This window comes from Pseudoalteromonas sp. ASV78 (assembly GCF_047806705.1).
Taxonomy (GTDB): Bacteria; Pseudomonadota; Gammaproteobacteria; order Enterobacterales; family Alteromonadaceae; genus Pseudoalteromonas; species Pseudoalteromonas prydzensis_A.
In genome coordinates this window covers 3185001-3300343 of sequence record NZ_JBLOPA010000001.1, presented here as the reverse complement: position 1 = coordinate 3300343, position 115343 = coordinate 3185001, and the positions used below count along the sequence as shown (strand labels likewise).

General features: G+C 42.3%; 113 protein-coding genes, 4 tRNA genes, 2 rRNA genes and 2 pseudogenes (2 of these 121 cut by a window edge). 50 read left to right on the top strand and 71 right to left on the bottom strand.

Annotated features, from left to right (window positions below):
- The 3 genes in view from rplD to rpsJ are tightly spaced (at most 27 nt apart) and all read right to left on the bottom strand, a layout consistent with a single transcriptional unit that may run on beyond the window.
- A protein-coding gene (rplD, locus tag ACMVDV_RS14970; RefSeq protein ID WP_054206126.1) for a 50S ribosomal protein L4 crosses the window boundary here: on the bottom strand, positions 1–593 show its 5' portion. The gene continues 13 nt to the left of window position 1, outside the view; the window shows 593 of its 606 coding nt (coding positions 1–593); its start codon is at positions 591–593; its stop codon lies off the left edge, out of view.
- A 17-nt stretch (positions 594–610) separates the two neighbouring features.
- Entirely contained in the window at positions 611–1246 is a 636-nt protein-coding gene (rplC, locus tag ACMVDV_RS14965; RefSeq protein ID WP_054206125.1) for a 50S ribosomal protein L3, read from the bottom strand.
- 27 nt (positions 1247–1273) lie between these two features.
- Positions 1274–1585, bottom strand: a complete 312-nt coding sequence (rpsJ, locus tag ACMVDV_RS14960; protein WP_002957900.1) for a 30S ribosomal protein S10 — start codon at positions 1583–1585, stop codon at positions 1274–1276.
- 412 nt (positions 1586–1997) lie between these two features.
- Here rpsJ and plsB point away from each other — a divergent pair, with 412 nt between their 5' ends.
- Positions 1998–4442 carry a glycerol-3-phosphate 1-O-acyltransferase PlsB gene (gene plsB / locus ACMVDV_RS14955; protein ID WP_416159101.1) on the top strand — a complete coding sequence of 815 codons (2445 nt, stop codon included), beginning with the start codon at positions 1998–2000 and terminating at the stop codon, positions 4440–4442.
- A 14-nt stretch (positions 4443–4456) separates the two neighbouring features.
- Here the strand turns inward: plsB and tesB are convergent, their stop codons facing one another.
- A complete protein-coding gene (gene tesB, locus ACMVDV_RS14950; RefSeq protein WP_304183079.1) occupies positions 4457–5314 on the bottom strand; it encodes an acyl-CoA thioesterase II in 858 nt (285 codons plus the stop codon).
- Positions 5315–5390: 76 nt separating this feature from the next.
- Between tesB and ACMVDV_RS14945 the strand changes: the two genes are divergently transcribed.
- Both ACMVDV_RS14945 and ACMVDV_RS14940 read left to right on the top strand, forming a co-directional pair.
- A complete protein-coding gene (locus tag ACMVDV_RS14945) occupies positions 5391–5849 on the top strand; it encodes an EVE domain-containing protein (RefSeq protein ID WP_149980445.1) in 459 nt (152 codons plus the stop codon).
- 87 nt (positions 5850–5936) lie between these two features.
- Complete coding sequence (locus ACMVDV_RS14940; protein WP_416158652.1) at positions 5937–6968, top strand: cytosolic protein; 1032 nt, start codon at positions 5937–5939, stop codon at positions 6966–6968.
- 80 nt (positions 6969–7048) lie between these two features.
- Here the strand turns inward: ACMVDV_RS14940 and ACMVDV_RS14935 are convergent, their stop codons facing one another.
- Together ACMVDV_RS14935 and ACMVDV_RS14930 are read right to left on the bottom strand one after the other, a co-directional pair.
- Positions 7049–7252, bottom strand: coding sequence for a hypothetical protein (locus tag ACMVDV_RS14935; protein ID WP_304183071.1), 204 nt, complete (start codon positions 7250–7252; stop codon positions 7049–7051).
- A complete protein-coding gene (locus ACMVDV_RS14930) occupies positions 7252–8319 on the bottom strand; it encodes a potassium channel family protein (RefSeq protein ID WP_416158651.1) in 1068 nt (355 codons plus the stop codon). The genes ACMVDV_RS14935 and ACMVDV_RS14930 overlap by 1 nt, the downstream gene beginning before the upstream one ends.
- Before the next feature lie 171 nt (positions 8320–8490).
- On the opposite strand from ACMVDV_RS14930, the gene ACMVDV_RS14925 reads away from it, so the two are divergent.
- Positions 8491–9441: a chemotaxis protein CheV gene (locus ACMVDV_RS14925; RefSeq protein ID WP_304183067.1), complete on the top strand. Its 951-nt coding sequence runs from the start codon at positions 8491–8493 to the stop codon at positions 9439–9441.
- 120 nt (positions 9442–9561) lie between these two features.
- Entirely contained in the window at positions 9562–10872 is a 1311-nt protein-coding gene (locus tag ACMVDV_RS14920) for a short-chain fatty acid transporter (RefSeq protein ID WP_416158650.1), read from the top strand.
- A 60-nt stretch (positions 10873–10932) separates the two neighbouring features.
- Here the strand turns inward: ACMVDV_RS14920 and ACMVDV_RS14915 are convergent, their stop codons facing one another.
- Positions 10933–11949 carry a metalloprotease gene (locus tag ACMVDV_RS14915; RefSeq protein ID WP_416159100.1) on the bottom strand — a complete coding sequence of 339 codons (1017 nt, stop codon included), beginning with the start codon at positions 11947–11949 and terminating at the stop codon, positions 10933–10935.
- A 144-nt stretch (positions 11950–12093) separates the two neighbouring features.
- Here ACMVDV_RS14915 and ACMVDV_RS14910 point away from each other — a divergent pair, with 144 nt between their 5' ends.
- A complete protein-coding gene (locus tag ACMVDV_RS14910; RefSeq protein WP_416158649.1) occupies positions 12094–13314 on the top strand; it encodes an EAL domain-containing protein in 1221 nt (406 codons plus the stop codon).
- Here the strand turns inward: ACMVDV_RS14910 and ACMVDV_RS14905 are convergent.
- Entirely contained in the window at positions 13311–14399 is a 1089-nt protein-coding gene (locus ACMVDV_RS14905) for a CNNM domain-containing protein (RefSeq protein WP_304183062.1), read from the bottom strand. The two genes, ACMVDV_RS14910 and ACMVDV_RS14905, sit on opposite strands and share 4 nt — an antisense overlap.
- Positions 14400–14567: 168 nt before the next feature.
- Here ACMVDV_RS14905 and ACMVDV_RS14900 point away from each other — a divergent pair, with 168 nt between their 5' ends.
- Positions 14568–17063: an alpha/beta hydrolase family protein gene (locus tag ACMVDV_RS14900; protein ID WP_416158648.1), complete on the top strand. Its 2496-nt coding sequence runs from the start codon at positions 14568–14570 to the stop codon at positions 17061–17063.
- Positions 17064–17217: 154 nt separating this feature from the next.
- Positions 17218–17922 carry a response regulator transcription factor gene (locus ACMVDV_RS14895; protein ID WP_416158647.1) on the top strand — a complete coding sequence of 235 codons (705 nt, stop codon included), beginning with the start codon at positions 17218–17220 and terminating at the stop codon, positions 17920–17922.
- Here ACMVDV_RS14895 and ACMVDV_RS14890 read toward each other — a convergent pair.
- The 3 genes from ACMVDV_RS14890 to dinF all read right to left on the bottom strand — a co-directional run bounded on the left by ACMVDV_RS14890 (position 17919) and on the right by dinF (position 21530).
- Positions 17919–19433: a YifB family Mg chelatase-like AAA ATPase gene (locus ACMVDV_RS14890; protein ID WP_304183056.1), complete on the bottom strand. Its 1515-nt coding sequence runs from the start codon at positions 19431–19433 to the stop codon at positions 17919–17921. The genes ACMVDV_RS14895 and ACMVDV_RS14890 overlap by 4 nt on opposite strands.
- A gap of 33 nt (positions 19434–19466) precedes the next feature.
- Positions 19467–20081 (bottom strand): trimeric intracellular cation channel family protein, encoded by a 615-nt coding sequence (locus ACMVDV_RS14885; protein WP_304183054.1) that lies wholly within the window; start codon positions 20079–20081, stop codon positions 19467–19469.
- Between the two features lie 114 nt (positions 20082–20195).
- The gene (gene dinF / locus ACMVDV_RS14880; RefSeq protein WP_416158646.1) at positions 20196–21530 is read right to left on the bottom strand and encodes an MATE family efflux transporter DinF; all 1335 of its coding nucleotides are present in this window, start codon (positions 21528–21530) and stop codon (positions 20196–20198) included.
- Between dinF and ACMVDV_RS14875 the strand changes: the two genes are divergently transcribed.
- Positions 21507–22538, top strand: coding sequence for a polysaccharide deacetylase family protein (locus ACMVDV_RS14875; RefSeq protein ID WP_416158645.1), 1032 nt, complete (start codon positions 21507–21509; stop codon positions 22536–22538). The genes dinF and ACMVDV_RS14875 overlap by 24 nt on opposite strands.
- On the opposite strand, the gene ACMVDV_RS14870 is transcribed toward ACMVDV_RS14875, so the two are convergent.
- The 13 genes from ACMVDV_RS14870 to ACMVDV_RS14810 all read right to left on the bottom strand — a co-directional run bounded on the left by ACMVDV_RS14870 (position 22535) and on the right by ACMVDV_RS14810 (position 35027).
- A complete protein-coding gene (locus tag ACMVDV_RS14870; RefSeq protein WP_416158644.1) occupies positions 22535–23566 on the bottom strand; it encodes a protein-glutamate methylesterase/protein-glutamine glutaminase in 1032 nt (343 codons plus the stop codon). The two genes, ACMVDV_RS14875 and ACMVDV_RS14870, sit on opposite strands and share 4 nt — an antisense overlap.
- 11 nt (positions 23567–23577) lie before the next feature.
- Positions 23578–24195 carry a chemoreceptor glutamine deamidase CheD gene (gene cheD, locus ACMVDV_RS14865; protein WP_304183047.1) on the bottom strand — a complete coding sequence of 206 codons (618 nt, stop codon included), beginning with the start codon at positions 24193–24195 and terminating at the stop codon, positions 23578–23580.
- Positions 24185–25009, bottom strand: coding sequence for a CheR family methyltransferase (locus tag ACMVDV_RS14860; RefSeq protein ID WP_416158643.1), 825 nt, complete (start codon positions 25007–25009; stop codon positions 24185–24187). The genes cheD and ACMVDV_RS14860 overlap by 11 nt, the downstream gene beginning before the upstream one ends.
- A gap of 113 nt (positions 25010–25122) precedes the next feature.
- A complete protein-coding gene (locus tag ACMVDV_RS14855; RefSeq protein ID WP_416158642.1) occupies positions 25123–27810 on the bottom strand; it encodes a methyl-accepting chemotaxis protein in 2688 nt (895 codons plus the stop codon).
- 47 nt (positions 27811–27857) lie between these two features.
- Entirely contained in the window at positions 27858–28343 is a 486-nt protein-coding gene (locus ACMVDV_RS14850) for a chemotaxis protein CheW (protein ID WP_304183042.1), read from the bottom strand.
- Positions 28340–30421 carry a chemotaxis protein CheA gene (locus tag ACMVDV_RS14845; protein ID WP_304183040.1) on the bottom strand — a complete coding sequence of 694 codons (2082 nt, stop codon included), beginning with the start codon at positions 30419–30421 and terminating at the stop codon, positions 28340–28342. Before ACMVDV_RS14845 ends, ACMVDV_RS14850 begins: the two co-directional genes overlap by 4 nt.
- A gap of 15 nt (positions 30422–30436) precedes the next feature.
- A complete protein-coding gene (locus tag ACMVDV_RS14840) occupies positions 30437–30799 on the bottom strand; it encodes a response regulator (RefSeq protein WP_304183037.1) in 363 nt (120 codons plus the stop codon).
- 9 nt (positions 30800–30808) lie between these two features.
- Entirely contained in the window at positions 30809–31081 is a 273-nt protein-coding gene (locus ACMVDV_RS14835) for an STAS domain-containing protein (RefSeq protein ID WP_304183122.1), read from the bottom strand.
- A 168-nt stretch (positions 31082–31249) separates the two neighbouring features.
- A complete protein-coding gene (locus tag ACMVDV_RS14830) occupies positions 31250–31870 on the bottom strand; it encodes an SCO family protein (protein WP_304183036.1) in 621 nt (206 codons plus the stop codon).
- Positions 31867–32775, bottom strand: a complete 909-nt coding sequence (gene cyoE / locus ACMVDV_RS14825; RefSeq protein ID WP_304183034.1) for a heme o synthase — start codon at positions 32773–32775, stop codon at positions 31867–31869. The genes ACMVDV_RS14830 and cyoE overlap by 4 nt, the downstream gene beginning before the upstream one ends.
- Before the next feature lie 8 nt (positions 32776–32783).
- Positions 32784–33773 carry a COX15/CtaA family protein gene (locus ACMVDV_RS14820; protein WP_416158641.1) on the bottom strand — a complete coding sequence of 330 codons (990 nt, stop codon included), beginning with the start codon at positions 33771–33773 and terminating at the stop codon, positions 32784–32786.
- A 17-nt stretch (positions 33774–33790) separates the two neighbouring features.
- Positions 33791–34285 (bottom strand): transmembrane cytochrome oxidase associated protein, encoded by a 495-nt coding sequence (locus tag ACMVDV_RS14815; protein ID WP_416158640.1) that lies wholly within the window; start codon positions 34283–34285, stop codon positions 33791–33793.
- Between the two features lies 1 nt (position 34286).
- Complete coding sequence (locus ACMVDV_RS14810) at positions 34287–35027, bottom strand: SURF1 family protein (protein WP_416158639.1); 741 nt, start codon at positions 35025–35027, stop codon at positions 34287–34289.
- Between ACMVDV_RS14810 and ACMVDV_RS14805 the strand changes: the two genes are divergently transcribed.
- Positions 34981–35343, top strand: a complete 363-nt coding sequence (locus tag ACMVDV_RS14805) for a DUF2909 family protein (protein WP_349768655.1) — start codon at positions 34981–34983, stop codon at positions 35341–35343. The genes ACMVDV_RS14810 and ACMVDV_RS14805 overlap by 47 nt on opposite strands.
- Here the strand turns inward: ACMVDV_RS14805 and ACMVDV_RS14800 are convergent.
- The 6 genes from ACMVDV_RS14800 to ACMVDV_RS14775 all read right to left on the bottom strand — a co-directional run bounded on the left by ACMVDV_RS14800 (position 35243) and on the right by ACMVDV_RS14775 (position 41312).
- Entirely contained in the window at positions 35243–36118 is an 876-nt protein-coding gene (locus ACMVDV_RS14800) for a cytochrome c oxidase subunit 3 (RefSeq protein WP_416158638.1), read from the bottom strand. The genes ACMVDV_RS14805 and ACMVDV_RS14800 overlap by 101 nt on opposite strands.
- 11 nt (positions 36119–36129) lie before the next feature.
- A complete protein-coding gene (locus ACMVDV_RS14795) occupies positions 36130–36657 on the bottom strand; it encodes a cytochrome c oxidase assembly protein (RefSeq protein ID WP_064667724.1) in 528 nt (175 codons plus the stop codon).
- Positions 36657–38258 carry a cytochrome c oxidase subunit I gene (gene ctaD, locus ACMVDV_RS14790; protein ID WP_416158637.1) on the bottom strand — a complete coding sequence of 534 codons (1602 nt, stop codon included), beginning with the start codon at positions 38256–38258 and terminating at the stop codon, positions 36657–36659. Before ctaD ends, ACMVDV_RS14795 begins: the two co-directional genes overlap by 1 nt.
- Positions 38259–39401 (bottom strand): cytochrome c oxidase subunit II, encoded by a 1143-nt coding sequence (gene coxB / locus ACMVDV_RS14785; protein WP_304183027.1) that lies wholly within the window; start codon positions 39399–39401, stop codon positions 38259–38261.
- Positions 39402–39825: 424 nt separating this feature from the next.
- On the bottom strand, positions 39826–40443 hold the full coding sequence (lexA, locus tag ACMVDV_RS14780) for a transcriptional repressor LexA (RefSeq protein ID WP_304183026.1): 618 nt from the start codon (positions 40441–40443) through the stop codon (positions 39826–39828).
- A gap of 74 nt (positions 40444–40517) precedes the next feature.
- Positions 40518–41312, bottom strand: coding sequence for a hypothetical protein (locus ACMVDV_RS14775; RefSeq protein WP_416158636.1), 795 nt, complete (start codon positions 41310–41312; stop codon positions 40518–40520).
- A gap of 121 nt (positions 41313–41433) precedes the next feature.
- Here ACMVDV_RS14775 and ACMVDV_RS14770 point away from each other — a divergent pair, with 121 nt between their 5' ends.
- Positions 41434–41877 (top strand): PaaI family thioesterase, encoded by a 444-nt coding sequence (locus ACMVDV_RS14770; protein WP_304183022.1) that lies wholly within the window; start codon positions 41434–41436, stop codon positions 41875–41877.
- Here the strand turns inward: ACMVDV_RS14770 and ACMVDV_RS14765 are convergent.
- Entirely contained in the window at positions 41874–42254 is a 381-nt protein-coding gene (locus ACMVDV_RS14765) for a hypothetical protein (RefSeq protein WP_304183019.1), read from the bottom strand. The genes ACMVDV_RS14770 and ACMVDV_RS14765 overlap by 4 nt on opposite strands.
- Before the next feature lie 163 nt (positions 42255–42417).
- Between ACMVDV_RS14765 and ACMVDV_RS14760 the strand changes: the two genes are divergently transcribed.
- Positions 42418–43128, top strand: coding sequence for a hypothetical protein (locus ACMVDV_RS14760; RefSeq protein ID WP_416158635.1), 711 nt, complete (start codon positions 42418–42420; stop codon positions 43126–43128).
- Between the two features lie 131 nt (positions 43129–43259).
- Positions 43260–43913: an endonuclease gene (locus ACMVDV_RS14755; RefSeq protein ID WP_416158634.1), complete on the top strand. Its 654-nt coding sequence runs from the start codon at positions 43260–43262 to the stop codon at positions 43911–43913.
- Between the two features lie 37 nt (positions 43914–43950).
- Here ACMVDV_RS14755 and hmpA read toward each other — a convergent pair whose 3' ends face one another.
- Together hmpA and ACMVDV_RS14745 are read right to left on the bottom strand one after the other, a co-directional pair.
- Positions 43951–45132: an NO-inducible flavohemoprotein gene (gene hmpA, locus ACMVDV_RS14750; RefSeq protein WP_416158633.1), complete on the bottom strand. Its 1182-nt coding sequence runs from the start codon at positions 45130–45132 to the stop codon at positions 43951–43953.
- 10 nt (positions 45133–45142) lie between these two features.
- Complete coding sequence (locus ACMVDV_RS14745; RefSeq protein ID WP_416158632.1) at positions 45143–46375, bottom strand: NnrS family protein; 1233 nt, start codon at positions 46373–46375, stop codon at positions 45143–45145.
- Between the two features lie 166 nt (positions 46376–46541).
- On the opposite strand from ACMVDV_RS14745, the gene norR reads away from it, so the two are divergent.
- Entirely contained in the window at positions 46542–48110 is a 1569-nt protein-coding gene (gene norR, locus ACMVDV_RS14740; RefSeq protein ID WP_416158631.1) for a nitric oxide reductase transcriptional regulator NorR, read from the top strand.
- A 221-nt stretch (positions 48111–48331) separates the two neighbouring features.
- Positions 48332–49258 carry a ribosome small subunit-dependent GTPase A gene (gene rsgA / locus ACMVDV_RS14735; RefSeq protein ID WP_416158630.1) on the top strand — a complete coding sequence of 309 codons (927 nt, stop codon included), beginning with the start codon at positions 48332–48334 and terminating at the stop codon, positions 49256–49258.
- A 166-nt stretch (positions 49259–49424) separates the two neighbouring features.
- Here rsgA and ACMVDV_RS14730 read toward each other — a convergent pair whose 3' ends face one another.
- Together ACMVDV_RS14730 and ACMVDV_RS14725 are read right to left on the bottom strand one after the other, a co-directional pair.
- Positions 49425–49652 (bottom strand): hypothetical protein, encoded by a 228-nt coding sequence (locus ACMVDV_RS14730; RefSeq protein WP_416158629.1) that lies wholly within the window; start codon positions 49650–49652, stop codon positions 49425–49427.
- Entirely contained in the window at positions 49652–50548 is an 897-nt protein-coding gene (locus tag ACMVDV_RS14725; protein WP_416158628.1) for a LysR family transcriptional regulator, read from the bottom strand. The genes ACMVDV_RS14730 and ACMVDV_RS14725 overlap by 1 nt, the downstream gene beginning before the upstream one ends.
- A gap of 125 nt (positions 50549–50673) precedes the next feature.
- Between ACMVDV_RS14725 and ACMVDV_RS14720 the strand changes: the two genes are divergently transcribed.
- A complete protein-coding gene (locus tag ACMVDV_RS14720) occupies positions 50674–51243 on the top strand; it encodes an NADPH-dependent FMN reductase (protein ID WP_304183008.1) in 570 nt (189 codons plus the stop codon).
- Between the two features lie 16 nt (positions 51244–51259).
- On the opposite strand, the gene ACMVDV_RS14715 is transcribed toward ACMVDV_RS14720, so the two are convergent.
- Entirely contained in the window at positions 51260–51703 is a 444-nt protein-coding gene (locus ACMVDV_RS14715; protein ID WP_304183005.1) for a TerB family tellurite resistance protein, read from the bottom strand.
- A 96-nt stretch (positions 51704–51799) separates the two neighbouring features.
- On the opposite strand from ACMVDV_RS14715, the gene ACMVDV_RS14710 reads away from it, so the two are divergent.
- Positions 51800–52171, top strand: a complete 372-nt coding sequence (locus ACMVDV_RS14710; protein WP_416158627.1) for a hypothetical protein — start codon at positions 51800–51802, stop codon at positions 52169–52171.
- Between the two features lie 11 nt (positions 52172–52182).
- Here ACMVDV_RS14710 and ACMVDV_RS14705 read toward each other — a convergent pair whose 3' ends face one another.
- From ACMVDV_RS14705 to fabR, 6 genes are all read right to left on the bottom strand, one after another.
- On the bottom strand, positions 52183–52776 hold the full coding sequence (locus tag ACMVDV_RS14705) for a hypothetical protein (protein ID WP_416158626.1): 594 nt from the start codon (positions 52774–52776) through the stop codon (positions 52183–52185).
- Between the two features lie 168 nt (positions 52777–52944).
- A complete protein-coding gene (leuD, locus tag ACMVDV_RS14700) occupies positions 52945–53544 on the bottom strand; it encodes a 3-isopropylmalate dehydratase small subunit (RefSeq protein WP_416158625.1) in 600 nt (199 codons plus the stop codon).
- On the bottom strand, positions 53544–54944 hold the full coding sequence (gene leuC, locus ACMVDV_RS14695; RefSeq protein ID WP_304182997.1) for a 3-isopropylmalate dehydratase large subunit: 1401 nt from the start codon (positions 54942–54944) through the stop codon (positions 53544–53546). The genes leuD and leuC overlap by 1 nt, the downstream gene beginning before the upstream one ends.
- 75 nt (positions 54945–55019) lie before the next feature.
- Positions 55020–56096: a 3-isopropylmalate dehydrogenase gene (gene leuB / locus ACMVDV_RS14690; RefSeq protein WP_416158624.1), complete on the bottom strand. Its 1077-nt coding sequence runs from the start codon at positions 56094–56096 to the stop codon at positions 55020–55022.
- Positions 56093–57646 carry a 2-isopropylmalate synthase gene (gene leuA / locus ACMVDV_RS14685; protein ID WP_145242424.1) on the bottom strand — a complete coding sequence of 518 codons (1554 nt, stop codon included), beginning with the start codon at positions 57644–57646 and terminating at the stop codon, positions 56093–56095. Before leuA ends, leuB begins: the two co-directional genes overlap by 4 nt.
- Before the next feature lie 383 nt (positions 57647–58029).
- Positions 58030–58647, bottom strand: coding sequence for an HTH-type transcriptional repressor FabR (gene fabR, locus ACMVDV_RS14680; RefSeq protein WP_149980408.1), 618 nt, complete (start codon positions 58645–58647; stop codon positions 58030–58032).
- A gap of 126 nt (positions 58648–58773) precedes the next feature.
- Between fabR and ACMVDV_RS14675 the strand changes: the two genes are divergently transcribed.
- Both ACMVDV_RS14675 and sthA read left to right on the top strand, forming a co-directional pair.
- On the top strand, positions 58774–59907 hold the full coding sequence (locus ACMVDV_RS14675; protein ID WP_416158623.1) for an acyl-CoA desaturase: 1134 nt from the start codon (positions 58774–58776) through the stop codon (positions 59905–59907).
- 13 nt (positions 59908–59920) lie between these two features.
- Positions 59921–61348 carry a Si-specific NAD(P)(+) transhydrogenase gene (sthA, locus tag ACMVDV_RS14670; RefSeq protein ID WP_304182992.1) on the top strand — a complete coding sequence of 476 codons (1428 nt, stop codon included), beginning with the start codon at positions 59921–59923 and terminating at the stop codon, positions 61346–61348.
- Positions 61349–61423: 75 nt separating this feature from the next.
- Here the strand turns inward: sthA and hemE are convergent, their stop codons facing one another.
- Entirely contained in the window at positions 61424–62488 is a 1065-nt protein-coding gene (gene hemE, locus ACMVDV_RS14665) for a uroporphyrinogen decarboxylase (protein WP_416158622.1), read from the bottom strand.
- A 496-nt stretch (positions 62489–62984) separates the two neighbouring features.
- On the opposite strand from hemE, the gene rsd reads away from it, so the two are divergent.
- A complete protein-coding gene (rsd, locus tag ACMVDV_RS14660; RefSeq protein WP_304182988.1) occupies positions 62985–63452 on the top strand; it encodes a sigma D regulator in 468 nt (155 codons plus the stop codon).
- A gap of 467 nt (positions 63453–63919) precedes the next feature.
- Here rsd and fkpA read toward each other — a convergent pair whose 3' ends face one another.
- Positions 63920–64672, bottom strand: coding sequence for an FKBP-type peptidyl-prolyl cis-trans isomerase (fkpA, locus tag ACMVDV_RS14655; protein ID WP_416158621.1), 753 nt, complete (start codon positions 64670–64672; stop codon positions 63920–63922).
- A 201-nt stretch (positions 64673–64873) separates the two neighbouring features.
- Here fkpA and ACMVDV_RS14650 point away from each other — a divergent pair, with 201 nt between their 5' ends.
- Positions 64874–65863, top strand: a complete 990-nt coding sequence (locus ACMVDV_RS14650; protein ID WP_416158620.1) for a WD40 repeat domain-containing protein — start codon at positions 64874–64876, stop codon at positions 65861–65863.
- Positions 65860–66075 carry a SlyX family protein gene (locus tag ACMVDV_RS14645; protein WP_182719570.1) on the top strand — a complete coding sequence of 72 codons (216 nt, stop codon included), beginning with the start codon at positions 65860–65862 and terminating at the stop codon, positions 66073–66075. The genes ACMVDV_RS14650 and ACMVDV_RS14645 overlap by 4 nt, the downstream gene beginning before the upstream one ends.
- A 12-nt stretch (positions 66076–66087) precedes the next feature.
- Here ACMVDV_RS14645 and ACMVDV_RS14640 read toward each other — a convergent pair whose 3' ends face one another.
- Positions 66088–66291, bottom strand: a complete 204-nt coding sequence (locus ACMVDV_RS14640; RefSeq protein WP_029216159.1) for a YheV family putative zinc ribbon protein — start codon at positions 66289–66291, stop codon at positions 66088–66090.
- A gap of 148 nt (positions 66292–66439) precedes the next feature.
- Here ACMVDV_RS14640 and abc-f point away from each other — a divergent pair, with 148 nt between their 5' ends.
- The 6 genes from abc-f to ACMVDV_RS14610 all read left to right on the top strand — a co-directional run bounded on the left by abc-f (position 66440) and on the right by ACMVDV_RS14610 (position 73498).
- Complete coding sequence (gene abc-f, locus ACMVDV_RS14635; RefSeq protein ID WP_416158619.1) at positions 66440–68362, top strand: ribosomal protection-like ABC-F family protein; 1923 nt, start codon at positions 66440–66442, stop codon at positions 68360–68362.
- Complete coding sequence (locus ACMVDV_RS14630; protein WP_416158618.1) at positions 68349–68762, top strand: TIGR02444 family protein; 414 nt, start codon at positions 68349–68351, stop codon at positions 68760–68762. Before abc-f ends, ACMVDV_RS14630 begins: the two co-directional genes overlap by 14 nt.
- Positions 68763–69950: 1188 nt before the next feature.
- Positions 69951–70931 (top strand): hydrolase, encoded by a 981-nt coding sequence (locus ACMVDV_RS14625; protein ID WP_283709839.1) that lies wholly within the window; start codon positions 69951–69953, stop codon positions 70929–70931.
- A complete protein-coding gene (locus ACMVDV_RS14620; RefSeq protein WP_192543172.1) occupies positions 70928–71173 on the top strand; it encodes a YheU family protein in 246 nt (81 codons plus the stop codon). The genes ACMVDV_RS14625 and ACMVDV_RS14620 overlap by 4 nt, the downstream gene beginning before the upstream one ends.
- Before the next feature lie 59 nt (positions 71174–71232).
- On the top strand, positions 71233–72426 hold the full coding sequence (locus tag ACMVDV_RS14615; RefSeq protein ID WP_416158617.1) for a dipeptidase: 1194 nt from the start codon (positions 71233–71235) through the stop codon (positions 72424–72426).
- Between the two features lie 148 nt (positions 72427–72574).
- Entirely contained in the window at positions 72575–73498 is a 924-nt protein-coding gene (locus ACMVDV_RS14610) for a HEAT repeat domain-containing protein (RefSeq protein ID WP_416158616.1), read from the top strand.
- Between the two features lie 149 nt (positions 73499–73647).
- Here ACMVDV_RS14610 and ACMVDV_RS14605 read toward each other — a convergent pair whose 3' ends face one another.
- A complete protein-coding gene (locus ACMVDV_RS14605; protein ID WP_416158615.1) occupies positions 73648–74538 on the bottom strand; it encodes an AraC family transcriptional regulator N-terminal domain-containing protein in 891 nt (296 codons plus the stop codon).
- 135 nt (positions 74539–74673) lie between these two features.
- On the opposite strand from ACMVDV_RS14605, the gene ACMVDV_RS14600 reads away from it, so the two are divergent.
- The 6 genes and pseudogenes from ACMVDV_RS14600 to ACMVDV_RS14575 form a co-directional block, all read left to right on the top strand.
- A complete protein-coding gene (locus ACMVDV_RS14600) occupies positions 74674–75417 on the top strand; it encodes an SDR family NAD(P)-dependent oxidoreductase (protein ID WP_416158614.1) in 744 nt (247 codons plus the stop codon).
- 41 nt (positions 75418–75458) lie between these two features.
- Positions 75459–75863: a VOC family protein gene (locus tag ACMVDV_RS14595; RefSeq protein WP_416158613.1), complete on the top strand. Its 405-nt coding sequence runs from the start codon at positions 75459–75461 to the stop codon at positions 75861–75863.
- Positions 75860–76846: a saccharopine dehydrogenase family protein gene (locus tag ACMVDV_RS14590; RefSeq protein ID WP_416158612.1), complete on the top strand. Its 987-nt coding sequence runs from the start codon at positions 75860–75862 to the stop codon at positions 76844–76846. The genes ACMVDV_RS14595 and ACMVDV_RS14590 overlap by 4 nt, the downstream gene beginning before the upstream one ends.
- 201 nt (positions 76847–77047) lie before the next feature.
- Entirely contained in the window at positions 77048–77671 is a 624-nt protein-coding gene (gstA, locus tag ACMVDV_RS14585) for a glutathione transferase GstA (RefSeq protein ID WP_416158611.1), read from the top strand.
- Between the two features lie 28 nt (positions 77672–77699).
- Entirely contained in the window at positions 77700–78029 is a 330-nt protein-coding gene (locus ACMVDV_RS14580; protein ID WP_416158610.1) for an SDR family oxidoreductase, read from the top strand.
- Between the two features lie 243 nt (positions 78030–78272).
- Positions 78273–78488: pseudogene (locus tag ACMVDV_RS14575) on the top strand (helix-turn-helix domain-containing protein); the annotation flags it as partial.
- A 98-nt stretch (positions 78489–78586) separates the two neighbouring features.
- On the opposite strand, the pseudogene ACMVDV_RS14570 reads toward ACMVDV_RS14575, so the two are convergent.
- A pseudogene (locus ACMVDV_RS14570) lies at positions 78587–78774 on the bottom strand (integrase core domain-containing protein); the annotation flags it as partial.
- A 112-nt stretch (positions 78775–78886) separates the two neighbouring features.
- Complete coding sequence (locus ACMVDV_RS14565; RefSeq protein ID WP_416158609.1) at positions 78887–79291, bottom strand: winged helix-turn-helix transcriptional regulator; 405 nt, start codon at positions 79289–79291, stop codon at positions 78887–78889.
- A gap of 99 nt (positions 79292–79390) precedes the next feature.
- Between ACMVDV_RS14565 and ACMVDV_RS14560 the strand changes: the two genes are divergently transcribed.
- Positions 79391–79855 carry a nuclear transport factor 2 family protein gene (locus tag ACMVDV_RS14560; RefSeq protein ID WP_416158608.1) on the top strand — a complete coding sequence of 155 codons (465 nt, stop codon included), beginning with the start codon at positions 79391–79393 and terminating at the stop codon, positions 79853–79855.
- Between the two features lie 414 nt (positions 79856–80269).
- Here the strand turns inward: ACMVDV_RS14560 and tuf are convergent, their stop codons facing one another.
- The 8 genes from tuf to murB form a co-directional block, all read right to left on the bottom strand.
- Entirely contained in the window at positions 80270–81454 is a 1185-nt protein-coding gene (tuf, locus tag ACMVDV_RS14555) for an elongation factor Tu (RefSeq protein ID WP_416158264.1), read from the bottom strand.
- Positions 81455–81588: 134 nt separating this feature from the next.
- Positions 81589–81664: transfer RNA gene (locus ACMVDV_RS14550), tRNA-Thr, on the bottom strand.
- 12 nt (positions 81665–81676) lie between these two features.
- Positions 81677–81751 (bottom strand) — tRNA-Gly (locus ACMVDV_RS14545).
- A 45-nt stretch (positions 81752–81796) separates the two neighbouring features.
- Positions 81797–81881: transfer RNA gene (locus ACMVDV_RS14540), tRNA-Tyr, on the bottom strand.
- Positions 81882–81920: 39 nt separating this feature from the next.
- Positions 81921–81996 (bottom strand) — tRNA-Thr (locus ACMVDV_RS14535).
- Between the two features lie 120 nt (positions 81997–82116).
- On the bottom strand, positions 82117–82812 hold the full coding sequence (locus tag ACMVDV_RS14530; RefSeq protein ID WP_416158607.1) for a type III pantothenate kinase: 696 nt from the start codon (positions 82810–82812) through the stop codon (positions 82117–82119).
- Positions 82809–83801, bottom strand: coding sequence for a bifunctional biotin--[acetyl-CoA-carboxylase] ligase/biotin operon repressor BirA (birA, locus tag ACMVDV_RS14525; RefSeq protein WP_416158606.1), 993 nt, complete (start codon positions 83799–83801; stop codon positions 82809–82811). Before birA ends, ACMVDV_RS14530 begins: the two co-directional genes overlap by 4 nt.
- Positions 83798–84808, bottom strand: coding sequence for a UDP-N-acetylmuramate dehydrogenase (gene murB, locus ACMVDV_RS14520; RefSeq protein ID WP_416158605.1), 1011 nt, complete (start codon positions 84806–84808; stop codon positions 83798–83800). Before murB ends, birA begins: the two co-directional genes overlap by 4 nt.
- Positions 84809–84951: 143 nt before the next feature.
- On the opposite strand from murB, the gene ACMVDV_RS14515 reads away from it, so the two are divergent.
- On the top strand, positions 84952–86796 hold the full coding sequence (locus ACMVDV_RS14515) for a M1 family metallopeptidase (protein ID WP_416158604.1): 1845 nt from the start codon (positions 84952–84954) through the stop codon (positions 86794–86796).
- Between the two features lie 64 nt (positions 86797–86860).
- Here ACMVDV_RS14515 and ACMVDV_RS14510 read toward each other — a convergent pair whose 3' ends face one another.
- On the bottom strand, positions 86861–87478 hold the full coding sequence (locus ACMVDV_RS14510; RefSeq protein WP_416158603.1) for a DUF2057 family protein: 618 nt from the start codon (positions 87476–87478) through the stop codon (positions 86861–86863).
- A 92-nt stretch (positions 87479–87570) separates the two neighbouring features.
- On the opposite strand from ACMVDV_RS14510, the gene ACMVDV_RS14505 reads away from it, so the two are divergent.
- The 4 genes from ACMVDV_RS14505 to ACMVDV_RS14490 all read left to right on the top strand — a co-directional run bounded on the left by ACMVDV_RS14505 (position 87571) and on the right by ACMVDV_RS14490 (position 91580).
- A complete protein-coding gene (locus ACMVDV_RS14505; RefSeq protein ID WP_304183285.1) occupies positions 87571–87936 on the top strand; it encodes a histidine triad nucleotide-binding protein in 366 nt (121 codons plus the stop codon).
- A 233-nt stretch (positions 87937–88169) separates the two neighbouring features.
- A complete protein-coding gene (locus tag ACMVDV_RS14500) occupies positions 88170–88826 on the top strand; it encodes a response regulator transcription factor (protein WP_416158602.1) in 657 nt (218 codons plus the stop codon).
- Between the two features lie 134 nt (positions 88827–88960).
- Positions 88961–91117 (top strand): ATP-binding protein, encoded by a 2157-nt coding sequence (locus ACMVDV_RS14495; protein WP_416158601.1) that lies wholly within the window; start codon positions 88961–88963, stop codon positions 91115–91117.
- A 109-nt stretch (positions 91118–91226) separates the two neighbouring features.
- Entirely contained in the window at positions 91227–91580 is a 354-nt protein-coding gene (locus ACMVDV_RS14490; RefSeq protein WP_416158600.1) for a 2OG-Fe(II) oxygenase, read from the top strand.
- 6 nt (positions 91581–91586) lie between these two features.
- Here ACMVDV_RS14490 and ACMVDV_RS14485 read toward each other — a convergent pair whose 3' ends face one another.
- Entirely contained in the window at positions 91587–93005 is a 1419-nt protein-coding gene (locus tag ACMVDV_RS14485) for a mannose-1-phosphate guanylyltransferase/mannose-6-phosphate isomerase (protein WP_416158599.1), read from the bottom strand.
- A gap of 172 nt (positions 93006–93177) precedes the next feature.
- Here ACMVDV_RS14485 and ACMVDV_RS14480 point away from each other — a divergent pair, with 172 nt between their 5' ends.
- Both ACMVDV_RS14480 and ACMVDV_RS14475 read left to right on the top strand, forming a co-directional pair.
- On the top strand, positions 93178–96450 hold the full coding sequence (locus ACMVDV_RS14480; protein WP_416158598.1) for a methyl-accepting chemotaxis protein: 3273 nt from the start codon (positions 93178–93180) through the stop codon (positions 96448–96450).
- Between the two features lie 107 nt (positions 96451–96557).
- The gene (locus tag ACMVDV_RS14475) at positions 96558–97037 is read left to right on the top strand and encodes a DUF4124 domain-containing protein (protein WP_416158597.1); all 480 of its coding nucleotides are present in this window, start codon (positions 96558–96560) and stop codon (positions 97035–97037) included.
- Here the strand turns inward: ACMVDV_RS14475 and ACMVDV_RS14470 are convergent, their stop codons facing one another.
- Both ACMVDV_RS14470 and ACMVDV_RS14465 read right to left on the bottom strand, forming a co-directional pair.
- Positions 97038–98156, bottom strand: coding sequence for an aminotransferase class V-fold PLP-dependent enzyme (locus ACMVDV_RS14470; protein ID WP_416158596.1), 1119 nt, complete (start codon positions 98154–98156; stop codon positions 97038–97040).
- A gap of 1 nt (position 98157) precedes the next feature.
- Positions 98158–99330 (bottom strand): PrnB family protein, encoded by a 1173-nt coding sequence (locus tag ACMVDV_RS14465; RefSeq protein WP_416158595.1) that lies wholly within the window; start codon positions 99328–99330, stop codon positions 98158–98160.
- 144 nt (positions 99331–99474) lie between these two features.
- Between ACMVDV_RS14465 and ACMVDV_RS14460 the strand changes: the two genes are divergently transcribed.
- The 3 genes from ACMVDV_RS14460 to ACMVDV_RS14450 all read left to right on the top strand — a co-directional run bounded on the left by ACMVDV_RS14460 (position 99475) and on the right by ACMVDV_RS14450 (position 102710).
- Entirely contained in the window at positions 99475–99933 is a 459-nt protein-coding gene (locus ACMVDV_RS14460; RefSeq protein WP_416158594.1) for an Lrp/AsnC family transcriptional regulator, read from the top strand.
- Positions 99934–100203: 270 nt separating this feature from the next.
- Positions 100204–101571, top strand: coding sequence for an alpha/beta hydrolase (locus ACMVDV_RS14455; RefSeq protein WP_416158593.1), 1368 nt, complete (start codon positions 100204–100206; stop codon positions 101569–101571).
- Positions 101568–102710, top strand: a complete 1143-nt coding sequence (locus tag ACMVDV_RS14450) for a GNAT family N-acetyltransferase (protein ID WP_416158592.1) — start codon at positions 101568–101570, stop codon at positions 102708–102710. Before ACMVDV_RS14455 ends, ACMVDV_RS14450 begins: the two co-directional genes overlap by 4 nt.
- Here ACMVDV_RS14450 and ACMVDV_RS14445 read toward each other — a convergent pair.
- A complete protein-coding gene (locus ACMVDV_RS14445) occupies positions 102694–103287 on the bottom strand; it encodes a DUF938 domain-containing protein (protein WP_416158591.1) in 594 nt (197 codons plus the stop codon). The genes ACMVDV_RS14450 and ACMVDV_RS14445 overlap by 17 nt on opposite strands.
- A 182-nt stretch (positions 103288–103469) precedes the next feature.
- On the opposite strand from ACMVDV_RS14445, the gene ACMVDV_RS14440 reads away from it, so the two are divergent.
- From ACMVDV_RS14440 to ACMVDV_RS14420, 5 genes are all read left to right on the top strand, one after another.
- The gene (locus ACMVDV_RS14440) at positions 103470–103652 is read left to right on the top strand and encodes a hypothetical protein (RefSeq protein ID WP_304183314.1); all 183 of its coding nucleotides are present in this window, start codon (positions 103470–103472) and stop codon (positions 103650–103652) included.
- Positions 103653–103749: 97 nt separating this feature from the next.
- Positions 103750–104115 (top strand): hypothetical protein, encoded by a 366-nt coding sequence (locus tag ACMVDV_RS14435; protein WP_304183317.1) that lies wholly within the window; start codon positions 103750–103752, stop codon positions 104113–104115.
- 8 nt (positions 104116–104123) lie between these two features.
- Positions 104124–105500, top strand: coding sequence for a class II fumarate hydratase (locus ACMVDV_RS14430; RefSeq protein WP_416158590.1), 1377 nt, complete (start codon positions 104124–104126; stop codon positions 105498–105500).
- A gap of 117 nt (positions 105501–105617) precedes the next feature.
- Entirely contained in the window at positions 105618–106094 is a 477-nt protein-coding gene (locus tag ACMVDV_RS14425) for a hypothetical protein (RefSeq protein ID WP_416158589.1), read from the top strand.
- Between the two features lie 11 nt (positions 106095–106105).
- Positions 106106–106501 carry a hypothetical protein gene (locus ACMVDV_RS14420; protein ID WP_416158588.1) on the top strand — a complete coding sequence of 132 codons (396 nt, stop codon included), beginning with the start codon at positions 106106–106108 and terminating at the stop codon, positions 106499–106501.
- Between the two features lie 17 nt (positions 106502–106518).
- Here the strand turns inward: ACMVDV_RS14420 and ACMVDV_RS14415 are convergent, their stop codons facing one another.
- The 10 genes from ACMVDV_RS14415 to ACMVDV_RS14370 all read right to left on the bottom strand — a co-directional run.
- Positions 106519–106704, bottom strand: coding sequence for a hypothetical protein (locus tag ACMVDV_RS14415; RefSeq protein ID WP_192542566.1), 186 nt, complete (start codon positions 106702–106704; stop codon positions 106519–106521).
- A gap of 73 nt (positions 106705–106777) precedes the next feature.
- Positions 106778–107095 carry a hypothetical protein gene (locus ACMVDV_RS14410; protein ID WP_304183325.1) on the bottom strand — a complete coding sequence of 106 codons (318 nt, stop codon included), beginning with the start codon at positions 107093–107095 and terminating at the stop codon, positions 106778–106780.
- Positions 107092–107730, bottom strand: a complete 639-nt coding sequence (locus tag ACMVDV_RS14405) for a hypothetical protein (RefSeq protein WP_304183327.1) — start codon at positions 107728–107730, stop codon at positions 107092–107094. Before ACMVDV_RS14405 ends, ACMVDV_RS14410 begins: the two co-directional genes overlap by 4 nt.
- Before the next feature lie 71 nt (positions 107731–107801).
- Positions 107802–108494 (bottom strand): PspA/IM30 family protein, encoded by a 693-nt coding sequence (locus ACMVDV_RS14400; protein ID WP_304183330.1) that lies wholly within the window; start codon positions 108492–108494, stop codon positions 107802–107804.
- 30 nt (positions 108495–108524) lie between these two features.
- Positions 108525–108938, bottom strand: coding sequence for a YjfI family protein (locus ACMVDV_RS14395; protein ID WP_016710541.1), 414 nt, complete (start codon positions 108936–108938; stop codon positions 108525–108527).
- A gap of 80 nt (positions 108939–109018) precedes the next feature.
- A complete protein-coding gene (locus ACMVDV_RS14390; RefSeq protein ID WP_416158587.1) occupies positions 109019–110740 on the bottom strand; it encodes a polyamine aminopropyltransferase in 1722 nt (573 codons plus the stop codon).
- Between the two features lie 3 nt (positions 110741–110743).
- The gene (locus tag ACMVDV_RS14385) at positions 110744–111643 is read right to left on the bottom strand and encodes a DUF350 domain-containing protein (RefSeq protein WP_416158586.1); all 900 of its coding nucleotides are present in this window, start codon (positions 111641–111643) and stop codon (positions 110744–110746) included.
- Positions 111644–111682: 39 nt separating this feature from the next.
- Positions 111683–112615 carry a CHAD domain-containing protein gene (locus ACMVDV_RS14380; protein ID WP_304183335.1) on the bottom strand — a complete coding sequence of 311 codons (933 nt, stop codon included), beginning with the start codon at positions 112613–112615 and terminating at the stop codon, positions 111683–111685.
- 335 nt (positions 112616–112950) lie between these two features.
- A 5S ribosomal RNA gene (gene rrf / locus ACMVDV_RS14375) occupies positions 112951–113065 on the bottom strand.
- Between the two features lie 169 nt (positions 113066–113234).
- A 23S ribosomal RNA gene (locus ACMVDV_RS14370) occupies positions 113235–115343 on the bottom strand (it continues 877 nt past the right edge of the window).

Sequence of the window (115343 nt, the reverse complement as noted above, 5' to 3'; positions counted from 1 at the left end):
TCCTCAAGTTGCTTAACAGCAGCAGCTGTAATAAGTACCTTATCGAAAGCGATTAAGCTTACAGGGTCGATACCAGCTACATCACGCGTGTCAACCTTGTACAGGTTACGTGCCGATAAAAATAGATTCTCATCTACTTCTTCAGTTACGATTAGAACATCTTTAAGCTCAAGTTCTTTAAGCTTAGCAACTAGTTCTTTAGTTTTTGGTGCTGCTAGAGCAAAACTTTCAACAACGATTAAACGCTCTTGACGAACTAATTCAGATAAAATGCTTTTGATCGCACCGCGGTACATTTTACGGTTTACTTTTTGGCTGTGGTCTTGTGGTTTAGCTGCGAAGCTAACGCCACCTGAACGCCAAATTGGACTACGGATTGTACCAGCACGTGCACGGCCAGTACCTTTTTGAGCCCATGGTTTTTTACCACCACCGCTTACTTCAGAACGTGTCTTCTGAGCACGAGTACCTTGACGAGCACCTGCTGCGTATGCAACAACTACTTGATGTACTAATGCTTCGTTAAACTCACGTCCAAAAGTAGCTTCAGAAACTTCAAGACCGCCAGAAGCGTCTTTAATTGCTAATTCCATCACTAAATCTCCAGGACTTATGCTTTAACAGCAGGTTTAACGATAACGTCACCGCCGATAGCGCCAGGTACTGCACCTTTAACTAAAAGCAAGTTACGCTCAGCGTCAACGCGTACTAGTTCTAAGTTTTGAGTCGTTACACGCTCAGCACCCATATGACCGGCCATTTTCTTACCTTTAAACACCTTACCAGGTGATTGGTTTTGACCGATTGAACCAGGAGCACGGTGAGATAGAGAGTTACCATGTGTAGCGTCTTGCATGCTGAAATTCCAGCGCTTAACACCACCTTGGAAACCTTTACCTTTAGAAGTACCGGTTACGTCAACTTTGTTGATTTCGTTGAATAATTCAACAGTAAGCTCAGCGCCTACTTCAAAATCGCCTTCACCACCATTTAGGCGGAATTCCCACAGACCGCGACCCGCTTCAACACCAGCTTTAGCGAAGTGACCCGCTGTTGCTTTGTTTACACGGCTTGCTTTTTTAGTGCCTGCGGTTACTTGAAGCGCGTTATAACCGTCTGTTGCGTCAGATTTGATCTGAGCAATGCGGTTAGGTGTCGCTTCAATAACTGTCACAGGGATAGATACACCATCTTCAGTGAAGATACGTGTCATACCCACTTTACGACCGACTAGACCTAATGCCATTTTCCTAAAACCTCTCTAATCTTTCGATTAACCCAGGCTGATTTGAACATCAACACCAGCAGCAAGATCTAAACGCATAAGTGCGTCAACAGTCTTGTCAGTTGGTTCTACGATGTCGATCAGACGTTTATGGGTGCGGATCTCGTACTGATCACGCGCGTCTTTATTAACGTGCGGTGATGTAAGTACAGTAAAACGTTCAAAGCGTGTAGGTAGTGGAATTGGACCACGTACTTGGGCGCCAGTGCGTTTCGCAGTTTCCACGATTTCCGCCGTTGATTGGTCAATCAAACGGTGGTCAAAAGCTTTTAGGCGAATACGAATGCGTTGATTTGACATTCTTAAACCTCAATATAAAGAGCATTTAAAAGAGCATAAAAAAACGACCGAAACAATCTTAAAAACATAAGATGCCGGTTGTTGATTTATATCTACGTTGAGTTCCAAATCGGAACTCCTGTTTTATTAGCTTGAAATCCAAGCTTAATGTTCCTTCCAAGTTCCCGAGGGAATTTTGAAAGCCTGCGTATTATAGTGATATTGGTGATAAATGCAACAACTATTTCAAACTACCAGAATGAGGATTATTTATACTGTAAAAAAGGGCTGTCATTGTGTCGTCAATACAGGAAGTTATCTATAGTGATAGAGCGAGATGATCGTGCTCGCTATTAATGATAATGGTCAGTCCAGTTATTACTTGGTATTATCTGCGCTTATTTTGCTTTTTACCCTCTACGTTGGTGAGTTGATGCGTATTTTTAATTATTGTTTGAATTTTGTCTCTAAGGTAATGAATAGCCTGTTCGTTAAAAGCAAGGTGCTGCCTGAAAACCCAATCGAACAATACGGCCTTAATCCGGCATATCCAACCTTTTATATCGTTAAGCTCAATGCTCGCTCAGATTTAGCGGCGCTAGATAAAGTCTGCAAAAAGTTTGGTTTACCGTCACCTATGCAATCACAACTGTTAGGTGGCCAAGAACTAGAGCGCTTTATTGGTTTACAAAATCCACCGCCGCTATTTGGCGATAAAGCCAAACCAACGGATGCGCTTAATCAAGGCAAACAAATTATTGATCAATTACTGGCCAACGGTGAACAAAACGTGCAAGTGCTGCCAGTGACTATTTTATGGGGTCGTAATCCAGGTAAAGAAAAGCCCGGTTTAGGCACGCTGGTGTCGCATTCACTGACCCCTAGCTGGTTTCGTAAGTTTTTTGTATTACTGTTCTCTGGCCGTGACAATTTTATTCGCTTTAGTCAGCCACTTGATTTATCGCTACTGGTTAACGAAAAAGCTGATGTGGATGAACTACCGCATAAACTACTTCGCGTGGCACGGGTACATTTTCGGCGCCAAAAACTAGCGGCGACGGGCCCTAAAATGCCCTCACGCGAGCAGCTGTTTAATTCGTTATTGGCTTCACCAACTATAAAAAAAGCGATTCAAACTGAAGCCAAAGAAAAAAACATCAGCCAGCAACAGGCACGACAAAATGCCTTAAAGCTGCTTGATGAAATAGCGGCAAATTATAGCGACGCGACCATTCGTGTTGCAGAGCGCATACTTACATGGCTGTGGAATAAACTGTATAACGGTATTGATATCAAATACACCGAGCAGCTACATGACTTAACCAATAAAGGTCATGAGATCATCTATATGCCATGCCATCGCTCACACATGGATTATTTGCTACTTACCTACTCTATTTATCATTTAGGCTTAGTGCCACCACATATTGCCGCGGGTATTAACTTAAACTTTTTCCCTGCCGGTGGCATCTTCCGCCGCTCAGGGGCGTTTTTTATTCGCCGTTCATTCGCGGGCAACAAGCTCTATTCGGCCGTGTTTAAAGAATATTTAAGCCAGTTATTTATCAAAGGTTATTCCGTAAAGTTTTACACGGAAGGCGGACGCAGCCGCACCGGGCGTTTATTGCCACCAAAAACCGGTATGTTGGCAATGACCTTACAAGCCATGTTACGTGGAATTGATCGTCCAATTTCGATTGTGCCTGTGTATATTGGCTATGAGCATGTCATGGAAATCAATACCTACCTGAAAGAACTGGCGGGCGACGATAAAAAAGGCGAGTCTATTTTTGGTATTTTTAAAGCCATTAAAAATTTAAAGAACTACGGTCGTGGTTATTTAAACTTTGGCGATCCGATCTCAATCAACCAATATTTAAATGAGCATCAACCTGATTGGCGTGCATCTATTCACCCTACTGATGTACAAAAACCGCAGTGGCTTGGGCCGCAAGTGGCGACATTAGCCGATAAAGTGATGGTTAACATTAACAGTGCCGCAGCCCTTAACTCAGTTAACTTACTAGCGATGATATTACTAGTAAACGACAAACAAGCGTTGAGTAAACCTAAATTGTTAGCGCAGCTAGATTTTTACTTACACCTGCAACGCAGTGCGAGTTACAGTGAAAAAGTCACCATCCCAGATGAAAACCCAGAACAACTATTGGCGCATGCGTTAAAGCTGAATAAGTTTGAGGTGATCAGTGATGAGTTTGGCGAAATTATCGCGATTAATGATAAAGAAAAAATCCTCTTTAACTATTATCGTAATAATATCCTGCATGTGTTTGCGGTACCAAGCTTACTGGCGCTGCATATATTTAAAAGCCATAAAACCACCATTACACAGTGCCAAGCTTTGATTAACTGCTTTTACCCGCTGTTTGCTAAAGAATGGTTTTTGCACGAACTCGACGAAAACTACATTACCCGTATTTTAGCCAGCTTTGTTGATCAAGATTTAATTGAGATTGATGGTGATAACATCAAAATCACCAACAGTAATGACTGCTTAGCGAAGCTGGAAATACTCGGTCGGGCGCTTAGTTTAACGCTGCAACGCTATGCGATTGTAACTGGTTTTATTCAAACAAGTTTAGGTATTGAACGCGCAGAACTTGAACGTGAAAGCCAAGTACTGGCTGAGCGCTTAGGGACATTGCACGGCATTAAAACTCCTGAATTTTTTGACAAAAAAGTATTGGTCGGTTTTATTAGCAACTTGCGCGAGCAAGGTTTAATTAGCGAAACCGAGAATGGCTTACAAGGCAGTACAGAACTGTGTGAAGTGTATATGCATCTTAAAGCATTACTGCCAGCACGGGTCTGGCAGTCAATTAGTGATATTGTACAAGGGCAATGTAACCAAAAATAGCTGCAAATCGCCTATCAGCGCTGACGCATTACCCCTTCTTGGATCGTTGAGGCCACTAAGTTGCCTTGACGGTCAAAGAACTGGCCACGCACTAAACCACGCCCTGAACTCGCACTTGGGCTATCAATGGTATATAAAATCCAATCATCCAAACGAAACGGGCGATGAAACCACATCGCATGGTCAATGGTTGCTACCTGCATATTGGGCTGCATAAACGACACGCCGTGCGGCTGTAATGCGGTTGGTAAAAACTCAAAGTCAGACGCATACGCCAATAAATAGTTATGAATACGTTGATCATCTGGCATCTCGCCATTGGCTTTGAACCAAATATGTTTAACCGGCTCCATTACCTCTGGCTTAAATGGGTTATGAAAGGTGACCGGACGCATTTCAATCGGCATTTCGCGAATAAACTTATTGCGGATCACCTCTGGTATATGAGATGCGTGCTCTTGATAAAACTCCAGTGATGAGCGCAGCTCCTCAGGAGCAGGTACATCCGGCATAGTGGCTTGATGCGACAAGCCTTGTTCTGCACCTTGAAATGATGCCGTCATATAAAAAATAGGTTTGCCATATTGAATCGCACTAACACGGCGGGTACTAAAGCTCTTACCATCCCGAATGGTTTCAACATCGTACACTATTGGCTTGGCAGCATCACCAGGGCGTAAAAAATAAGAATGCAGAGAGTGTACAATACGCCCCTCTGGCAAGGTTTCTTTGGCCGCAGACAACGCCTGCCCCATTACTTGGCCGCCAAATACCGCGCGAAACCCCAAATCTTGGCTTTGCCCGCGATACAAGCCCTGCTCTATTTCTTCTAACGTTAATAACGACAATAAATCATCTAAAACTTGGCTCATAGTTGCTCCTCAATCCCATTTAGATTTTAATGATACTATAGACAAGTATGATGTAAATATTTCAAGGAGCCTAGTTATGGCGTATTGGTTATTTAAAACCGAACCCGATGCATTTTCAATCGACGATTTAAAAAGCGCCCCCGCACAAACCACTGCATGGGAAGGTGTGCGCAACTACCAAGCTCGTAATTTTATGCGTGATGGCGTAAAGCTCGGCGATTTAGTGATGATTTACCATTCTAGCTGTAAACACGTCGGTGTAGCTGGTATCGCAATAGTGACTGCTGAAGCCTACCCAGATCCTTGCCAATTTGATTTAAGCAGTGATTATTACGACCCTAAATCGACCAGTGATAAACCGAGATGGGTGGTGGTTGATGTGACCTATCAGCAGCATTTAAATAAATTAGTCAGCCTAAAAGCGATTAAAGAAAACGACGCCATCACCGAAATAGCCCTTAAAAAAGGTGGTCGATTATCGGTAATGCCAGTGACTAAAGCGGATTGGCAAGCAATTATAAAAATGGCCGAGTAACAACAATAGATTGCTGCTAATACATCACGTTTTCCTTCTTTTTCCAAATTTGCTAAAATAGTTGGCTTGTTTTAGTTAGGGGGTTAGATGAAATTACTGTATTGGTTAGATGAGTGGTTAACTCTAGCTCAAGATGAACAGCAAGCCAGATTACCTATCTCTGGAGGGGATTTACTTGGCGATGTGTTTGTTAAGTATCACTTTATTGATATTAATAAGCCTTTATTATTCACCTTTTCCCCTGCTGGTACCAATTACCAACAGCATGATCTCAATGATGATTTTAGCCCTTGGGGGTTTCAGCTAGCGCAAAAACAACAGGTTAATGTTATTTCTTTTCAGCACTTAGGCATAAGTAATTGGTTTAGACACCGTAATTTACTGTTTTTCCTCGAGCAACTCGCTCCCTTGCTAACCCCCTTTACCGAGCGATTAGGCTACGGCTTAAGCCGAGGTGGCTTTGCTGTAGGTGCATTTGCTAACTTACTAAAGCTAGATAAGGTACTGTTATTTCATCCTGTTAGTACCAAAAATAAAGCACTTGCTCCTTGGGATGACCGCTCAAGTACCGATATAGCCCAACAATTCGATTGGGAACAAGATTACCACGATCTCGATTTAGGCAATGCTAAAGGCTATATAATTTACGACCCGACCAATCGTATTGATCGTGGTCATGCTAAGCGCTATTCGCAACTAACCCATTTACGGGTATTTGGTATGGGCCACAGCACGCATGCCACTTACTTAAATAAATTTGGCTTTTATAAACAAGTGGCCGTTGATTTTATTGCTCATCAGCAAATTGATATTGCGCAATTTCGCCTACAAACCAAAACCCTGCGCTTTAAAGAAGACTATTACAGAAGGCTCAACAAGGCGAATATCAAATCGGCACACCGGCAAGCCTTATTAAGCAAAGCGCACAACATTCTTATTGATGAAAAAGCAGCGCATGTGCAAGAGCATCAAGCAAAAATTGATATTCAACCACTGATTGATGTTGCCCTAAAACATCAAGATGAGCACCCTAATGATGCCATTCAGCTGCTCGAAGTTGCCCAGCAACTAGCCCCTGATGATGCTTTAGTAGAGCACAAGCTAAAACAATTAAAGTGAGGCTAGCAGCTGAAAATAAAAACCGTGCTGATTAAATCAAATACGGTTGGCAAATTTATATGTAAGCTGGCCGCTTAGCTCTACTTTTTTTTGGTCTTTTTCTTTTTGTGACCATGCTTAGGGATGATGGCAAAGTACATAACCAGTGCAAGCCATGAGAAGAGGATGATGCCAATTAACCAACCATTTTTTTCATGTCCTTGAGTGCGCTTACTATTGAGCACAATTACCACAGGTAGAATATAAGCACTCAAGAGTAGAATTAAAAACGCCACTTCCCCCATTACTTAGCAAGCCCCTGCCAATCTACTTCGCTGCTTAATACACGGTCAACAGCGATGTAATGTAATATATCGCCGCTATTAACTGGGTAATTAAGTGGTGGGTTTAAATCCATATTTTGCGCACTGAGATTGTGCGCAACACCGAGTAAAATAGCATCGTGATCGTGTTTAAAATGATGAAATAATTTACCAAACTCCATTTCAGCCAAATCAGCGGGGATCACTAAACTAAACTGAGTATCACCATGTAAGGTAGATAAAAGCTCTTCTTGTACGCGACTAGAACCTGGGTCTTGCATTGAACGCACTAAAATTTCAGCTGATTTAGCACTTGAACATTCCACGTTATGACAGTGCTCTAGCAGCATTTCAACTTTACTTTCATCATTAAAATGCGCACTAATATGGCAGTCATCGTTTACTAATTTGCTGATCCTCAGTGCGGTAGTAAAAGTTTGGTCGTCATCTTGACCATCAATAATAATTTTATCGGCTTGTCTAATCGCCACACGGGCAAGCTCTTCACAGTCGGTAAAACTCGTTAAGCGCACAAAATCAACATGCGCGTTAGCTAAGAATGGGTGTTCCATTTGCTCTGTCACCGCCAGCAAAATTCGGCGTTCCATACGTTTTTGGTCAGCCAAGATATAATCAATCATTTTTTTAGTGCGGATTTGATGCCAGCCAAAAATAATAATGTGATTGTTGAAATGCGAAAAATTTTTATCACCTGTCATAGCGCGCCTAATTAAATAAGTAACTGTTTGCCCTGTTTTACCTAACAGAACACCAAATAAAGCTAACCCAAATGGAATTTGCAGTATCGCCACAATCCATCGCCCCAAGTCTGTGCTAGCACTAAAATCACCATAGCCTACCGTTGAGGTAGTTACTATATAGTAGTAAACGAAGGTACTAACGGGGCTTAATACTGTTTCACCGGCCAAGCCTAAAAGCAACCAAATCAAAAACATATGTAATAGTGTTGCAATAGCAACAGCTTGCCAGCTGACCTGATCAATATGGTTTCTGACTAATAAAAATAATCGTTTAAATATAAAAGGCATGCCCACACTTGGTTATTCAGCTATCAATTATCCGATAAGTTACTGTAATGCTGAAATGATGGCAATGGTTGTATAACGCTTATAAGGACTAAGATTATTATCTAGACTGCTTTTTTAAAGCAGAACAGTGTAAGCTATACTTGAATTATTAATTATATAGTCGAGTGTGTTATGTCTGGTGTATTAGCTTCTGTTGATCAACGAACTCAACTCGTTGGTGAAAATCGCTTAGAATTATTACTGTTTTATTTACACAGCCGACACCTATTTGCCCTTAACGTGTTTAAGGTAAAAGAGGTGGTTAAACTGCCTCACTTAAATATTATTCCTCACGCACACCCGAAAATTTCTGGTGTTGCTAACATTCGTGGCGAATCTATTCCGGTTATTGATTTGCGCCAAGCTATTTGTATGCCTGCGGCCAAACACATTGAAGACAGTAATCTGGTTATCACTGAATATAATCGTACGGTACAAGGTTTTTTAATTGGTAAGGTTGATCAAATCGTCAATATGACTTGGTCCGATATTATGCCACCACCGACTTCTGTAGGTAAAAACCATTACCTTACAGCGCTCACTAAAATTCAACGTGATGGCCAAGAGCAATTGGTCGAGATCATCGATGTAGAAAAAGTACTCGCTGAAATTGTTGAGTACGAAGTACAAATTTCTGATGAAATACTTGATAAAAGCATTGTTAACGAATTTGTGGGCCGCAAAATTTTGCATGCTGATGATTCACCTACAGCACGTAAACAAGTAAGCGATACATTAACGCAATTGGGTATTGAGATTATTCCTGCAAGTAATGGTCTTGAAGCACTGAATATGCTTAAAGCCTGGGCCGATAAAGGCATGGATGTAGAAAAAGAGTTGCTGATGGTGATCACCGATGCTGAAATGCCAGCGATGGATGGTTATCGGCTAACTTATGAGATCCGCAACGATAAGCGCTTAAAGAACCTGCATGTGGTACTTAACACCTCACTCAGTGGTAGCTTTAACCAAGCCATGGTTGAAAAGGTTGGCTGTAATGCGTTTTTATCTAAATTTCAGCCTGATTTACTGGTTGAAGAAGTACAAACACGTTTAAAAGCGGTGCTTGAACAACAAAAATAGCACCAATGTTTAAATTAACGCTTTTGATACGCGATATAACATTAAAACGACCAGCGCATTTGCCAATTAAGTACATTCGTGATTAATTGGCAAACACACACATAATAAAAATACACCATTATGCTCAATAAAATTGCCAAGCCATTTACTAAACTAGTCGAACGTTATCTACCCGATCCGTTTATCTTTGTAATTTTACTCACCTTACTGACTTTTATAATTGCAACACTAGTTACGCCTTCAACCCCGCAACAAGTAATAAATGCATGGGGCAGTGGCTTCTGGAATTTGCTCAGCTTTGCCATGCAAATGCTATTAGTGCTACTGACCGGCTATATGTTGGCAAGCACACCGATTATAAGCCGATTACTCACTTTGCTGGCAACACTTGCCAATACTGCGCCAAAAGCGATTTTATTAGTCACCTTGGTGTCATTACTCGCCAGTTGGATCAACTGGGGTTTTGGTTTAGTGATTGGTGCTTTGTTTGCCAAAGCAATTGCGCGTCAGACACCGGTTGATTATCGCCTACTGGTTGCCAGTGCCTATTCTGGTTTTATTGTTTGGCATGGCGGTTTAGCTGGCTCAATTCCATTAACCATTGCTACTCCAGGGCATTTTGCTGAGCAAAGTATGGGCGTGATAAACACCAGCGCCACCTTGTTCTCAGGTTTTAATATCGCCATTGTGGTGGGCTTATTCATTATTATGCCGCTAGTTAATCGCTATATGTTACCCAGCGCCAAAGACAGCATTTATGTAGATAAAAACCTATTAGCAGAACCTACACCTAAGGCCAATAATGTTACCCGCCCTGCCGATAAAATTGAGCACAGCAAATTATTAGGACTGGGCATTGGTATGCTTGGGCTAGTTTATTTAGCTAATTATTTTATCTTTAGTGGTGGCTCACTTAATTTAAATAGTGTGATTGCGCTATTTTTATTTTCAGCCATTTTACTGCATCAAACGCCGTACAATTTACTCAATAGCTTGCAACAGGCAGTGCCCAGCGGCGCAGGGATTATTATTCAGTTTCCGTTTTATGCAGGGATCATGGCCATTATGATCGACACCGGTTTAGCACAACAAATTTCGCAAGGCTTTATCGCAATCGCCAGCGCAGAATCATTGCCGTTTTGGAGCTTTTTAAGTGCGGGGTTAGTCAATATATTTGTGCCATCAGGCGGCGGTCAGTGGGCGGTACAAGCGCCTATAGTAATACCCGCAGCACAGGCTTTAGGGGCCGACATGCCCCGCGTAGCAATGGCGGTAGCCTGGGGTGATGCCTGGACTAATCTTATTCAGCCATTCTGGGCTTTACCGGTACTGGCCATTGCCGGCCTAAAAGCCAAAGACATTATGGGCTTTTGTTTAGTGCAATTAATTATAACCGGCGTGTTTATATCGTTGGTATTGAGTTTTTATTAGCTGCAAGCATTATGCAAAGGCGTGCAATATATGCACGCCTGATATGTATTAATGAGCTCATTAACTCGATAGGATTTTCATCGGCAGGCTTAAAATCGGATTTTCTGAATCGGCAAAATGCATCATCACCGCGACGTGCCCTGCAACAACGAGTGCATACATTACCGCTGAAAAACCTTGCCCGTATTTATCTAATGGCAGTAAATGTGAATAATGGCGGCCACGCCATTCAAAGCCGATTTCCAGCGCACCAATAAATAAGAAGAATACTAATAACATTAAGCCGAAGGTGTAACTTAGCCACAGTCCAAACAATACACCAAGTAAACAAACACTTAAACCAAGCCATGAACGCATTGAAAAGCTAATACTTTTTAAAACATGGCCGCCATCTAGCGGTAAAATAGGCAATAAATTAAATAAGTTAAGTAAAGCACTGAGTACCGCGACCCCAGCAAAAATTTCCATTTCTGTGGCGTAATAAAGCACAACACCTAAAACAGAGGTGATTAAACCAAACGCGGGCCCCATTAACGAGATCACTACGTCTTGCCAACGGGTGGTGATTTTATCATCAGACACAGCCAAGCCACCAACAAACGGAATTAAGTAAAACCCTTTGGTTTTAATGCCAAAATATTGCATAGCACGCACATGACCATATTCGTGTACCACTAAACAAGCAATTAGCATTAAAGCAAACTCAAAGGTAAATAACCACGCATAGCCTGCCACTGAGGCGCCAGCTAACGCCACTTTAACGACTTTGGCACTTTTAAAAATCTTAAAACCTAAAGCAAATAATCCGAGTAACCCTTGCTTTGGTTTGGTTTTTTCAATTGGCGGTAAGGTGAGTTGTTGCACAAATTCATTATTAATATGCAGTGATAAACTCTGTTCAACTACGGCACTGGTGTCTAAGCCAATCACTTGATCGTCTAGCTTAAATTCAAAATAGTTTTCGCGCGGGTTATCAAACCCAATCGCTTGTTGTTGCTGAAAAATTTTTACAATTTGTTGCCCAGCAAGTATTAAACTAAATTGTTGATCAGCGAGGGTCAGCTGTATTTGCATGATGTCACGTTAAACCTTAAAAATTATGCCATCAGTATACCAATTTTTTTAACGAGGTTATGGAATATATTTCCATTGATAAAGCTGACACTTTGCCGATTATCTACTACTTTAAACTATCAGTAAGTTTTATTTCAGGGAATGAAAATGACAAAATCAGCACGCAATATTCTGGTCGTTGATGATTCAAAAGCGATTTTAGTCGTGATGCAAGCTATCTTAAATGAGCTTGATGTAGCCAATGTCACAATCTGTTTAAACGCCGCAGAAGCGCTCAATAAAGTAAAAGCAAATCCACATTTTTTTGATGCAGTTTTCACTGATCTTAATATGCCCAATATGGATGGTATGGAGCTAATTCGCCACCTTGGGACAATCCAATATCCCGGCGCCATTGTTATTATTTCAGAAATGAACTCGAAAATAATTGATTTGGCCGCTGATTTAGCAAGAAAAAACAACGTACATTTAATTGGCAATATTGCCAAGCCAGTGCAACTTAACCAAGTTTATACGCTACTGAAGAAATTAGAGTATTTAGCATGTCACACCGAAAAAACCAGCGAACCGATTTCTGAATCACAGCTGCTGCATGCAATCAGTCATAACGAGATAACGCCATATTACCAACCAAAAGTGAACCGTATTAACAATAAAGTGGCCAGTATTGAAGTTTTAGCCCGGATTGTGACTGCCAAGCACGGCGTTATTATTTTACCAGAGCGATTTATTAGTGTTGCCGAAGATTTAGATTTGATTAACTTGGTCACCTTTCAATTGTTTGAGAAAGCCACTGGGGATTTTTCAGAAATAAAAGCCCGCTTGGGATATGAGCTTAAGCTCGCTTTTAATTTATCGCCATGTCAGCTTGAAGATTTAAGTTGCCCAGATAAACTGGCATTAATTTTACAACTCAATCAGCTTACCCCGAGTGAAATTATATTAGAGATCACCGAACAACATGCGTTATCCAGTTCGGCTCAATTAGAAACCTTAAACCGTTTAAGAATGCGCGGTTTTGGTATTTCTCTTGATGATTTTGGCACCGGCTTTACCAATATACAGCAACTAAAAACCTTGCCTTTTACTGAGGTGAAGATAGACAGTACCCTGATCAGCAATATTGAAAGTGACTTATTTTCTCAGGTTATTGTTAGTAGCTTAGTGCATATTGCTATTCAAGATGACCTAGCGATTGTGGCTGAAGGTATTGAGCGTGTTGAAGAACTGGAATATTTAGATCGCTTTAAAGAGCATATATTAATGCAGGGGTTTTTGATCAGTCGCCCGAAGGGCAAAACAGAATTTATTCGCTGGGCGCAATCATGGCTACATATGGTGTCATTAAATAGCCATAGCCGACGTTAATGCTTACTTTTTGGGGAGGTTTTTTCAGCATTCAACTCATCACTTAGTAATGTATTACTATTTGCTAAGCGCTGACGCCAGCGCTGCTTCGCAACTGCTTGCATATTAGCTGATTGATCACGCTCATCAACAATTTCAAAGCCCATTAACGCTTCGATCATATCTTCAAGCGTTACAATGCCCTGTACATCGCCATACTCATCTATCACTAAACATATATGCGTGCGCTCAGCTAACAAGGTATGTAATAGCGTGGGTACGTACAAGGTCTCTGGTACAGTATAAATAGGTTTAATCAACTTGCTAATTTTATAGTCTTTACCCAATCGATGAAAAGCCAACATAATATCGTTTTTATGCACAAAACCGATAATGTCGTCACCATTTTTGTCATACACCAACACCCGAGAGAAAGCCGCTGAACCATGTTCAGCTAAATATTGATCAACGGTTAAGTCTTTATGGACTTTAAATAATACCGTGCGTGGCGTAACTAAAGAATCTAACTTAGCATGGCGGAAATGCAATAAGCTGCGGATGATTTCAGACTCTTCCTGATGCAGCGCCCCTGACTGTGAGCCCATATCGGCCATCGCTTCTATTTCTTGGCGAATGTAATAAGCTTCGTTGTAATTACGGCCCAATATACCAGTGAGTTTTTCAGCAAGCCATACAAAAGGTTTTAGTGCGATGACTAAATACCTTAATGCTTGGGTCACTATAGGTGCAAGCGTTCGCCAATGCTTTGCGCCCAGAGTTTTTGGAATAATTTCCGACAACACTAATACTAATAAAGTCATTATCGCCGAAGCAATTCCCACCGCGGCATCTGAAAACACCACCGCAGCTTGCGCGCCTACACCGGCAGCACCGGCGGTATGAGCAACCGTATTTAACGTTAAAATAGCCGCTAACGGCTGATCAATATTGGTTTTTAATTGCTCAAACCGCTTTGCTAGTTTAGGCTTTTTCTTACGCAAGACGGCCACATAACTTGGCGTAATGCTCAACAGCACAGCTTCCATAATAGAGCATAAAAAAGAAATCGTGATCGCTACGACCATGTAAACGATTAATAATGTCACTGTCACCCCTTAACCATTTAATTAATACACCTTAACAACTGTCAGCCTTAAGCTCAAACCTTACGTTATTGGGAATGAACTGAACACCACAAAAATCCATCGCAGAGCACTTTTTGGCACCACGAGCACATGCTATATTAAATTAAATTCCCTACATCAGGCTCAATAATGAATTTTAGTTCACTATGGCGCGGTAAAGCCCCTCGCCTAACAACCACACTCGCGGTGTTAACTTTAAGCACCTTAAGTAGCGCTTTAGTGGCAGCACCATTAAATAAAGCAGATATTAAATTTATTGGCCCTATTGCCGCTGATATGCAGTTAAAGCCATATCAAACTGAACATCAAGATGCGATTATTAACACCCTTTTACCTAGCATTCAACAACCCGCAACAAGCATCACGGTATTTGGCGAAAAATTAAAGTGGCAAAGCTTAGATAAAGTAAATGCCTTAACCCTTGGCGGCTTACAAGCATTAAAGTTTTCCGCGCATGCTGAGCGCTTTAGCCAAGGTACACTCACTCTCAAAGGTATCGAAAAAGCACAGCTGTTTATCAATGGTGAACAACAAACAGCCAAAAAAGAAAATTATGAATTGGCATTACCGCAAGGCGATCACCAAATAGTGATTATTGCGGAACAAGTTGCTAACTGGCACGATGTTGAGATTGATTTCAGCCCTAGCACTGACATTGATTCGCTAACCTTTAGCAGCGCAGTACAACATGGTTTATCGGCCAAGCAATTGTTTGATGCCACCACGGTCAGCGCACTGTCAATGGCCCCTGATGGCAAACATTATTTAGTTGCCAAACGCCATTATCAAGACAGCACCGGTAATCAAGCGAATGTTATTACTGAACTAAAAAATGCCGATAAGCAAACGATTTACCGCTTTGAATCAGGCCAACCAAGCAACATTACTTGGAGCCCTGATAATAATTATTTAGTGTATTTATTAGATGGAAAATTAACCCAGTTAAACCGTAACACACTAAACCTTAAAGTGATTGCCAACAATCTAGATGGCGCAAGCAACTTTGCTTATTACGATAACAACAGCTTAATCTTCAGCTGGTCAAAATCACCGACAGCAGATAGCCGCCTTACCAAGCATTACCAAGGTCTACAAGACCGTTGGTCATATGCTCGCACGACCTCTCAAGCTTATTTATTAGATATCAACACCGGCCTTAGCAAAGCATTAAGCCAAGGACCGCTTAGCCACAGTGTTGAAGATTTTAATAGCAAACGCGGTACTGTGTTACTAAGTCGTGGTACTGAAGCAATGCAAGCTGCGACTCACCCTACTACAGAATTAATTGAGCTGAATGTTGCCAATGCGAGCAACACAGTTATTGGTCAGTTTGCGACATTTAATCAAGCAAAGTACACCGGCGATGATATTTATGTCACGGCAGGCCCTGATTTTAAAGCAGGCTTAGGCAGAAACTTGCCAGAGAATATGTTGGCAAATAACTACGACGGGCAGCTTTATTTATTAACCGACAATGGTACAAATGCAGCACCATTAAGCCGTGAATTTGACCCCGCCATTGGCCAACTTGAAGTATTACCCAATGGCGATGCCCTCGTTAAAGTGACCGAGCAAGATACCATCGCTTTGTATCTGTATGATAAAAGTAAACAACGCTTTAGCAAACTTAACACGGGATTTGATGTGGTCGAACAATTTAGTTATTCAACCAATCGCAGTCCTGTTATTTTAGTGAGTGGTTCGAATGCATCATCTGCGCAGCAATTAAAACAGCTGAGTATTAACAAAAACCAAGCAACTACATTGTGGGATTCACAACCGCAAGAATATGCCAATACTGAGATAGCTAGCTTAGATGAGTTTAACTTTACTAACACTGCTGGTATTGAAATTAAAGGCCGTGTTTACTTGCCAAGCAATCTCGATAAGAGCAAACAATACCCTGCATTAGTATATTACTATGGTGGCACCTCACCGGTTACCCGTGGTTTTACTGGCCGTTATCCGTTCAATTTATGGGCAGAGCATGGCTATGTGGTCTATGTGGTGCAGCCGACTGGCGCAACTGGTTTTGGTCAGCAGTTTTCGGCAAAACACGTCAATGCATGGGGACAATATACTGCTGACGATATTATGCAAGGCACCCAAGCGTTACTAAAACAGTATCCATTTATTGATAAAAATCGTTTAGGTAATTTAGGCGCATCATACGGCGGCTTTATGACTATGCTACTGGCCACCAAAACGGATATGTTTAGTGCCTCAATTGCGCATGCGGGTATTTCTAATATCACCTCATATTGGGGGCAAGGTTGGTGGGGCTATTTATATTCAGGCGAAGCCTCTAAAAACAGCTATCCTTGGAATAACAGCACGCTGTACAGCCAACATAGTCCGGTATTTCACGCAGACAAAGTAACCACACCGCTCCTGCTATTACATGGTGATGCTGATACCAATGTTCCGGTGGGAGAAAGTCATAGTATGTATACCGCCCTGAAATTACTTGGCAAAGATGTTGATCTGATTGAATATAAAGGGGCTGATCATCAAATATTGGCCCGCGATCAACGTTTTAATTGGTGGGACACGATGTTGGCATATTTTGATAAGCACTTAAAAGAACAGCCGCAGTGGTGGCAGTACCTATACCCTGAAAAGTAGTTTTTCCATCAAACAACAGATAGACTGACTAAGTTTATCTGTTGTTAATTATCAAACAATCGCCTAAATAGTGCATAAACACTAAAAATCGCCCTTCTCACCATTTGCGAATGAGTGATAACATAGCGGCATCATTAAAGGTAATTGAGATACTATGACTATTCATGTTTTATTGGTTGAAGATGACGAACTATTAGTTAAACGTATAATCAATCATTTTGCAGAGACTGAATTTCGCATTGAAAACGATGCCACTGGCGCTGATGCCTTAGCCATAGTGCAAGCTCGTGCTAACAATCATGATGCCATCTCATTAGCGGTTGTTGACATAGTATTACCTAAACGTGATGGCCTTCACTTAGCAAAAGAGCTCAATACATTGACCGATATCGGTGTGATCATGCTTTCAAGTCGCGATTCTCAGGCCGATCGTATTGCCGGCCTTGCTCAAGGCGCTGATGATTACATTTGCAAGCCAGTCGATTTGTTAGAGCTTGAACTGCGCATGCGTGCACTTTATAAGCGCTTAAAAAGCAATAATAACCTCGATGAAAGTGAAGAGTTTATTGAATACGCTGACTTCAAATTGCACCCGGATAACCGCACGCTAATTACTGCCGCAGGGGTTGAATCACGTTTGACCGAAGCAGAGCATAAAGTGCTGATTTGCTTGATCAGTAACGCTGGTAAAGCGACCTCCCGTGAAAAGATATCAGAAGAAATAGGCCAGCCAGATTGGAGCCCGAACGATCGCACCGTTGATGTGCTGATTGGTCGTTTGCGCAAAAAACTAAATGATGAAAAAGATCAAAAACGCATTGTTACCGTACGTGGTAAAGGTTACATGCTATCCATCTAATATTGACTCAACTGAGCCAATAGTCGCTCAAATGCGCGATAATTCAACGCTTCTTTTAGCTCACTCAGGGTAATATTTGTTTGCCCTTTTAAATCACTTATCGTCCGCGCAACTTTAATCACCCGATGATAAGAGCGTGGTGACAACGACAGCTTCTCACTGGCTTTGGCTAAAAACTGTAATTCGGCTGTTGCCAGTGCGCAGTGGACACTCATTTCTTTATTATTAAGTCGCGCATTCACTTTGCCTTGCCGGTTTAGTTGTAAATTATGTGCCATTTCAACCCTGGCCCTTACTAGCGCACTTGTTTCTTCAGCTTCGGTACTTTGCAGCTGCGTACTGTTTAACCGTGGCAGCTCTATTTGTAAATCAATGCGGTCGATAAACGGTCCAGAGACCCGCGATAAATAACGCATCACTTGATCCGGAGTAGCACGCTTATCGTTATGACAACCAGTTGGGCTAGGATTGAGTGCCGCTATAAGTTGAAATTGTGCAGGGAACTCCATTTGCCGCGCCGCTCTTGAGATAGTGACTGTGCCGGTTTCCATTGGTTCGCGCAATGAATCAAGCACTTTGCGCTCAAACTCAGGTAATTCATCAAGGAATAATACGCCATTGTGCGCCAATGAAATTTCCCCAGGTTTGGGATTTGAAGACCCTCCAACTAACGCGACAGCAGAGCAAGTGTGGTGAGGATTACGAAATGGTCGCTTACGCCAATTTGTTAAATCAACAGTTTGCCCTATGATTGAGTACAAAGCCGCAGTAGCAAGCGCCTCATCATCTGACATGCCAGGCATTATGGTCGGCATACGCTGTGCAAGCATCGATTTGCCAGTGCCCGGAGGACCCAGAAACAGTAAATTATGACCACCCGCGGCCGCTATTTCTAATACTCTTTTAGCGCCAGCTTGGCCTTTAACATCACTCAAATCAATTAAAAACTCAACGCCGCCATGTTGCTGTTCGGGATAAACAATATTAAGCGGTAAAGGCTGTTGATTTAGTAGATCACTCCATACTTCTTGAATAGAGGAGATCGCCTTACGTTCAACACCATTCACCAAACTTGCTAAGCTGTCATTCACTAACGGTAAAAAGCAGCAACGCCCTTGTGCTTTAGCAGCCAAAACGGAAGGAAGTATCGCATTCACGCCACGTACTTCGCCATTAAGAGCCAGCTCGCCGTAAAATTCATACTTTTCAATATCAGCACAGACTATTTGCCCTGATGCTACTAAGATGCCGATCGCAATAGCTAAATCAAAACGCCCGCCATCTTTAGGCAAATCGGCAGGCGCTAAGTTTACGGTAATACGTTGATCAGGAAAGCCAAATTTGGAGTTTTCTAATGCACTGCGGACCCGATCTTTGGCTTCTTTCACAGACGCTTCAGGCAGGCCAACAATATGAAATGCCGGTAAACCATTGCCTAAATGTACTTCAACGATCACTTCGGGTGCTTGAATGCCTACTTGGGCACGCGAATAAATCCGAGCTAATGACATCCTTTGTCCCTGTAACGTTATATTCTTTACAGTTTAGTCAGGATATTTAAAAACGTGTAGTGTTAGTTGCCATTTCATTGCTGCAAGGCGCAATAATAAAGTAGTTAACATTGCTAAAACCATGGCCACTTCCGTTGCCACGTTAAAGGCAATAGCTTGGGTATAAATGATACCACCTGCAATACAGGTAATGGCATACAGCTCACCTTTTAATAACATTGGAATATTACCAGCGAGTACATCGCGGGTAACGCCACCAAAACAACCAGTGATCACGCCCATAATAATAGCGGTTGTTGCCGGCATACCTGCAAGCAGTGCTTTTTGCGCACCCATCACAGCAAAGAACGCTAAACCAAATGCATCAGCAACATGCAAATGGTATATCGGAATTGATTTTTGTTTATTTATCAAACGAGTGGTAATAAATACAGAAGCAAAAATAGCGATAAAATAACTTTGATCGTGCAACCAAAATACCGGAACATCCAAAATTAAATCGCGAATTGTACCACCACCTATCGCCGTAACAGTTGCCAATACCACGACACCAAAACCGTCCATTTTTTTGTCATAGGCAATTAAGGTACCCGACATTGCAAATACCGCGATGCCAATTAAATCAAACCAATGGTAAAGTTCTGTCATATATCCAAGCCATCCCAAGATGCAAATCGAAGTTGAAATCAACTGTGCTTAACGATGCCGTTTTAGCACAATAAATCCAAAGTTTTTAGTTAACTGTAGATTTTTATATTTATATTAATTCAGTAACTGCTGCGTTGTTTGTAACTGCCTATAACGGGCGATTAAAGTCACCCCTCTTAGCAACATAAAACAGCTCATCGCTAACCATAAACCGTGATTTTGCCAAGCACTAAATACCCAAAACACACCAAAAAATCCGACTAAGGCTGAAAATATCATGGTATTACGCATATCTTTCGCTCGTGTTAAGCCAACAAAAATACCATCAAACAAAAAGCAACTCATGGCCGCAAGCGGCATAAAAATCAACCACGCTAGGTATTCATTGGCGGCGCTAATAACTTCGGGAATATCTGTTAACAAGGTAATGATTTTCTTACCGAACAATGCAAAAAACACGCTATAACAAAAAGCAAATAACATCCCCCAAAATACGCTTATCTTTACCCATAAGTTTATACGCCGCACGCTATGTTGGCCTTTTGCTTGGCCAACTTTTGCTTCACTCGCATAGGCAATACCATCGAGCGCAAAGCTCACTAGCATTAAAAAGTTCAGCAATACAGCATTAACCGCAAGCGTTATCTCGCCAATACGTGCACCATAGAAGGTCATAAAGCTAAAGCATAGTTGTAATATTAAGGAGCGAATAAAAATATCACGGTTAAGACTTAATAACGCCCACATTTTCTCTCGGCTAAACCACCCAGCTAAAAATAGCGGCACTGCCATTTTTTTCGCCAATCTAAAGACCAAAAATAACGCGAATAATAGCGCGGTATAATCAGCAATAACGGAAGCCCATGCGGCACCAACCACTTGCCAATCTAAAAACACCACAAAATAAATATCTAAAACAATGTTGGTGATATTAGTGACTAATAATAAATAAAAGGGCCCTTTGCCGTAATGAATTCCGAGCATCCAAGCTAATAATACCAAGTTACATAATGCTGCTGGTGCACTAAAAATACGAATTTCAAAATAACTATAGGCTTGTACAAGCACCTCGCTACTAGAACCAGAAAGGTACGCTATGACATTTTTAATAAGGGGTGATAAAGCAATTAAAGAAAAGGCAACGATAAGCGCTAATACTAAGCTACGCTTTAACAATCCGGCTAATTGGGGGTAATCTTTTTTACCATAAGCTTGCGCAACTAATCCTGTGGTGCTCATACGTAAAAATCCCGCAAGCCAAAATAATAACGAGATCACGGTGGCTCCTAAGGCAATTCCAGCAAGAAAATGAGCGCTGCCGAGGTGGCCAATTACAGCGGTATCAACTAATCCTAACAGTGGCACGGTTATATTTGATAATATCATTGGACCGGCTAACAACAGCAAGCTTTTATGGTGTGCTTTATGACGATTAAGAAACTTTTTCACAGTGTACTATCAATCCTATTCTGGCTATCTTTACCTGCTCACAGCGCAGTTATTTTACAATACCATCATGTCAGTGAAACTCTACCGGCAGTCACTAGTGTCAGTGCAAAAACCTTCACTGAACACCTCAACTATTTAAAAGAACATGATTTTAACGTCATCGCATTAAATGATTTGCTTGTAAGTTTACAACAAGGTCAAAGTTTACCAGATAAAACAGTGGCAATTACCTTTGATGATGGTTACACCAATAACTACCAACAAGCAGCGCCGATATTAGAGAAGTTTAATTACCCTTACACTATTTTTGTTAATCCAAAATTGATTGATGAAGGTAAAAGCTATGTAATGGGCTGGGACAAACTCAGAGAGCTTGCCAAAAAAGGGGCGCTGATCAGCAATCACAGTGCGCAACATGATTATCTGCACCGTAAATTAGCCAATGAAACCAAGCAACAATGGCAAGCACGTATTAAGCAGGATATCTTGTCATCACAACAACGGATCAAAGAAGAAATTGGTCATGACTATAAATACTTAGCGTATCCCTATGGTGAATTTAATAATCAATTACAAGATTTAGTAAAAGAATTGGGGTTTATCGGTATTGGTCAACATTCCGGTGCCGTTAACAAAGACTCTGACTTTAGCCGTTTACCACGCTTTCCGGCATCTGGCTTTTACAGCAAGCTTGATACGTTAGTTACTAAACTTAACTCTCGCGCCTTTGCAATCCAAGCGCTCAATTATGTAGATAGTGTTACCAATGAAAATCCACCTCAGATCAGTATCAAATTTAATATGGGGGACTTTCATAAAAGTCAGCTAGCGTGCTATGTATCGGGCATTGGTCAGGCAAAACTAGACTGGTCAGCCGCGGATACGGTGATGATAAATTCACCTAAACCGTTAGCTCTAGGCCGCTCGCGCTTTAACTGTACAGCGCCATCAATCAGCCACAAAGATAGTTATTATTGGTTTTCACAACCATGGGTGATCATTGATTAACGTTTCACGGCTTGACTTAATAACTGCTGAGCAACCCTATCAAGAGAGACAACCTCTATTGCCGCGCCAAGTTCAATTGCGGCTTTAGGCATTCCCCATACCACTGACGATAACTCATCTTGCGCTACGGTATAAGCTCCATGTTGTTTTAATGCCAGTAAACCTTTAGCGCCATCGCTGCCCATACCTGTTAATAAAGCGGCAATGGTGTTTTTAGGGCATATTTTAACCAGTGAATTAAATAATACATCGACCGCTGGACGATGGCGGTTGATCGGATCATGCTGATCAAGTTGACAATATAAACTGCCGCCTTGCTGTATCACGCTCAAATGCTGATCCCCTGGTGCAATATACGCCCAGCCAGCGGCTAATTTATCGCCATGTTGTGCTTCTTTAACATTGATGGTGCAGGTGCGGTTCATGCGCTGCGCAAACGAGCTGCTAAACACCGGCGGGATATGCTGAGTGATCACTATTGGCGGGCAATTTTCTGGCATCCGTATCAGCACTTCTTTGATTGCTTCAGTGCCTCCCGTTGACGCGCCAATTGCCAGCACTTTATTGACACCAAACTGGGCATTACTCAATGTCTCTATTGGCTTAACTTCACTGAGTTTAAACGCTCTAACCCGGGCAGAAGCCGCCGTCCGTACCTTTTGCTGCACAATTTTTGCGTACTGATTAAATTGCGCAGATACATTAACTATCGGCTTGGCAATAAAATCAACAGCACCTAGCTCCAACGCTTCCAAGGTAATAGGCGAACCTTTTTGTGTCAACGTCGAGATCATCACCACCGGCATAGGCCGCAGGCGCATTAAGTTTTTCAAAAAACTAATGCCATCCATTTTTGGCATTTCAATATCTAAAGTCAGCACATCTGGATTAAGCTGTTTAATCATTTCTCGTGCTTGATAAGGGTCTTCTGCACATCCAACCACCTGGATATCATCAACCTGGTGCAGCACTTCTGTCAATACTCGCTGTATCAATGGCGAGTCATCAATCACTAACACCTTGACCATTTCTTTACCCCTTAAAATAACTCAATATCGGTTTTAGAATCTTGTTTTTCAATATCATGTAAATAACGGACTTCGCGTTTTTCAATTACATCTGTATGCATCTCGCGCAATTTTTTAACCTGTGCTTTGCCTGATTGAGGATTAAAATTAACCTTACGTGGCCAAGGGCCTCCTACATCATGAGATACCAAGTTTAACCCCTCTTCTTGCACATAAGAATGAGCAAAGCGAATATTACCAAGACCTATATCGCTCATCGAGCGAATAATCTTGCCACCGCCAAACAGTTTTATTTTTAAATTTTGCCTAGATGCACCATTTTTAAGCACCTCATTAATTAAGAATTCCATTGCCCAATTACCATAACGACAATTTAAATTATGCGCGCTGGTTGGCTCTGCACCTTTTTCAATAGGAAGCATAAAATGATTCATGCCGCCAATCCCCAGTTTGTCATCATAAATACAGGCTGCAATGCACGAACCAAGCACAGTGGAAATCACTTCATCATTTTTTGATACATAAAATTCACCGGGCAAAACTTTAGCTACAACTTGCTGCAGCCCAGCATCCCAAAACCGTTTAATATGCTCAAAGCCATGCAACACAGGCTTAAAATCACGCTCCATAGCTCACCTTAAGGTACATAGTTCTGCCTAAATTTTTAAACTCACTGTGTTCCTTGCCAATAGTTTCAGAGTGGCCTAACAATAAATACCCTTGCTCAGCTAAAATATTGCAGTAACGAGTAAACAACTGATCTTTCGTTTCTTTATCAAAATAAATCACCACATTACGGCAAAAGATCACATCGAATGGTCCTTTCATTGGCCAGTCTTGCAATAAATTCAAACGCTTGAAATGAATATTTTGCTGTAACTCAGGTTTAACTTTGAACAGCTCGCGATCTTTAGTTTTTAAAAACCAGCGTTGTAATTGCTGTGCTTCAAGTCCGTTTACATTAGCCGCAGTGTAAGTGCCCGACTGCGCCTTAGCCAATACGTTTGAATCTAAATCAGTGGCTAAAATTTTCACATCCCAATCTGCTGGAAATAAGCCATGCAAGCTCATAGCTAAAGAATAAGGTTCTTCTCCAGTTGAGCAACCAGCAGACCATATCCGCACTCGCCGGGTCGTTTTATTTGCGACTAACAGCTTAGGGACAATATGTGATTGCAAATAATCAAAATGATGTGATTCACGAAAGAAAGAAGTCAAGTTGGTGGTTATCGCGTTAATAAAATCGCTAAACTCTTGCTCTTTATGTGTCTCTAAATAAGTTAAATACTGCTTAAAATTTGCAAGCCCCAAGGCTCGGATCCGACGAGCAAGGCGTGAATAAACCATTTCGCGTTTATGTTCACCCAAAACAATACCACACGCGTCATAAACGATAGCTGCGATCTGTTTAAAGTCACTATCGGTTAATAAAAACTCTTTCATTACAAATACTCGTAATAGACGCGTCAGGGATGCGGTTAAACATTAAAAGCAATTGCAAAGTAAAAGCTCTCGCGTTTGTGCAGAGCCTTTACTTGCGCTATTGATACGACACCTTAAAACTCCTCCCACTCATCTGTTGAATCGGCAAAGTTGTTTCCTCGCGTTTTACTACGGATGTTACGATTGTGTGGTGGCGCCACGATGGGAGTGACTGATGCAGTGTTCATTGCTGTTGTTTGCTGACTTAAAGTAAAAAAATTCAGTAATCTGGTCATATCATTTGCTTGCTCTGACATTGATTCACTTGCCGCTGATGCTTGCTCAACTAAGGCCGCATTTTGCTGGGTCATTTCATCCATTTGCGATATCGCTTTATTTACCTGCTCAATACCTGAACTTTGCTCTTCTGACGCTGCGGCAATAGCAGATATCATCTCCGTTACTTTTTGCACGGCAATAACAATTTCTTTCAGGGTTGCACCAGACTCATTCACTAACAAAGTACCGTCTTCAACCTTGCCAACGCTATCTCTGATCAACTCTTTAATTTCTTTCGCAGCACCTGCAGAACGCTGCGCTAAATTACGCACTTCTCCAGCGACAACTGCAAAACCTCGGCCTTGCTCACCAGCTCTGGCCGCCTCAACCGCTGCATTTAAGGCTAATAAATTGGTTTGAAAGGCAATTTCGTCAATCACGCTAATAATATCGGCAATTCTCTTACTCGACTCATTAATTGCCGACATACTGATCACCGCGCGATTAACAACTTCGCCCCCTTGCTGCGCTTTATCACGTGTTTCTTCCGCCAGTTCATTGACCACTTTTGCATTATCAGCATTTTGACGCACTGTACTGGTCATTTCCTCCATGCTTGATGCTGTTTCTTCAAGCGATGATGCCTGCTCTTCTGTGCGCTGGCTTAGATCAGCGTTGCCTTGAGATATTTCCTCTGCGCCGCTTGCCACTAAGTTTGCAGAGGTATTAATACCATTAATTACTTCCGTTAATTTATCGGCCGTCGCGTTAGCATCACGCTTAAGCCTTTCAAACGACCCCTGATATTCTTGTTCTATGCGTTTTGATAAGTCACCATTTGCCATAGCATCGAGCATATTACCAGTACCTGTGACAGCATCATCAACAATAGCAACTAAACCATTTAGCCCTTTAGCTAAACGTAAAAAGAAACCGTCCTTACCTTGCTCTGCAACACGCGCTTCTAGATTACCTTTACGTGCCGAGCTGACTAAGTCAGCAATTTCTTTTTCTATTGCTACTTCCGCCGTTCTATCTTCCCACTCCACCACAGTGCCGATACGTTCATTTGCGGGGGTAAAAATAGGGTTAGCAACTAAGCCAAAGGTGCGCCCACCAACAACTATCTCTGCACTGTAAGTATCGGTTAACTTGCTTAGCAGATCACGTTGATGAGCTGGATTTTTATGAAATACATCAATATTTTGCCCTAATAACTGACTACTATCAAAATGAGGTAAATCGCAGCGTAAATCTTGCTCTGCGTTGTGCATCATATTTTGCACCGCTTCGTTCATATAAATAATATCGTTTTTAGTATTGGTAATCATGGTATTTGTTGCAACCCGATCAAGTGCTCGGCGTACACGTAAATTCTCTTCTGCAGCAGCTTTTTCGGCCGTGGCTTTTTTAATGCTTTCGGTTAAATCTTGCCACTCAATTATAGTTCCTAATCGTTTGCCTTTTTTATTAAACCAAGGCGTCGCAATAAGATTAAAAATTAACGATGCAATTTCTAGTTTTGATTCAATGGAGTCGGTCAAATTTGCATATAACTGAGCCTGTTGCGCGGCATTTTCAAAAAATGTCGTAATACTTGAGCCGATCATGGTATCGACGGAAAAGTCACCGAGCACGCTCTGCAGTTCATCTTCTCTGGTTTGAAGCATCTGCTTTAATTGATTGTTGGCAAACACTATTTGCAAATCATTATCAGCCATCATCACACTCGCTTGGCAGATCGTTAATGCACTTGATAGCTCTGCATCACGTTTTGATTCTTTTTCTAATTCTTTTTGAACTGTGATGTCTGTCGCATATTTAACCACCTTGTAAGGTTTGCCACTGAGATCAAAAATTGGATTATAAGATGCTTGGATCCATACTTCACTGCCATCTTTAGCGATACGTAAATACTCACCTGAGTCAAATTCACCACGACCTAATTTTTGCCAAAACTGCAAGTATTGTTCACTCTTAGCAACTTCAGATGCAATAAATATACGATGATGCCGCCCTACTATTTCCTCTAACTGGTAACCAAATGTCTGCAAAAAGTTGTCATTCGCGGTCAACACGCTGCCGTCTAAATCAAACTCAATCACCGCTTGCGATTTACTAATAGCAGCAATTTGCCCCGCAGCTTCAACAGCGAGCATTTTTTGCGCGGTAATATCACTGACAAATTTCACAACTTTTATAACATGTCCATGCTCATCCTGAACGGGGTTATACGTTGCTTGGATCCACACTTCTTTGCCACTTTTACTGATCCGCTTAAACTCATCAGCAATAAACTTTCCGTCTTTCAAACTTTGCCAAAAGCTTTTGTATTCAGTGCTCTGAGCTTCATTTTTAGATACGAATATACAATGGTGCTGGCCCTGAATTTCTTCTAAGGGGTAACCCATTACATCTAAAAAGTTATTATTCGCCGTAATAATTATGCCGCTAGGCTCAAACTCAATCACCGCAAGTGACTTATTTAATGCCGTAACGATTAAATCATTATTTGATTTTTTAGAATTACTAAACCACCCCATGCCCATCACCTTCTTGTTGATCACCATTTACTATATTTAGTATTTGGCTAAATATTCATTGTTTTTTGCAGGTCCAATAACGCGACCATCTTCTCACCGACATTCACTAACCCTGCGATAAATTCAGTATTCTCCGAGCCGCTAAAGTTAGGCACCGTCTTCGCATCTTGCTCTACAATACTGTAAACATCAGATACGGCATCGACTACCATTCCCATAATCTTGCTATTTTGCTCAAAAATGACTTTCACCACGATCACTACCGTTAGCGGTCCATAGTCAATCATCGCTAAGCCGAAACGCAATCTTAAATCTAAAATCGGCACTATGGTGCCACGTAGATTAATTACCCCTTTGAGATAATCGGGAGCATTTGGGATTTCAGTGATCTCTTCCCAACTGCGAATTTCTTGAACGGTTAAAATATCAACACCGTATTCTTCATCAGCCATAATAAAGGTTAAAAATTGCTTAACCCCTTGCGCCTGTTCAAGCATTATTTTGTTATCTAATTCGCTGTGCGCAGAGATCATGACGCCTCCAAGTTGGCTTGCGATTCAATTATCAATTCTTGGCTACCGGGTTTTCTTAGTCCTGATAATTTAATTAAGCCGCTAATATCGACAATCAGTGAAACTCGCCCATCTCCTAAAATAGTCGCGCCTGAAACACCATCTACTTTTTGGTAATTCGCTTCTAAACTTTTGATCACTACTTGTTGTTGCGACAATAAATCATCAACTAATAAGCCAATTTTTTGATTATCACTTTCCACTACCACCAATAAGGTTTTATCGAGTGTTTCTATCGCGCCTGGATGATTGAAAATACTGTATAAACGCAAGATAGGAATATATTCATCGCGTAGCCTAAGTACATCGAGGTCTTTACCCACTCGACTGACTTTACTGATATCAATTTGTAATGATTCAACAATAGAGATTAATGGAATAATATAGGTGTGCTTTGCGACTCGAACTAACTGGCCATCTAATATAGCTAAGGTAAGTGGCAAGCGAATAGTGAAGGTAGATCCGACACCTGCGGCTGACGACACTTCAACAGAGCCATTGAGTGATTGGATATTGCGTCTCACCACATCCATACCAACACCACGTCCGGATATATCACTTACTTCATCCACGGTTGAAAAACCAGGCATAAAAATAAGCTCATTAATTTCATCATCACCTAATTCATCAGCTTCGCTTACTAGCCCATTAGCAACCGCTTTTTGTTTTATTTTTGCCGTATTAAGACCTTGGCCGTCATCCATGATTTCTATAACGATATTGCCACCTTGATGAAACGCATTAAGCGTTACCTTACCAACCGGGTCTTTACCCGCTGCAAGGCGCTGTGCAACCGTTTCTAGTCCATGATCCAGCGAGTTTCGTACTAAGTGCACCATAGGATCTGATATTTTTTCCATCACGGTTTTATCAAGCTCGGTCTGCTCTCCTAGCAGTTTTAGCTCAACTTGTTTATTCAGTTTTTGCGAAATATCTCTTACCAAACGTGGAAAACGGCTAAATACAAAGCTGATTGGTAGCATTCGGATGCGCATTACATTTTCTTGTAAATCGCGAGTGTTATGAGCCAATTGCGCTAAACCTTCCTGCAAAGAGGCGATAGTCGCTTCGGTTATCTCTTGTTGACCAATTTGGCTTAACATAGCTTGAGTGATAACCAGCTCGCCCACCATGTTGATCAAGGAGTCAACTTTATCTATGCCGACTCTAATTGAAGTTGATTCTGCAACTGGGGTGCTTGCCTTAATCGCGGTGCTTTTTTTTATCGGCTTCACTGCAGCAACATTGACAGCTGCAGGGGTTGAGTTAAGGTTTATCTCAGTCGTATCAAGTGCTGTAATTTGCGTATCATCTTCAGCAAATAAACCACCGCATAGCGCAATGGTAATATCAGCGTCATCTTCAACCCACTCAAATATTTCTCGAATAGCACTCTCTGTTTTTGCTGTATTTAAAAAGAATCGCCAAGATAAAAAACAATCTTCGACACTTAAATCTGCAATCTCAGGGATCTCATTACTGAAAGCTTGAGTCTCTAAATCTCCCAGCTCAGCAAGCTCACTGATCATATACAGTGGCTCATTGCCAGTTTTAAATAAATGCCGATGAGGCTTAAAATCAATCTGATAAGTGTTCAGGGCAAGTTGAACGGGATTAGCATCGACTTCAGCTGTATGGTTATCGGCTTGGTTTACCCCTAAAATCTGTTCAAACTTAATTCTGAGATCGATAGCTTCTGCTAAATTAGGTTCTTGCTCTGCTTGTAAGCTACGAAGTAACTCCCGCAAGCAATCAACTGATTTAAGTAATAGGTTAACATGCTCTGCGCTAAGCTCTCGTTTCCCTTCACGAATTTGATCTAATAGGGTTTCGAGCACATGAGTAAAGTCAGACACAGAGTTAAAACCAAATGTACCACTGCCACCTTTAATAGAATGCGCAGCACGAAAAATGGTATTGATTGTTTCTAAATCTTCTTCGCCAGGCACCAAGTTTAATAACTCAGCTTCCATGGCATCTAAGCCTTCAAAACTTTCCTCAAAGAATACTTCAAAAAATTGACTTAAATCTATACTCATACCCCATCCCCTAGATTAGCGAATCACTTTTTTTAAAACCGCTAATAACTGTTCAGGATTAAAGGGTTTAACTATCCAGCCAGTTGCACCAGCAGCCTTCCCTTCTACTTTTTTATCCATACCCGATTCTGTCGTTAGCATTAGCAATGGCGTAAATTTATAGTTTGGTAAGGTGCGCAACTCTCGGATCAAAGTGATGCCATCCATTACCGGCATGTTGACGTCTGATATCACCGCATCAAAACCTTGTTGTTTTGCGATGTTCAGTGCTTCGCTGCCGTCCTTTGCCTCAGTGACCTCAAAACCCGCCTTTTTCAGTGTAAAACTCACCATTTGACGCATCGACGTAGAATCATCCACGGCTAAAATTCTTTTCATATAAACCCCTTATTCCGCATTTTCAAGTATTAGATATTCACTTAGGCCTAAGCGATTAATGGCATTTCTTAAAGGCTTACTTTGCCCAACCCAAATAATTTTGTGTTGTAAGCACAGCAAGTGCTTTTGCAAAGCACACAATAGTTGAATTGAGGCGGTATCTGCGCGTGCAACCTCACTTATATCGAGGCACACATCATCATTGCGGTGTAATTCTTGTAATAAATCTTGGTGTAAATTTTCAACTTGAGTGATTACTAGTTCAGCAGGAAGTTTTAACATATTTTTCGCACTTTCCATGTTTAACCAATTCATAACAAAAGCTTAGACTGAGTTAGTAAAAATGCCATAAATGCGTTAAAAAAAGAGTGAAATTATTTATAGGGGAATAAATGAACAGTAAAAAGGAGCTCAACGCTCCTTTACAATAATTAAAATATACTTGTTTTATTAAAAATGATCCGCAATCTGCTTAAATTCGGTTATTAATAATTTAGCATTAATTAACGGTACACTACCTTGTTTAAACTCAGGTTTAAAAATAGCTCTTACTGCACCTTGCGGGTCAACCATAGCAATTGAAGCACTATGGTCAACGGCATATTCTTGCTCATCACTGTCGCTAATGGCGTAAATTAACCCCAATTCTCTCACCAGTGGAAATAAATCTTTATGTTCCCCTGAAACGGCTAAAAAATCAGGATTAAAATAATCAATGTAGGCTTTGCGTTTAGCTGTTGTATCGCGTTTTGGATCAACCGCTAAAAACCAAATTTGCAGCGGGTACTCAGCGTGCAATGCGTTATAGACACCTTTGAGTTTAGCTAATGTCAGTGGGCAGATATCAGGGCAGCTGGTATAACCTAAAAACACTAAATTCCATTGGCCTTGTAATGTTTGCTTCGTCACTTGCTGACCGTCTTGGTCCTGCAAGGTAAAGTCGCTTAACGGCCGTGCTTGTTCGTATACTAAAGCTTCAACTTCAGGTATCGCGCTATCACTGCATGCCGTTAGTAACAGTAAACCTAGGGTCAACCATACAGGTCGACACTTAACTGCTAAGTTATTCATATAACAAACCATTTATCGATAAATAAGGCGACAAAGAGTAACATTAAATGAATAATCGAAAAACGAAATAAATCCATTGCCGTATCGTCATTTCCTGCCAATTTGAGTTTTACTGCCTTATACGTAAACATACTATTGAGCAAGGTAGCTGCTATCAAATAGATAATCCCCGACATGCCAATTAAATAAGGCAGCACGCACACTAAGGTAAGTAATACTGAATAAGCAACTACGCAGGTTTTACAAAAATCGATGCCATGGGTAACAGGCAACATAGGTATTTTGGCACGCTCATAATCGCTTTTACGCGCAATTGCCAACGCCCAAAAATGCGGTGGAGTCCAGGTAAATATGATCATCACCAGTAACCATGGCGCTGCCGCCATTTGTCCAGTTTCAGACACCCAGCCCAATAATGGCGGCATTGCACCAGCAAGCCCACCAATAACAATATTTTGCGGTGTTGCACGCTTTAAAAATGAAGTATAAATAAATGCATAACCAACTAAGGCAAATAAGGTTAATATGGCTGTTAAAGTATTAGCCCAGATCATCAGCATTAGAAACCCACTCACTCCAATGACTGCGGCAAAACTTAATGCATGCAATTTTGATAACCGACCTTTAGCCACTGGGCGATGGCGAGTTCGTGCCATTTTACTATCTATTTCGCTGTCGACCACATGATTGATCACGGCCGCCGCCGCAGATAATAAACCAATCCCCAATAAACTAATAAATTGCACGCCAATACCGCGGCCAACATCGGGCGCAAGTGCTAAGCCAACCCATGCAGTTAACACCAGCATGGCGACTACTTTAAATTTACTGATCGCTAAATAATCATTTATTAAGCCGCTAATTTGGCTAGGTGCTAACTTTGTTATTGCTATTAATTGTGTCATAACTGCCCCTAAGTACGTGCTTTCAAGTAAAAACATAAACGAACTACCGTTAATAAGAGTATGGCAGCCATTAAATTATGTGCCAGTGCTACGCCTAGCGGAAAATGCCAATGCACAACCGCCAAGCCTAAACAAATTTGGCACAGTAGTGCGACCAATACTGCAACGCAGCACTGCTTAATTTTTCTTGAAATTGCGCGGCTATAAATACGCCACATGATCAGCGCTAACACCACACAAGTAACTAACGCCCAGATCCGATGTAGTAAATGAATCGACATTCTGGCTTGCTGCGATAACACACCGTATTCATAGGTGCTGTGCTCTAACGGCAATTGAAACACACTGCTCAGTGAAAACGGTTGCCCATAACTACACAATGGTAAGCCATTACAGTGCGGCGCGGCATAGTTAGCAGCAAGCCAGCCACCGAGTGCGATTTGCATTATTAACACCGCTAAAGCCACTAAACTAAGTTTAAAGTAACGCCGTGCAGGCGTATCACCGCCATAAATTGGTTTCGCCGTTAGCCGCAGATACAGCAATGTAATCAATGATAAAATACTAAATCCACCTAATAAGTGGCCCATCACGATTAATGGCTGCAAATTCATAGTGACCGTCCACATCCCAAGCGCAGCTTGAAAAATAACTAAGGCAAGTAACAAAAATGGTAATTTAACCGGCATTATTGGATGCTGACGCTTTATAAAAGCCAAAATAAATAACGCCAAAATAAGTAAGCCGAGTGCTCCAGCAAAGTAGCGATGGATCATTTCCTTCCACGCTTTGGCGGTTTCAAACATCATATCTGGGTAGCTTTGCTCTACATGAGCTAAATCAGCCGCATGTTTTGGTACGGTTAAAAAGCCATAACAACCTGGCCAATCAGGACACCCCAAGCCAGCATCACTTAAGCGCGTATAGGCGCCTAAGCCAACAACCAAAATTGATAACAGAAAAGTGGCTAACACTAAGTGCTTATAATTTTTATACATAGTTAACACTCCTTTGCTCAGCTAGAACGCGAATAGTTAAGTAATTTTTTTAAATCTTGGAGCAGACCTTTTTGCGTTAATCGATTTTGTTGCGGCTCATCATGATACGGGTATTGCAACACCACTAAGCCCATATGATCGATTAAATAGAGGCTAGCAGGCGTCAGCTCATCAATACTGGCTAGTTGCGGCCAAGGGGTCGCTGTTTGCTGTGCGGCACCTAAAATAACCATATCAACCTTGCCTTGGTTTTTACCAAGCGCCACATATAAATTATCAAGCGCTTGCAACTGCTCAGCACATGGCTGCCGGCATTGCTCAGGATGGTTTAAGGCAATAGTCCATTGTTTATGTTCTGTACTTTGCCAATCTTTAATTTTTACTTCTGTTGTTAAAAACTCACCGTTATTGGTCGATGCAGAGGGTATCCAGTCTAACTTTAATGCTAAATAAGCCAGTACTAAAGGCACTAAACAGCATCCGATAAAAATTACCATGGGTTTATTTTTCATTTTAATTCCTTCTTTTACTGGCAAAAATAGCCACCACAACACACGCCAAAGCAATTAATAGCCATTGCACGGCATAGCCATAATGCTTTTGTGGACTCATCACCACAGCTTGATAATGCGGTATACCTAGCTCATCACCAGCACCTTGACGATAGCCGATAAAATCAGCCATCGTTTGCTCTGCTTGTTGGGTGAATAACTGCAAATCTATGGTTTGTACTCGCTTTGGCCAACTGTCATTTTCGAGCTTGTTTATTGAGGCGTTATCTAAGGTGAAACCACTGAGCTTACCCTGCTTCAGTTGCACATTGATTGTGATGGGTTGATTCGGTAACTCGATAGCCGGTAACTGCTCGCGTGAAAGCGGAGCTTTAATCCAACCAAGATTAATTAATAGCGGTTTTTTGCTGGTTGCGGGTTTAAACAGCGTTAACACATCATAGCCAACCTGCCCTTGATAAACTTGATTATCTAATAACCAATAGTAATCATTATCTATCGTGCCGGTTAAAGTTGCCTGAACTCCGGTTTTGTTCCAGTCACTAGGCAGTGCCTGCACTTGCGGCCAATCCATTACACCTTGCGCTTGAACACTGGCGATATGAGCAAGTTGCTGTGTTTTAGCTGCTGCTCGTTGCATTTGCCAATAACCTAAACGTAAACACACCAATACCACAACAATCACCACGCAAACGATGAAAATTGAGCTAAGCTTTTGTTTACGCCATAAAATTAACTGCATAAAGGTGAACCCAGTGATTATTAAAATTATTATTGTACTGTTGTTATTGTTTATACTTTTTAACTTATTTAGAGCATTGTTTATTATGGTTTCAGGCCGAGATAATGGGCGGCCAATGTCACATTATTTAGGCCGCCGCGTGTTGTTTTCTGTCGTAGTGCTCGTTGTTGTTATTGCAGCGTTGAAGTTAGGATACATTTATCCAAATGCTAACCCTACAACACATATACAAACACAAATAAACACAACCAAACCACATCCACAAAGTGCCAATACCAAGCAGCCGCTTGAAATGCAAAGTGTTTATCAGGGCTAAAATGACCTTTTAAAATTCTAAAAAATACCACCAGTAAAATAATGGTACCGAGAGTCACGTGCATGCCATGAAAACCGGTTAATAAGAAGAACGTATTGCCATACACACCGGCATCTAAAGTAAGCCCTAAGTCTTGATAGGCGTGAATATACTCTTCAACTTGTAACCCTAAAAATACAACGCCAAGTAAAATAGTGAAGCCTAAAAAGACTTTTAGTGGGCCACGTTTATTGTTTTCCATTGCCACATGCGCAAAGTGCAACGTCACCGATGAAGTTAGTAGGATTAATGTGTTTATTAATGGTAAACCCTGCCACCCCATTGCTTGTGTCGTGCCCCCAGCAGGGGTTGTCACTAACGGCCACATAGCTTCAAAGGTTGGCCATAAAACTTCGTTGGTCATCGCGTTGTTGCCCGCACCACCTAACCAAGGCACTGAGATCATTCGCGCATAAAACAACGCGCCAAAAAAGGCCATAAAAAACATCACCTCAGAGAAAATAAACCAACTCATTCCTTGGCGAAACGAGCGATCCATTTGTGCTGAGTACAAACCTTGATGTGATTCTTCAATCACATTCTTAAACCAGCTAAATAGCATGTAGAGCAAAATTGCTATTCCGCCGTAAAGTATGTAATGACCACTGCCCCCCTCGGAGCCTACCTGCATAACCGTCAATGCGGCACCTACAGCAATTAAAAACAGCGCCACAGCTCCCACAATAGGCCATGGGCTTTGTGATGGCACATAGTATTTTTCGTAATTTTGATTCATCTCACTTGCTCCTAATTACTAGCCACTAACTGACTACTAATATCAAACACGGTATACGATAAAGTCAGCTCTTCTACATCGTCTGGTAACTCTGTATCGACGTAAAAAAGTAATTTAAACTCTACCTCTTCACCGGCTTTCAATGGCTGTTGATCAAAACAAAAACAGGCCATTTTATGTAAGTATTTGGCTGCTTTTCCTGGCGATACCGAAGGTACCGCCTGCATAACTTTATCTTCATTGCTGAGGTTTTTTGCTTTAAACAGTACCTCGCGCATTGCTCCGGGCTGCACTGAAACACTGTATTCAGCTGATTGCACCGCAAACGGTGCACCACTTTGTGCATGGGTAGTAAAACTCACATCCACCTCGCGTGTTTCATTAATGCTGGTGCTTTGCTTTGCTTGCTCTAAGGATGGTTTGCCATTAAGTCCTGTTACATCACAAAAGACGTCATATAACGGCACCAAGGCAAAGGCAAAAGCAAACATGCCTAAGCATATCAACACTAAGCGCTTAAGCAGTGGTGCGTGGCTCATTACTTGATCTCCGGCGGTGTTTCAAAGGTATGATATGGCGCAGGAGAATCCACTTCCCACTCTAACCCTTCGGCGCCATCCCACACCTTCGCTGGCACTTTATCGCCACCTCTTGCGCACTTAAATACCACTACCACAAATAGCAATTGCGATAAGCCAAAGGCAAACCCACCAAGACTAATAATGGCGTTAAAGTCAGCAAATTGCAGTGCATAGTCAGGAATTCGCCGTGGCATACCTGCAAGGCCAACAAAGTGCATAGGGAAGAATAGTACGTTCACACTCACCAAAGATAGCCAGAAATGCCATTTAGCTAAGGTGATATTAAACATATGCCCCGTCCACTTCGGCAGCCAATAATAGGCCCCTGCCATGATTGAGAATACCGCGCCTGTGACTAATACATAATGAAAATGCGCAACCACAAAGTAGGTATCGTGATACTGAAAATCAGCAGGGGTAATCGCCAACATCAAGCCGGAAAAACCGCCCAAGGTAAACAACACGATAAACGCAATACTGAATAACATCGGCACTTCAAAACTAATTGACCCACGCCACATAGTGGCTACCCAGTTAAATACTTTTACCCCCGTTGGCACCGATATCAGCATAGTTGCATACATAAAAAACAATTCAGCGGCTACCGGCATACCAGTGGTGAACATATGATGCGCCCAAACAATAAAGCTTAATAAGGCAATCGAGGAGGTGGCATATACCATAGAGGCATAACCAAATAATTTCTTACGAGAGAAGGTCGGCACTATGGTCGAGATAATACCAAAGGCTGGCAGGATCATAATATACACTTCAGGGTGACCAAAAAACCAAAAGATATGTTGGAACATCACCGGATCGCCACCACCAGCGGCATCAAAAAAGCTAGTAGCAAAGTATTTATCAGTCAACACCATAGTCACAGCACCAGCTAATACTGGCATAACTGCTATTAGTAAAAATGCGGTGATTAGCCAAGTCCAAACAAATAGCGGGAGTTTCATCCAGGTCATCCCTGGTGCGCGCATATTCACTATGGTCACAATGACATTAATTGCGCCCATAATTGAGCTGATACCCATAATGTGCACGGCAAACACAAATAACGCAGTGTTATCATTACTGTAAGTGGTGGAGAGCGGTGCATAAAAAGTCCAACCAAATGCAGGCCCGCCGCCAGGCATAAACAATGACGCTAATAGAATTAAAAACGCGAACGGTAAAATCCAAAAACTCCAGTTGTTCATCCGTGGCAGTGCCATGTCTGGCGCGCCAATCATTAAGGGCACCATCCAGTTTGCCAGTCCTGTAAAGGCAGGCATAACCGCACCAAATACCATGATCAAACCATGTACTGTGGTCATTTGATTAAAAAAGTGCGGGTCGACTAACTGCAGTCCTGGCTGGAATAATTCAGCTCGGATCACCATAGCCATGGCGCCACCTATTAAAAACATAGTGAGCGAGAAGATTAAATATAAACTGCCGATATCTTTATGATTGGTTGTATATAACCAGCGCTTAAACCCTTTTGCGCCGTGATGATGCCCATCATCATGATGTGCAGCTGTATTATCGTGTTGTTCTATTACGCTACTCATTTATTTAGCCTCCGATGTTGCATCAAGCTCAGCTTGAATCTGACTCGGTTGAATAACATCGCCAGTATCGTTACCCCACGCATTTCGTTTATAGGTAATAACCGCTGCTAATTGTTTAATTGATAGCTGCTTAGCAAATGCTTGCATCGCAGTGCCTGGGCGACCATGTATTACTACATCGATATGATCTTTAATATCACCAAGTACAACAGGGCTGCCCTTAACTGCGGGGAACACCCCTGGTAACCCCATACCCGTAGGTTGATGACATGCTGCACAACTAGCCATGTAGACCTGCTCACCCAGCGTCATTAACTCTTCTTTCGATAATGTTTGATCTAGTAACGCTGCATCCGCGGCGGCCGCTTTTTGCTTCGCTTGTTTAGCATCAGCCAGCCATGTGGCAAAGTCTTGCTCAGATTTAGCTTCCACAACCACGGGCATAAAACCGTGATCTTTGCCGCATAGTTCTGCACATTGCCCGCGGTAAATGCCCTCTTCATTAATTTTCGTCCACGTTTCATTGATAAACCCTGGATTAGCATCTTTTTTCACCGCAAAATCAGGCACCCACCAAGAGTGGATCACATCATCTGAAGTCATTAAAAAACGCACTTTTTTGTTAACCGGTAAGACTAAGGGCTTGTCTACTTCAAGTAAGTAGGTCGTCGTTTTATCAGCTTGATTAGTTATTTGTTCTTGCGGAGTCGATAAAATAGAGTAAAAAGCCACATCTTCGCCCATATACTCATAATGCCATTTCCATTGTGAACCAGTAATTTTGATGGTCAGATCAGCTTTACTCGCATCTTCCATCGCAATTAAGGTTTTTGTGGCAGGAATTGCCATACCAATCAAAATAACAAATGGAATAGCAGTCCAAAGTATTTCAACTTTAGTGCTTTCGTGGAATTGGGCTGGAATTGCCCCTTTTGATTTTCGGTGATGTATTAACGCCCAAAACATAACGGCAAATACAATCACCCCGATCACACAACAAATAATAAATATAGTCATGTGCAGTTGATAAACATTATTACTTATATCGGTTACACCTTCGCGCATATTAAATTGGCTATTAGCCAACAATTGCTGCGGAAGCATAAGTAATATAAGCCACAAGGTAGAGCTCAGTTTACCCATGTGACGGCTCCTTTTGATGCTATTGCAAGACGCAAAGCGAAAAGGCGGCACTGCTTTTTCACGCCAATTCGTTATTTTTTTATTGTAACTGGTAATTAACTCTGCCTCTGGAAAGTGCTTTTGCGTAAAACTTCGCAACTTTTAAAGACAAGTGTTAACACAGTGTATTAACCAATTAGTTAAAAAACGAACAATTAGCAAGTTTTAGGAGTAATTAATTTCTCTTTTGGTGCATAAATAATAACTAGAAATCAGCGCGTTATTTTGTAATGAAGGGGAGTAGTAGTGGGCTAAAAGTAACGTATAAGTAGAGCTGACAAGGGCTTGAGGGGCATAGCTAAGTATGAAATTTAGCCATTAAAGAGGTAAAAAAAATCAAAGCACCAAACTTCACCAATTTGGTGCAAAATAGTAAACAAAAAACTTACATCCAATCAGCGTTACGGATCACTCCAACCGCTAATCCCTCAATATTGAAAGATTCATGCTCAAGATCAACTTCGATAGGCGCAAATTCATCATTTTCGGCATGCAAAAAAACTTTTTTACCTGCTTTTTCAAAGCGCTTTACTGTTACATCATCATCAACACGGGCAACCACCACTTGGCCATTCTCCGCAACTTGAGTGCTGTGTACTGCCAGTAAATCACCATCCATAATGCCAATGTCTTTCATACTCATGCCCTGCACTCGTAATAAAAAGTCTGCTGCTGGTTTAAATAATAATGGGTCAACTTGGCAGTGACTCTCAACATGCTGTTGTGCCAAGATTGGCTCACCAGCAGCTACCCGACCAATTAGCGGTAAACCAAGTTGTTCTGGCTCTTCTTCTTCAACCAACTGAATACCACGGCTAGCACCGGGCTTCATTTTAATTACGCCCTTTTTAGCCAGTGCTTTCAAATGTTCTTCCGCTGCATTAGCACTTTTAAAACCTAGCGTTTGCGCAATCTCAGCACGGGTTGGCGGCATACCGGTATCTTTAATAAATACTTTAATAAGTTCGAGAATTTGAGCTTGGCGATTCGTTAATGGGCGCATACAACTGGTTTTCCATACAGTACATTTAACTGTGAGTATATACAGTTATCTGAAAATCGCAAATATAAATTGGCTCAAAATCGCGCCGTTAATAACAAGCTCATACTATTTAAGCCACTTCCGGAATCAAGCGCTGAGCCTAAACCTAATTTTAATGCGACATGTTGATTAAACCAATATTGTGTTTGCAGTTCATAGTTGTCACTGAGGTTATCGGTATTACGAATATTGGCAATTAATCCTACTGACCATGCCTGATTTACATAATAAAATGCCCGCCCTTGCACATAGCGATAACGTCCCGCTAATTGTTTTAACTCTAAATCCCAACCTTGGTTATTATCAATATCAGTCCAGCGCACATAAGGCGCATAAGTCCACTCTACCGAGACGTTTTCGGTGTTCTGCTGCCAGTTAATATTGTAGCTTTCAGCTCGACTGTAATAAGCGTTAAAGCCAAGTTGCAGCTGTTCATTCATCTGCTTACCAAGTGCTGCACTTACTAAATAATCGGTATCTCGCCAATCTTTGTTATCATCGGAGATCCTTTGCAGGCTGGCCTGCATAACTAACCCCTCAGGGCCATAAGCGGCAGCATCGATATTTAAATAGTTAAAATCACCATTCGAGAATCCGCCAACAGCATAGTTATTCACTCGATTTAAGTGGGCTTTAAATTCATATGGTCCAGTTAGAGACTCAAGATCTTGAGCAAAGTAACGATAACGCGCGCCTAAAAATGACTCATCTAAACCGGCAAGATCGGTAAAACCAATATCCAGTTGATGCTGTGTAGCAGCTACAACTGGAGCCTGAGCAAGTACACTCATAAGCAGTATTGCACTAAAGCCAAGTACGTTTAACTTCATCCTTTAAGCCTATTAACAAATACATAATAAAGGTACATTTTAGCTATTTTTATGATCTTAACTGTAGAAAAATGTTTAAAAGTGTAGACTGATTTAGTAAATAAATTAATGAGGTAGACTGATGAGTATTTGGTATCAACCGATCACCCTAGCGCAATGTAAACAACTTGATGACGGTATAAGTGGTCAAGGCACATTAATGAAAACCATGGGCATTGAAATAAGTGAAATAGGCGATGATTATTTAGCAGCAACCATGCCTGCAATCCCTGCTCATCATAACCCGATGGGCATGGTACATGGCGGCGCAAATGTTGTGCTTGCAGAAACGGTGGCTAGTTATGCTGCAAACTTTGTAGTTGATTTTACGAAGTTTTATTGTGTTGGCCAAGAGATCAATGCTAATCATTTAAAAGCATCACGTAATGGTATATTAACCGCGATAGCAAGGCCACTGCACTTAGGCAAGCGCACATCTGTATGGGAAGTAAAAATCACTAATAGTCGTGGGGAACTGTGCTGCGTATCAAGAATGACCGCAGCAGTTGTAGAGCGTAAAGGCTAGTTTGAAAGTGGATAAATTGTAATTTCAATACCTGCACCAATCGCAGAAATACGCAATAAAGTATCGGCACTGAGCGCTTGATTAAAGCATTTTGGCGAAGTGCCCGATTCAAAGCCAATATCAAAGGTGCGCTTTGAGCATGATAACCACTGTTTTAATGCATTGCGCGAGCAAGACTCAATCAATTCACATAAATGGTTAATTGCTTTATCTGGTGAAGTAACCTCTAGTTTAGACTCAATACGTGCAAGTTGACGGTACTCATCTTTATCGTAATGCAAAACCACAGCAGTTTTTTTTAAGTCCGCAACTAGCAAGCTAATATCTTGCTTTGATTCAAGCTCTAGATCTACATTTAAAAATTGAATTTCCGACATTGTTTCATTTTTACCCTACGTTAATAACAACGCAAACTTTAACCTAATTTCACATTTATACCAAATCAACTGTGGATTTTATTATCTGCGACAATTTGCCGCATTGGCAAACTCGATATAATTTATAGAATAGCGCCCTAATAATAACAAGCAGGCAGTAGTAATGAATAAACGCATTTTTAAATATGCGCGTAAGCTCCACAAGTGGCTAGGTTACTTATTAGCACTACAAATTTTTGCATGGTTGCTAGGCGGCTTAGTAATGAGTGCAATACCACTTGCAAAAGTACACGGTAAGCATTTAGCGGCACGGCAATTAGATAATCCATTTCAGCGTCAAGACTACTCGGCTTCACTCGATAACATTGTTGCACAAATAAGTGAGCCAATGCGGATCACTTATAGTCATTTTTTAACTACCCCGATTATTATTGTTGCTACCAGCCAAGGAGAATCGAGTTTTAATGGCCGCACCGGGCAACCATTAGCTGCGCCAACGCAGCAGAATATTATTGCCAATGCTCAAGCTCACCTGTTAATTAACGCAGCTGTAAAACACGCCATACAACTTGAAGCCGGCCCCAGAGAAGTGGGCTACAAAGCAAACCTATGGCAAGTGCAATTCGATGATCGATGGAGTACAACCTTATATTTATCTGCAATTAATGGCCAAGTTATTAGCGTTCGCAGCACAATATGGCGCATATTCGACTTTTTCTGGATGCTACATATTATGGATTACGATGAGCGTGAAGACTTTAATAACCCATTACTGATTAGTTTTTCAGCCACTAGCGTACTGTTTTGCATCACGGGCATACTACTTTTACTACAAAATCTACGCCTGCGCCGTCGTAAACATTACAGTAAATAGTAGCAAGGCATGACGATTGCTTGGTCTGTTATGTCATTGCATTTTTATCAACATACACCGTTCAACTGATTTACCTCGTTGAATAATCACTCTAAAATAGCGCTTCCTGTTGTACACTAAAGTGATTGGATATGCCGCATTTTATTCTTGCGCTAGTTTTTGTTTGCCTGAGTTTTAACCTCTACGCGGAGCAATTTACTAGCTTCTCAAGCGCCAAAAAACACCTTATAAAAACCTTACCCAGCGATGCTAAAAGTATTTACTGTGGCTGCGATATAAAGCGCCAAGGCAAAAAACTGGTGCCCGACCCGAATGCGTGCGGTTATGTACCTCGTAATGCCATAACACGCTCAGGCAAGCCCAACGCCCGTGCCGTTCGGATTGAATGGGAACATATAGTGCCGGCCTGGGAATTTGGCCACCAACTGCAATGTTGGCAAAATGGCGGCCGAAAAAACTGCATTAAAACCAGTGCACAGTTTCGTAAAATGGAAGCCGATATTAATAATTTGGCTCCAGCAATTGGTGAGATAAATGCCGACCGCTCTAACTATCGTTTTGGCATGATTACAGGCAACGCAAGCCAATATGGCAGTTGCCAAGTAAAAGTCGATTTTAAACAGCGAGTAATAGAACCGCCCTTTTATGCCCGCAAGCGCATTGCCGATGCTTATTTTTATATGCAAAAAACCTACGGTTTAAAAATATCCGACAAACAGCAAAAATTATTTACCGCATGGCAAAACCAAGCTTTGGCAGCGCAACAGAGCAACACCGTTCTCTAAAATATCAAAGGCGCATGTCGCGCCTTGTTACTGCGCGCTAAATAGCTTGATGTGGGCCAAATACCTCATAATGAATGCGTGTGGCATCTACCCCAAGGGCAATTAATTGCTGTTTAATTGCAGCCATAAAGCCCGTTGGGCCACAAATATAAAAATCACCTTGTGTGAGCGGTAATTGCTCTGCAACACGCTTTACATCCATCAAACCAATAAAGTCAGCGCCCTCACCACCGTGATTCAACCAGGTATAATGATTTAATCGTGAGTGTGCAGCGGCTTGGGCAAATAAAAAGTCACTAAATGAACGCTGTTGTTGATTCTCACATGCATGTAAATAAGTCACAGGTTGATTTGATTGATCGCTCAATAATGTTTGCAACATTGCTAGCATCGGCGTTTGCCCAACCCCAGCAGAAATTAACACCACTGGCTTATTGTTCGCGCGTAAAAAGAAGTCTCCTGCTGGCGGGTAAAGCTCAATGACACAACCTTCATCCAGTGTATGCAAATAATTAGACACAATCCCCGCAGCTGGCTGTACTTCTTTTTTCACACTAATACGGTAGTTCTCGCCGTTGCTTTGCTGGGAAATTGAATACTGACGAATTTCATTATATTGTGCATCTTCGGGTTTCACCTTAATGCCTAAATATTGACCAGGTTTATGCGCTATCACGGCTTCGCCATCAACAGGAACTAAGGTAAAACTGGTTACTAGTTCAGATTCACGGTGTTTTTTAGCAATCACAAACTCACGAGTACCCGCCCAACCACCATGATTATTTTTACTGTGCTCATATAAGGCCGCCTCTTCAGTAATACAAATATCAGCAAGTAGTGCGTATGCCTCACGCCATGCGTATTCAACTTCGGCTGTAAATTGTTCAGGAAGTAGCTCTTTTAAGGTGCCAATTAGGTGGCCTCCAACAATTGGATAATGCTCAGGTAAAATATGCATACTGGTATGCTTATGATTAATACGTGCCAGCGCTGTTTTTAACACCGCTAAATTATCAATATTTTGCGCATAGGCGGCCAGCGCATTAAACAGTGCAAATTGCTGACGGCCACTGCGCTGGTTAGTCATATTAAAAATATCTTGCAGCTCAGGGTTATGGCTAAACATGCGATTATAAAAATGCTCGGTAACTACGGTGCCCGCTTGCGCTAATAACGGCACGGTACTTTTAACGATTTCAATCGTTTTATCAGATAACATACAACTTCCTTTAACCACGACGCCCATCAACACGACGCCGCGTTAAAATAGGAATACAGTGGAGTAAGAACAACGAAAATGCCACGATCCACAGCACAGCGCTCAGCTGCCATGCAATGTGTGGCCCAATAACAACAGGTAATAACGAACGAATAATTGCCGCAACAAGCACTAAAGCAAACGCCACAGCGATAAAATGAGGAATCGTTAAAGGGCGGCCAGTATGACCATGAGATACCCGCGTCATCATGGCTAAAATCATCATACCAATCGTGCCTATAGTGATCATATGCAGCGCATCTTTAAACAAGATAATGGGGCTATAAAAACTTAGCGCGAGTAATGCCAAGCCAAACCCTAATGCCAAATATGAAAAATGCAGCGACCATAATAATGGCACCTTGAGCACTGCACTGCGCCACCATACCAATGAACGACTAAAATGCAGCACAGCAACTAGACCCAGCGCCCAACCTGGTTTCACTGTTGGTATGAATAACTGGCTGATAAAGTAAAGTACAACGGCAAATATTGAGCTATAAAGTAGTACTTTATCTAACCGTGGAGTACGCACTTGTTCAGTTAAACCAAGGCCTCGCGCAGTAAAAAACGGTAATACGCGCCCAGCCACTACACCAACAAATAAGGTCATTACCAACACCGCGGTATCGACCACGGCCAATGCAAGCAACATATTTTGTTCAATAACTAACCATAAATAAATCATATTCAGTACGCACAGCGCACTTAGCATCGGCAAAAATTGATAGTTATTTTTGTTACTGGCTTTAAACAACATATTAGCCAACGCCATAATGGCGCCTAACCACCAAAGCAATTGGAGCAATAACAGCGCATATAAATTAAAGTTTTCAATGCCCGTGCCAGTTATAAAAAATGCCCCACGCGCAGCTAGCCACAGCAGTGTAAGTAACATCAATTTACTACCACTGATACTCGCAACCCCGGTCCAAGTTTGTGCTGCTGTTAATAAAAACCCTACCGCGACTGCGCCTGCAAAACCAAACATCATTTCATGGGCATGCCAAAGCGTTGCCGGTATAGCTAATTGCCAACTTGCATGACCAGTTAAGATCAATAACCAGTAACCAATAGATAAAACAGCCAACATACCCGCCGCTAAAAAATAAGGCCGAAATGCCAACATCCATAACGGCCATTGACTCACTTGATAGAAATGCACTTGCTCGGACATTGGCTCGGTTACATTGATTGGTCGCATTAGCTTATTAAACTCACCTATTGAATCGTTATAGTCTGCTATTGCACAGACCAAGCCAATATTTAAATAGCATAAAATTCAATAGATTAACTATTTAACGTTTGACAAATAAGTCTTTATGACTCAGCATCAAAAAGACAAATAAACACGCTTGAGTCATTTTGACATGATAGATAATCAAAGCTTATTGAATACTGCCGTTACGCTTGCTCAAGTGAATACTCAAGCACAGCCTTTTCAGCAACTTATAGATTGCATTCAACAACTGATCCCAAGTGACGCGATTGCATTACTGACCCTGCAAGGCGATGTATTAAAGCCACAAGCAATTCATGGCCTGATGCCCGATACCTTGGGGCGGCGCTTTGCGATTAATGAGCACCCTCGGTTGCACGCTATTTGTAATGCCAAACAACCGTTGCAGTTTGCTCACGATTGCCCAATTCCAGATCCTTATGATGGCCTACTATCGAGCAAAACGGGTGATATTCCTGTCCATGCTTGCTTAGGGATACCGCTACTTAATAGCGCTAATAGTTTGCTTGGGGTGATCACTCTAGACAGCCTTGATGCCAATGCATTCGATAACTTAAATCTAGCTGACTTAGCACAACTAAGTTTACTTTGTGCTGCACATTTACAGACCACCTTACAATTACAGCAATATCAAAACCACGCGCAACATAGCAACGCTTTAGTACAAGAGCTAAACCGTGCAGCGCTTACCCGCAATGGTGTAGAGATCATTGGCCACAGCCCTGCGATACAAACACTCAAAAATGACATCAAACTCGTTGCAGCTTCTGAGTTTAGTGTGTTGATCCAAGGAGACACTGGGGTCGGTAAGGAGCTAGTGGCACGTAATATCCACTTACATTCAAAGCGCAGCGAAATGCCACTAATTCACTTAAATTGTGCCTCATTACCAGAAAACCTCGCCGAAAGTGAGTTTTTTGGCCACGCCAAAGGAGCCTTCACCGGCGCCCATAATGCACGTCAAGGCAAGTTTCAGCTGGCAGATGGTGGCACGCTGTTTTTAGATGAAATAGGCGAACTACCACTGGCTATGCAAAGTAAATTATTACGGGTATTGCAAAGTGGTGAAATTCAAACCGTGGGCGAAGATGAAGTAAAGTACGTTGATGTACGGGTTATTGCTGCAACTAACCGCAATTTAAAAAATGAAGTAGCCGAAGGACGCTTTCGCGCCGATTTATATCATCGCTTAAGTGTTTATCCGCTCAACGTTGCGCCACTTAAACAACGTGAAAATGATGTTATTTTACTGGCAGGCTACTTTGTAGAACAAACCGCCCGCAAGCTGGCTATCAAACAATTAAAACTCAGTGTTGAAACACAACTACTACTCACCCAGTACAATTGGCCAGGTAACGTACGCGAGCTTGAACATGTGATCAGCCGTGCTGCATTAAAAGCCAAGCAAAGTCAGTGGCAGCAAGCAATAATTACTATTGAACCAGTACATTGTGAGCTTAACCTCAGTACCAGTAACCCTGTATCAGTCGCAATTTCAACTGCCGATAACGATAAGATAAATAGCCAAAATCTCTCGCTCAAACAAGCAACGGATACATTTACACAGCATTTAATCAGCCAACAGCTAGAACAACATGAATTTAATTGGGCTGCAACTGCACGCACTTTACAGGTTGATCGAGCAAACCTAGTCAGGCTCGCTAAGCGTTTGGGGATTGCAGTCAAAAAGTCATTTTAATGCTTAATTTAGCTGCAATTCAGCTAAACTCGCATATACTGCGGTATAGCTAATTATAGATAACAACTAACTGGAGATATTTGATGATTGTAATAACCACCCTTGCTGGGCATGTTAACTCTTAATTATTAAGACTTGCCCGGCCATTAGCCGGGGCTGCTGTTTTACACAACATTAAACAGCGAACCCCTGTATTTTTACTCTTTGGAGTATGGGGTTTTATGAATACTCATTTAAATTTAAGCCAACTAGGTTGGCGCACGTTTTTTCAACAACAAGTAACATTAGACGAACTAGAAACCACCTTAATTGCCCGTGTTATAGCGTATCATCGCGATCACTTTATTGCACAAGCAGAAAACGGTTGCCATAAGGTACAACATCATTCAACCCAAAGTCCGCTTACGGTGGGTGATTGGTTATTGCTAAAACAACACGAGCAACACTGGCTTTACTATCGGCTGCTTGAGCGGCTCACGGTACTCAGCCGTAAGGGAGCAGGTAGTAAATTAACAGAGCAATTAATTGCCGCAAATATTGATACTTTGTTTATTGTCAGCTCTCATAACAAAGACTTTAATTTAAGCCGTTTTGAGCGTTATTTAGCACTGGCGCATCAAAGTGGTTGTACGCCTGTAGTGGTACTTACCAAACGCGATCAGTGCGAAAAACCTGAGCAACATTTAGCACCGTTAGCTGAGCTAGATCGGCATTTAATTGTGCTATCTGTTAACGCGTTAGATAATCTTAGTATTGAGCAGTTGCGCCCTTGGTGTAGTTCAGGTCAAACGGTAGCATTTGTTGGCTCCTCGGGAGTGGGTAAATCAAGTTTAGTGAATGGTTTATCTGAACTACCCGTGGCTACAACCGCAGGGATCCGTGAAGACGACAGCAAGGGGCGTCACACCACCACACACAGGGCATTGCATGTACTTGAAGGTGGCGCATTGTTACTGGATACACCGGGTGTTCGCGAATTACAACTTGCCGATTGTCAGCACGGTGTCGAGTTAGCTTTTAGTGAAATTAGTGAACTTACTGAACAATGCCGTTTTGCCGATTGCTACCACCAGCAAGAGCCTAGCTGTAAAGTACAACAGGCATTGCAACAAGGTAGATTGCTACCACCAGCAAGAGCCTGGCTGTAAAGTACAACAGGCATTGCAACAAGGTAGATTGACGCAGCGGCGATTAGATAACTATCACAAACTGCTCAAAGAGCAACAGCATAATGCTCGCAGCCTAGCTCAATTACGTAGCCACGATAGAAACTTAGGTCGGTTTTATCGTAACGTACAAAAAGACATGCGTAATTTAAAGGGCCGTTAAATCACTTTCATTTGGCGCTACACAGGGCGTGGCTAAACATTGTTTGGCCACGCTGTTCGCTTCTGGCGGGAAATACACGATAACTTCACAATGCAAACCATATTTCGTGATATAACGCACAAATAGCCGCAGATTAGCACCAGCACTGTGCTTTATTTGATTCAGCTCTGGGCCTGCCAACATCGCATCACCAAGGTTTTTGTAATGCCACATCAACCTAACTTATGCTCTTTAAAGTACGCTTTTAATAGCTGACTAAATGCTTGCACTTTCGCGGTACGGTGTACTAAATGATGCGTCACTAACCATAAGTCCGTAGGCCAGCTTAAGTCGCTTGCCAGTACCGGTACTAAGTCAGGGTATTGCGCAGCGACGTCATGCTGCATCCCGCCAATTCCCAAGCCTTTAACAATCGCACGGGTGGCCTCTGAGGTTTCAGACACCCGTAATTTCACTTGTTCTGTAGGAATATTTTCATCAACCCACGCGAAATAAGGTACTTTGCCATTGTAGCCGGCCACTCCAGAAACAAAGTTATGCAGTGGTAATTGCTTTAACGTTTTTGGCATTCCGTATTTTTCAATATAACGTTTTGACGCATAAAACCCTGACGACAAGTGCGCTAGATGTTGGGCGATGTAATCACCCTCATCAGGACGAGGACCCGCGCGTACTGCAATATGTGCTTGGCCATGATCAAGGCGTAAACGTTTTTGATCTAAAATGACTTCCAGCTGCACCTGTGGATGTAAGCTTTGAAACTGTTCACACACATCACTTAGTACATCTATAAAACCACTGACCGTCGTAAGCAACAAACTACCACGTAAAGTACTATCTGCGGCAATAATATCGTTGTGTAAGCGCTCAAGCTCACTATTAATAGACTGTGCTGCTGTAAAGAGTTTAGCGCCAATCTCAGTGACCTTATACCCCCGAGCGTGGCGATGAAATAAACGCGCATTTAAGCTTTGTTCTAAATTATTAATCCGCCTAAGTACCGTGCTGTGATGGACATTGAGCTTTTCAGCCGCTGCGGTTAACGTACCCAACCGCGCAACTTCATAGGCTACTTTTACGTCTTGCCAGTCATCAAATTGAATCGCCATACTTATCCTTAATCTTCAGTGTGCGTATATGCACATAAGTTTTGCGTTTATTTGGCTTTTCTGCAAGTAAATATTTGCTAAAGTACGTAACAGACAAACTAACTAGATTAATTAAGGCGAACACCATGACTGCACCAAAAATTATTGCCTTAGCAGGCAGCTTACGTAAAGACAGCTTTAACCAAAAATTGATCAATGAAGCAGCCCGCTTTGCATTAGAAAGCGGTGCGGAAGTAGAAGTGATCAAACTGGCCGATTTAGACTTACCCATGTTTGACGAAGACATTGAAGCGCAAGGCACACCCGTTGGTGCACAGCTGCTAAAAGACAAACTTCGCGCTGCTGATGGTATTTTACTGGCAAGCCCTGAATACAACGGTTCAATCACCGCGGTACTTAAAAATGCCATTGATTGGGCATCACGTACAGAGCAAGGTGCTGTACCTGCATTTCGTAACAAGGTTACAGCGTTATATGCCTCATCACCGGGTGGACTAGGTGGATTGCGTGGCTTAAACCATGTACGTGATATTTTATCCGGTATTGGCAGCCTAGTATTGGCAGATCAACTTGCCGTACCTGCGATTCATACTGTACTGGATGAAACAGGCCGCATTAGCGACCCTGTAACTGCCGAGAAAGTAGCTGGTCTTGCCCAGCAACTCGTCAGTGTTACTAGCAAACTCAATAAGTAAGCGGTTACGCCACTGACTAAAGCTTTGTCGCTGCTAATTTAGCGGCGATAAAGTCTTCATGAGTTACATACAATAAACTGGCTACGCGGCGGATCACATATTCTTCTTGCGGATCAAGCTCGCCATCGGCATAGGCTAAACGCCACAGCAGTTCGATAATTTCAATACGTTGCTCAGCACTACATTGGGCATTAATTTGTTTAGAGAACTGAAAGTAATCAATCGCTTCATCCAAACTGCTACCAGCTTGCTCTGTTAATTGTGCAACGTCTTCTTCGCTTAAATTAAAATACTTTTTTAAAGTTAACGTTAACGTCTGGAGTTCATCTGCTTGTTGCTCACTATCGGCACGCATTACCTCAATCAATAATGCTGCTATCGCCGTTTTCAGATCATGCTCTTGCATCATTGATGGCTGTTCATTAAATGACGAAAAAAGCTGTTTAATTTGTTTGAACATCACATTTTCCCTTTTTGGGTGTTAGACTTACAGCATAACTTGATGCACCACTGTAGTTAAATTGCGTGCTCAATACAATAATGGAGCTAAAGGTTTATGAAAGGAAAGGTGGCAAATTGCTTGATAATTATAGGAACGCTAGCGCTGTTAGTGGGCTGTAATGTCGCGTTGGCTGAAAAAGGTGCAACCGAAAAGCTCTATGACTTTGATGAAAAAGTACATTATTACCAAACAAAATTAGACGCAAATAACTACCATTTAGAAATTCAATCTGACGACTATCAACACTTTAAAAATCAAAGCGTGTTTTTACTACGCCATGCTAACCGCCTATGCCGCGGTAACCCGTTTATGTTAAAAGTGACTGACGGCGTACAAGAGTACGATCGTTTCCCAACCAAACCCCGTAAATATCAGCCACCTTTAACGGTATTACTGCAATGTGAGACAGAACCCACAAAAGATTAGTCTTTGCTTTTTTAATCTTTATAGCCCCAAGGTGCAGCCGGTGGTGTAATTGCTTTGGTTAAATCAAAATCCACACGGAACTCACGACCTTGGCGAATTAAACGGTAAGTAAACGTTTCAGGGTAAATATACATTTGCCACGTATTACCCATTGATTGTGGAATACCTTGGCTGACAAACAACTCTTTTGAATATTGATCGGCTGGAAACGATTGTACGCTAGCAAAACCCGCGTCAACCGTGTGGCCGCCATACATAGTCGAGATATCATCAGTACCATCTTGATGACGATGATCATGCTTTAAACTCAAACCACTGCCGGTTTTAGTAACGATCCAGGTACGCGATGCATCATCACCGACATGAAACGGCACTTGTAATTCGCTATCAGTGCATTTACGAACATGCATGACTAATTTTTTACCGGCAAACGAACTTGGTCCAGTGGCATTATCAACCGTTACAGTTCCTTCATACGCTTTACCGCAGTGGGCGGCAATATTATCAAAAAAGCCATCATGGCTTGGAATAGATACCAAAGGCGCAGGGCGTGCAAATGCCGCCGTAGAGGCCAGTATTAGCGTCGCCGCAGTTAATAATTTCATAGCAAGTTCCAAAAAATATAAAAGAGCAGCTTAGCGTGTAAATAAATACAAAGGAAGTAATCACGGTGAATAGGCCATAAGGTGCGAGTTAGCGAGGAGAAAGATTAGCAAGTGATATACCAAAACGCGGCCTGAGCCGCGTTTCATTGTTTAATAACTTTTAAACCTTTACTGCCAAGGTCTAGCTGCGGCTAATTGCTTTTCAAAAGCATCAATTTGCGGGTTTAGCGTTTCGGTCACGCCGATAAAATCTAAGCCGCTTAATAAACGCTCTTTTACGTCTTTGCGAATATCAAAACTAATTGGTGCAAACTTGTTACTGGTAAGTAGCTGATTTTCAAGATCGATGTCGATATGAATATCGTCGTGTTGCTCGCTCAGTACAAATAACTCTTCCAATGTTTGCGCGGGTAGTGCAATCGCTAGCATCTGGTTATTGCCGCAGTTATTAAAGAATATATCGGCAAAGCTTTCCGCCAAAATTACTTCAAAGCCATATTGCTTAAGCGCCCATGGTGCATGTTCACGTGATGAGCCACAGCCAAAGTTATCACGGGTTAGTAATATTTGCGCGCCTTGGTAACATGGGCGGTTTAAAATAAACGCAGGGTTTGGCTCGCCGTTATCTAAATAGCGCCAATCATAAAACAATGCAGCATCAAAGCCATCACGGCTGGTTGAAGTTAAAAACTGCTTGGGAATGATTTGGTCGGTATCGACGTTGTTTTTATCAAGCGGGGCCATTAAGCCACTAAAAAAAATGCTCATTAGGCTTCTCCTCTAATATCAACAAAGCGACCATGAATAGCTGCCGCTGCGGCCATTGCAGGACTCACTAAATGGGTGCGACCACCACGGCCTTGGCGGCCTTCAAAGTTACGATTTGACGTAGATGCACAGCGCTTGCCTGCACCTAAGCGATCATCGTTCATCGCTAAACACATTGAACAACCCGGTTCTCGCCATTCAAAACCCGCCGCTTTGAAAATATCGGCTAAGCCTTCATCTTCGGCTTGTTTTTTTACCAAGCCAGAGCCAGGTACGATTAACGCTTCTACACCGGCGGCCACTTTTTTACCTTCAACAATCTGTGCTGCAGCGCGTAAATCTTCAATACGGCTATTGGTACATGAACCGATAAATACCGTGTCTACAGTGGCTGACGATAACTTATCACCGGCTGTTAACCCCATATATTTAAGGGCACTGCGGATCGCATCAGCTTTAATTAAATCAGGCTCTTGATCTGGATCTGGAATGCATTCATCAACACCTATAACTTGCTCAGGGCTAGTGCCCCAAGTAATTTGCGGCTGAATGCTACTAGCTTCTAGTTCAACTTCTAAATCAAACTGCGCGCCTTGGTCAGTTTTTAAGGTTTCCCAGTAGGCAACTGCAGCTTCAAAATCATCGCCTTGTGGGGCAAATGGGCGGCCTTTTAAGTAATCATAAGTGATTTGGTCTGAAGCGATTAAACCCGCTTTAGCGCCCATTTCAATACTCATGTTACACAATGTCATACGCGCTTCCATTGACAGTGCTGCAATGCCTTCACCACAAAACTCGGCCACATAACCTGTACCACCAGCGGTACCTAGCTTACCAATCACCGCCATGATCAAATCTTTGGCTGTAACCGTTGGACGTAGTACACCATTAATTTGAATTTTTAATGACTTGGCTTTTTTCTGTTGTAGCGTTTGTGTCGCTAGTACGTGCTCAACCTCAGACGTACCAATACCGTGTGCCAGTGCACCAAATGCACCGTGGGTTGAAGTATGGCTATCACCACAAACAATGGTAGTACCCGGTAAAGTAATCCCTTGCTCAGGCCCCATTACATGCACTATGCCTTGGTTAATTGAGTTTAGATCGTAAAGTACAATACCAAACTCTTTACAGTTGGCATCAAGCGCCATCAATTGGTTTTTTGATACTTCACTAGCGGCATCTAATGAACGGCTTTTAGTCGATACATTATGATCCATGGTCGCGATGGTTTTTTCAGGGCAACGTACTTTACGGTTTTTCTCTCGCAAGCCAGCAAACGCTTGCGGCGATGTCACTTCGTGTACTAAATGACGGTCAATATAAAGTAAGTCGGTTTGCTCATTAATACTAGCAACTACGTGTGCTTGCCAGATTTTATCGTATAACGTTTGGGCCACTTGCTGATCCCCTAATTTGTTTGACTCGCCGCGTGACGGTGCAGCGAGTGAATAATTGTTTAAATACGTGCCGTTTTATATTCTAGCGACAATCGCAGCGGCAACATCTTGGGTGGTATAACCCGCATTTGGGTAAATATCTGGTGTACCAACACCTGCTTCTACCGCTTCGGCGACTGCTTTTTCTATGCTGCGCGCCGCTTCATCTTGACCTAGTGAATAACGTAGCATTAACGCGGCACTTAAAATTTGCGCGATTGGATTAGCAATCCCTTTCCCTGCGATATCTGGCGCGGAGCCACCCGCAGGTTCGTACAAACCAAAGCCAGATTGGTTTAAGCTTGCCGATGGTAATAAGCCCATAGATCCAGTGATCATCGCGCATTCGTCAGATAAAATATCACCAAATAGGTTATCGCACAGCAATACATCAAACTGACTAGGCTGTTTAACTAACTGCATCGCCGCATTATCAACATAAATATAATCAAGGCTTACTTCTGGAAAGTCTTTGCTTACCTCTGTAACCACTTCACGCCATAATACGCTTGATGCCAATACGTTAGCTTTATCAACCGAGGTAACATGGTTATTACGTAATTTTGCTGCTTCAAAAGCAAAACGCGCAATACGTTCAATTTCTTTACGTGAATAGGTTTGCGTATCGAAAGCGGTTTCATCAGCCCCTTCACCACTGCGGCCTTTGTCACCAAAGTAAATGCCGCCAGTTAATTCACGCACACATAAAATATCAAAGCCTTGTGCACTGATATCAGCGCGTAGTGGCGATGCAGCGCTCAGTGCTGGTAATAGTTGCGCTGGGCGTAAGTTACAAAACAAACCAAAGTGTTTGCGCAGTGGTAAAAGTGATGCACGCTCTGGTTGTTCGTTTGGCGGTAAGTTTTCCCACTTAGGGCCACCCACTGAACCAAACAAAATAGCATCAGCACTTTCACAGGCTGCAAGAGTTGGATCGGGTAACGCTTTACCAAATTGATCAATCGCAGCGCCACCAATAGCATGATGATGACGAGTTAAAGTAAAACCAAATTTACTGCTCACAGCATCCAATACTTGCTCTGCTGCTGCCATTACTTCTGGGCCGATACCGTCGCCTGCTAATACTGCAACGCTATAATTTGATTGACTCATCCTGCTTTCCTTTGTTGTTTTAAATCAGACACTTTTTGTGCGCGATAAATTAAGTTATAAACGCGGATCATAGCGCGTACTGACGCTTCAACCACATCCGCGGCAATGCCCGCGCCGTGATAAGGGCGACCATCGTATTTAGCTATTATATTTACTTCACCTAGTGAGCTGGCACCTTCTCCGGTGGCTTCTAGATTAAATTCAATCATTTCAACAGCCATACCCGTTAAACGCTCAATCGCTAAGAATGATGCCTCTACAGGGCCATTACCGGTAGCCGCTTCTTGTTTAGACTCACCATTAATCGTCATACCGATTGTAGAGCTTGCCACTGATTGCGAGTTAGAGGTTGAGTTAACAAACTCTAATTGGTATTTGTCATCTTTATCACTGATCTGATTAAAGTAGATCATCGCTTCTAAATCGTAGTCGTACACTGTACCTTTTTGATCTGCAAGGGTTAAAAAGCTTTCATATAGGCTATCCATATCGTAATCAGATTTTTGATAGCCTAATTCTTCAAGGCGGTGCTCAATAACATGACGACCCGAACGTGAAGTCATATTTAATTGATTATTTGGTACGCCGACGCTTTCTGGTGACATAATTTCATAAGTATTTTGTGCTTTTAATACGCCGTCTTGATGAATACCTGAACTATGAGCAAACGCATTCTCGCCAACAATCGCTTTGTTAGGTTGCACAGGCATATTACAAATTTTTGCTACTTGGCGTGAGGCGCGATAGATTTCTTCACTGCGAATATCGGTATACACTTTTAAGTGGTCTTGGCGCATCTTCATGATCATCGCCACCTCTTCAAGTGAACAGTTACCCGCACGCTCACCAATCCCATTAATAGTACATTCGATTTGCCGTGCACCGGCTTGCACCGCTGCAACAGAATTGGCAACAGCCAAACCTAAATCATTATGACAATGTACACTTAACCGCGCTTTATCAATATTTGGCACGTTATTCATTAAATGGCGGATCATCGCCGCGTATTCGTCTGGTGTTACAAAGCCAACTGTATCCGGTAAATTGATGGTTGATGCACCGGCGTTAATCGCCTGCTCAACAATTTTGCATAAATCCCAATGCGGTGTGCGGCCTGCGTCTTCGCATGAAAATTCCACATCATCAGTATAATTACGGGCAAGCTTGATTGATTTAACCGCCATTGCTGTGGCGTCATCTAAGCTCATGCGCAGTTTGTGTTCTAAATGCAACGGGCTAGTAGCAATAAAAGTATGAATTCGACTTTGCTGTGCTGTGCGAAGTGCTTCGCCACAGGCTTCAATATCTTTAGCAACAGCACGCGCTAAACCACAAATAATTGGGCCTTTCACCTCTGTGGCAATACGTTGCACTGAACGAAAATCGGCAGGGCTCGAAACCGGAAAACCAACTTCCATCACATCCACATTTAGGCGGCTAATAGTATGCGCCAGCTGGATTTTATCTTCTTCAGTCAGGCTCGCTTTAAGTGCTTGCTCACCATCACGTAAGGTGGTGTCGAAAATCCATACTTTATCTTGTTCTTGCATAATCTACCCTTAATTCTCTGCTGCCCTGGATGCGAGATAAAAAAAACCCCGCAATATGCGGGGTTTTTTGTGTTTACTTAATGCAAATACACTAATCCCCGCTCACGTGCACTAGCAGTAAGAGGTTTAGTTTTAATGTAATTAAATGAGTATTTTGCATCGTCTTTACTAAATGTGTGTGTTCAGTGAGGCCTATTTTTAACACTTCAAAACTGTGCATGCAAGCATAATATTTTCTTTAAAGCGAATTAAAAACCCTTAAAAAAGAAATAAAAATCCAAAAATTAAAATTTAAAGCATAAATTAATACAAAAACTTAGTGATTTAAGTTTATTAAACTAGCTACCTCACAGCCTTCGCCTAGATTAACTCTTTGCTATTTTTTACTCTTTATTACCATCTCGCACATAATTGCTAGCGCCACGGGTTATATAGCGTAATTGCCAAATTAAACGTTCGACTAATTCTTCTCGTTGTTGGCCTTCAATATCAAGCGCCTCGGCACCAGCATTAAATACTAAAGTCACCATAGCCTCTGCTTGAATATACGCATGAGTGGCATCACACGGGGTTTCGCTTTCAAGATAATGGGCAAGCTCTAAAATAAAGTGTTTAATTTCACGGGCCACAGCAGCACGAAACGCTTTAGAGGTACCGGAACGTTCCCGCAGTAATAATCTAAATTGATTACTGGAGTTATCAATAAACTCCATAAAAGTAACAATTGAAGTGGTAATGATACTGCCACCACTAGCTATACGGCGACGTGCTTGACGCATCAGTTGACGCAACGTTAAGCCAGCTTCGTCAACCATAGTTAAACCGAGTTCATTCATGTCTTTAAAGTGGCGGTAAAATGAGGTTGGTGCTATACCTGCTTCACGGGCAACTTCACGTAAACTTAAATTAGAAAAACTATGATCGGCGCTCAATTGGTTAAATGCCGCTTCAATTAAAGCTTGTCGTGTTTTTTGTTTCTGTTGCGCGCGAACACCCGACATGAACTACTCCTGATTTAATTTAAATCAATTTATGGTGATTTTTATCTTAATTCTCCAGTCTAATACTTGACGGCAAGAGAATGAAATATTATTTTAGCTTACAAGTGTACGCTCAGATTTTTAAAGATGAAAAAACCACCAATTATTTGGACCAACGTCCTATTTTTTAGTATTACCTTTTTGGCAGCAGCCACATTAGTGCCTTGGTATGGATTTACCCATGGCTTTACCAGCAGCCATTGGCTAGCATTCGTTGCTTGTATGTTTTATGCCGGTATGTCGATTACCGCAGGCTATCATCGTCTTTGGGCACATAAAACCTATGATGCTCACCCAGTGGTTGAGTTTATTTTCGCGTTAGGCGGTGCCTTTGCGCTGCAAAATAGTGCGCTGCATTGGAGTAGCGATCACCGTGTTCATCATGGTCAAGTTGATGATCCAGTAAAAGACCCTTACGCAGCAACCAATGGCTTTTGGTATAGCCATATCGGCTGGATGCTGCGTGATTACCAAGGCGACAGCTATAGTGATTACTCTAATTGCCGTGATTTACAACGCAATAAAATAGTGATGTGGCAACACCGCCATTATATGAAATTAGTATTAGCAACTAATATTGGTATTCCACTTGTACTTGGCTTAATGATTGGTGATGTATTGGGTATGCTGTTATTAGCCGGATTATTGCGCTTAGTATTGAGTCAGCATTTCACCTTCTTTATCAATTCTGTGGCACATATCTGGGGATCTCGTCCTTATACTGAAAAAAATACTGCCCGTGATAACGGGGTTCTAGCCTTATTTACTTATGGCGAGGGTTACCATAACTTTCACCATATTTTTGCCAGTGACTATCGCAATGGCATAAAATGGTTTCATTATGATCCAACAAAATGGATGATCCGCGCTTTTGCGGCTGTTGGTCTTGCTAAAAAATTAAAACGTACGCCGGTTGAACGCATCGAAAAAGCTAAAGCCGAAACGTTAATGAATAGAACGCAAAACCGTTTAGCTAAATTGCCTTTAGCGCAAGATAAGCTTACATTATTGCAGCAAGAGTACGATTTATTGCTGAAAAAGCTACAGCACTATTGCGCACTAAAAAAGCAAGTATTAGAAGTTAAAAAGAATAACATGCTGCAACAATGCGAAAAATCAGCTTTAATGACACAATATCATGAGTTGGAAGCGGCCTGGGAAAACCAAAAACAGGCGTGGCTTGCACTCAATGCGAGGTTATTAAAAGCCTCTTTTAGCTAATGTAGGAGTGGCTGTGGCCAAACAACAAGTAAAGCAAGAACAACCATCATTTCAGTATGATGCAATTATTATAGGCACAGGTCCTGGCGGTGAAGGTACCGCCATGAACCTGTCTAAAAGCAACAAAAAAGTGGCCGTTATCGAACGCCAAGCTGCCGTTGGTGGTGGTTGCGTACATTGGGGTACTATCCCTTCAAAAGCACTACGTCACTCTGTTAGCCGCTATATAGAATACAAAGCAAACCCATTGTTTAATGTCGGTGAGCGCCCTAGTCGGTTAACGTTTCCTGATATTTTGCGCCACGCCAGCTCGGTTATTTCTAAACAATCAAATTTACGCAGTAGCTTTTACGACCGTAACCGCATTCATATGTTTCAAGGTGATGCCAGCTTTGTTGATAAGCACACGATTGAAATTAAACGTCTTGATGGTTCAACCGAACGACTAACTGCTAAAACCATTGTTATTGCTACTGGTTCTCGCCCTTATCGTCCACCTGAAGTCGACTTTACCCATTCACGTATTTACGACAGCGATACTATTTTAGGGCTAGAGCATGACCCTCATCGCGTTTTAATTTATGGCGCTGGGGTAATTGGTTGTGAATACGCTTCTATCTTTAAGGGTTTAGGCGCAAAGGTAGATTTAGTAAATACTCGCGACCGCTTATTAGCTTTTATGGATGCTGAAATCTCAGATGCGTTAAGCTATCACTTTTGGAATAGCGGCATTGTAATTCGTCATAACGAAGAGTTTGACCGCATTGAAACCCGTGATGATTGCGTTGTTATGCATTTAAAATCAGGCAAACGCGTTAAAGCTGACTGTATTTTATTTGCCAATGGTCGCACCGGCAACACTGACGGACTTAACCTTGCAGCGGTTGATTTAAAAGCCGATGGCCGCGGGCAGTTAAAAGTTAATGAAACTTACCAAACTGAGGTCGATAACATTTATGCCGTCGGTGATGTCATTGGCTACCCAAGCCTTGCCAGCGCAGCATTTGACCAAGGCCGCATTGCCGCCGATGCGATTGCATCTGGTAACTGCGATGAAAAGCTAATTATTGATATTCCAGCGGGTATTTATACCATTCCTGAAATGAGCTCTGTGGGTAAAACAGAGCAGCAGTTAACCGCCGCGAAAATCCCTTATGAAGTCGGCAGAGCTCAATTTAAACATTTAGCGCGAGCACAGATTGCCGGTACCGAAGTCGGTAGTTTAAAAATATTATTCCACACTGAAACCAAAGAAGTACTGGGTGTGCATTGTTTTGGCGAGCGTGCCTCGGAAATCGTGCACATTGGCCAAGCCATTATGGAACAAAAAAATGGCGGCAATAATATTGATTACTTTGTAAATACCACTTTTAACTACCCAACCATGGCTGAGGCCTACCGTGTTGCGGCGTTAAATGGTTTGAATCGCTTGTTTAAATAACCATTGATAACGACTAACAAAAAGCCCGCTTAATGTAAGCGGGCTTTTTTAATGTTCACGCATAAAGCAAATTAATTACTTATGATATTGCGCACTTAACTCATGCACTGCGTTGATAAATACGCCAGCGTTCTCAGGGTCTACATCTGGCGTAATACCATGGCCTAAGTTAAATACATGGCCATTACCGGTACCAAAATCTGCAAGAATTGTTGCGACCTCTTGGCGAATACGATCAGGTGTACCATGTAGCATTGACGGATCCATATTGCCTTGCAGTGCCACTTTATCGCCAACACGACGTTTAGCATCGCCAATATTAATAGTCCAATCGAGGCCTACTGCATCACAGCCTGTTGCTGCAATCGCTTCTATCCATTGACCGCCATTTTTAGTAAACAGCGTTACAGGCACTTTACGGCCATCGTATTCACGAATTAAGCCATCTACAATCTTGTGCATGTATTGCAATGAAAACTCGTTGTAATCACGCGGGCTTAATACACCACCCCAAGAGTCAAATATCATCAGAGACTGCGCACCGGCTTTAATTTGGGCATTTAAGTAGTCGATCACTGAATCAGCTAATTTATCGAGCAATAAATGCAATGTTTGCGGCTCTGCAAATGCCATTTTTTTTATTTTACCAAATACCTTGCTGCTACCACCTTCAACCATGTAAGTAGCGAGTGTCCAAGGTGAACCTGAAAAACCAATTAGCGGCACTTCACCTTTCAGCTCACGGCGTATAGTGCTCACAGCATTCATTACATAGCCAAGCTCGTCTGTTGGATCAAGCTTTGGAATCTTTTTCACATCGGCTAACGATGAGATTGGCCGTTCAAATTTAGGACCCTCACCCGTTTCAAAGTACAAGCCTAAACCCATCGCATCAGGGATGGTTAAAATGTCACTAAATAAAATAGCAGCATCTAATGGATAACGACGCAGTGGCTGTAGTGTCACTTCGCACGCTAGCTCAGCATTTTTACACAGGCTCATAAAATCGCCCGCTTGTGCACGTGTTGCACGGTATTCTGGTAAATAGCGCCCTGCTTGGCGCATCATCCATACCGGAGTTACATCAACAGGTTGTTTTTGTAATGCACGTAAATAACGGTCGTTTTTTAATTCGCTCATGCGTAAGAGATCCTAAAGCTGTTATGAAATTGCGCAGATTGTATCACCATATCGCACAGCGCTCTATCGCAATAACAGCAAAACGCGCTTGGATAGATATAGATCATGAGTTTTATTTTTCGCTTAAAAACCAAGCAACAAGCAACAACACAAGCAGTAACATTTGAAATTTTTTATTAATATGTTTGCAACATTGTAAAAAGCTTGGTATAACTTGTCCCGCGTTAACAATAAAAACAATAAAAAATTATATAACAACAAAAATAAAAATCTTCCCATAACAATAAGAAAGCTTGTTTAAACAGGTCATGGAAAAGAAATTAAACCACCATTTATGGTGGTTTTTTCTTGCCTAAAACAATTGCCTTGTAGTAATCATAACTAGCTATATATCAATACATTAATCTTTTATTACTAAATTATTTAAAAAATGTGTTGATCTTTACTGCATATTTCATTGTTATAGAGGAAACCAACCCAGCTAAGGAGAATGATAATGCTGACGCGTTTGGAAAAAGCTCAACAAAAATGGGGTGGTAGCCACACCGTTATCGACAAATGGCTGACAGAACGTCAAGAACTGTTAGTCTTATATTGTCGTATTGCTGGCTTTTCACCGTATGATAAAAAAGACCACGCTTTACCAGATCAATTACAGATCCAAAATTTTTGCCAAATTTTGATGGACTACTTATCTGCTGGGCACTTTGAAGTGTATGACGACATTGCCAAAGCATGTGAGCAAAAAGGCCCTCACAGCCAACAGCTAGCAAGTGAACTTTATCCACGAATTTCAGAAACTACCGATACTGCACTTGATTTTAATGATAAATATGCAGAAGTGGACAAAGAAGATTTACTCAATGATTTTGATGATGACTTATCAAAACTTGGCGAAGCACTTGAGCTGCGCTTTGAGCTAGAAGATGAATTAATCGATAATTTGTATTCTAATCATACCTAGATAAGCCACATTGATGATGTAGCAAGGAGCCCTGCTCCTTGTTTACTTTTTCACTGCTGTTGATTCAAAAATAAATTAAATATTCCTAGCCAAACCAAAAAAAATGAAACTTATATTTCGATAATGTAATGATAGCCTTGTCGGATTGACCGCATGCTTAGCACTTTAAAACTAATGGGTGCACTGGAGGGGTTGTTTTTGGTGACTGTAACGATTGCAGTCCAGGAAATGGCTAGGGCTCATAACACTTGCTGAAATTTTTGCAGATTACATTAAACCGCAGACTATTCCTGCCTACCGAAGCGTGATGATTGGTTATCTCAAACGACCACTTATTTTGCCGATCGGCATCCAAATTAAGCTTAATGCTGATGCCGGTACACTGATTATAAAAGAAGCCGCCTTCAGCTAAAGTTTTAGCAACAAAAAAGGAGCTAATTAGCCCCTTTTCAATCCAGAATAACTAATTACTCTGCAGCAGCTGCCTTCTCTTCGTCTTGAATTTCAAGTAGTTCTACTTCAAAAACAAGCGTTGAGTTAGCTGGAATTTTACCTAAGTCACGATCGCCGTAAGCAAGCTCAGCTGGAATAGTGAACTTGTACTTAGAGCCAACTGGCATAAGTTGTAAACCTTCAGTCCAACCAGCGATCACGCGGTTAAGAGGAAAAGTTGTTGGTTCGTTACGTGAATAAGAGCTGTCGAATTCAGTACCGTCTAATAAAGTACCTTTATAATGCACTTTTACTACATCTGTAGCGACTGGTTTTTCGCCATCACCTTGGGTGATCACTTCATACTGTAGGCCAGATTCAGTTACTGTAACGCCTTCTTTGTTAGCGTTATCTGCTAAGTATTTAACACCTGCAGCTTGGCTCTTTTCAGCTTCAACTTTAGCGTGTGCTTCTTGTTTAGTACGCACTGATGTATCTAATGCAGTTAATACTTCACGAATTTTTTCTTCGTCAATTTTTGCATCACCAGCAAGGGCATCTTCAAAACCACGAATTAATAGTGCTTGGTCAAGCTCAATACCTAGCTCTTTTTTGTCAGCTAAATCTTTATTTAAAAAGTTACCAACAGATGCACCAATACCGTATGCTTGTTGTTGTGCTTCAGTATCAAGCGTTACAGGTGCTTGTTCTTGTTTTGCTTCTTGATTACAAGCTGTTAGCGCAAAAACTGACGCTGCAATCAATGACAATTTAATCGTCTTTTTCATTTTAAATCTCCGACACACTTTGCAGATGTCATTTATTGTATTATTACTAGTTAATGATTAACGGCCCGTGATAGGCTACTTATCTAATTTCTGATTGTAAGCTACCGCTCACTTTCAAGTTATTAGATAAACAACCTTGGCGTCTAACGTGCCCTAGTCTAACCTCTCAATCACTAAGAGTTAAGGGGAAATACCTTTAATATGTCGATATTTCGTACTTTTTTGTATCTTCTGTGCTGCACCTTACTGATTGCCTGCTCAGAACAAAAAGACCAAGCGACTGCAAGCTATGAGCATGCAGCTAGAGGCGCATTTGCCTCAGCGGTATCTCATGATGGCAAATACAGCCTGATCTCATCCATACACCATGGGGTCGCTCTGTGGGATAATCAACAGCAAGCACTAAAATACCAATGGTTTCAGCAGCAAGATCAAGATAGCCTAGTTCATACTGTCGCCATAGCCTATGACAATAGTCATGCTGTCACCGCAGAAAAAACCACCTTTGCCGTCTGGGATATTGCCAGCGGTAAAAATACCGGCTATTACAAAATCAAAACCGCTACCATTCGAGATATCGCAATTAGCAACCAAGGCCGCAGTGTTTTGTATGGCCGCAGCGATGGCGTGGTTGTTTACCTCGAGTTAGAAACCGGTAGGCGCATAGAGTTCCTTGGTCACCAAGAAAAAATTAACGTGGTCGATTTATCCCCTAATGGGCACTTTGCTCTCAGTGGCTCTAACGATTATGCCGCCTACTTTTGGGACACTCGTACAGGGCAAGTGATCCATCGCTTTAATCACCCCACCAGAGTGACTCAAGTGGCACTTGATCCACAAGGTCGCTATGCATTTACCGCAGACAGTATGGCACAAGCACATGTATGGCAGCTGACAACAGGTGATCTTGTTAGTAAACTGCAGTATATTGCCCGCCAGAGAATTTTCACTGCGGTACGCTTTAATGACGCAGGCACATTACTGGCAACAGGCTCACCTAATCGCTTAGTTGATTTATGGCAATTAGCTACGGGTGAACAAATTCAAAGTTGGCGTGTCACCCCGCGCGAAGGCAGCAAACCAAAATCGGCGGTGGTGCTTGATGTCGCTTTTACTGACAACGATACAGGGTTGTTAACCGAAAGCTCCAGTGGGATCGCTGAGCGCTTTACTAGACGAGAAAAAAAATGAACACAATTGAACATCGCTTAACAGAACTTGAAGCCAAAGTGGCCTTTCAAGATGAAACGATTGAAATTTTAAATGACGAAATCAAAGTTCACCAGCAGCTATTAGCAAAAATGAAACGCCAAACAGAGCTACTGGCTGAAAAAATTAAAGAGTCGCAAGCATCGTCGATGATGATGTCAGACACGCCAGAGCCACCGCCGCCACACTATTGATTGCAGCGTCGCTTAATCGCCCGGTTTAAACACGCCAATGACTTGTTCAAATTGGCGTGTTGATGCTTGCACTGCCTGCTCTGGCTGTGCCATTTTATGGCCGCACTGCATGCACTCAACTTTTTCTACATCATGCTCTTTATAAAGCATCATCATATCCATGGTTTTACACTCTGGACAGGTTGCCCCAGCAATAAATCGTTTTTTCTGCTTCACTACGCTTTCTCACAGTTAGATTAGAAAAGAAACTCGCCGCATTTTAACCCAATAACTGCTCAGTTGATACGCTAGCAATTGAAATATAGCCCAGCTTCCGTGCTATGATAGCGCCAAGTTCACACAGGCACAGTAAAGCGCATAATACATGATCCAGATCTCAGAAATTGAATTACTCCGTGGCGGTAAAGCACTACTTAAAGACGCATCGGCAACCTTATTTCCAGAGCACAAAGTTGGCCTCGTTGGTGCAAATGGTTGCGGTAAGTCAACGCTATTTAGCTTATTAAAATCTGAGCTACAGCTTGATGCTGGTAATTGCAGTATTCCTAAAGATTGGTCGATTGCCTCAGTAAAGCAAGAAACGCCAGCGCTTGAGATCAGCGCCATTGATTATGTGTTACAAGGCCACCCAGATTATTACGTATTACGTATTGCGCTACGCGAAGCTGAACAACATAACGATGGCGACATTCAAGCCAAAGTTCATATTCAGTTAGAAAACATTAAAGGCTATAGCATAGAAGCCAAAGCCGGTGAACTGCTGCATGGTTTAGGGTTTGCCAATAACCAAATCGAAAACCCAGTGAGTGATTTTTCCGGTGGCTGGCGCATGCGCTTAAACCTTGCGCAAGCACTTATTCGCGACGCGGACTTATTATTACTGGATGAGCCAACCAACCATTTAGATTTAGATGCCGTGTATTGGCTAGAGCGCTTTTTACGCGCCTACACAGGTACACTGGTATTAATATCGCATGACCGCGAGTTTTTAGACGCGGTAGTTGATCAAATTTGGCATATTGATAAGCAGCTGATCAATGTCTACAAAGGTAATTACTCGCAGTTTGAACGCCAAAAAGCAGAGCGTTTATTACAGCACCAAGCTATGTTTGAAAAACAACAAGAACAAATTGCCCACCTTGAGCAGTTTATTACTCGTTTTAAAGCCAAAGCCAGTAAAGCTAAGCAAGCACAAAGCCGTGTTAAAGCCCTTGAGCGCATGGAAAAACTCGCCCCCGCTCATGCCGACTCACCGTTTGATTTTGAATTTTCCGAGCCAATCGCGCTGCCAAACCCTTTAATGACGCTAGATAAAGCGCAAGCAGGTTATGGCGACACGACAATATTACACAGTATAAAACTTAACTTAGTACCGGGTAGTCGTATCGCCCTACTTGGCCGTAATGGCGCGGGTAAATCTACATTAATCAAATTGCTATCAGGCGAGTTACAACCGCAAGCCGGTGAAGTGTTTCAGCATCAGGGTTTAAATATTGGTTACTTTGCCCAGCACCAATTGGAATCACTCGATTTAAAAGCCAGCGCAGTGACTCATTTACAGCGTTTAAACCCAAAAGCGAGCGAGCAATCACTGCGCGACTTTTTAGGTGGTTTTGCCTTTATTGGCGATAAAGCCCTTGAGCCAGTTGCGCCGTTTTCTGGTGGTGAAAAAGCCCGTCTAGTGTTAGCGATGTTAGTTTATCAAAAACCTAACTTACTGCTACTGGATGAGCCAACCAACCACCTTGATTTAGAAATGCGTCATGCACTGGTTATGGCATTACAAGGCTTTGAAGGCGCGATGGTAACTGTATCCCATGACCGTCACATGCTAAAAAACACCGCCGACGAATATTACTTAGTGGATAACGGTGAAGTAACCCAGTTTGGCTACGACTTAGACGAATACTATCAATGGTTACTTAATGCTAATAAAGAAGCGGCAAAAGCCACTCAAGCTGACGATGAGCCAAAAGCTAATTCGCAAGTCAATCGCAAAGAGCAAAAACGCCTAGAGGCCGAATTTAGAAAAGCCGTGCAACCACTTAAAAAACAAATTGAAAAGCTCGAAAAGCAACTTGATAAACACTCAGCGGAATTAGCTGAAATCGAAGAATATCTAGGCGATAACGAGCTTTATAATGATGACAACAAAGCGAAGTTAAAAGAGCTATTAGCCAAGCAAGCTACGCTCACGCCAAAACTAAACGACATCGAAGAGCAGCTACTCATGGCTCTTGAAGAGCTGGAAGAAAAAGAACAAGCGTTTGCCGATGAACTTGCTTAATAGCGATGACTTTTGGCAGTTTGCATGTCAGCTTTATAGTGAAGGTGATATGCAAGCGCGTCTGTTGGATTATCAAAACCAGCAAGGTAAAAACGTTAACCTGTGCTTGCTACTCTACTATTTAGATTCCCTCAATCTAGCAATTAGCCAAGCACAGCTAAACAAACTTGCACAATCCATTAGTGAACTTGATCAACACGTATTACAACCCCTGCGTGCTACACGCGGCTATTTAAAAGCGAATCAAACCGAAATTGCAGATTATGCTGCAATTCGTAAAGACCTACTCAGCGCCGAGTTAAAGCTAGAAAAGCAACAACAACAGATGTTAATAACCACAATTAATAGCTTTGCTCTAACACCTTGCAGCACGCCAAATAACACATCGTTATATTTGTAAAAGCTCTCATGTAGGTCGTGCTTTAGCGCGACAATCCTAATAACAAAAATAATTCATGGCTAAAGCCATTTCCTACGGGTAACCAAATCTTGTAGGAGCCAGCTTTAGCTGCGAATAAACTTTAAATTCACCCTCATTTACTTCTCATGCTCTTCTCTTTGTGCAAAAAGACCTTTAAATGACTTATTCACAAAGAGGGTGAGAGACGCTGCGCTTTAGAGGAAAGCCAGTAAAAGCTATACTAGCGCTTGTGTAGGTCGTGCTTTAGCGCGTTAATTCTGCGGCTGTAGGCTTGTTGTTATTTTTGGTTCTCAACCTTATACCTATTAATGTTCCTATAACTGCACTTAAAAATGAAATAGGTAGCTCAAAAGCTAAAGTTGGCGGGATATACAACTCTTGCAAAATAAACGAAGTGATCGCAGTGCTAAATAAAAACCCCAACACATAAACCGCACATGCGTATTGCCAATTATGGCTCGAACTTCTGTAAGCCATAACCCCATACATGAACATGGATAAGAAAGCTGAGGGAATTAACTGGATTACGAAAAAGTCTTCAAAGGTTAGTCTCGCAACCCTATTGATAACCAGGGATGTCAAGAAACCTAAAATTACATAAAAAAATGCCATCACTAAAGTGTATTTAACTATCCGCGTAACCCTCAAGATCTCTCCTTACATTACAGTTTTTATAAACAATGCAGTTTACAAGAAAACTGCAAAGACTGGTAACTTCCAATTTTTTTCATCAATGATGGCCCACAAGATCCCCAGAGCTTTGTCTCTTTAACCTTTCCCCTTCTCTAACTTCACTTAGCTTCCTTGATCCAAATCAACATCCGAACCGCCCTTTTTATAATCAACAAAATAGCTTGATCTGGATCATATCAAGCCCTGCCAAGCCAGCCTATGATGAACCCATAGCCATTAGGAGGCATTTATGGACGTATTCTTCAGAGACTTTTTTAGTGACCCAGTACTATTTTTATCATTTGGTTTTCTGGGAATCGTGATCGGATTATGCCTTTTCTTTGTGTACTTTTTTATCAAGAAAGTACATGACGACAAAACACCTAATCAGAATTAAGCACGACGCGCAAAGCCCCTTATCAACTTGTTTGATTAGGGGCTTTTTATTAAAATTTGTTACACTAGCAATTCAAATAGCTAAACATGTTTTAAATTATGCTTACAAATTTCAAGCCTGCGTGGTGGATGAGTAATCGTCATGTGCAAACAATTATGCCGCGTTTTTTTCGCCCCTTTCATAATACACGTTACCAATTAGAACAGCTTGATACCCCAGACGGTGATTTTTTAGAGCTTGCTTGGTCGCTACCAAAAAATGACCACACGCCACTGGCTATTGTGCTGCACGGCCTTGAGGGCAACATAAATAGCTTTTATGCCAAAGGTATGATGAAAGCCCTGAAAAAAAGTGGTTTTAGCGTTGTATTAATGCATTTTCGTAATTGTTCGACTGAAGCTAACCGCCTACCCCGCGCTTATCATAGTGGCGAAACTGGCGACCTTGATTTTTTTATAAAACAGCTCAAACAGCAGTTCCCAGATCGACCTTTGCTGGCAGTTGGTTTTTCACTCGGTGGTAACGTACTGGCAAAATATTTAGGTGAACAAGGGGAGCAATGTTTACTTAATGGCGCCGCGGTTGTATCTGCACCTTATGATTTATCGGCATCATGCCAAGTAATACGTAAAAGCTTAGCAAAAATTTATCAGAAGTATTTGCTCGATCGGATGAAAAAGTCCATGCACCGTAAACTGCCGCAAATCAAGCAACAAATTAATTTAACGCCAGAGCAATTACTGGCCATTGATGATTTATGGCTGTTTGATGAGCACCTCACAGCACCACTGCATGGCTTTAATGGCGCTGAAGATTATTACCAGCAAGCCAGTGCCAAGGCATATTTAAAACACATCGCCACACCGACTTTAATTATTCACGCTAAAGATGACCCTATGCTGTCGATTAAAGCCGTACCTAGTAGGCAAGATGTGAGTGAGCATGTTACGCTGCGTATCTCAGAAAAAGGCGGCCATGTTGGTTTTATAACGGGTAGTAACCCATTTAAACCTGTTTACTGGTTAGAGCAAATCGTGCCTGAGTACTTCAATCAGATCGTTAAAAAAGAGCCGTTATGATCATTCCACACCAACAACTCGATAAAGACACATTGTATAACCTTATTGAAAGCTATGTTTTGCGTGAAGGCACCGATTACGGTGAGCAAGAATTCAGCATTGAAAGTAAAGTGGCGCAAGTAAAGCAGCAATTAACCACTGGCGAAGCGCTGGTGTTTTTCTCTGAACTACACGAATCGGTCACTATTATTTCGAAGAGCGAATTTAAAGCACTGCAAAGTGAAGAGCAATTTAACGAGTAAACTTGTAACCAGCGTTGCAAAAATAGACAATGGCTTTTTTCCTTAAAGAGCCATTAAAAATGATAAAACTAAGCTCAATGGTTGTTGCTATCTCTCTAGCTCTTAGCAGCCAAGTAAATGCAGCTACAATTACCCCCTCAGCTAAAGCAATCAAACTCACCCAAGAAACTATTTTGATCGATACTCATATCGATGTGCCGTACCGTATTCATGCGAAATGGGCTGATGTGACTAAAGCCACTGATGACGGTGATTTTGACTACCCGCGCGCAGTACAAGGTGGCTTAAATGCGCCGTTTATGTCGATTTATATTCCAGCTCATTTAGAGTTTGAAGGAAAAGGTAAAAGCTACCAATTAGCAAATCAACTCATTGATAGCATGGAAGCGATTGCACAACGTGCTCCAGACAAGTTTGCTATTGCAAGCTCTACCGCTGATATTAAAGCGCAATTTAAAGCAGGTAAAATGTCACTTGCCATGGGCATGGAAAACGGCTCGCCCATTGAAGGCGAAATGAAAAACTTACAACACTTTTTTGACCGTGGTGTGCGCTATATCACCCTAGCTCACTCACAAAGCAACCATATTGCAGATTCGTCGTATGATATTCGCCGCAAATGGAAAGGGCTTAGCCCATTTGGTAAAAAGCTGGTTACTGAGATGAACAACATCGGCATGCTGATTGATGTTTCACATATTTCAGATGATGCGTTTTATCAAGTAATAGAACTATCTAAAACGCCGGTGATCGCCTCTCATTCATCGCTACGTAAATACACGCCAGGCTTTGAGCGTAATATGGATGATGACATGTTACTAGCACTGAAAAAGAATGGCGGTGTTATTCAAATTAACTTTGGTTCAAGTTTTGTTACATCTAACTCCCGCAGTTGGTACGACCAACTCAATAACAAAAAAGACGATGCTAAAAAGCAAGGCGTTAAACTAAGTAAAGATTTTGATGCTGCGTACCGTAAGAAAAACCCCTTCCCGTTTGCCAGCCTTGAGCAAGTACTTGATCACATTGATCACGTTGTCGAGCTAATTGGTATCGATTATGTTGGTATTGGCTCTGATTATGATGGTGTTGGCGATTCTTTACCAGTTGGCTTAAAAGATGTATCTAGCTACCCTAACCTTGTACAAGGCTTAATGGATAGAGGCTACAGCGATACTGATATCAAAAAAATATTAAGTGACAATGTACTACGCGTATGGCAACAAGCCGAGCAGTATGCGAAAAAGCATTAATTCATAAATGTTAAGCTCTGGGCAACTGGAGCTTATATACAAAGCCACAGCAAAAAACTCATTTTTGTACCTACCTTCTTACATCTTTTAACAGAAATTTTTAGCGAAAAAAGATAAATTAGCGTTTTATCTTTGGAGCACATTTTTAATGCCTATCAATAAAGGCTCTGTAGCAATTGTTGTTGCCACAATTGCCATTGCTATATCGTGTTACGGTACTTTTTTCGCAAAACATGTAGTAACCCCGCATACAAAACAAACTACTCTACAACAAAATGGTTCAGAAATAGTGGTCACTAACATCCCATTAAATAGCGATTATAATGAGCTATCAATTGATCTATTAAATAAAAAGATTACCGCCTTAGAATTACAACTCGCTAATTTGCAAATACAGAATCCAGCATTTGCAGAGGCAGCCAATAACGACGATTTTAAAGAGCTGGTATTAGCGGTGCTAAATGAAAAAGAACAACAAGTGCAAGCTAAAATGCGAGCGAGTAACCCTTATCATGCCTTTTACTCCGAGTTACCTGATGACTATGAACTACGTATAAAATCAGATCCACACTATGCTCAAAAAATGGCAACTCAGTTAAGAGAGCAAATTCTCAACCCAAATATAAGTGATGCAGAGCGCCTAGTGGCTTTAAATCAACTGCAATTAAATATGAATATCTTGAATAAACAGAGCATGCCTGAATATGACTTTGCTGTTATTGATAGTCTCTTTAATTTAGCAATCAATAGCACCGATGGTAATTTTAAAATACAAGCAATCGAGACAGTCACACAGACACCAGTGCTTGACTACCGGGTTGTCGAAAAGTTTACTCAGTTATTAGAAACTGATAACAATGACTATGTGCGCCGCTTAGCTGTGCAAGGTTTAGTGATGCAGTACTATCAAGCGCAGAATGAGCAAACTGGTTACAGTCAACAAGTGGCGCAGCATCTTTTAAGCCTATATAAAAACCCCACTGATAATGATGTCAAAACGTTACTTGATGAAGTATTCGGCAATCAAAAAATGTTGGATGAATTGCAAAACCACCTAGCAGATGAAGGTTAAAACCTAAACAGCTCACGCTAGCAAGCCATGCACTTACAAATAAAAAATACACAGAGCTTGTATTTTAATTAATGCTAATTTTCAAGCATCCATTAATATTACGAATGACAAAACCATTCTCAAATAATTTATGTAATCTTAAGATCAATTTATCTAGTAAATGGCTCTTTCCGTCTCAAATCAGCAATATCTTTGGAAGGTGGCAGGCCAAAAAATCTAGCATATTCCCGACTGAATTGATTGAGGCTTTCATACCCAACACCAAAAGCAATGGTGGTTGCATTTCCCTCTCCAGCTAACAGCGAAGAGCGTGCAGTAAGCAGACGGATACGTTTTTGAAACTGCAAGGGACTTAGAGCAGTAACAGCCTTGAAATGTCGGTAAAATGCCGACACACTCAATGAGGCCATCTCTGCAAGTTCTTCTATCTGGATCGACTTATCAAAGTTTACTCTCAGCCAATGAATTGCCACGCTAATACGAGCAAGTGCCGCATCCGGCGTAGCGATATCTCGCAGCATCCAGCCAAGTGGTCCCTGTAATATCCGGAATAAAATCTCCCTTTCATAAACAGGTGACAGTGCGACGATTTCATTTGGCTTATCCATTAAACGCAGCATTCGAAGCCAAGCGTCTAACAATTCTGTAGTTACTGGCGCAACAGAAAAGCCCGAACTATAAAGGCCACCGCCAACAGGTTTAGGCAAATCAGCAAGCAAATTTCCTATCACTTTCGGTTTAAGGGTCAAACTGACGGCTAAATAAGGCTCACCATCAGCAGAAGGATGCACTTGACCCACTGCAGGTAAATCCACCGACATGACAAAATAAGTCGCAGGATCATAATGATAAGTATGATCACCCACTGTCATAGTTTTACTGCCAGTTAGAATGAGATTTACCATCGGCTCATAAACGGCTGAAAGTTGGTGTTCCGGGATCCGCCCCTGCACCATAGCAACACGAGGAATACCTGTTTCAGTACGCCTGTTTTCTGCTCGAGCGGCGAGTTGTCGCAGTTCATTTAATATCATTTTCATAACTATCGACTCTGTCATATAAAAAATGCACATGCAATATCAAAAGTAGAATCAGGCAAGTTTAAGAGAGGATTATGGGAGCAGCCTCAATCCTTTTCAAGCGATAATGACAGCATCAAAAAAGGAGAGAATAGTATGAAAGTCGTCATTATTACAGGTAGTAGCCGCGGTATTGGGGCAGCGACCGCAGTTGAGTGCACCAAACGTGGTATGGGTGTTATTGTTACCTATCATAAAAATCAACAGGCAGCAGAAAACGTTGTCAAATCAATCAAAGGTTTTGGCGGTACAGCAATTTCATTGAAACTTGATGTGACCAACAGTGCTTCTTTCGCTGCGTTCCGGGATGATCTTTTATCGGTGCTACAGACAGTTTGGCAACGCACAAGTTTTGATTGTCTGGTCAACAACGCCGGTTATGGGCTCTTTAACCCGATAGAGAAAGTAACTGAAGCTGAGTTTGATGGACTTTTCAATGTCCACCTGAAGGGCCCATTTTTCCTGACTCAAACCCTACTGCCACTGCTGGCTGATGGCGGTCAGATTGTAAACCTGACAAGTGCAACAACGCGCTGTGCATTTGTTGGGGTGGCACCTTACGCCGCATTCAAAGGGGGCCTTGAAGTATTAACCCGCTACATGGCGAAAGAGTTTGGCCCCCGGCGCATTCGCGCAAACTCTATCTCTCCCGGTCCGATCCGTACTGAATTAGGCGGTGGTCTGAATGATGAATTTGAAGCCATGCTGGCGTCCATGACGGCACTTGGCCGCGTTGGCGAGCCAGAAGAAGTTGGCAGTGTCATAGGCAGTTTATTAGGCGATGACAATCGCTGGGTGAACGCGCAAAACATCGAAGTAGCTGGCGGATACCTGATTTAAATCAGGTATCAAACAACAACTAATAATTTTGAGAGGTATTTATGTTGGATCATATCTTCCTGACGGTAAGTAATGTAAACCGTTCAGTTGCTTTCTACGAGGCAGTTCTGCCACAAGTGGGGATTAGTGTGCGTCATAACTATGACGGTTCAGCCGGTCACCCTGACTTGAAAGGCTTTGGTGCCGACGGGCGAATATTCTTCTGGCTAAAGCAGGGAGAACCTCACCCAACAGCGGTGCATGTTGGTTTTATCGCCAACAACCAAGCTGAGGTCCATGCAGCTTATGCTGCCTGCATAGCCAATGGTGCCACAAATAATGAAACAGCAGGCGGAGCCCCAGGCGCACGATTGCATTATGACCCAGACTATTATGCAGCAAATGTGTTCGATCCAGACGGTTACAGTCTGGAATTTGTTTATAAAAACTGGAAGCACAAATCATGAATACACTAATGATTTACGGTGCAAGCGGCTATACCGGCCGCATGGCCACTGAATATGCCAAGGCGGCAGGACTGAATGTTATTGCCGCAGGGCGTGATGAAGCAAAAATAACGCAACTGGCTGCAGAACAGGAGGGGATCAGCACAAGGGTATTTTCTCTAGACGATGAAAAAGTAATTGATCAAGCACTGGCCGACGTCAGCGTTATTCTGAATTGTGCAGGACCCTATCATCGTACAGCAAAAGCTCTGATGCACGCCTCACTCCGCACCGGCTGTCACTATCTGGATATGGCGGCTGAGCTGGATAGTTATCAGTTGGCTGAGCAACTCGATGCCAAAGCTAAAGCCGCTGGCGTGATGTTGCTTCCCGGCAGTGGCGGTAGCGTGGCTATGCTTGGTTGTCTTGCGGGTTTTGCGGCTGAGCAGATTGCTCAACCTCGTAAGGTCAGTATTGCTTTGCATGTGACAGGTTCAATGTCGCGAGGCTCTGCCATCAGTGCCAGCGAAAATCTGAGCCACTCTGTGCAGTGTCGCCGCGATGGCAAGCTGGTCGATCAAAATCCAAGAGCCATGACCGATTTCGACTTTGGCGCCGGAGCTGTTCCTTGTTTCCCTGTGACTCTGCCTGATCTGATCAGCATCTGGCATGCAACTCAAATACCGGATATCGAAACTTTTGTGCATCTATCCGGTAATGCTTTTCCCGAAGGTGATCTACAGGCTCTTCCGGACGGACCTGATGCCGCAGAACGTGCAGCGAATCGCTATCAGGCAGCCGTTTATATTACTGATCAGCAAGGCCGAGTTAGCCGCGCAGTACTTGATACGGTCAATGGATACACTTTTACACCGCTGGCGGCAGTAGAAGCGGCACGACGAGCATTAAACGATGAGCTTAGCCCCGGCTTTCAAACGCCTGCAGGTCTGTTTGGTCACCAGTTTGCAACCTTCATTGCGGATACTCGCATGACCTTATGTTAGGTTTGCTGGGATATCTCATAGCTTATCAACATCGCTGTCTCAGGTTAAATTTCAGACCGATATAACTGAGTAAATGGAAGAAGGGGGCATCGAACCATTTGGGGTCAGGCCTGGGTTACCCCCTTTTGCATTACCAGCCATACAAAAGTAATTTAAATGTTAGGATGTGGTCGTTCTCAACCACTAGAAGGAATCGTTATAATGAAACTTTATTATTCTCCTGGTGCTTGCTCGTTATCCACTCACATAGTGCTTCACGAAGCGGCAAATGTGCCCTATGAATTAGCCAAAGTTGATCTGAGAAAACATAAAGTTGAATCCGGTCAAGACTATTACGAGATCAACCCTAAAGGGGCTGTGCCAGCCCTTGTGTTTGATGATGGCGTCGTTCTGACCGAGAGCGTTGCAGTTTTGCAGTACCTGGGGGATCACTACGCACCTTCGCTTCTGCCAGCGAACGGCACGCTGGAACGGGCACGCTTGCAAGAAGTACTGAATTATCTTGCGTCTGAGTACCACAATTCCTGGACTCCAATGTTCCATCTTGCTACTGGAGCGGACCCAACCGATGCTCAGCGTCCGGTTCTTGCAAAACTCAGCTATTTAAACAGCCTGTTTGCGGATAGTCGCTCTTATCTGCTGGGGAATAGTTTTAGTGTGGCAGATACCTATCTTTTTGCTGTTACCCGCTGGCCTGAGCATTTCGGTATATCACTTGACGCTTTCCCTGATCTTAAGGCTTTTATGGCTCGTGTCGAAGCCCGTCCTGCGGTTAAGGCAGCGCTCAAGGCCGAAGGACTTGTAGAGCTGTTTGCCCAAGACTAAGAAGCTTAAGCTTTGATTTAAAGACGGATTGTTCGGGCTGACACGCTTTACATTTGCCGGTGCCTCAGCATACCCCATGATGAAAGGTGGCGTGAAAGTCATGACCCGTTACCTGGCAAAAGAGCTAGGCCATCGTGGTATTAGCGTAAATACGCTGGCGCTGGGTGCCATTGAAACCGATTTGGCTGGTGTGGTGCGCAATAATAGCGAGTTAAATAAAATGTTGGCAGCACAAACCGCTTTGGGCCGTGTTGGCTTACCTGATGATATTGGTGGCGTTGTGGCCACATTATTAAGTAATGACGCTGGCTGGATTAACGATCAACGCATCGAAGCATCCGGCGGGATGTTACTGTAAATTTAACTATAAAAAGAAGTTAGACTATCGATTGTCTAACTTCTTTTGCATTTTCCCGCTCAAATAACTTTCTGATCTCGCCCGATGGTCATGACCACCACTGCACCAATAGCCACAGGCTGATAGCTGGTTGTCACAGGTACGCCATCCGATAGATTGGCTCCGCACACATTATAATGAACCTTTTCGTGTCGAGGCTCTCGCTTCAATGCCAGGAATGAGTGTTGCTGCCTTTATCACCACTTCAGGGCGATGACTGCCATGACCACACTGCAATATCAGAAAAAACTTCGTCTTCTGACAGCCCGCAGGTTGATGTTGTTTGAATCCCGCGATGCCGCGGAAATCGCTTTTTCCGTCGGTTATGAAAGCGCATCGCAGTTCAGCCGGGCATATACACGCATGTTTGGTGTGCCGCCAGTACGGGACATGGCCAGATTCAAGCTTCCAACAACTTAGAATACTGACACTCGCCACAGCTCTGTACTAGCTCATATTATTCTTGTACTGCATCTGAAAATGACGTTTTAATCACTACAATTACTTTACCATTGAAGGATCCCTTTCAGGACTGAATGTGGTCGCCTCCAATTGTAATAATGCTGCCATTCTGAAAGTTGTTCATATAACTCATCTGAATCTATATCAATTATTGTATAAAACTCAGACTTATCCGCACTTTATGAGCGATCAACTTTTCCATCAAAATGGGGGCTCTTGGTTTGTTAGGTCGAAACCTAATTCCAACCCTTGATGATTCAATCAGAAATTTTATTAATTTCTTTTGGCTGTAGAGCTAACTGCGGGCTTATTATGCAAAAGGTTTACTCTTTCAGCGGTTTGCACCACCAAGCTTTCTAATCTTCTATTGCTCGTTTATCAAACTCAAACTGAGCTTGTAACACCTTGGATGAATTGTTGATCGTCCAGTCAAATAATGCCCTAAATGGCTCGTCCAAAGTTCGTCCAAGTGCTGTGATACTATATTCCACGGCTATTTGAGAAGAAGGAATTACCCGCCGAGAAAGTATACCGCTGCGTTCAAGACGACGCAGACTGGACGTTAACGCTTTCTGCGAAATACCGTCTATACGCCTTCTAATTTCATTAAAGCGTAGCGGCCCCTCACAAAGTGTCGTGAGGATCAGAACAGACCATTTGTCTGTTATTTGATCTAACAACAGACGACTGGAACTGCTTATACCGTGGGTATCTGTGGGTGGCTCTACTAGACGTGTTGTTTTCTCATCAGTATTCAACATTTGGTTTCCTTTTATATACCTGATTGACTAAAAGTGCCTTATTGACACTAAGTTTCAAATATATACTATCAAGACTCAATTTTAAATAAGGAATTATCGATGTTAACTACATACCCCAATGAAACAACAGACAAACTTGCTATTGCTGAAACCCTCTATAGATTCGCTGCCGGAATTGATTTACGGAATCGAGACCTACTTGAATCCGCATTCGCCAATAATGCGGTATCCGATTTTAGACCTGCGGCAGCAAAAGCAGGCTTCGAGTTTCCTGTACTGGAAAATAAAGAAAATATCGTCACCGCCTTGATTAATTCACTTAGCCAGCTAGATACAACGCATTCTGTAAGCAATCCTAGAATATGCGTTAATGGTGATACAGCCCATATGGAAGCGATAGTTGAAGCGCAACATTTACCTCGAAACGACCACTCAAAACATTACCTTATGAAAAACCGATACGATATCGAATTAGTAAGGCAGGGCGAAGTGTGGGTAATTCAACATGTTACTATCGACAATGTCTGGCGTTCGGGTGATCCTCAAGTTCTTTCTGTTGTATAAAAACGCTTATCAGACATCTTAAATTTGTAAATCAATTTAAAGCAGCGTGAAAGGAACTTACCAATATTACCAGTTCAGACGATATAATTTATTAACCGTCTTACCGCTGAAAGAAAATGACAGGGTGACTATTCATTAAATTTCGATTGAAGTTGCTGACGGTTAGTTTTTAACTTTAAACTACTTGATATTTAAATGAATTAACATTAATCATGTGTATTAAACGCAGTGCGTGCAAGCTCTGCGCGACAACAAAAATCAACACCGAGCTTATCTGTCTAGCGCCTAGCTGACTTTGAAAAGCGTGGTCAGCTCACCAGCTTGGTTTCTCGGCTCAAAGCTCAAATCCCAGGCATTAAAAAACCCGAGACTAAGCTCGGGTTTTTTTAATGCTTAATGCATTACAACTGTTGATTACTCAACGATAGTTGCAACAACACCAGCACCTACTGTACGGCCACCTTCACGGATAGCGAAACGAAGACCTTCGTCCATCGCGATTGGCGCGATTAGCGTTACTGTCATCTTAACGTTATCACCAGGCATTACCATTTCTACGCCTTCTGGTAACTGTACGTCACCAGTTACGTCAGTTGTACGGAAGTAGAACTGTGGACGGTAACCTTTGAAGAATGGAGTATGACGACCACCTTCATCTTTCGAAAGTACGTATACTTCTGAAGTGAATGTTGTATGTGGGTTGATTGAACCAGGCTTAGCTAGTACTTGACCACGTTCAACGTCTTCACGCTTAGTACCACGTAGAAGTGCACCAATGTTCTCACCAGCACGACCTTCGTCAAGTAGTTTACGGAACATTTCAACACCAGTACAAGTAGATTTAGTTGTATCATGGATACCAACAATTTCTACTTCGTCATTGATGCGGATGATACCAGCTTCAACACGACCAGTTACAACAGTACCACGACCTTGGATTGAGAAAACATCTTCGATAGGCATGATGAATGGCTTATCGATGTCACGCTCTGGCTCTGGGATGTAAGAATCAAGTGCGTCAGCAAGTTCAATGATCTTGTCTTCCCACTCTTTCTCGCCTTCTAACGCTTTAAGCGCAGAACCAGCGATTAGTGGTAAGTCATCACCTGGGAAATCGTACTCAGAAAGAAGTTCACGAACTTCCATTTCTACTAGTTCAAGTAGCTCTTCGTCATCAACCATGTCACATTTGTTCATGAATACGATGATGTAAGGAACGCCAACTTGACGAGAAAGAAGGATGTGCTCGCGCGTTTGTGGCATAGGGCCGTCAGTCGCAGCAACAACTAGGATAGCGCCGTCCATTTGAGCAGCACCAGTGATCATGTTTTTAACATAATCGGCGTGTCCAGGACAATCTACGTGTGCGTAGTGACGAGTTGGCGTATCGTACTCAACGTGTGAAGTTGAGATTGTGATACCACGCTCGCGCTCTTCTGGAGCGTTATCGATTGATGCGAAATCTTTAGCAACACCGCCGTATACTTTTGCAAGTACGTTAGTGATTGCTGCAGTTAGGGTTGTTTTACCGTGGTCAACGTGGCCGATTGTACCTACGTTTACGTGCGGTTTTACGCGTTCAAACTTTGCTTTTGCCATGACGGAACCTATCAGTTTTGTGTATCTAGATTACATATGAAAATAATCCACCGGAGGTAGATTAAGTTAATTTTTTCAAATTTCAAATAGTATTTTCTGACAGATAAAGGAAGTAATCAAGAAGATTCTAAGACTGGTGCTGATAGGCAGAGTTGAACTGCCGACCTCACCCTTACCAAGGGTGCGCTCTACCGACTGAGCTATATCAGCAACACCAGAAACTGGAGCGGGCAGCGGGAATCGAACCCGCATCATCAGCTTGGAAGGCTGAGGTAATAGCCATTATACGATGCCCGCGTTAGCAACCTGTTCTTAAACTACCTCTAACCGTCAAGAATAAAGTGGTGGAGGGAGCTGGATTCGAACCAGCGAAGGCTGAGCCGTCAGATTTACAGTCTGATCCCTTTGGCCGCTCGGGAACCCCTCCACGATAATTCTTTACTAAGCACTTTCGGTAAAAGGAAAGTGGTGCCGACTAACCGAGTCGAACGGTTGACCTACTGATTACAAGTCAGTTGCTCTACCAGCTGAGCTAAGTCGGCACTGCTTTAGTACGGGGCGAGATATTAGAGGAAGGTTGGTGGTGATGCAACAATAAATTTGAAAAAAATGTAATTTTTTAGCTTGAGCGCTCACAAATCAGGCAAAACAAGCTATTTCTGTTACTTTTCGCTCAATTCATACCAGTAATTGAGTCCCTTCATCACTAATTGCGGATCATAAATCGCATCTAAAAATTGTGCTTTCAATAGTGCACCATAGCCACCAGCAAAAATTAGCCGAGGGGTTTTATTGGTTAAATGTAATTTTGCTTGCTCAACAGCCCCTAAGGTTGCCACTAGCGCGCCATTTTTTAAACCATTCGGTGTATTTAAGCCCAACTCATTTGCAAAAGGCGTGTTGCCATCATCAAAAACGCGCTGGGTATTTTGAGTTAATGAACGCGTCATTAGATCAAGGCCGGGCAATATCCAGCCGCCCAAATGTTGCCCTTGCGCTGTAAGTACATCAATTGTTGTGGCAGTGCCGGTATCTATCACTATGCAATCTTGCTGCGGCCATAATTGAAAAGCGGCAATTAAAGCAAGCCAACGATCAATACCTAAATTACTAAATTGTTGATATGCACAGCTTAAGTTACTTAGTTGTTTAGTTACTTTCGCTTCAAAACATGGCACCTGAAATAAGCATGCTTGTGCCAAGAGCTCATTGAGCTGCTCACTGTTACCAACACTTGCATAAACAACCTCGTTAATTTGCGACCACGGCAGTGCGTTAAGATCACATGGCTTAATTTGCCCATCTTGCCATACAGCGGCTTTTAGTGCCGTGTTACCTACATCAATTAATAGCCTCATACGCTTGCCTTACGTAATGATATTTCGCCGCCATAATAACTTTTCACTTCACCGTCTTGGCGAATACGAATACCACCGTTAGCATCAATGCCTTCACAAATACCACTCCAACTGCGATGCCCTGTGTTAAGTTCAACGCATTGCCCAGCGAATACGTTTAAACTATTCCATTGTTGATACATATCATTTAAGCCAGTTTGACTGTACTGCGCTAACCGCTGTTCAAGGTGATAGGTTAAATAGGCCACCAGCTGATTTTTATCAATCTGCTGACTATGCTGACTTAAATCGGTCCACGCTTGGTCGATTTGCTGACTAAAACTTTCTGGCATTTGTAAATTAATGCCAATGCCGATAACTAACTGACACGGTCCTTGTGGCTGACCATCTAATTCGACTAACACGCCAGCGAGCTTTTCATGATTAAGATAAATATCATTCGGCCACTTAAGTTGGATCTCCAGCTTATACAGTGTTTTTAAGGTATCGTAGACCGCTAACCCCACGGCAATTGACATTCCCATCGCCGCTTGCAAGCCATCATCTAAGCGCCAGTAGTAACTATAATATAAGTTAGCGCCAAAGGGGGATTGCCACACTCGACCACGGCGACCCCGTCCTGCCTGCTGCATTTCAGCAACAACCACAGTTCCCGACTCCAGTGCTTGTTTAGCTGCAATACGGCGCATTAACTCGCTGTTAGTCGAATCTATAATTGGCTGAACTTCCACTTGCGCGGTGTGTGCCCCTAAGCTTTGGTAATAGTGTTGGATCTTAGTTTGCTCTAATAAGCCGACGTTATTATTTAAGCTATAGCCTTTACCGCTGACTTTAAAAATATCTAAACCCATCTCTTGCAAACTTTGCATATGTTTACTCACCGCCGCGCGGCTAATACCCAATTGCTCGCCCAGTAATTGCCCAGAGATAAAGCCACCTTGATTAAGCGCATTTAAAATAGCCAGTTTATTGCCATCCGGTGCTTTCATAATCTGCCCTCTAAGCTAATATGGCACTCATCAAAGGCTGCCATTAACCGCACTTCATGATGTAACTCTATTTGATAACGCTGCCAAATTTGTTGTTGAATATGTGTGATCATGGCAATAAGATCGTCGCCATTGCTATCACCATGGTTCACCAGCACCAGCGCTTGTTGTTGATGCACTTCGATGCCAGCAATACGATGCCCTTTTAGCCCCGCCTGCTCAATCAACCAACCTGCCGCCACTTTGTGATGTTGATCATCATAAACATAATGCGGTAATTGCGGATGCGCTTGTAACAAGGTCTGTAATTGCTGATTCGCTATTATTGGGTTTTTAAAAAAGCTGCCGGCATTAGCCAACACATAAGGATCGGGCAGTTTACTGTTACGAGTTTTAATTACTTGCTCAAAAACAGCTTGCGGAGTTACCGATTCAAGCTGCTGTAAGGGCCCGTAACTTAGCTCTGGTTGCCATTGTTTTGGTAATGCTAATGCCACTGTGGTGATCACTGCTTTATTTTTTAATTGCTGCTTAAAAATAGAATCACGGTAGCCAAACTGACACTGGAGTTTGTTTAAGCGTTTTATTTGCTTACTGGCAATATCAAAATATTCTACATATTCAATAAATTTCGCCAGTTCAACACCATATGCCCCAATATTTTGCACCGGTGCTGCGCCCACTGTGCCTGGGATCAACGCTAAGTTTTCCAGCCCTGACATAGCTTGCGCTAAACTATCACTAACAAGTTGGTGCCAATTTTCACCGGCGGCAACCTCTAGTAAATAGTCATCTTTACGTTCGCTGATATTCACACCGCGGGTCGCCATTTTGATCACTGTACCTTGATAAGTACTTAAAAAAACGGTGTTACTGCCTGCGCCTAAAATACAAAAAGGGCTAGCAAACGCTAGTTGCTGCAATTGCGCTAAGTCAGTAATTTCGATGAGTTGCGAGCACTGACTCTGCAAAGAAAAGGTATGAAAAGATTGTAGGGACTGAGCCACAAAGCGCCTCAAAGGTTAATTGTCACTAATCGCACTAGTGTAACTCTTAGTCGCAAATGTTGCACTAGATTGTAAAAAATGCTCAAACAAGAATCACAATCATGATATAAAACCTGCACTTTTTATTCGTGTTCAGGGTATTTATGAAAATCAAACCTCTCTTTTTAAGCCTCGCTTTGGCTGGAATGTGCTCTCAAGCAATGGCCAGTGCCATTGATCAAAACTCCTATGCCAATCTTGATGATGTAATCACTACGCATTTAAACCTTGATTTAGATGTCGACTTTGCCGATAAACAATTAGAGGGCTTTGTTGAACACACGCTAGCATGGCAAAACACCACTAGCAAAACCTTAGTGCTTGATACTCGCGATCTAGATATCGATAAAGTAATGTACCAAGGTCAAAATGGCAGCTGGCACAAAGCTAAGTTCACTCTTGCTAAGCGCGATGATGTTAAAGGCTCTAAACTTACCATTACTTTTCAAAGCCAAGCGCCTAAAGTACGTATTTATTATAACAGTCGCCCTGAAGCATCTGGCTTACAATGGTTAACCCCAGAACAAACAGCCAGCAAAAGCCACCCATTTATGTACAGCCAATCACAAGCAATTCATGCTCGTAGTTGGATCCCAGTACAAGATACACCAGCGATGCGGGTAACTTACTCAGCCCGTATCCACACACCTAAAGATATACGTGCAGTAATGAGTGCTGATAACAAAGATGCTTTGTATAAAGACGGCGATTACATGTTTGATATGCCACAAGCTATCTCGCCGTACTTAATTGCTATTGGTGCGGGTAACTTAGAATTTAAAGCCATGTCTAAGCAAACCGGTATTTTTGCGGAGCCAACTATTTTAGCTGCGTCGGTTGCCGAATTTAACGACACCCAAGCGATGATCGATAAAACCAATGCCATGTATGGCGAGTACGCATGGGGTCGTTATGATTTACTCATGCTACCGCCAAGCTTCCCATTTGGTGGTATGGAAAACCCACGCCTTTCATTTATCACACCAACGGTGGTTGCTGGTGATAAAAGCTTAGTAAACCTAATTGCTCACGAACTTGCGCATTCTTGGTCTGGTAACTTAGTAACCAATGCAACCTGGGAAGATTTATGGCTAAACGAAGGTTTTACCTCATACGTTGAAAACCGCATTATGGAAGAAGTATTTGGTCGTGACCGTGCCGTTATGGAACAAGCACTTGATGCAGCGGGTTTACGTGCGCAACTAAAAACCATTGATGCACCTGATACGCGTCTTAACTTAAAACTTAATGGCCGCGATCCAGACGATGCTTTCAGCTCAGTGCCTTATACTAAAGGCCAGCTATTTTTAGTCTATTTAGAAAACCAATACGGTCGTGAAAAATTTGATGACTTTGTGAAAACTTACTTTAATGAATTTGCTTTCAAGTCATTAACCACTGCCGAATTTGTGACTTATTTAAAAGCCAACTTAATTGAAAAATACCCAGGCGTGGTTAGCATGGACAAAGTAAATGAGTGGATTTTTCAGCCTGGTTTACCAAATGATGCACCAAATCCAACCTCTGATGCGTTTGATAAAGTAGATAGCGCAACTCAAGCATGGTTAAAAGGTGAAACAACTGCCGCGCAACTTCCTACGACTAATTGGACAGTGCATGAGTGGCTACACTTTTTAAATAACTTACCGCGCGATTTAAGCCTAGAAAAAATGGCAGCGTTAGATGCAGAGTTTAACTTAACTCAATCCACCAATGCTGAGCGTGCATTTGCATGGTATATGCTTGCGGTAGGCAATGGCTATCAACCAATTTATCCATCTCTTGATAAGCACTTATCTGGTATTGGTCGTCGTAAGTTGATTGTGCCGTTATACAAAGCATTGATCAAAAACGGTAAGCGTGAGTGGGCTCACGATGTTTACCTTAAAGCTCGCCCTGGCTATCATCCACTAGCACAAGGTACTATTGACGACTTATTTGCTAAGTAAGCTGAACTAGCACACACAAGAAAGGGCGATTTATTCGCCCTTTTTACTATTTAATTCACCTTGTTTATTTACTTTTCGTGACTTTATCAATGAAAGCTTGCTGCTCTTGGGCACTGGCTTGTTGCCACCAAAAATCGAGCATAGCTGCAGCATTTGGTGCGTTTGACGCAGGACGAGAGACTGGAGCTTGCGCTGTCGTCGCCGAAGCAATGGCGGTAGTGCTCGCTGCAGCTGCTGCTGTCGCAACTGGAGATACAGCACCGCTGCTTAGATTTGGTTCAGGTATAATCGCTAAAGGTATACCTAATGACTCTCCCTTCACTTGCAAACTCACTTGTGGGGCCTCGGCAAACACTTTCGCCGCCACCGCATTATCAGCACGATTGAACACCACATCGTAATCCGTATTGGCAGCAATGGTCATCGTTACCCAAAATGGTTCAGAGTCAATAACTTGATGATCATCGTAGCCTTGCTCATAGAGATCTGTGTACTTAAGTTTGAACTGATAAACACCGGGAGTAAGCTCAACTTCATCAACCCGATTGAAAAATGAATGTTCTATTTTTTTATCGCCCACTTGTAACGGCACGATTTCTTCAGGGAAATTAACGGTTTCAGCAATACTGGGAACACTGAAAAACAATGCAACAATACTGCTCAATAATAAATTTTTACGCATAATAACTCCTTGTGGTTTGATTTCAGTTTGACACTGCAAGCAAAGTTTGTCATTAGTGATATTTATTAGATTACAATGGGACTGATTTTAACGTGAGCCAAGAAACTATTTTTACTAAAATTATCAATCGCGAAATTCCAGCTGACATCGTCTACGAAGATGAGCTGAGTTTGGCCTTTAGAGACATCAACCCACAAGCTCCTTTTCATATCCTGATTATCCCAAAAAAAGAGATTGCGACCATTAATGATATTACCGAACAAGATGCACCTATTGTCGGTCATCTTTATGTAGTAGCTGCCAAAATTGCCAAACAACAGGGCTTTGCAGACGATGGTTTTAGAGTTGTAATGAATTGTAATGAACATGGCGGTCAAACTGTTTACCACATTCATTTACATATGTTAGCTGGTAAAATAATGGGATGGCCACCTTATCAAGATAAGAAGAAAGGCTGATTTATAAAATTACAGTGTAAATATTTGTGAAAAACACACACTTCTGGTTTTTGATGTTATTTTTTATAAATATCAAAAGCTTGAAAAGGTTTTAAAATGTATTTTTTAATGACTAATGTACAAAACGTTATAAAACTATGTTTATCCTACCCCAAGATAGGAAATTTCTAATACGAAAGGGGCGGATTGCATGTTAGGATTGATTAGTCAACTTTATTCAAGAGTATATAAGTATGAGTAGTTCAGCCTTTTTGTTACTAGATCTAGAGCCAATTAATACAATTGGTATTAATGTATTAGAGCCTTTATTAAAAACCCAAGGGCTCAATGTTACTACCGGAACAAACATATTAGACGTGCCTGAGGGAACGCGCTTATTGTTTATTGAAACATCAAACCAAGACGCTTGGGGGAAACTAAAAGAGCAACTGGTAAACCTGCGTGTAAAATGCGATATCGTATTATTCAACCTAAATGAAAATCCAGAGCTTGCTAATCGTGCGCTGTTAAGCGGCATTCGTGGTGTATTTTACACCACAGACAACGCTGACGTACTAATGAAAGGCATTCGCTTATTACTTGAAGACCAACTCTGGTATCGCCGTGATATCATGTGTAACGCGTTAAACCGCATGCTGCAATTTAATAAAGATGCCTTACACAAACTCACCGACGGTGATATTGAACCAGTAAAACTCACTAAACGCGAGAAAGCGATTATCTCACTGATGAGTAATGGCTCTAAAAACAAAGAGATCGCAGAAGCGTTAAGCATTAGTCCACACACGGTAAAAACACATTTATACAGTGCATTTAGAAAAACAAAATGCCGTAACCGTATTGAACTACTGTCATGGGCACAGCAAAATATTCCTGATGAAATTCGCTGAGCTAGCGACTTTCATTTAACTATAAAAAACAGGTACTTTACTACCTGTTTTTGCATTTCTATGCCACACCTTATTTGCTAACCTTGGCAATTGCCATTATTCTAATCTCGTTACCCGATCAGCTTGGAATATAAATGCTCGACTCCCTCACTCTGTATTGTGCTAGCGCCGCCATGATGGCTGTAATGGCACTGCTTAATTTTTTAACTTGGCGCGCAAACAAACATACTCCTGGCACTGTGTTATATATATTCTATCCGTTAGTGCTCTTTACTGCATTATTGAGCTTTGCTTTGCATGGCTATATCGATAATCTCATTACCATTATCTTAGCGAATTGCTTATGGTTTAGCGCATCCATCATTCATGCATTAGCGATCAGCCAATTTTTAGGTTATCGCGGTAAAGAATTTCGATTTTTTGTATTGGCAACGTTATTTTGCGGTGCATTGTTAATGTACTTTACAGTGGTCGATTCAAACTTACGCAATCGAGTACTTGCCTCTGATTTACAACATATCAGCGAAGCACTATTTCTACTGTACTTATTTATTCGCTTTGCCCGTAAGCCCTACCCCAACGGCAGTATTGTCTATATTTTGATTCTTACCATTATTAGCAGTGTTTTTGTCGGACGCGCTTTTTTAATGGAAGATGTGAACAATTTCACACTGTTAAAAGAAAACTGGTTTAGCGTTACCTTACTGATCAATGGCGTGATCGCACCGATATTTTATACTACCGGCATGGCATTATTATGTAATGAGCGCAGAGAGCAAAACCTCAATCAGTTAACCAATAAAGCGCAAAAAGATCTTGAAATAAGAGGCTTATTTTTATCAACCATCAGCCATGAAATTCGCACTCCCCTAAATGGCATTTTAGGCAGCGCACAATTGATCTTGAATCAATCAACGGATCCACGGGACAAACCTTACTGCGAAGCCATTATAAACTCAGCCGAGTCTCTTAACTTGTTAGTCGATAAAGTGCTTGATTACGCAAGCCTTGATCAACACAACGAAGCGCTTTATGAAGAAGATGTCGAATTTAAAACCTGGCTCCACAATCTCTGTTTACTACTGAGTCCACTAGCCGAGCAAAAGCGCTTAAAGTTTGAGTTAATTTATAACCTACCAGAGCAAGCTTGTTATTACTGTGACCAACAAAAACTTCGGCAAATCATCATTAATCTCGTTGGTAATGCGATTAAATTCACTGATAAAGGTGAAGTTAAGATCCGTGTTGAACTACTCGAAGAGCGTCAACTTGAGCATCATGTGCGGATTAGTGTAATTGACTCAGGACCGGGTATTGAAGATGACGAGATAGAGTATCTCACTGAGCCTTACGTACAAAGCAGTGCAGGGAAAGAAAAAGGCGGAACAGGCCTTGGCCTTGCTATCACCAGCCGCCTACTGGCTAAACTCGGCTCACAACTCGATATCATCAGTGAGCTCGATAAAGGTAGTTCGTTTAGCTTTGATATCACCTTGGCGCTTGGTGAATTAAGCTTAGTTGAACAACGCCATCAATCAAAAGACTACTTAACCGGTTTAGATGTGTTACTGGTTGAAGATTTAGATTTAAATCAAAAAATAGCCATCGAGTTTATGGCTGATGATGAACATAAAATCAAACTCGCCCGCGATGGTAAAAGTGCCATTGAGCTGATGCAAGCCTATCACTTTGATGTGGTGCTATTGGACATGAATCTGCCAGATCTAACCGGCCAAGAAGTGCTGAAAACCCTTAAAGGGATCGAACATAAAAACCAGCGTACGCCGGTGCTGGCATTTACTGCTAGTTTAAGTCCTGACGAAATAAAGGAATATTTTACACTTGGCATAAAAGACATTGTTGGCAAGCCGATTAAACAACAAAAGTTACGCCAAGCGTTAAGTGACTCACAAAACAGTCAAGCTCCCAGCATTGCCGTAGAACTCAGTGATGTTTTGTATGATGATACCGCAGCAGACACATTAAAAAGCTCTTTTAGTGAAGATGAAGTGTCTTCTATTTATAACGAGTTTGTATTATCCGCTCGCAATAAACTGATCCGTGCTCAGCAATTGCTAGACGAAGATAAAGAACAATGTATAAAGCTACTACATCGTCAAGCCAGTACCGCTTTGCAGCTTGGCTTTAACCGCTACGGTAGCGAACTAAAAAAAATCGAGCGACGCTTGCTCGATAACAAACCACTTAAAGAGTCACTCACCGCAGCATTGGTACTGTGGCAAAATAGCCTTGAGCAGTATTTAAAGTATGTAAGAGAGCAGATGAGTTAGCGAGTTGGCGAGTTGGCGAGTTGGCGAGTTGGCGAGTTGGCGAGTTGGCGAGTTGGCGAGTTGGCGAGTTGGCGAGTTGGCGAGGTTAGAGTAACTAGGGATAAGTACGATGGCTATTTTTAAAAATTTATTTCGCTGGCAGCGTGGTAGGCAAGCTTCAGGCTATGACAAAATGCTCTTATGTGGCGCTTATTGGCCAATAAAATTTGATACTTATTTAATTAAGTTTCCCGTGGGTAGCGAAATAAAACCCCATACAGATAAGGTTAAGTCAGGTAAACACTTTAGGTTAAATATTATTCTCAAACGTGCTCAACTCGGCGGTGAGTTTATCTGCGAAAATACCTTATTTCAAAGCACGCGGATAAAGCTATTTAGGCCTGATATCACTCAGCATGCAGTAACTAAAATTGAAAAAGGCAATCGTTATATATTAAGTATTGGCTGGGTTAAGAGCGACTAACGGTCGCTAACTTCGCCCATATTGATCATCAAAACGCTCTATATCTGCTTCATCTAAAATACTGCCGGTTTGCACTTCGATGAGAATAAGCGGCTCGCTGTGGGTATTTGCTAAACTGTGGATCTGACCTGGCGCTATATAACATGACTGATCTGCGGTTAACGTCTGAATATGTCCAGCAATACTAATATCAGCCACACCAGATACCACCACCCAATGCTCGGCACGATGTTGATGACGTTGCGTGGAGAGCTTGCCATTACTATTAACGATAATCTTTTTAACTTTAAAGCCAATTCCTTCGACTAACACTTGATAGCTACCCCATGGTCGATACATAGCTTGATGATGTAACAACTTATCACCGTGCTTAACAGCCAATAATTTTAATAATTCTGGCAGTTGTTCAAGCTGATTTTTATCCGCCACTAAGGTGGCATCATGAGTGTGAATAATAGCTAAATCTCTGACTCCTAAAGCGGCAATAGTATGGCCGCTTTCGCTATTGAATAAGTTTTTTTCACTATTTAACAACACGGTATCTGCGCTTAGGTTATTACCTTGCTCGTCTTTATCGGTACTTTGCCATAGCGAATTAAAGCCGCCGACATCATTCCAATGCAGTGCTAACGGCAGCACCGCCACATTAGCGCTACGCTCTAAAATAGCGTAATCGATAGAATTACTGGGGCAACTCTTTAAAACATTGTTATCGGCACGAGTAAAACCTAAATCACCTGTAAAATTGGCAGCTTGTGCAATGCAATTCGCTATTTTTGGTGCAAACCGTGCCAACTCAGCAAGGTATGCCCTCGGGGTAAATAAAAACATGCCGCTGTTCCAGCTGTATCGACCACTGGCTAGATATTGCTGCGCCATCAGTAAGCTAGGTTTTTCTTTAAACTCATCAACGTCATAACAGTTTGAGGCTGCTATTTTAGCCCCCCTTCTGATATAACCGTAGCCACAGTGGGCAGTATTAGGCTCGATTGCAAACGTAATTAGTTTGCCCTGCTGCGCCAACGTTATCGCATCTGGCAGCTGTGCAATCAATAATTCAAAATTATCAATATGATGATCCGCTGGCATCACCAATAAAGGCGTATCAAGCCCTTGCTGTAATACATATTGCGCGGCCAGTGCGATTGCCGGTGCAGTATTTTTCCCTTCAGGCTCTAATAATAACGCCTGTGGTTGCACATTTATCTGCTGACATTGGCTACTGGCAATAAAGCGATGTTGCTCGTTACACACCAAAATAGCATCAGAAAAACACTCATCTTCGCAACGCTTTAGGGTGCTCTGCAATAACGATTCATCCCCGAGTAAAGGTAAAAACTGCTTTGGCATAGCTTGGCGTGACAATGGCCATAACCGTGATCCTATGCCACCGGCTAATACAACAGGAATAATCGCGTTCTTCATCGCAAACACACTTTTAATTTGAATGCGCTTAGTTTAACAGAGTATCGCGGTTGCATTACAGCGACTAAAAAATCAATTTTCTCTCGCGACTCGCTTTTGAGGCCAGCTGTTCTAAACTAAATCTTAATTACCTATATTAGGTTTACAGCTTTGCTTTGATAAGGATGTTGTTATGGCTCACCCTACCCACTCATTTGGGCATTTTGTACGTAGCATTGGCTTGACTAAAAAGCTAGTTATTGCTTTTTTACTGGTTGCGTTAATTCCTTTGACAATCAGTATCAGCCTTGCCTTATATAATTCGGCGGCCTCGCTAAATAAGCAAACATACGCGCAATTAGAAGCCGTAAGTGAAATAAAAAAAAGCGCCATTGAAAGACACTTTATCGATATTAAAGCGCAATTATTATTTTTGGCACAAAGCCCACTGCTACACTCAGCAGCAGAGGAACTTAGCCTCGCGTTTAAAGAGCCGACTATAAATACCCTCGACAATAGCGCGCAACAACGCTTGGCTGATTATTATAACAACGACTTTAACGCTAAGTACCGCCTTGAAAATAAAGACGCGCCAGCCAAAGCTGAGCTACTGGCAGCACTGTCTCCCGCAGCGCGATATTGGCAATCACAATATTTAGCAGCCAACCCCTATCCAATTGGTGAAAAAGCGCAATTAATGCAAGCAAGTGCGGATAACAACTACAATTTACTGCACAGCAAATATCATGGCTTCCTACTAAATTTCGCTGAAACATTTGATTTCTACGATATTTTTATTGTCGATAATCACAGCGCTGAAATCGTGTATTCTGTTTATAAAGAGGTCGACTTTGCAACTTCATTGCTTGATGGCCCTTTTAACGATAGCAATCTAGCACGCGCCTTTAAGCAAGCAAAGACGCTCAATGAAGATGAAATAACCTTTGTCGATTACCAACAATATCTGCCCTCCTATGATGCGCCTGCAAGTTTTATCGCAACCCCTATATACAGCCGCGGCGTGCATACCAATACGCTGATCTTTCAACTATCCATCGATGCCCTCAACATTATTATGACTGAGCGGGCAGGCCTTGGTGTCAGTGGTGAGACTTATTTGGTCGGGCCTGATTTTTTAATGCGTTCAGATTCTTTTCTGGACCCTGAAAAACGCTCAGTGGTGAACTCATTTCGTAACCCAGCCGCAGGCCAAGTCAAAACGCATGCTGTTGAACTTGCCCAGCAAGGTAAAAAAGGCCAACAAGTGATCACTGATTATAATGGCTCTTTGGTGCTGTCGTCTTATCAGCCTATCAATGTGCTCGGCACGCAATGGTCGCTACTAGCAGAAATAGATCAACAAGAAGCATTTGCTGCAGTTAGTCAATTAACCACTATTTTAGTCGTGACTTTAATTGTATCAATCATTGCCATTACATTAATTGCGATGTGGTTTGCTCGTTCATTAACTCATCCTGTGCAGTTATTGGTAGATACCATGCGTCACGTTGAACAACAGGGAGATTTTTCAGTACGAACTCCGGTGCTTTCAAATGATGAAATAGGCTCCTCCGCAAACGCCTTTAACTGCTTGCTTGATGCACTGCAAAGTTCTATTTCACAAACCAATACTGTGATGAACAAAATGGCTGCCGGTGAATTTAATCATCGAATTAATGTTACCTGTAAAGGCGAGTTAGATTCCTTAAAGCAAGCTACCAATAATTGCGCTGACTCATTAGAGCAAGCTATGAACGAGTTGAATCATATTATAGATGAGATGAGCCAAGGGAATTTTAACAGCCAAATAACCACGCCTATGCAAGGGCAGCTGGGCACTTTAAAGCATAATATCAATGGCTCACTGCAATCATTAAACACCACAATTACTGAAATTGTTACTGTGATGAAGCATATTGAACATGGCGATTTTCAGCAGCAGGTTAACGTTGCTGCACAAGGCGCCTTGGCGCAATTAAAAAACAGTGTAAATAATTCAGTGCATAGTTTAGCTGGTGCCGTAAGTGATATTAGCCGGGTGATGAGTGCATTACACGAAGGGGATTTTACTCGGCATATCGAGCAACCTTTACAAGGACAACTAGCCATTCTTAAAAATGATATCAATACCAGTGTAGATAACCTTGCGTTGATCATTAAGGATATTAATAATGTGATGGCAGCGGTCAGTGCCGGTAACTTTAAACAACACGTAAACTGCAATGCAAATGGCCAATTAGCAACATTAAAAAGCAATATTAATAACTCAATTATGGGCTTAGATAATGCAGTGACTGAAATATCGAACGTGATGCTGGCGATTAGCAAAGGTAATTTTGAGCAGACAATAGATAGTAATATGCATGGCCAGCTGAATGCCCTCAAAGAAGATGTAAATAGCTCAATTAGTAATTTAAGCATTGTTATTGCAGAGCTCGCACGGGTGATGACCGCGATGCGCAACGGCGACTTTAGCCAACAACTGGAAACATCCATGCAAGGACAACTAGCCCAACTACAAGATGACGTGAATTGCTCTTTAACCATCACCGCAAATGCAATTACAGAAGTAACGGCTGTTTTGAGTGGACTCGCCCAAGGTAATTTAGATCAACAACTACGGCAAGATTATCAAGGTGTATTTGCGACCTTAAAGGCAGATGTTAATCAAACCATCGAAAAACTAACCACAGTTATCAGTAGCATTCAAGAGTCTGCTAATAAAGTTTCACAAAGTGCCGCAGAAATAGCCGCCAGTAACACGGAAATAAGCCAGCGTACCGAAGAGCAAGCAGCTAACCTAGAAGAAGCGAGCGCCAGTAGTAGCAATATGCTGGATGAAATAGCTACGATTACCAAACAAGCAAACGAAGCGGTTGCACTTGCAGAAAACGCCAAAGTAACCGCCACTGAAGGTGGAGAGCTGTCATCACAAACCGTCAATGCCATTATCGAAGTGAACAGCTCAAGTAAAGATATCAATGAAATTGTCTCAGTGATTGACGAAATTGCATTCCAAACCAATTTACTGGCACTTAACGCAGCGGTTGAAGCAGCTAGAGCGGGAGAACATGGTCGCGGGTTTGCAGTGGTTGCCAATGAAGTGAGAGAGTTAGCTGGGCGCAGTGCAACCTCGGCAAAACAAATAAAAGCGATCATTAGTAACAGTAATCAAAAAATTAGCCAAGGCACGGCATTGGCTAATTCATCCGGTGAAAAACTAAAACAAATTGTCAGTGCCGTAGCCGATGTCAACCAGATGATAGTGTCGATCAATGGCTCTTCTATTACCCAGCAACAAGCGATAAAAGAAGTTGATATTGTGGTGCAACGACTTACCACCTTGATCCAAGAGAACTCCGCAATGACAGAAGAAACGATGGCGGCGGCAAAGCAAATGGCTGATCAGGCCAACACCATGCGTCACATGCTTGGTTATTTTTCACTGCAGAAAATACCGCTATAACGAAATAGCTATAAATACTGCAGAGTCGCTAAAAACTGGCGACTTAATAAACAAACTTGCTAAACTAGCAGCACTGGGAATTTAAATTGCGAATTTAAGGATTATAAGTGCATTTGCAACGACTTAGTTTAACATTCGTGTACGTTATTACGCTGCTCATCGCACCGGCATCGGCTACTGAGGTGTATCGCTGTACGGTTGATGGTGTAGCCATTTTTAGCCAACTGCCATGTGGTGAAAACGCCCAAGAAATAACCATTCCCGAAACCAACGTAGCGCAAGGTATACCAAAGCAGAGCAAAGCTGTTGATGGAGAAGTTGATAGCTATATTACGATGCAAAAAATTGACCGAGACATTGCACTGCTCCAGCGCGAAATCAAACAACTACAAGATACTCTGGCAGCACAAAAAACTAAAATAAGCTATATGACTCAAGATACTGCAAATAGAATGGGGGCAAGTTCAATTGCTGATGCGATCGCGCAACGGACCGCACAAGCTGAGCGACGCATCAAACCGCAAATCGAACAATATCAACAACAGATCGAGACGTTAAACACCATGAAAACGCAGCTAAGCCAATAATTATTTATTTAAAACCCGTTTCACGACTTTTATTAGCTGCTCGATATCGGCACTGTCGTTATAGATATGCGGTGACACTCGCACCCCGTATGCCCGCATATCAACACTAATATCAGCCGCTGTCAAAGCAGCTAAAATCGCAGTTTGTTGCTCGGCAAAATTTATAATTGCCGTACCACTGCATTTAGTCGGTGCAACTGGCGATACCACATAAGGAGCGAGCTCTGTTGTTAATTGCGCGAGTAACGCTAAGTTATGCGCACGCACCTTATCAACACCTAAGAGAGCAAAATATTGCATGCTGTGCCCTGCAATCACAAATGGCGCAATTGCAGGTGTGCCTCCCCAAAAGCGCAGCGCGGTATCATGATAAGCAAAATGGTGAATATCAAACTCAAATGGATTTTGGTGGGAAAACCAACCCACATCCTGTGGCTCACAAATACTTAACTGTGCTTTACTGACCCATAAGTATGCTGCACCAGGACCAGAACATAGCCATTTAACGCTTGAGCCAATCATAAAATCAACATCAACTTGGCTTAAGTTTAACGGCAACACACCAGCCGATTGCGCGACATCAACAATACTTAAGCACCCGACTTGCTTGCAAAGTTTGCTAATTTCAGCCACTGGCGCTTGCTGACCCGTATTTGAATATGCATGACTAATAAACACTAAATCGATATCTGCTTTTATGAACGGCTGCCACTGCGCACTGTCTGTTAAGTCAACGTGTTCAGGAATAAACTCTATTTTAGCGCCACTGGCTAAGGCTTTTTGCATCGCAAAGCCCATACTAGGAAAATCACTTTGCGCCATTAACACTTTACAGCCTGCTTGTTGCAGCCGAGGGTGTGACATAACGAGCTTAGTTAATGCGCTAGACAGATTAACTTGCGGGCAAAACTGCTCACTTGGAGAATTAAACAGTAAGCTCAGCGCAGTTGTAAAACGACTAATAACAGCTAGCCACTGCTGCCATGGCTCTTTATTACTCGCCTGCCAAGGAGCAAAAAAGTGTTGGTTAAAATCATCTTGGCTACTTTTCAATGCGCGGCCAACAGAGTGATTAAGTAAATAACACCCCTCAGCCAAGTGAAAATCGTCTTTATACATTTTAATTGCCCACCCACTGTTTGAGCTGCATTAAATCATGGTAACGCGTTTTGATATCATCACGCTTAGCTGCTGCTCGGCGATCTCTTAATTGCTCTAGTGAGTCTAATAACACATGTAATGGCGGGCCGCTGGCTGTCACTTTATTCATATGTTGCTGTTGCATTTGCTGCGCAGGCTGAGCAATAAACTTGCTTACTAATTGGTTGTGGTGGCCAATTGCCGTATCGCCATGGAGTTTACACACTTGGATAAATAATTTGGCGTTGGTTTTAAACCATGCACTGTGACGTGCCTCTCCTGCTGCTAAAAAGTCATCCATTAAACTTGGCATGCGCATTGATTCACGCAGTATTTGCTGATCTTCAGGCATCATATATAAAAATTTGTCCACCAGCATTTGTGAATAACTCGGCTCGTTGGCAAAGCACAGCCCTAGCAGCATATCAATCACGTTAATACCGGCAAAATCGCCGGCATTAGCGCCGCGGTAAATCTCTTTACCCACTCGGTATGGCTTATAATAGGGGCGTACACAAAAGAAGAATCGCTCGGTATCGAGTTGATTATATAATGCTGTATTTGATTCAATCACATCGACCAAAGCCTGCTTAGCAACTTTAAGTAAATCACCGCATAGCGGATGCGAAATACCTAATGGCTGAATTTTTAATAAGGCATCAGCGGCGCGCTTATACGCTAAAATACCTTTGGTATTGTAATCAATGAATAATTTTTCATCGCTCAGATCAGTAAAGCGCTTATAAAGGCCATTAATCGCCTTATTATGGGTGGTTAAATGGGCGGTCGCAAAGCGTGGCGTTACCCCAATGGATGCACCAATATGCATTGCTAGTGCTGATGCTTCCACCAGCGGCGAGGTTGTCTCCCGTGATGGTTCGGTAATTTCATGGCGTCGACACGCAGCCATAAATAAGCCAACATTGCCCAGTAAATCAAAGGCACGCTCAAAACCTTCATCGGTATTGCCTTCAGCTAGTAGCTTACGAATATGGGCATTACCTTGCGCTTCTAATTGATGCTTGAATTGCTCGCCAACAAATTCCACATTGGCTTTGTCTGCTTGTTGCCAATAAATAGTCTCTAGCTGACTGTTGATCTCTACAAAGCGGGTTCTGAGCCACTCGTCAAATGCCTGAGTATTGCTGCTCATTGGCATAACTCCATATCAAATATTTATTGCATTTATGTTAACAGATAATATAGAGCGCAAATCAGCAAAACTGCGAATAAAAAAGCACATAATTAGTGAAATTCACTCTATAATCACAATTAAATACAATTTATTGTCATATTTATGAGTTTAGATAAAAAAGATCAACAATTACTAACGTTATTACAAAGCAATGCACGCACCTCTGTATCAGAACTTGCAACAACGGTAAGCCTATCGGATACCCCTTGCTTACGGCGCATCAAAAAGCTTGAAGCAAGCAAAGTGATCAGCGGCTATCATGCGGCTCTAAACCCCCGCGCACTTGGCTTAAACGTATTGGTTTATGCATTTGTGCGATTAAGTCAAAATTCGGTCAGCGCAGCTAATATGTTTGAAGAGCAAGTTGCAAAACTTAATCATGTACTAGAATGTTCTGTAATATCTGGTAGCTATGATTACTTATTGAAAATTATTGCGGCCGATCTAGAAAGCTATGAAAGCTTTGTAAAACATAAGCTTGGTAGTATTAATTGCATTGCCAATATTGAGTCTACGGTGGTTTTAAAGCAAACATTTAGCAAAAAACAGCTGCCGCTTTAAAAAACAACATCATTTAGCGGCTACTCTAGAGATTGGAAAATATGATCGCGCAGAGCAAAATGTTTAATATCTCTATTTATGCATTCCAAAAGCCGATTTTTAGCAAATATCAGCCCTGCAATTCGTACTCCACTTAATGCCGTGATAGGGCTTTAACGTTAGCGAAACCACCACTACACTTTGACTTGAGTAAACTAAAAGCTCTACACCTTGCAAAACGACTCGAACTCGATAAGCTAACCGAGCGCCGAATCAATTATGTAGATGTTTATGAGCCTTAATGGAATATTACTAGCCGTTGTTTTACTAACCACCTCTAGCTTTGCAATCAGCCAAACCGACTGTGTAACTCAGTTAACTGATTTAGACTATATTATGAAGAGTAAAGAGCAAGGGTTGTTGCGATTCGAAAATAGCAAGCCAACTACAGAGTTTAGCTATCAAAGTACGCAAACATATAGTGACTACTTGAGCTTTGCATATCAGCACATTTTGACGACAAACCCGCGCGCCTCAATGCCTTGTCCAATTCAAACCGCAACCTATCAGCTATTAGTTAAACAACAACTCAGACCCAGCATGGCGAACATTAGCGACCTTATAGCGCCTTTTGAGCTGCGCCAAAACAATGCTCGCAAAGCAGTGCTATTGATCCATGGCCTGACTGACTCACCGTTCACCTTTCATGACTTAGCACAAATTTACTTTGAGCAAGGTTACAACGTGCGTACTTTATTGTTACCTGGTCATGGCACGGCCGCTGACGCACTGAGTCGGGTTACGGCCAAACAATGGCAGCAAGCTGTAAACTATGCAATTGCGCGCACCAGCAAAGATTTTGATCAGGTTATTTTAGGGGGCTATTCAACAGGCGCTACACTTTTAGTTAATTATTTAACTGTGCAGCCCAGCAACCCAAAAATAACCGCGCTGATGTTGTTTTCACCCGCCACTGAGCCACACAATAAAAATGGTTGGCTTGCTAAATGGATTGACTATATTCCTTTTGTTAATTGGATAGATAAAGACGCCGACATCGATTTTGCTAAGTATGAGTCATTCCCACTCAATGCCGTAACTGCAGCCGATGATGCGATGCATTCAATCGCCTTGTCTAAACTGGCAAAACGGCGATTACCAAACTTACCTATCTTTTCAGTGATGAGTGATGTAGATACCACCATTGATACCCGTGCTTCCCTGCAATTATTAAGCACTTTACATGATGCCACAGCCCGCCCTGCCAATCGCTTAGATACACTGCTTTATTATGGCGATAAAAACACCATTAACAGTGATTTCCCGGCAGATTACACAGTAATAAATCCCCAGTGCCAAACTGCAACTTGTAAGAATATCCATGGCATATCTCATATTGCCGTGGTTAATTCACCTAACAACCCGCATTATGGCGCCCAAGGTCACTACCGCAATTGTGGCAGTTACCTTGATGACGATGCCTTATATGCACACTGCAAAACCACGAAGAAGCCAAATATTGGTGAGCGCACTGCAGAAAATGTCGCGGCATTTGCAACCTTGCAACGACTCACTTATAACCCCTACTTTGATGAGCAAGCAGGCTATATCAGGCAATTCATTCAGCAGGTTGAAGGTTTGCAGGGGAAGCAACAATGACAGCATTTAGCCATCGCTGGTTTGCCTGTATTAGTGAAATAGATGCTGACGTTTGGCAATCATTTTTTGCAGATAATCCATTTACTGATCATGCATTCTTATTTGCCCTAGAGCAGAGCCAGTGCGTATCAGCTGCGACAGGCTGGCAACCGTATCATTTAGCGGTGTATCAAAATGACACCCTAGTTGCACTTGCGCCAGGTTATCTAAAAAGTCACTCTTATGGCGAATATGTATTCGATTGGGCATGGGCAGAAGCATACCAGCAACATGGCTTAGACTATTACCCCAAATGGCTTTGTGGCTCTCCTTTTAGCCCGATTGAAGGACCACGTATTGCGGTTGATTACGCACAGCCAGAGCAAATATATCAGTACATAACCGCACTATTAACGGCTCACTGCCAGCAGCAGGGATGGTCGGGTTGGCATATTAATTTTTGTACGCAACAACAAGCCTCACACCTGACGGCACAACAAGGCATGCATCGCATTGGCGTACAATTCCAATGGCAAAATCAAGGCTATGCTGATTTTGATGACTTTTTAGCGCAATTAACAGCACGTAAACGTAAAGCGTTGAAAAAAGAGCGCAGTAAAATAGCTCAGCAAAACATTACTATTAAGTGGCTGCAAGGTGAACAAATTACGCTTGCTGTTATGAGCCAATTTTGTGAATTTTATCAACGTACTTACTTAAAGCGATCTGGTCATCTGGGGTATTTAAGTCATGATTTTTTTGTGCTACTGCATGCACTTATGGCGGATAAACTGGTGATCATGCATGCAATACGCGACGATGAGGTGATCGCTGCCACACTGAGCTTTAAAAGTAATAACACCTTATATGGACGCTATTGGGGAGCGCTAGAGGAAGTAGACTGCTTACACTTTGAGCTGTGTTATTACCAAGGGATTGAGTATTGTATTAACCAACAATTAAGCTGCTTTCACTCCGGCGCACAAGGCGAGCATAAAATTGCCCGCGGATTCGCTCCGGTATTTACTCACTCAGTACACCATGTGCTCGATGCAGATTTTAGTCCCGCAATTGCCGATTACTTAAAGCGTGAGCAACAACATTTACGTATTTATCACCGCCAATGTACTGAGTTATTACCTTTTAAAAATGCCGTTTAAAGATCAATAATTGATTATTAGCAGGCATAGCAATGTCATTTACTAACGTTAAGCCTGCAGCCGTTGCTAATTGTTGGATCCACTCAAAATCACGAATGCCGCTTTGGCTATCTTGTTGTTTTAAAAATTCATCAAAGCGTTGGTTGCTCTCGCTAGTAAAATGCCCCTGATATTTAAATGGTCCATAAATACATAATACGCCCTGCGCTGCTAAATGCTGCTCAACGCCATTAAAAAACCTCTCAACGAGCGCGCTACTTACGATATGCAACGTATTGGCGGTGTAAAGAGCGTTGACCTTTTTGACCGGCCAAGGAGCATTTAAATCAAGCTCAAGCGGCTCATGTAAATTAGCTAACTGTGCTTCAGCAAGCCATTGTTTTATGCCATAGTGATTGATCGGCCGATCACTTGTGTGCCATTGTAAATGCGGTAAATGTTCAGCAAAGTACACACTATGCTGGCCGGTGCCTGAGCCAATCTCTAACACGTTGTCAACATCGGCAAAACAGCTTTTTAGCTCGCTAAGAATAGGAGATTTATTATTTTCACAGGCCTGAGAGAAAGGTTTTTCCATGCAAATTTGTGCACCATGTTTGGTAATTAATGCACAACAGTAAAGCAAAAATATAAAACAATGTCCCGTTCTAATTTATTGTCAATAAAATAATGCCATATAATTCATGCAGTTAAGTTTTTTAATCATCATTGGTACGAGTTATGCTTTTATGAGTGTGAATCAACCTAATGGAGAAAACTATGTATATCTCACCCTATACCGCACTTGATGCTGCTTTAGCTGCGAGTGAAAAATCAGACGCAGATAAAACAAGCTGTGATGAACGAGGCACTATCATCGACTTACTTTCGCAATCAAATCAACACACACAAGTCTTGAGAAAACATGAAACTGATCAAATATTTATTCTTGGTTACAATTAAACAGTTACTCTCACGTCAAAATTTTCAATTTGTGACTTGCACTAAAACCGATTAGCTGTAATGATAACAATTATCGTTACAGCTAATCGGTTTTCTTATGCACGACCATCAAGCCATGCTTTTCTATCAACAACAAATGAAGTGCATTTGCCAGCGCCCTGGTCTACACGCCCCTGCTTTAGTGGCTGACTATATTGAAGCTGGGTTAAATGCGGCCCGCTATTACGAGAAAAAGCAGTGCATGCTGCTACAAGAACTGTATTTAAGACGTACTTTCCATGAAATTCTCAACAAAATGTGCGATTCTTTAATTCATTGTGCAATTCGCAAACAATGTTTAGAGCAACTTTATAAACCTCTGATGGCCTTAAAGCGCTTTTATAAAACCCATAACAGTACCAGAAAATATCTTATCTTGGAGCGAGAAGCGCGTATTCTCAGCCACGAATTCAACCCTTTTTAGGAGCTTTTATGAGCGAATTTAGAATCGAATCAGACAGTATGGGCGAATTACAAGTCCCTGCTGATGCACTTTATCAAGCCCAAACCCAACGTGCTGTAAATAACTTTCGTATTAGCGGCTTAGTGATGCCAAAACAGTTCATTAGCGCCCTTGCTTATATCAAACAAGCGGCAGCGCAAAGTAACTACGAACTTGGCCACTTAAGTCAAAATAAAGCGCAGTTAATCGAGCGTGCCTGCCAAGAGATCATTGATGGCCAACATTTAGAGCACTTCCCTATTGATGTCTTTCAAACCGGTTCTGGTACCAGCACTAATATGAATGCCAATGAGGTGATCGCAACGTTAGCGAGTAGCTATGGCGATGACACGATTCATCCTAATGATGACGTAAATATGGGGCAAAGCTCTAACGACGTGATCCCCACAGCCATTGCGGTAAGCAGTGTGATTAACGTGGTATATGAATTATTTCCGGCGTTGGACCAGCTTTCACAAACCTTGGAGCGCAAAAAGTCAGAAATTGGTGGCATTGTAAAAACGGGCCGTACCCACTTAATGGATGCCATGCCAGTCACATTCGCGCAGACTCTCAACACTTGGCAACATCAAGTTGATACAGCTATGGCTGGTATTCGCTATAGCCTCGAAGGGGTTTCAGCGTTAGCCCAAGGTGGTACAGCAGTAGGCACTGGCGTCAATGCCGACCCACTGTTTGCTGAGCAATTCTGTAAAAACCTCAGTGCTAATGTTGGTGTACGCTTTGTACCAAGTAAAAACTTTTTCTACAATATTGGTTCACAAGACGCCATAGTGTCACTTTCAGGACAGTTAAAAGTACTTGCTGTGGCACAAATGAAGATAGCGAACGATCTACGCTGGATGAATTCAGGCCCACTTGCCGGATTGGGTGAAATTGAGCTTGAAGCACTGCAACCGGGCTCTTCAATCATGCCTGGTAAAGTTAATCCAGTGATCCCAGAAGCGGCGGCGATGGTAAGTGCCCAAGTTATCGGCAATGACGCCACTATTACTGTCGCAGGCCAATCTGGTAACTTTGAACTCAACGTCATGCTGCCAGTAATCGCTTATAACATCTTGCAGAGTATCGAGTTGCTTGCCAACAGTAGCCAAGCATTAGCCGATAAAGCGCTGCGTTCCTTTAAAGTTAATCAAAGTAATATCGACAAAGCACTCGCTAAAAATCCGATTTTAGTGACCGCTCTTAATCCGGTGATTGGCTATGAAAAAGCAGCCAAAATTGCCAAGCAAGCTTACCAGCAAGGCCGCCCAATCGTAGATGTTGCCGAGCAAGAAACCGAGCTTTCCCGTAGTGAGCTAGAAACGTTACTCAATCCAGCTAAATTAACTCAAGGCGGGTTATAAGCAATATTAAACCCGTCAAGGTGGCGGGTTTAACCTTTGAATGTCATAGTTTTTATTGCTGTGTTATGTGCAAAGTGTATGATAGTGGTTACTTGTTCATCACTGTGAAGGTTTATCATGCGCTTATCTGTTATCGCTGTACTACTCCCACTTTGCTTATCTGCTTGTTCGGATGCGGCAACCTCTAATAGCGACCAACTTAGTCCTGCCCCCGCAGCACTAGTGAAAGACAATCAAGCAACTAAGTTAGACCCGCAAACGCAGGAACAACCAACGAGAGAGAATATCCAAAAGGCCCACCAACAATTACAAGCTTTAACCGCAGACCCGCAATGTGATAGCAGTGCGCAATGTAAAGTATTAGCGGTAGGTAGCCGTGCTTGCGGTGGCCCAAGTAGCTATCTCGTGTATTCGAATAAAACCGCAAACGAGCAAGCAGTAGAGCAGCTAAGCAAAAAAATCACCTCGTTAGAGAGCCAATTTAACGCTGAAAATTCGATGGTCAGTATTTGTCAGCATTTAATGGCACCTGGGGCTCAATGTGTTGAAAATAAATGTGTTAAACTAGACAGCTCTGCGGCAAGTGTTTATTAAGGGATAGCTATATGAGTCGTTTATCATATTTTAAATGTTTAGTTACAACAGCCTGTTTTATGATTGTTAGTGGCTGTATGAGCACCACAGAGTCAGCCACAACGGGCAGTGCCAGCTTAGCTCAGTCAAATAATGCCTTAAATGAATTAGTGCAAGACACCAGCTGTACAGCGAGCTTTCAATGTAAAGTACTTGAAGTGGGCCAACGCGCATGCGGCGGGCCAAGTCGTTATATGGTTTATTCTACGCTCAACACTGAGCAAGAAAAAGCCGAGCAACTAGCACAGCAAATCAATGCACTTGAGGCCGATAACAATAAAAGCAATGGCTTAACTGATTGTTTGCCCGTTTTACCCGTGCAAGCTCTGTGTATAAATCAAACTTGTCAGTCGTTTGATCTAAAATAGAGAATCTTGTATCTGCGCTAAACCAGCAGTGGAATTAGCGCAGAGATAATTAATACTGCAATAATACAAATTCCCGCCTTAAAAATATGCTGCATTGGCATTTGTTTTTTCACCCAGTAAGCATAAATAAATCGCACAAAATAACTCGCGGCAGTGCCAAACAAGGCGAAGATAATTAAGTACGCGATTAAAACTATATTCACAGCAACTCATTTTTATAAGGAATTAAGCCCACAGTGTAAGGGCTTAATTTAAAGAAGGCAAAATATGGGTGGCTCAGCGCTTATTAGTGTGGGCAATTAGTAACTCTGCAACTTGTTGCTTTACAGCCCGTTTATCATCTACATCTACACCAAACCGCTCAGCAAGTAATGCTATTTCCTCATCATTTAAATTAAATGAAAGGCGCTGACGCGTTTTTTTTGATTTTACTTCAAGCGCTAAAATTTTGCGGATCATATCTGATGGCGTGAGCTCTTGATCAATGGCTTGTTTTTTTATCGACTTTTGCACTTCACTGCTAAGGTCGAATGCCATTTGCGTCGCTCTGACGGCTTGCTCTTGGCGTAACCATTTATCTTTGGTATTGCTCACTGTGCATCTCCTGGAAACAGATCAACAATATCAGTGATAGGGCGAGTTAAAGTCAGTGATACTTCGGTTTCACCACCATCCCAAATTTCAATATTGAGGCCATGGCTTTCATCACTTGATTCAAGGCAGATCATCTCACAAGGCTCACCACCTTGTTGCTCATACTGAGGAAGCGCTTGATCACGGTAATCTTTATTATGAAAATAACACACAAACGGTGTTTCAGTTTGTTGGTAGCTGCTACCTAAAAACTGCATATAACGTTCTGGGGTATTTTTCACTTCGATAAAAGTCAGCTGCTCTTCATCAAAAATGCGTGCAAATTCATCAAGAGTGAAAATTTCATCCACTTCATCGCGCTGAATTTTGATTGAAAAGTTCGCCCATTCTTCACCATCACTACGCTCAATTTGCAAAAATATAACTTTACCGGCATCACTTTCAAGCACTAGCTCATAATCAGCACTATGCTGATATTGATAAGTTTGCACATCAGTAACACGCAGAGTTTGGCCTTTTAACCAACTTGGATAAGCAAACGAATCGATCACAGTGAACATATCGCCTACTTTAAGTTCACTAGGATGATTTAATTGGCGTTCAGGCGCTTTTTTAGATTTAAAGAAGTTAAACATAGACTGCCTCATAAGCAAAAAAGGTAACCAAACGTTGCTCGGTTACCTTTTTAATAATCAATAATACCGCGTTAGCCGTTTTGCTTAGCTTTAATACGCGCTAGGATATCTGCACTTTTCGGACTGCTGTCGCCAATCCCGGCTTCAGCCATTTTTGCTTTTAGATCATCACCGTTAGTGTCTGCTTCAAGCACTTTAGCTGCACCTAATTGATCTTGACGATCTTGTTGGCGCTGCTTAATACGCTCCAGTGACTGACGTGCATTAGTCATCGACGAGCTGTTGGTATTAAGTGTACTGTTTACAGCCATAGTCGCTTGTTGCACGCTTTCAGTGGTTTTAACCATAGTAAGCTGACGTTGATTTTCTTTAATCGACTTTTCAGCGTCTTTTACCTGCTGTTTAAGCGTCACAATGTGATTGCTAAAACCCGCTAACACTTGATCATGTTCTGCTTTCTCGCTTTCAAAATCACCGATTTTTTCAGCAATTTCTAGTGCTAAAGTTTCGTTGCCTTTTTCAAGGGCTTGACCAGCATACGCTTCGTGCTCAGCAATTGATGCATCTAATGCGCTAATTTTACGCTTAGTTTGCATTTCTTTTGCCATCACTTCAGTTAAGCTCTTTTTGGCACGTTGTAAGGCATTTTGTGCGTCAGCAATTTCTTGCTCAAAAATACGAATGCCATTAGCATCAACAATTGCTTCGCCGGCTTCACGGGCGCCGCCACGTACTGCTGTAAATAATTTTTTTAAAATACTCATAATCTTAACTCCACGTAAAATAGCTAGCTATTAATCGTTTAAATAAATGGTTACCGCTTCTAATGCATCAATGGCATTATCGGCTAATGTAACTAGCTCATGGGTAATGTCATCAAACGATGAATTAACCGACAAAGCACCAAAAATCGCATACTTATCATCAATCTTTGCAAATGCACTCAGTGGGATTGGGACATTTAAACGTAATAGTGTTTCGTTTAACTCACCACGCAATTCCGATTTAACTTCCTCATCCGCAAATAAGTAGCTGATACATAGCAGCTGCTCTTGTGTTTGCGTAACAAAAATTGGAAGCTCATCATTGCCATCAACTATAACTTGCAACACATCTTGCTCACCTGGATTGGCAATCAAGAAAGACTCAAAGTTAGCGCCTTCGGTTTCAAAGGATGCTAGTTTTATTGAAAGTTCATTTAATTCCATGTCTCTGCCTTTTTGTCATTTGACATATTATGTCTGAGTTAAGATTCGCATAGCCGACATATTATGTCAACCATGTTTTATTAATTTTTATACAATTCACTTTCTATCTGCCATGCACTTCGGTAGTAATCATACAAAGTACCTGACCCTAATTGATTGACTTCAATATCATTTATTTGTTCAAAATAATGATTAGGAAATACAAATGCAGCCAATAAATATTTTTGGCTAATCCACCGCGAAGCAACCGGAAGTGCTGTTGCCTGTTCAATTCGCGCACTGGCTGATTTGCCTGTCGTCGTTGCAATTGTCCAACCCCATTGCCCAAATGAAGGGATATTTTGCTGGTATTGCTCGACATGCTTAAACCCTGCGGCTTTAACCGTTTTGCCAATACTTAAAAAAGCCTTTTTCGCATGATAAGGCGAGGTAGACTGCACCGCCATCGCACCATCTGCTGCGAGTAACTGACGAATATGATTATAAAAATAATCACTGTACATCTTATTTAAGTCAGGGTGGTTAGGATCAGGTAGGTCAATAATGATAGTGTCAAAACGCTTACCTTCATCGAGCAGACGCTCAACTTCTAAAAATGCATCGCCCACGATCACGTTCGCTCGAGGATCAAGCATAGAATTGCCATTGAGTTTGCGCAAACGCGCATTGATCTGTGCTGGTGCTGTAAATTCGTTGCTTGGGTGACCAAATAAGTTAAGTAACTGGCCATCCAAATCAATCAGCGTAACTTCTTGTACTGGCCATTTCAATACATCGCGCAGAGCAAGCCCGTCACCGCCACCAATGATCAACACGTTATCATGACGATTAGAAGCTAACAGCGGTGGATACACCAGCATTGAATGATAAATTTGCTCATCAACGCTGGAGAACTGTAAGCGACCATTTAAGTAAAGATCGGTGATTGGCTCTGGTTGATTACGACTTAACCGCTCGGTTAACACAAGATGCTGATATTTAGTGGCTTCAGAGTAAATAACTTTATCTTTATAAAGTACGTTACTTAAATCTTTCATCCAGCTACTACCAAGTACAAGGATAAAAGCAAACAATACTAACAAACCAATATGGCAAACAAACAGTAATTTGGCATAACGTACATGACTGTGATAGCGCCACAAGAAAGCCAAACCGGCAATAATATTAAATAACGCAGTCCAAGCAGCTGCTTGCATAATTGGCATCGCCAACATAATGCTCACCCAGATGGCTGCGCCAATCCCTGCCCCAATGTAATCGGCACCATAAATTGTACCGGCATTATTTTCTAAAAACCGGCCATAAACATGCTGACGAATACGCGCGATCAAGGGTATTTCCATACCAATCAATAGGCCGAGCAATAAACCAAATACATACGGTAGAAAACGTGACCACTCTTGGAGTTTCTGAAAAATATAACCGTTAAGCACCACATCGGCGGGCAGATTAAAAATCTCTGAAAAAATATGCGGTAATGAATAGCTAACAGCAATTACGCTGGCAATAGCTAATATACAACCCATGCCAACCAAAGCAATCAGACTCTCAAGCCAAGCAAACGCGGTAAAAGGGTCTTTAAACCAACGAGCTAAAAAAGCGCCCATCCCCATAGCGACGATCATTGTACCAATCATGGCATAAATAGCGCTCTCTACTGAACCCAGAACACGCCCTGCGTAGTGAGATAAAAGATACTCATAAATAAGGCCACACCCAGCGAGTACGGCCATAACAGATATTAATAAAAAATCATGCCCAAGTAAGGCAAACTTACTTGGGCTTTGGCTAGTGTGAGACAAGTTTTATGCGCCTAATAGAGTTGCCATAGTAATACCCACTGCAAATGAAACTGCAGCAGAAATAGTGGCTACACCAATATTCTTTTGGCGATTTACTTCATCAGAAATATCACAACCTGATAAGATGATTTTGATGGTAATTAAATGCAGCGCAATGAATACAAGGATGCAAACAAGTGCACTAATCGCCCAGTAAACTAAGCTAGCATTAATACTATCTGCTACATAAGGTGCAATACCTGAGGCTGCGGTAATAGCAAGCGCGCTACCAACCAAAAAGCCCGCATAACGAATACCAACCGCTAAATTGCCATCAATAATAGCCTGCTGTAAGCAGTCTCCACTGCGATTAGTACGCTTAAACAACTGTACGCGATACTGACTTACCAACAACAATGCGATACTGCCAATAATAAACGCCGCAATAACAATTGGGATACCATGCCAGCCTTCTGTAGCGACCCAGAACAACGCTGAGCGTATAACAATTGCCACACTGACAACATGGCCAAAATCAATCACTGCCGCTGTTACATTGCCCTTAACGATTTCGTCATGCAGGCTTACTTTACGCAGTGCAACTTTATCTTGAAAAAAGTGACCCAGTTTGATCAGCGCAATCGCTAACAAACCGTATCCGCCCATTTGCAGTGCTTCTTGCTGTAAAGATGCAGCAAACGCACCGCTACTGACACCTGTAAGCACTATTGCTAATGCAACTAAGCCTGCGGCAAAGCTAATGCCAAACGCGAAGTTATCACGCTCGGTGATTTCATCATTGGCATGTAAATTAGATACCCAACCTTTAATAAATTTCAGGCTCACAAACAGTGCAATAATAATTGCAAAATCAATCGCGATTGCTTGCAGCGACCACATAGTTATTCCATTAAATTCATACATATTCTTATAACTCCAACACTAAATCTTTTAAATAGCCGTTTACTTACCGCGACTAACACCGCGAGAGGTTCTGCTGCTGCTGTCTCTTACCGAGCCCGAACTTTTACTGTAACTACTGCTTTTAGAGTAACTACTGCGTGTTTTCGGTGGGGTATAACTGCTACGACTTAACCCTGAAGCACCGCTCTTTTTCGACGCATAAGGACTGGTAAACTGTTTACCTTGACGTTGATAAGACTGGCGTGTTCGTGTTTCTACTGCCGTTTGTGCTTTCATCTGTTTCGGGCTGGTATAGCGGGCACGGCCATAATCATTATAATAGCTATATTTACGGCGCTTGCTCCAACTGCCATATTCCACACGATCAAATACATCGCCTAAAATACGGTACATACCATACCATTGCCAAAAGCTGATACCGTTACTGTTAGTTTGCCAATTACCATAATTAGGATTGCCGACTAACTGATTGCCTTCACCTTCACCTTCCGCCTGCTTGCTAATTGCACCCACACGGGCCAATGAACCGCCTGACATATCAGCAAGCATATTAATTGGATCGGTCAGCGCATCAGAAAATAGCGCAGGCTTTACAGCATCACGTAACAGGTCAATATTAAGTAACGTTTCTTCATAAGGGGGGATTAAATAAGTACTTTTAATATCAGCTAAACGCTGCGTTAAGCCAGTATAGAGCGCACCTTTGCGAGTTGCATCCTGTGCAAGTACCGTTGCGATTTGTGTCAGTTCTGGTTTTTCATTACTGATTATACGGCCATATTCACCTAATAAAGCCGCATTGCGAATTGAGCCATTATCTAACGCTTTACCAAGTCCTGCTAACTCAACTTCAGCTTTAGCTATAGATTGTTTAATTGTTTCTTGTAACTGCTCTTCTTTCGATTGACAGCCCATAAGTAAGCTTACCAAACAAAATAAACTGATAAGTTTCCAAGCTTTTATATTCGACATTCATGTCACCTGATTTACTAAATTAACCCCGCTAGTTTTACACAGGTCAGAAAGTAAACCAAGGATGAAATTGCAACAAGATGATAATTTAGGAAAAATCAAATGCAGAGAAATAGTTTGCGAGTTTAAATTTCATTATGGGGAGCGCGAGTTTAAAAAGCCTGCAAAAAGGGTCTGTTGTTTAAGGGATAGATTGCACTGCGAGGTAGTTGTGGCATTCTTTTTATGGTTGACACTGTGCAACTGATAGCTGACGGCTTAAAACTGAGAGCTATACTTTATTTTAGGCAACAAAAAACCCGTCACATCGCTGTAACGGGTTTCTTTAATTTGGAGCCTGGCGATGACCTACTTTCACATAACAAATGCTACACTATCATCGGCGCTGTTTCGTTTCACTACTGAGTTCGGCATGGGGTCAGGTGGGTCCAAAACGCTATTGTCACCAAGCAAATTTGGTATTAATCCGCTCTTTCGAGCCAATTAATTAAAATTTGGAAAATGGCTGATAATTGTCTTCTTACAACTTAAAGCTTATCGCTTAAAGCTGCCAGTAAATCTACTTTAGTTATATTAACTTCTTCGCTTAAACTGTCGCATAAAACGCGTTTGGCGTTGTATGGTTAAGCCTCACGGGTAATTAGTACAAGTTAGCTTAACATATCACTATGCTTCCACATCTTGCCTATCAACGTTGTAGTCTTCAACGGCCCTTCAGAGACTTTAAAAGTCTAGTGAGAACTCATCTCGAGGCCTGCTTCGCGCTTAGATGCTTTCAGCGCTTATCAGTTCCGAACGTAGCTACCGGGCAATGCCATTGGCATGACAACCCGAACACCAGCGGTTCGTTCACTCCGGTCCTCTCGTACTAGGAGCAACCCCTCTCAATTCTCAAACGCCCACGGCAGATAGGGACCGAACTGTCTCACGACGTTCTAAACCCAGCTCGCGTACCACTTTAAATGGCGAACAGCCATACCCTTGGGACCGACTTCAGCCCCAGGATGTGATGAGCCGACATCGAGGTGCCAAACACCGCCGTCGATATGAACTCTTGGGCGGTATCAGCCTGTTATCCCCGGAGTACCTTTTATCCGTTGAGCGATGGCCCTTCCATTCAGAACCACCGGATCACTATGACCTACTTTCGTACCTGCTCGACGTGTCTGTCTCGCAGTTAAGCTGGCTTCTACCATTACACTAACCGTACGATGTCCGACCGTACTTAGCCAACCTTCGTGCTCCTCCGTTACTCTTTGGGAGGAGACCGCCCCAGTCAAACTACCCACCAGGCACTGTCCGTAACCCCGATCCAGGGGCCAACGTTAGAACATCAAAACTACAAGGGTGGTATTTCAAGGACGACTCCAACAAAACTAGCGTCTCATCTTCTAAGTCTCCCACCTATCCTACACATGTAGGTTCAATGTTCAGTGCCAAGCTGTAGTAAAGGTTCACGGGGTCTTTCCGTCTAGCCGCGGGTACACAGCATCTTCACTGCGATTTCAATTTCACTGAGTCTCGGGTGGAGACAGCGTGGCCATGGTTACACCATTCGTGCAGGTCGGAACTTACCCGACAAGGAATTTCGCTACCTTAGGACCGTTATAGTTACGGCCGCCGTTTACCGGGGCTTCGATCAAGAGCTTCTCCGAAGATAACCCCATCAATTAACCTTCCGGCACCGGGCAGGTGTCACACCGTATACGTCATCTTGCGATTTTGCACAGTGCTGTGTTTTTAATAAACAGTCCCAGCCACCTGGTCACTGCGGCTCCAATCAGCTTAGAGAGCAAGTCTCATCACCAATCGGAGCGTACCTTCTCCCGAAGTTACGGTACGATTTTGCCTAGTTCCTTCACCCGAGTTCTCTCAAGCGCCTTAGTATTCTCTACCTGACCACCTGTGTCGGTTTGGGGTACGATTCGGTATAATCTGAAGCTTAGAGGCTTTTCCTGGAAGTATGGCATCAGCAACTTCATCACCTTAGTGACTCGTCTCGTGTCTCAGCCTAACAGCAACCCGGATTTACCTAAGTCACTAGCCTACTCACTTTCACATGGACTACCAACGCCATGCTTGCTTAGCCTGCTCCGTCCCCCCATCGCAATTATACCAAGTACGGAAATATTAATCCGTTTCCCATCGACTACGCCTTTCGGCCTCGCCTTAGGGGTCGACTTACCCTACCCTGATTAACATGGGATAGGAACCCTTGGTCTTCCGGCGTGCGGGTTTTTCACCCGCATTATCGTTACTCATGTCAGCATTCGCACTTCTGATACGTCCAGCATACCTCCCGGTACACCTTCAACCGCTTACAGAACGCTCCCCTACCACTTGAGCATACCCCGAAACTATCTTTTATCACCACCGACTCACGTTCGGGGGACGCTTGAACGTTAGGTGCTTCGCACGTTAACGTTAATCAAAATAGCTTGGGTGGTATGCTCAAATCCGCAGCTTCGGTGCATAGTTTAGCCCCGTTACATCTTCCGCGCAGACCGACTCGACCAGTGAGCTATTACGCTTTCTTTAAAGGATGGCTGCTTCTAAGCCAACCTCCTGGCTGTCTGGGCCTTTCCACATCGTTTCCCACTTAACTATGACTTTGGGACCTTAGCTGGCGGTCTGGGTTGTTTCCCTCTTCACGACGGACGTTAGCACCCGCCGTGTGTCTCCCGGATAGTACTTTACGGTATTCGGAGTTTGCAAAGGGTTGGTAAGT

Bases quoted from the DNA above. Each gene is read 5' to 3' on its own strand.
- ACMVDV_RS14710 (WP_416158627.1), top strand. From the start codon at position 51,800: ATGAAAGGAAAGGTGGCAAATTGCTTGATAATTATAGGAACGCTAGCG.
- tuf (WP_416158264.1), bottom strand. From the start codon at position 81,454: ATGGCAAAAGCAAAGTTTGAACGCGTAAAACCGCACGTAAACGTAGGT.
- ACMVDV_RS14530 (WP_416158607.1), bottom strand. From the start codon at position 82,812: ATGAGGCTATTAATTGATGTAGGTAACACGGCACTAAAAGCCGCTGTA.
- ACMVDV_RS14645 (WP_182719570.1), top strand. From the start codon at position 65,860: ATGAACACAATTGAACATCGCTTAACAGAACTTGAAGCCAAAGTGGCC.
- ACMVDV_RS14465 (WP_416158595.1), bottom strand. From the start codon at position 99,330: ATGAGCAGCAATACTCAGGCATTTGACGAGTGGCTCAGAACCCGCTTT.
- leuD (WP_416158625.1), bottom strand. From the start codon at position 53,544: ATGAGCATTTTTTTTAGTGGCTTAATGGCCCCGCTTGATAAAAACAAC.
- ACMVDV_RS14800 (WP_416158638.1), bottom strand. From the start codon at position 36,118: ATGAATCAAAATTACGAAAAATACTATGTGCCATCACAAAGCCCATGG.
- ACMVDV_RS14715 (WP_304183005.1), bottom strand. From the start codon at position 51,703: ATGTTCAAACAAATTAAACAGCTTTTTTCGTCATTTAATGAACAGCCA.
- ACMVDV_RS14600 (WP_416158614.1), top strand. From the start codon at position 74,674: ATGAAAGTCGTCATTATTACAGGTAGTAGCCGCGGTATTGGGGCAGCG.
- birA (WP_416158606.1), bottom strand. From the start codon at position 83,801: ATGAAAGCACCGGATGGCAATAAACTGGCTATTTTAAATGCGCTTAAT.
- ACMVDV_RS14795 (WP_064667724.1), bottom strand. From the start codon at position 36,657: ATGAGCCACGCACCACTGCTTAAGCGCTTAGTGTTGATATGCTTAGGC.
- lexA (WP_304183026.1), bottom strand. From the start codon at position 40,443: ATGCGCCCATTAACGAATCGCCAAGCTCAAATTCTCGAACTTATTAAA.
- ACMVDV_RS14495 (WP_416158601.1), top strand. From the start codon at position 88,961: ATGCTCGACTCCCTCACTCTGTATTGTGCTAGCGCCGCCATGATGGCT.
- ACMVDV_RS14445 (WP_416158591.1), bottom strand. From the start codon at position 103,287: ATGGAAAAACCTTTCTCTCAGGCCTGTGAAAATAATAAATCTCCTATT.
- ACMVDV_RS14730 (WP_416158629.1), bottom strand. From the start codon at position 49,652: ATGTGGCATTACAAAAACCTTGGTGATGCGATGTTGGCAGGCCCAGAG.
- ACMVDV_RS14775 (WP_416158636.1), bottom strand. From the start codon at position 41,312: ATGAAGTTAAACGTACTTGGCTTTAGTGCAATACTGCTTATGAGTGTA.
- ACMVDV_RS14400 (WP_304183330.1), bottom strand. From the start codon at position 108,494: ATGAGTATTTTAAAAAAATTATTTACAGCAGTACGTGGCGGCGCCCGT.
- ACMVDV_RS14430 (WP_416158590.1), top strand. From the start codon at position 104,124: ATGAGCGAATTTAGAATCGAATCAGACAGTATGGGCGAATTACAAGTC.
- coxB (WP_304183027.1), bottom strand. From the start codon at position 39,401: ATGGGTAAACTGAGCTCTACCTTGTGGCTTATATTACTTATGCTTCCG.
- ACMVDV_RS14870 (WP_416158644.1), bottom strand. From the start codon at position 23,566: ATGGTCAAGGTGTTAGTGATTGATGACTCGCCATTGATACAGCGAGTA.
- ACMVDV_RS14515 (WP_416158604.1), top strand. From the start codon at position 84,952: ATGAAAATCAAACCTCTCTTTTTAAGCCTCGCTTTGGCTGGAATGTGC.
- hmpA (WP_416158633.1), bottom strand. From the start codon at position 45,132: ATGTTATCTGATAAAACGATTGAAATCGTTAAAAGTACCGTGCCGTTA.
- ACMVDV_RS14760 (WP_416158635.1), top strand. From the start codon at position 42,418: ATGAATAAACGCATTTTTAAATATGCGCGTAAGCTCCACAAGTGGCTA.
- cheD (WP_304183047.1), bottom strand. From the start codon at position 24,195: ATGGAGCGTGATTTTAAGCCTGTGTTGCATGGCTTTGAGCATATTAAA.
- ACMVDV_RS14720 (WP_304183008.1), top strand. From the start codon at position 50,674: ATGACTGCACCAAAAATTATTGCCTTAGCAGGCAGCTTACGTAAAGAC.
- ACMVDV_RS14485 (WP_416158599.1), bottom strand. From the start codon at position 93,005: ATGAAGAACGCGATTATTCCTGTTGTATTAGCCGGTGGCATAGGATCA.
- ACMVDV_RS14595 (WP_416158613.1), top strand. From the start codon at position 75,459: ATGTTGGATCATATCTTCCTGACGGTAAGTAATGTAAACCGTTCAGTT.
- ACMVDV_RS14875 (WP_416158645.1), top strand. From the start codon at position 21,507: ATGACGATTAAGAAACTTTTTCACAGTGTACTATCAATCCTATTCTGG.
- ACMVDV_RS14490 (WP_416158600.1), top strand. From the start codon at position 91,227: ATGGCTATTTTTAAAAATTTATTTCGCTGGCAGCGTGGTAGGCAAGCT.
- ACMVDV_RS14435 (WP_304183317.1), top strand. From the start codon at position 103,750: ATGCACGACCATCAAGCCATGCTTTTCTATCAACAACAAATGAAGTGC.
- ACMVDV_RS14830 (WP_304183036.1), bottom strand. From the start codon at position 31,870: ATGAATAACTTAGCAGTTAAGTGTCGACCTGTATGGTTGACCCTAGGT.
- rsgA (WP_416158630.1), top strand. From the start codon at position 48,332: ATGAATACTCATTTAAATTTAAGCCAACTAGGTTGGCGCACGTTTTTT.
- ACMVDV_RS14840 (WP_304183037.1), bottom strand. From the start codon at position 30,799: ATGAAAAGAATTTTAGCCGTGGATGATTCTACGTCGATGCGTCAAATG.
- ACMVDV_RS14385 (WP_416158586.1), bottom strand. From the start codon at position 111,643: ATGTATGAATTTAATGGAATAACTATGTGGTCGCTGCAAGCAATCGCG.
- ACMVDV_RS14480 (WP_416158598.1), top strand. From the start codon at position 93,178: ATGGCTCACCCTACCCACTCATTTGGGCATTTTGTACGTAGCATTGGC.
- ACMVDV_RS14940 (WP_416158652.1), top strand. From the start codon at position 5,937: ATGAAATTACTGTATTGGTTAGATGAGTGGTTAACTCTAGCTCAAGAT.
- ACMVDV_RS14845 (WP_304183040.1), bottom strand. From the start codon at position 30,421: ATGAGTATAGATTTAAGTCAATTTTTTGAAGTATTCTTTGAGGAAAGT.
- ACMVDV_RS14610 (WP_416158616.1), top strand. From the start codon at position 72,575: ATGCCTATCAATAAAGGCTCTGTAGCAATTGTTGTTGCCACAATTGCC.
- ACMVDV_RS14815 (WP_416158640.1), bottom strand. From the start codon at position 34,285: ATGAAAAATAAACCCATGGTAATTTTTATCGGATGCTGTTTAGTGCCT.
- ACMVDV_RS14615 (WP_416158617.1), top strand. From the start codon at position 71,233: ATGATAAAACTAAGCTCAATGGTTGTTGCTATCTCTCTAGCTCTTAGC.
- ACMVDV_RS14770 (WP_304183022.1), top strand. From the start codon at position 41,434: ATGAGTATTTGGTATCAACCGATCACCCTAGCGCAATGTAAACAACTT.
- ACMVDV_RS14500 (WP_416158602.1), top strand. From the start codon at position 88,170: ATGAGTAGTTCAGCCTTTTTGTTACTAGATCTAGAGCCAATTAATACA.
- ACMVDV_RS14755 (WP_416158634.1), top strand. From the start codon at position 43,260: ATGCCGCATTTTATTCTTGCGCTAGTTTTTGTTTGCCTGAGTTTTAAC.
- ACMVDV_RS14380 (WP_304183335.1), bottom strand. From the start codon at position 112,615: ATGTCGAATATAAAAGCTTGGAAACTTATCAGTTTATTTTGTTTGGTA.
- ACMVDV_RS14860 (WP_416158643.1), bottom strand. From the start codon at position 25,009: ATGAAAGAGTTTTTATTAACCGATAGTGACTTTAAACAGATCGCAGCT.
- ACMVDV_RS14405 (WP_304183327.1), bottom strand. From the start codon at position 107,730: ATGTTTAACTTCTTTAAATCTAAAAAAGCGCCTGAACGCCAATTAAAT.
- ACMVDV_RS14745 (WP_416158632.1), bottom strand. From the start codon at position 46,375: ATGCGACCAATCAATGTAACCGAGCCAATGTCCGAGCAAGTGCATTTC.
- fkpA (WP_416158621.1), bottom strand. From the start codon at position 64,672: ATGAAAAAGACGATTAAATTGTCATTGATTGCAGCGTCAGTTTTTGCG.
- rplC (WP_054206125.1), bottom strand. From the start codon at position 1,246: ATGGCATTAGGTCTAGTCGGTCGTAAAGTGGGTATGACACGTATCTTC.
- leuA (WP_145242424.1), bottom strand. From the start codon at position 57,646: ATGCAAGAACAAGATAAAGTATGGATTTTCGACACCACCTTACGTGAT.
- ACMVDV_RS14455 (WP_416158593.1), top strand. From the start codon at position 100,204: ATGAGCCTTAATGGAATATTACTAGCCGTTGTTTTACTAACCACCTCT.
- ACMVDV_RS14855 (WP_416158642.1), bottom strand. From the start codon at position 27,810: ATGGGGTGGTTTAGTAATTCTAAAAAATCAAATAATGATTTAATCGTT.
- ACMVDV_RS14810 (WP_416158639.1), bottom strand. From the start codon at position 35,027: ATGCAGTTAATTTTATGGCGTAAACAAAAGCTTAGCTCAATTTTCATC.
- ACMVDV_RS14675 (WP_416158623.1), top strand. From the start codon at position 58,774: ATGAAAAAACCACCAATTATTTGGACCAACGTCCTATTTTTTAGTATT.
- ACMVDV_RS14510 (WP_416158603.1), bottom strand. From the start codon at position 87,478: ATGCGTAAAAATTTATTATTGAGCAGTATTGTTGCATTGTTTTTCAGT.
- ctaD (WP_416158637.1), bottom strand. From the start codon at position 38,258: ATGAGTAGCGTAATAGAACAACACGATAATACAGCTGCACATCATGAT.
- ACMVDV_RS14945 (WP_149980445.1), top strand. From the start codon at position 5,391: ATGGCGTATTGGTTATTTAAAACCGAACCCGATGCATTTTCAATCGAC.
- ACMVDV_RS14725 (WP_416158628.1), bottom strand. From the start codon at position 50,548: ATGGCGATTCAATTTGATGACTGGCAAGACGTAAAAGTAGCCTATGAA.
- ACMVDV_RS14560 (WP_416158608.1), top strand. From the start codon at position 79,391: ATGTTAACTACATACCCCAATGAAACAACAGACAAACTTGCTATTGCT.
- leuB (WP_416158624.1), bottom strand. From the start codon at position 56,096: ATGAGTCAATCAAATTATAGCGTTGCAGTATTAGCAGGCGACGGTATC.
- plsB (WP_416159101.1), top strand. From the start codon at position 1,998: ATGCGTATTTTTAATTATTGTTTGAATTTTGTCTCTAAGGTAATGAAT.
- ACMVDV_RS14590 (WP_416158612.1), top strand. From the start codon at position 75,860: ATGAATACACTAATGATTTACGGTGCAAGCGGCTATACCGGCCGCATG.
- ACMVDV_RS14920 (WP_416158650.1), top strand. From the start codon at position 9,562: ATGCTCAATAAAATTGCCAAGCCATTTACTAAACTAGTCGAACGTTAT.
- norR (WP_416158631.1), top strand. From the start codon at position 46,542: ATGATAGATAATCAAAGCTTATTGAATACTGCCGTTACGCTTGCTCAA.
- fabR (WP_149980408.1), bottom strand. From the start codon at position 58,647: ATGTCGGGTGTTCGCGCGCAACAGAAACAAAAAACACGACAAGCTTTA.
- ACMVDV_RS14620 (WP_192543172.1), top strand. From the start codon at position 70,928: ATGATCATTCCACACCAACAACTCGATAAAGACACATTGTATAACCTT.
- ACMVDV_RS14420 (WP_416158588.1), top strand. From the start codon at position 106,106: ATGAGTCGTTTATCATATTTTAAATGTTTAGTTACAACAGCCTGTTTT.
- ACMVDV_RS14630 (WP_416158618.1), top strand. From the start codon at position 68,349: ATGAACTTGCTTAATAGCGATGACTTTTGGCAGTTTGCATGTCAGCTT.
- ACMVDV_RS14765 (WP_304183019.1), bottom strand. From the start codon at position 42,254: ATGTCGGAAATTCAATTTTTAAATGTAGATCTAGAGCTTGAATCAAAG.
- ACMVDV_RS14820 (WP_416158641.1), bottom strand. From the start codon at position 33,773: ATGTATAAAAATTATAAGCACTTAGTGTTAGCCACTTTTCTGTTATCA.
- tesB (WP_304183079.1), bottom strand. From the start codon at position 5,314: ATGAGCCAAGTTTTAGATGATTTATTGTCGTTATTAACGTTAGAAGAA.
- hemE (WP_416158622.1), bottom strand. From the start codon at position 62,488: ATGAGCGAATTAAAAAACGACCGTTATTTACGTGCATTACAAAAACAA.
- abc-f (WP_416158619.1), top strand. From the start codon at position 66,440: ATGATCCAGATCTCAGAAATTGAATTACTCCGTGGCGGTAAAGCACTA.
- ACMVDV_RS14835 (WP_304183122.1), bottom strand. From the start codon at position 31,081: ATGTTAAAACTTCCTGCTGAACTAGTAATCACTCAAGTTGAAAATTTA.
- ACMVDV_RS14900 (WP_416158648.1), top strand. From the start codon at position 14,568: ATGAATTTTAGTTCACTATGGCGCGGTAAAGCCCCTCGCCTAACAACC.
- ACMVDV_RS14470 (WP_416158596.1), bottom strand. From the start codon at position 98,156: ATGTATAAAGACGATTTTCACTTGGCTGAGGGGTGTTATTTACTTAAT.
- cyoE (WP_304183034.1), bottom strand. From the start codon at position 32,775: ATGACACAATTAATAGCAATAACAAAGTTAGCACCTAGCCAAATTAGC.
- ACMVDV_RS14930 (WP_416158651.1), bottom strand. From the start codon at position 8,319: ATGCCTTTTATATTTAAACGATTATTTTTATTAGTCAGAAACCATATT.
- ACMVDV_RS14650 (WP_416158620.1), top strand. From the start codon at position 64,874: ATGTCGATATTTCGTACTTTTTTGTATCTTCTGTGCTGCACCTTACTG.
- ACMVDV_RS14425 (WP_416158589.1), top strand. From the start codon at position 105,618: ATGCGCTTATCTGTTATCGCTGTACTACTCCCACTTTGCTTATCTGCT.
- ACMVDV_RS14460 (WP_416158594.1), top strand. From the start codon at position 99,475: ATGAGTTTAGATAAAAAAGATCAACAATTACTAACGTTATTACAAAGC.
- ACMVDV_RS14450 (WP_416158592.1), top strand. From the start codon at position 101,568: ATGACAGCATTTAGCCATCGCTGGTTTGCCTGTATTAGTGAAATAGAT.
- ACMVDV_RS14885 (WP_304183054.1), bottom strand. From the start codon at position 20,081: ATGACAGAACTTTACCATTGGTTTGATTTAATTGGCATCGCGGTATTT.
- ACMVDV_RS14850 (WP_304183042.1), bottom strand. From the start codon at position 28,343: ATGATCTCTGCGCACAGCGAATTAGATAACAAAATAATGCTTGAACAG.
- rsd (WP_304182988.1), top strand. From the start codon at position 62,985: ATGCTGACGCGTTTGGAAAAAGCTCAACAAAAATGGGGTGGTAGCCAC.
- ACMVDV_RS14705 (WP_416158626.1), bottom strand. From the start codon at position 52,776: ATGAAATTATTAACTGCGGCGACGCTAATACTGGCCTCTACGGCGGCA.
- ACMVDV_RS14890 (WP_304183056.1), bottom strand. From the start codon at position 19,433: ATGTCATTAGCTCGGATTTATTCGCGTGCCCAAGTAGGCATTCAAGCA.
- gstA (WP_416158611.1), top strand. From the start codon at position 77,048: ATGAAACTTTATTATTCTCCTGGTGCTTGCTCGTTATCCACTCACATA.
- ACMVDV_RS14910 (WP_416158649.1), top strand. From the start codon at position 12,094: ATGACAAAATCAGCACGCAATATTCTGGTCGTTGATGATTCAAAAGCG.
- ACMVDV_RS14605 (WP_416158615.1), bottom strand. From the start codon at position 74,538: ATGAAAATGATATTAAATGAACTGCGACAACTCGCCGCTCGAGCAGAA.
- ACMVDV_RS14440 (WP_304183314.1), top strand. From the start codon at position 103,470: ATGTATATCTCACCCTATACCGCACTTGATGCTGCTTTAGCTGCGAGT.
- rpsJ (WP_002957900.1), bottom strand. From the start codon at position 1,585: ATGTCAAATCAACGCATTCGTATTCGCCTAAAAGCTTTTGACCACCGT.
- ACMVDV_RS14805 (WP_349768655.1), top strand. From the start codon at position 34,981: ATGAAAATTGAGCTAAGCTTTTGTTTACGCCATAAAATTAACTGCATA.
- ACMVDV_RS14925 (WP_304183067.1), top strand. From the start codon at position 8,491: ATGTCTGGTGTATTAGCTTCTGTTGATCAACGAACTCAACTCGTTGGT.
- ACMVDV_RS14565 (WP_416158609.1), bottom strand. From the start codon at position 79,291: ATGTTGAATACTGATGAGAAAACAACACGTCTAGTAGAGCCACCCACA.
- ACMVDV_RS14395 (WP_016710541.1), bottom strand. From the start codon at position 108,938: ATGGAATTAAATGAACTTTCAATAAAACTAGCATCCTTTGAAACCGAA.
- ACMVDV_RS14935 (WP_304183071.1), bottom strand. From the start codon at position 7,252: ATGGGGGAAGTGGCGTTTTTAATTCTACTCTTGAGTGCTTATATTCTA.
- ACMVDV_RS14895 (WP_416158647.1), top strand. From the start codon at position 17,218: ATGACTATTCATGTTTTATTGGTTGAAGATGACGAACTATTAGTTAAA.
- ACMVDV_RS14625 (WP_283709839.1), top strand. From the start codon at position 69,951: ATGCTTACAAATTTCAAGCCTGCGTGGTGGATGAGTAATCGTCATGTG.